The organism is Enterobacter sp. SCRI0065, assembly GCF_059766475.1.
In genome coordinates this window covers 862507-977849 of the sequence record NZ_JCBAJB010000001.1, presented here as the reverse complement: position 1 = coordinate 977849, position 115343 = coordinate 862507, and the positions used below count along the sequence as shown (strand labels likewise).

The following is a 115343-nucleotide window of genomic DNA, read 5'->3' as shown; positions in this document are numbered from 1 at the left end:
GTGATGCCGTATTCCGCCGCGGTGGCTTTCACCTCTGCTTCGGCTTCTGGCGTAACGGCCAGCAGCAGGCCGCCGGAAGTTTGCGGATCGCACAGGAGATCGCGCCATTCGGCTGGCATGTCGCCCATCAGGTGACCATAACTGGCAAAGTTACGCTGCGTGCCGCCGGGAACCGCACCCTGAGCAATGTACTCCTCAACGCCCGGCAGTTTTGGAATGTCCTGATACCAGACCTGCGCCTGTACGCCTGCGCCCTGGCACACTTCACTCAGATGGCCCAGCAGACCAAAACCGGTGACGTCGGTCATCGCCTTCACACCGTCGATATTGGCGAACGCGGCACCCGCGAGGTTCATCTGGCACATCACTTCCGTCGCCAGGCCCACATGTTCTGGCTTGAGCAGCGATTTTTTCTCGGCGGTCGTTAACACGCCGATACCCAGCGGCTTGGTCAGGAACAGCTTGCAGCCGGGCTGCGCAGTACTGTTACGCTTGATGCGCTCGGTCGGCACCACGCCGGTAACGGCGAGACCAAAGATAGGCTCAGGCGCGTCAATGGAGTGACCGCCCGCCAGGGCGATACCCGCCTGCTGGCAAGCGAAGCGACCGCCTTCAATCACCTCACGGGCAATTTCTGGCGCCAGGGTATTGATAGGCCAGCCCAGGATCGCGATCGCCATGATCGGTTTGCCGCCCATCGCGAAAATGTCACTGATGGCGTTGGTCGCCGCAATGCGCCCGAAATCAAACGGGCTGTCGACTATCGGCATAAAGAAATCGGTGGTGCTGATAATGCTGGTGCCATTACCTAAATCGTACACCGCCGCATCGTCACGCGTTTCGTTGCCGACAAGCAGGTTCGGGTCGACAAACTTCGCCTGTTCGCTGTGCAGGATGGTTTCCAGCACCTTAGGGGAAATTTTACAACCGCAACCTGCTCCGTGACTGTATTGCGTTAAACGAATGGTTTGCTCGCTCATGGACATCTCCTTTTATTGCTATCGCGCTATGGTAGCGCTCATTCCTTAAAGAGGTAAGTATGACAGTCTGAATTCTGCCGCGTTTGCGCAGAATCCAGACAGTGTAGTGTGATTATCAGAAATGGGTGACAAACGGCGCGGTATCCGGCACGGAAACCGTTGTCGATGCTTTCAGCTGAGGGGTGCCAAGATACAGGAAGCCGACGATTTTATCGTGCTGGCCGCAGGATAGTCCTTCGCGGACCACCGGGCTTTCGGTCAGCGGGCCGGTGCGCCAGACACCGTTAAAACCTTGCGCCGCCGCGGCCATTTGCATCGCCATGACCGCGCAGCCTGCCGACATCTCTTGCTCCCATACCGGCACTTTATGATCTGGCTGGCATTTTGCCACCACGGCGATGATCATCGGCGCGCGAAACGGCGCATTGCGCGCTTTATCTATCGCCTTCTCGTCCTGGGAGGCAGCGATGGCCCCTTTCTCAAGCAAAGCGCTGAAGCGATCGCGCCCAGCACCGTCAATAATAAAGAAATGCCACGGTTGCAATGTGCCATGGTCCGGGGCTCGCATTCCGGCACGCAGAATGTTTTCCAGCTGTTCGCCAGCGGGCGCAGGCTCGGCCAGGCGAGAAGCGCTACGACGGTTAACAAGCAATTCAAGTGCGTCCATTGGTTAACTCCTGTCTTCAAATTTACTCACAAAATTAACACGGCGGCAGATTTTGTTACAGCGCAGTGGCCGATTCCTGCTGACAAGTGGCGGTTGGGTCATTACGATAACCCCACATTGCCGTCCAGTCGCGACGGAGACCGTACTTTTCTGGTTAGGGAGAATACATGCGAACCCTTTGGCGAATTATTGCCGGTTTCTTTAAATGGACGTGGCGAGTGCTCAACTTCGTCCGCGACCTGGTGATGAATCTGTTTTTCATCCTGCTGGTTCTGGTTTGCGCGGGCATCTGGATGCACATCAGCAGCAGTAACCAGGCGCAACATTCTGAGCGCGGTGCGTTGCTGCTGGATATCGCAGGCGTAATCGTTGATAAGCCATCCACCAGCAATCGTCTGGGCGTGATTGGACGTCAGCTGTTTGGCGCCACTTCCGATCGCCTACAGGAAAACTCCCTGTTCGATATTGTCGAGACGATTCGTCAGGCCAAAGACGATCGCAACATTACCGGGATCGTGCTCGATCTGAAAAACTTTGCCGGCGCAGATCAGCCTTCAATGCAGTACATCGGCAAAGCGCTGCGCGAATTTCGTGACAGCGGCAAACCGGTCATTGCGGTTGGCGATAGCTACAGCCAGGGACAATATTATCTGGCAAGCTTTGCCAACAAAATTTGGCTCTCCCCGCAGGGTACGGTCGATCTACACGGTTTTGCGACCAACGGCCTGTATTACAAATCGCTTCTCGATAAGCTGAAAGTCACCACCCACGTCTTCCGAGTCGGTACGTATAAATCGGCTGTAGAGCCGTTTATCCGCGATGATATGTCGCCTGCTGCCCGTGAAGCGGATAGCCGCTGGATTGGCGAGCTGTGGCAAAACTATCTCAGCACCGTGGCGGCAAATCGTCAGATTACCCCTGAGCAGGTTTTCCCTGGCGCGCAGGCTTTGCTTGCCGGGCTGCAAAAGACAGACGGCGACACCGCGAAATACGCGCTCGACAACAAGCTGGTGGATGTTCTTGGTTCCAGCGCGGAGATCGAAAAAGCGCTGACTAAGCAGTTTGGCTGGAGCAAAGAGGATAAGAATTACAGCGCGATTAGCCTCTATGATTACACGCCGAAAAAACCAAGCGATGTCGGCGATAGCATTGCCGTGGTCTTTGCCAACGGCGCGATCATGGACGGTGAAGAAACCCCTGGCAACGTCGGCGGGGATACCACAGCGTCCCAGATTCGCGATGCACGTCTCGACCCGAAAGTGAAAGCGATTGTCCTTCGCGTCAATAGTCCTGGCGGCAGCGTGAGTGCGTCTGAGGTGATCCGCGCCGAGCTGGCTGCGGCACGCGCGGCGGGTAAACCGGTGGTCGTGTCGATGGGCGGTATGGCGGCATCCGGTGGGTATTGGATTTCCACTCCAGCCAACTACATCGTCGCAAACCCAAGCACGTTGACGGGCTCTATCGGCATCTTCGGGGTGATCAATACGGTTGAAAACAGCCTGGATTACCTGGGTGTGCATACCGATGGCGTGGCAACGTCGCCACTGGCCGATGTGTCTATCACCAAATCTCTGCCGCCAGAAGTGTCGCAGATGATGCAGCTCACCATTGAGAATGGCTACAAGCGCTTTATCACGCTGGTGGCAGAATCGCGTAAGTCAACGCCGGAGCAGATTGACAAAATTGCTCAGGGCCACGTCTGGACCGGTCAGGATGCGAAAAACAACGGTCTGGTCGATAGCCTTGGTGATTTCGATGACGCCGTGGCGAAAGCCGCCGAGATTGCGAAGCTGAAGCAGTGGCATATCGAATATTACCAGGATGAACCGACGTTCTTCGACATGCTGATGAATGGTATGTCCGGTTCCGTCCGCGCTGCGCTGCCGCAGGCGATACAGGCGTATCTGCCTGCACCTGTTGCCAGCGCGGCGAGCGTTATTAAAACGGAAAGCGACAAACTTGCCGTCTTCAACGATCCGCAAAATCGTTACGCATTTTGCCTGACCTGCGGCTCCGTACGCTGAACCTGTCCCCTCTTCTTGTGAAGAGGGGATTTTTCTTTGAAGCACAAGAACAGATAATCATGCAGAAGAAATCAATCTACGTGGCCTATACCGGCGGTACTATCGGTATGCAGCGCTCCGAAAATGGCTATGTCCCGGTATCCGGTCACCTACAGCGCCAGCTTGCGCTGATGCCAGAATTCCATCGCCCTGAAATGCCTGACTTCACCATCCACGAGTACGATCCCCTCATGGACTCGTCCGATATGACGCCAGAAGACTGGCAGCACATTGCAGACGATATAAAAGCCCATTACGACGATTACGATGGTTTTGTCATTTTGCACGGCACGGACACTATGGCGTTTACCGCTTCCGCGCTCTCCTTCATGCTGGAGAATCTGGGTAAGCCGGTCATCGTCACCGGGTCACAAATCCCACTGGCTGAACTGCGTTCAGACGGGCAAATAAATTTGCTTAACTCCTTGTACATCGCCGCAAATTACCCGATTAACGAAGTCACACTGTTCTTCAATAATCGCCTGTATCGCGGCAACCGTACGACCAAAGCCCACGCCGATGGTTTCGATGCTTTTGCCTCGCCAAACCTGCAACCGCTGCTTGAAGCGGGGATTCACATTCGTCGTCTTGGAACACCGCCGGCTCCGCATACCTCTGGTGAGTTAATCGTTCATCCGATTACCCCTCAACCGATTGGTGTGGTCACAATTTATCCGGGCATTTCTGCTGATGTGGTGCGCAACTTCCTGCGTCAGCCCGTTAAAGCGCTGATCCTGCGCTCCTACGGCGTCGGTAATGCTCCGCAGAACGGCGAGTTCCTGAAAGAACTGCAGGAAGCCAGCTCGCGTGGCATTCTGGTGATAAACCTGACGCAGTGTATGTCCGGCAAGGTCAATATGGGCGGCTACGCTACCGGCAATGCGCTGGCGCATGCGGGAGTGATCAGCGGCTACGACATGACCGTCGAGGCGACTCTGACTAAACTTCACTATTTACTGAGCCAGAATCTGGATGTGCAGGCAATGCGCAATGCCATGATGCAAAACCTGCGCGGCGAACTGACGCCAGACGAATAAGGAGTTATTGATGACGCAACGTGCTCTGCTGTTGGTCGATCTGCAAAATGATTTTTGCGCAGGCGGTTCGCTGGCGGTTGCCGAAGGCGATAGCACCGTCGATGTGGCGAATACGCTGATAGCCTGGTGTAAGGCGCGTGGTGAAGCGGTTGTCGCAAGCCAGGACTGGCATCCGGCAAACCACGGCAGCTTTGCCAGCCAGCATAACGTTGAGGCGTTCACGCAGGGTAAACTTGACGGTCTGGACCAAACGTTCTGGCCCGATCACTGCGTTCAGCAAACCGAAGGCGCGGCGCTCCACCCATTGTTGAATCAACAGGCGATTGATGCGGTGTTCCATAAAGGTGAAAATCCACTTATCGACAGCTACAGCGCATTCTTCGATAATGAGCACCGGCAAAAAACCGCCCTCGATGATTGGCTGCGTCATCATGAGATCAATGAACTTATCGTGATGGGGCTGGCGACGGATTATTGTGTGAAGTTCACCGTACTTGATGCGTTGAAACTCGGCTATACCGTGAATGTGATTACCGACGGTTGCCGTGGTGTGAACCTTCACCCACAAGACAGCGTGCAAGCGTTTATGGACATGTCCGTTGCCGGTGCCACGCTGTTTACGCTGGCCGACTGGCAAGAAACGCAGGCGTGAATACTTAATGAGTTGTAACAGGCAGGAGAGGACAATCTGATGGCTTTTATCCCCAAAAATTACGCCCGGCTGGAAGTCGGTTACCGGGAAAAGGCGCTTAAACTGTTTCCGTGGGTCTGCGGACGATGTTCTCGTGAGTTTGTGTATTCAAACCTTCGCGAACTGACCGTGCATCATATCGATCACGATCACTCCAATAACCCGGAAGATGGCAGCAACTGGGAGATGTTGTGCCTGTTCTGTCACGATCATGAGCACTCCAAATATACCGAAGCCGATCTGTATGGCTCAACGGTTATCGCGGGAGACGACGCGCAGAAGAGTGTGGGCGAAGCAACCTACAACCCGTTCGCCAACTTAAAGTCGATGATTAATAAGAAATAAGCCCCGATTTCAATCCCTCCTGCAACGTCCGTTCAGGAGGGATTGGCAAAATCAGGATTTAAACGTTGCAATCGGTTTGGGTGAAATACCAAAATCTTCCTTCAGCTCGCGCTTGCTTTTCATCACCATCTGCCCGCGCGTGTCGATAGTCATATGCTGGGCGTCGGTGTTATTGCGCGCCTGCCATAACATCACCAGTTGTAAACTGTTCTCTTTTTGTTCCGTCGTCAGCGCCACACCATCGGGCCATTTTCCCAGCTCAACGGCTGTCACCAGGCGCTGATACACTTCCGGCGTCATGCTGTTCATCATGTCATCAATATTCATGATTTGTCCCGTTCAAAGGAATAATTTGCTGAATCGATTATTCAACCTTTAGTCTGGTCACCATTTTCGTCATCAGAGAAGCTCATTGATGCGGAATTGACGCAGAAACGTTCACCCGTCGGTTGCGGGCCATCCGGGAATACATGCCCGAGATGCGCATCGCAGTTTCCGCAGCGAATTTCGGTACGCTGCATGCCGTGGGTGGTGTCGGTTAGATAGCGAATCGCATCCTCACTGACTGGCTCGTAAAAGCTCGGCCAACCACATCCTGAATCAAATTTAGTTTGCGAGTTAAACAGCGGGGCATCACACACCAGGCAATGGTAAACACCATCCCGCTTATTGTGCAGCAAACGCCCGGTGAATGGGGGTTCAGTCCCGTGATTCTGCGTCACGTAGAACTGCATTTCAGTCAGATTTTTTTTCAGTTCATCAGAGTTACGTTGATTCGACATAGGCTCACATCTCACTATTGAAGCAGACAACATTTATCGCGAATTCTAACAAAACATTAACACTGAAGCGTGAACTTTTGTTCTAAACTTATCCGTTGCGGTATGGCGGTCGGGCAATTGTGATCAGTTTCACATTTTTATCTTGATGGCCCTTTAAAATTCCGGGCGCAGCCCCCATGTGGTTGCTAGCTCAAAGGGAAAGTGAGGCGGTCAGTCGCACAAAGGTTATGCGCAGGATTGATTTGTCGCAATGATTGACACGATTCCGCTTGACGCTGCGTAAGGTTTTTGTAATTTTACAGGCAACCTTTTATTCACTAACAAATAGCTGGTGGAATATATGACTATCAAAGTAGGTATCAACGGTTTTGGCCGTATCGGCCGTATTGTTTTCCGTGCTGCTCAGGAACGTTCTGACATCGAGATCGTTGCAATCAACGACCTGTTAGACGCTGACTACATGGCTTACATGCTGAAGTACGACTCAACTCATGGTCGTTTCAACGGCACTGTAGAAGTCAAAGACGGCCACCTGGTTGTTAACGGCAAAACTATCCGTGTTACCGCAGAACGTGACCCGGCTAATCTGAAGTGGAACGAAGTTAACGTTGACGTTGTTGCTGAAGCAACTGGTCTGTTCCTGACCGACGAAACTGCTCGTAAACACATCACCGCTGGTGCGAAGAAAGTTGTTCTGACTGGTCCTTCCAAAGACAACACCCCGATGTTCGTTAAAGGCGCAAACTTCGAGAAGTATGCTGGCCAGGATATCGTTTCTAACGCATCTTGCACCACTAACTGCCTGGCACCACTGGCTAAAGTTATCAACGACAACTTCGGTATCGTTGAAGGCCTGATGACCACTGTTCACGCAACCACCGCGACTCAGAAAACTGTTGACGGCCCGTCTCACAAAGACTGGCGCGGCGGCCGTGGCGCGGCTCAGAACATCATCCCTTCATCTACCGGTGCTGCTAAAGCAGTAGGTATCGTTCTGCCAGAACTGAATGGCAAACTGACCGGTATGGCGTTCCGCGTTCCAACTCCTAACGTTTCTGTAGTTGACCTGACCGTTCGTCTGGAAAAAGCTGCTTCTTATGAAGAAATTAAGAAAGCAATCAAAGCTGCTTCCGAAGGCGCAATGAAAGGCGTTCTGGGTTACACCGAAGACGACGTTGTTTCTACCGATTTCAACGGCGAAGTGTGCACTTCCGTGTTCGATGCTAAAGCTGGTATCGCACTGAACGACAACTTCGTGAAACTGGTTTCCTGGTACGACAACGAAACCGGCTATTCTAATAAAGTACTGGACCTGATCGCTCACATCTCCAAATAAGTTGAGATGAGAATCTGATCCAAAAAGGCGACTTCGGTCGCCTTTTTTATTGCCTTAAAGACAGAGGATTGCGTAATGATTAATAAAATTTTTGCACTTCCGGTAGTCGAACAACTTACTCCTGTACTCTCGCGCCGCCAGATTGATGAAGCCGACGTTATCGTCGTCGATCACCTACGTGTGAAAGCATCCGTCGCGCTTAACGGCGCTCATCTGCTCTCATGGAAGCCTGAAGGTGAAGAAGAAGGCCTGTGGTTGAGCGATGCGACGTCATTCAAAAAAGGCGCAGCCATTCGCGGCGGCGTTCCGATTTGCTGGCCGTGGTTTGGCCCGGCGGCTCAGCAAGGTTTACCGGCTCACGGTTTCGCCCGTAACCAGCAGTGGACGCTGAAAGCACATAATGAAGACGACAATGGTGCGGTGCTGACCTTTGAACTGCAGGCTAACGATGAAACCCGCGCGCTCTGGCCGCATGATTTCACCCTGTATGCTCGCTTCAAGTTGGGAAAAACCTGTGAAATTGAGCTGGAAGCCCACGGTGAGTTTGAAACCCACTCTGCGCTGCACACCTATTTCAACGTCGGAAATATCAACGACGTGAAAGTCAGCGGTCTTGGCGATACCTTCATCGATAAAGTCGATAATGCCAAAGAAGGCAAACTGAGCGATGGCGTGCAAACCTTCCCGGACCGTACCGACCGCGTTTATCTGAACCCAGAAGCCTGCAGCGTGATCCACGATGCTTCTCTCAGTCGCGCGATTAACGTCGTCCACCAGCATCACAGTAACGTGGTTGGCTGGAACCCCGGTCCTGCGCTGTCCGTCAGCATGGCTGATGTGCCGGATGAAGGCTACAAAACGTTTGTGTGCGTTGAAACGGCCTGCGTAACGGCATCGCAAAAAGCAAGCGTTGAGAAACCGTCACGTCTGGGACAGACGATCAGCATCGCTAAACGCTGATCCTCTCGCCCTGCCCTCTCCTCAAAAAGGAGAGGGACTAAACGAGCCCATTTACACAACGTCTAGCGGGGTTTTACGTCCAGGCGCTGGAAAAGCATTATCCAGTTTTACAACGTCTTCTGGCGTTAGCGCGATATCCAGCGCGGCCCTGTTTTCCTTTACGTGCGCAATCGACCCCGCTTTGGGTATAGCGATAACGCCTTCATGGCTAATCACCCAGGCCAGTAAAATTTGTGCGGCACTTGCATGATGCTGAAGGGCAATCTCATTGACCACGGGATGATTCAGCAACCCCGAGCGTAAACGTCCAGCTTGCGCCAGCGGGCAGTAGGCCATCACCGGCATCGACTGTTGCTGACACCAGGGCAGCAAATCGTATTCAATTCCGCGCGAAGCCAGATGATACAGCACCTGATTGGTTGCGCAGGCCGATCCACCCTCAACGCCCCACAGTTCCTGCATATCTTCATAGTCCAGATTCGACACACCCCAGCGGCCAATCTTGCCTTGCTGTTGAAGTTTTTCCATCAGGTAGACGGTTTCATCCAGCCCAAAATTGCCCCGCCAGTGCAGCAGGTAGAGATCGATATGTTCAGTTCCCAGGCGACGAAGGCTGGCATCACAGGCGGCGATACCTTTTTGCCCGCCCGCATTCCATGGATACACTTTAGAAACCAGATAGACGTTGTCGCGCCGTCCTTTTATTGCCGCACCAACGACTTCTTCCGCGCCGCCGTCGGCATACATTTCTGCGGTATCAATAAGCGTCAGCCCGAGATCAATGCCCGCTCGCAGGGCGTTCACTTCATCCTGACGTTGACTGGCTTTTTCGCCCATATACCAGGTTCCCTGACCGATAGCCGGTTGGGTAAAACGCTCAGCAAAGGTCACAGTTTTTATGCTCATACGGCTCTCCTGTTTTGGTTGCACAACCGTAAAACAAACGGGGCGCAAGCGCCCCGTTGTGATGCACAAAATGCACTGTGTAAGTGCACTATCAGAAACTGTAAGTCACACCTGTTGAGAACAGTCCGGTCCAGGATTTGTCGACCATTGGGCTGTCTTTGATCTCATCACCCAGACGGGTGTAGCGCGTGGCCGCGTAGACATTCCAGTCGCTGGCAAACTTGTAGCTTGCGGTCAGTTCCAGATACGGGTTCCAGCTGTCATCAGCATCATAGCGCTTCAGCCCACTCCGGCGGGATTCATCTCCCGATACCCCGTAATAGTAGTCATTTTGATTTTCACTGCTGTATTCCACACCAATACCCGGCGTTAACGTCAGGCCGCCGTTGGTGTAACGATAGAGCCAGGCCACATCACCGACAAACCCATTGCTGTTATCCAGCACGTCTGCGGCCAGCGCGGTACGCAAGAAACCATATTGGGTATTATGAACGTAAGAAAGACCCGCCATGGCGGTGCTTCTACGTTTGTCGAGTTGACGCAGCGCGTGGCTGTCGCTGTCGCCTGGTTTGAAGTGCAGTGGCGAGTAGTACGCCATCACAGATAGCTTATCGGTTTGATCGTTCCATAAGTAGTAACCGCCACCCAAGCCACGGAACCAGAATTTATCACCTTCGTAGGTAACAACCGGTACCGGATAGAGATCGCGATCGTACTGTTTGTACGGGCTATTGATCACGCCGACGCCAGCGCCTACCGACCATTGATTGGCCGCGCTCGCGGTGCTCACTGAGGTGGCGATGAGTACGCCCAATGCCAGAAGTTTGAGTTTGGTCACAATCCGTTCTTTCCTGTAGTCAAATAATCAGCGGGTGAAGTGTAACCGCCCTTTCCTGACATCCCAAAATTTTTTGCCTGCTAATGAGTTTATTAAACCTGATATTTTTAACTTTTCAGATGACAGGAAACTTTCAGCGCTGTGACACCAGCGTGAAAGTGTGAGGATTGGCTTATATCAACAGTGGTTTTTTTTGGATGAGTTATTGATATGTCATTGAAATTACATTTTGCAGGCATGCAAGTTTTGCAAATGCCATCTACGCTTAATTTTAAGAAGATGAATTCCTGAATACCCCCCGCGTTTCCTGGCTTTTAACCTGGCACACGGGTTGCTGCTCTGGCAGTGAGGTGAGACGGATCCCTCTTCCGGGAGCCCCTACTATTCATACGAACGGCTCTCTTCCTGTGCTAAAAAACGAAAGGACGGCATGCCATGAATATATTCGATCACTATCGCCAGCGTTATGAAGCTGCCAAGGACGAAGAGTTCACACTGCAGGAGTTTCTTGCCGTTTGTCGGCAAGATCGCAGTGCCTATGCCAATGCGGCAGAACGGCTATTGATGGCTATCGGTGAGCCAAATATGGTCGATACCGCTCTGGAACCACGGCTTTCCCGTCTTTTTTCGAATCGCGTTGTTGCTCGCTATCCTGCTTTTGAAGAATTTTACGGCATGGAAGATGCCATTGAGCAAATTGTCTCTTATCTGAAACACGCCGCTCAAGGGCTGGAAGAGAAGAAGCAGATCCTTTATTTGCTGGGCCCGGTAGGCGGCGGTAAATCGTCGCTGGCAGAGCGTTTAAAAGCGTTGATGCAGCGTGTGCCGATTTACGTATTGAGCGCCAACGGCGAGCGTAGCCCGGTTAACGATCACCCGTTGTGTCTGTTTAATCCTCAGGAAGATGCGCAAATTCTGGAAAAAGAGTTTGGCGTTCCGCGCCGCTATTTGGGCACCATCATGTCGCCCTGGGCGGCAAAACGTCTGCACGAATTCGGCGGTGACATCACCAAGTTCCGCGTGGTGAAAGTCTGGCCTTCGATTCTGGAACAGATTGCGATTGCGAAAACTGAGCCTGGTGATGAAAACAACCAGGATATCTCCGCGCTGGTCGGTAAGGTCGATATTCGTAAACTGGAACACCATGCGCAAAACGATCCAGATGCCTACGGTTATTCCGGTGCATTGTGCCGTGCAAACCAGGGCGTAATGGAATTCGTCGAAATGTTTAAAGCGCCAATTAAGGTGCTGCACCCCCTGCTGACCGCCACTCAGGAAGGGAACTATAACGGGACGGAAGGTATCTCTGCCCTGCCGTTTAACGGGATTATCCTGGCGCACTCGAACGAATCTGAGTGGGTCACCTTCCGTAACAACAAGAACAACGAGGCGTTCCTTGACCGCGTGTACATCGTCAAAGTGCCTTATTGCCTGCGCATCTCTGAAGAGATCAAAATTTACGAAAAACTGCTTAACCACAGTGAGCTGGTCCATGCGCCTTGTGCCCCAGGAACACTGGAAACGCTCTCGCGCTTCTCCATTTTGTCGCGCCTGAAAGAGCCAGAAAACTCCAGCATCTATTCCAAGATGCGAGTCTATGACGGTGAAAGCCTGAAGGACACCGACCCAAAAGCGAAGTCATATCAGGAGTATCGTGATTACGCCGGGGTCGATGAAGGGATGAACGGGTTGTCCACACGTTTCGCGTTCAAAATCCTCTCCCGCGTGTTCAACTTTGACCATGCAGAAGTGGCAGCCAACCCGGTGCATCTTTTCTACGTACTGGAACAACAAATCGAGCGCGAGCAGTTCCCGCAAGAGCTGGCTGAACGTTATCTGGAGTTCCTCAAAGGCTATCTGATCCCGAAATACGCCGAGTTCATCGGCAAAGAGATCCAGACGGCGTATTTGGAATCTTACTCCGAATACGGGCAGAACATTTTTGACCGTTACGTCACTTACGCCGACTTCTGGATTCAGGATCAGGAGTACCGCGACCCGGATACCGGACAGCTGTTTGACCGTGAATCCCTGAATGCGGAACTGGAAAAAATTGAGAAGCCTGCTGGGATTAGTAATCCAAAAGACTTCCGTAACGAGATAGTCAACTTTGTGCTGCGCGCCAGAGCGCACAACAGCGGGCGTAACCCGAACTGGACCAGCTACGAAAAACTGCGCACGGTTATTGAGAAGAAAATGTTCTCCAATACCGAGGAGCTGCTGCCGGTCATTTCGTTTAATGCCAAAACCTCTACCGACGAGCAGAAAAAGCACGACGATTTTGTCGACCGTATGATGGAAAAAGGCTATACCCGCAAACAGGTTCGCCTGCTGTGCGAATGGTACCTGCGTGTGCGTAAATCATCATAAAACAGAGGCCCGGTAGGCTTGCGCTTGCCGGGCCAACAACGATAGTGAAAGTTGGCAAATGCAGTACGGGGGGCATATGACCTGGTTTATTGACCGGCGTCTTAACGGCAAAAACAAGAGCACGGTGAACCGCCAGCGCTTCTTGCGCCGTTATAAAGCGCAAATTAAACAGTCGATCTCCGAGGCCATCAACAAACGTTCGGTGACCGATGTCGATAGCGGGGAATCCGTTTCTATCCCGACGGATGATATTAGCGAACCGATGTTCCATCAGGGGCGCGGCGGCCTGCGCCATCGCGTACATCCTGGTAACGATCATTTTGTGCAAAACGACCGGATTGAGCGTCCACAGGGCGGTGGCGGTGGTTCCGGAAGCGGACAAGGCCAGGCGAGTCAGGATGGTGAAGGCCAGGATGAGTTCGTCTTTCAAATATCGAAAGATGAGTATCTCGACCTGCTCTTTGAAGATCTTGCGTTGCCTAACCTGAAACAGAATCAGCAACGCCAGATGACAGAATATAAAACCCACCGCGCGGGTTATACCGCTAACGGTGTTCCGGCCAATATTAGCGTAGTGCGTTCCTTGCAGAATTCGCTCGCTCGCCGTACGGCCATGACCGCCGGTAAACGTCGCGAACTGCGCGAACTGGAAGTCAGCCTTAAAACGGTCGAAAACAGCGAACCCGCGCAGTTGCTAGAAGAAGAACGCCTGCGTAAAGAGATTGCCGAACTGCGGGCTAAGATCGAGCGAGTGCCGTTTATTGACACTTTCGATCTGCGTTATAAGAACTACGAAAAACGCCCGGAACCTTCCAGTCAGGCCGTGATGTTCTGCCTGATGGACGTATCCGGCTCAATGGACCAGACCACAAAAGATATGGCGAAACGTTTTTATATTCTGCTCTATCTGTTCCTGAGCAGAACCTATAAGAACGTCGATGTCGTCTATATTCGCCATCACACACAGGCGAAAGAAGTCGATGAGCACGAATTTTTCTACTCACAGGAAACGGGTGGGACTATCGTCTCCAGCGCGCTGAAGCTAATGGATGAAGTGGTGAAAGAACGCTATGACCCGGCGCAGTGGAATATCTATGCGGCACAGGCGTCCGATGGCGACAACTGGGCCGATGATTCACCGCTGTGTCACGAGATTCTGGCGAAGAAAATTTTGCCCGTGGTGCGTTATTACAGCTATATCGAAATTACTCGCCGTGCCCATCAAACGCTATGGCGTGAGTATGAACACTTACAGACAATGTTCGACAACTTTGCAATGCAGCATATCCGCGATCAGGATGATATTTATCCGGTATTCCGGGAACTGTTCCACAAGCAATCCAGCACCAGTAACAGCTGATTAAAACCGCCAGTTCCTGGCTGGCGGTTTTATCCGTTATTCACATTAACAATATCGCGGTGACGGTGTATCAGCATCGTTCTGTTTCGCCCAGTCTGTTTGCCTTGATACAAAGCCATATCTGCTCTCTCCAGAACGTCTCTCAATACCTCACCTCGCTGGATTTTAGTTAATCCGGCCGTAAAGGTTATTTTAAGCGTATGTTCTCCGGCTATGATTTCGGTTTCCGCAATCATTTTTCTGACTCTTTCCGCTGCAATCGACGCCGCATTATCATTATCCGCCCGCAACAAAATAATAAATTCCTCACCGCCATAACGGTATACTGGTTCAGATTTACGAACGTTATTTTCAAGGTTTAACGCCAGCGAGCGCAGCACGGCATCGCCGGTTAAATGACCATAGGTATCATTAATATTTTTAAAGTGATCAATATCCAACAGTAAAAGATATAACCCGTCCTCACTTTGCTCTAGCACTCGATTATCAAACGACTCATCCAACATTCGTCGTAATGGCAACCCCGTCAGCGCATCGTAACAAGTGCGTGATTGTACAAGATGGACTTTGTAACGATTAAGGGAAGCAGTAAAGCCCAGTAGTGCAGTCTCGAAACGATCGTAGACTCCGGCATCGTTTGTCTGATATAGGATTGAATTTACTAAAGTTAGGCAGGCATGATGAACCGCAATATGTGTTTTATTGATATCCAGAAGGAAACTGGCATCACCCCGCTCCTCTTTTAGTTTTTCATTTATCCACAATCCAAACTCACACTGATTATGTGCATCGCAGCACGTTATTTCTGGCAGTTCAATATCACGTACAGCAATAAACCGCAGTATATTCACCAGCCACTTAAAATGGGCATCTGTCGCATTATTTAATCCATGGACCGTATCATCGATCTCCTGAAATCGGGTATTCAATTTAACCTCTCCATCGCTATTTCTTGTGCGGCGAAAAGAATACCATTCCGGAATTATAGTTATGTAAAGCAGAGAAAATTAACCCTATGTTCTGTATGCCTATCAGGAGATCAAATTCCTTTTGCCCAGAATATTCTGCACGCTTCAACGAATGTTGTATCAATAGAAGAATTCACGATACCCCCTGCCGCAGGAAAGACGTCAGGCGGGTCTTTGGCGACGGGTTCGTCGGAAAGTTAGCGGTACTTTTCAAGCAGCATCACGGAGATAACGATAATCATCGCAATGGTAAAAAACGATGACGAGATAAGCAGCGTTTCAACAAACATTTGATCGTTCATCATGTACCCCCTTATGTCACGTTTAGCCTTTTTACCCCTGTCAGATGACAGTGAAATGACATTATCTGGCCAGGGGAATGAAAAAATCCGTGCTGCTAACCTTTTATAACCAACACAGCAATCCGCTGATTGATCAGTTGCTAAATTAATTTCAGGCAAGCGTCCAAAAAAGAGCAACATTGAGATAAAAGTCTGTTTACTTACGCCTTAACGCGTAAAGTAAGCAGGCTTACTTTTTTTGGCAAGGATACCTTCATGTTTGACCCTACCCTTTTGATTCTTCTGGCATTGGCTGCACTTGGTTTTGTCAGCCATAACACCACCGTTGCTATTTCGATCCTGGTGTTAATTATCGTGCGCGTTACGCCGTTAAATACCTTTTTCCCGTGGATAGAAAAACAAGGCCTGACCATCGGGATTATTATTCTGACTATCGGCGTCATGGCACCGATCGCCAGCGGCACGCTACCTGCCTCTACGCTCCTGCATTCGTTCGTTAACTGGAAGTCATTAATCGCCATCGCCGTCGGTGTGTTTGTTTCGTGGCTGGGCGGACGTGGCGTAACGTTAATGAGCAGTCAACCGTCACTGGTGGCGGGTTTACTGGTGGGAACCGTGCTGGGCGTCGCCTTGTTTCGCGGCGTGCCCGTTGGCCCGCTTATCGCGGCTGGGCTGGTGTCGCTGTTTATTGGGAAGTCGTAGCAAGATTTGCGACATAGCGAGCAGGCGTTTGTCCCAGCCCTTTCTTGAACATCGTGATAAAGGCGGTGGTGGAGTCATAACCGAGCGACTGTGCCACCTGCTGCACCGATTTACCGCCAATCAGCAGTTGTAAGGCCACGATAAGCTGGAGCTGATGCCGCCAGCGGCGAAAGCTGAGTCCGGTTTCCTTCACCACCAGGCGCGCCAGGTTACGCTCGCTCATAGCAAAACGTTGCGCCCACTGGGTGAGCGTTTGCCACACGGCGGGCTCTTCGGCCATGGTTTCGCTCATCAATCGTATTTTGGGATGGGGTGAAACGGGGAGTTGCAGCTGTTCTTGTGGCTGTTGCGGCAATTCATCAAAGAGGACGCCCACCAGCCTTGATGTCGCGTCGAGGCGCAGCTGTCCAACCGTTTTGCTCGCCAGAGTCAGGATAAGCTCGCGCACTAGCGGAGAGATTTTCAACGTACAGCAATGCTCAGGAAGCGTGACAGCACCCGGTTCGATAAACAGAAAACAGAGCTGCGCGCTCGGCGTGGCTTTGTTGCTGTGCGGCACCTGACCGGGTATCCAGACCGCATACTGTGGTGGAACCATTAGCATCGCGTTTTCCACTTCGCAGGTGATGGCTCCCCGCAGCGCCAGAATGAGCTGGCCTTTGCGGTGTTGGTGCAGCGGAATACGTTGTTCGTCTTCCACCACGCGAATGCGAAATGCCACGGCGGCATCGTTTTGACTATCGGGATCGTAGCCGTCCAGTCCCAGACCCATCATAAATTTGTCCGATTTTAGCGATAAACTGTCATTTTAGCTTGATTCCAACCGCGATGAAAACGGGTATGGTGTGCGCTCATTACGATGTAAGAGAAAATAATGACTACTGCGACTTCTTCAGGCAAAGATCGGATGCTGCTCATTGCAGGCATTTTGATGATTGCCACCACGCTTCGCGTGACCTTCACCGGCGCGGCACCGCTGCTGGACACCATTCGCCACGACTATGGCCTGACGACGGCGCAGACGGGTCTGTTGACTACCCTACCGCTGTTGGCCTTTGCTCTGATTTCTCCGCTGGCGGCCGGTACTGCCCGCCGTATCGGCATGGAACGCAGCTTGTTTCTCGCTCTGCTGATTATCTGCGTGGGGATTGGCCTTCGCTCCCTGCCGTCATCCACCTTCTTGTTTACCGGCACAGCAGTGATTGGCTGCGGTATTGCACTTGGTAACGTCCTGCTGCCGGGGCTGATAAAACGTGATTTCCCCCGACAAGTGGCAAAATTAACCGGTGCCTATTCGCTCACGATGGGCGCGGCGGCGGCACTGGGTTCTGCGTTGATTGTTCCTCTGGCACTAAGCGGCGCGGGATGGCATAACGCCTTGCTGATGCTAATGGTCTTTCCAGCCCTGGCCCTGCTGCTGTGGCTGCCCCAGTGGCGGCAGACGCATGCGGCCTCGCTCAGCGGTGCCCGAGCATTACATAACCGCGGGATTTGGAAATCGTCTCTTGCCTGGCAGGTCACGTTGTTTTTGGGAATCAACTCACTGATTTACTACGTCATTATCGGCTGGCTTCCGGCTATTCTTCTCAGCCACGGTTACAGCGAAACGCAGGCAGGTTCAATGCACGGCCTGTTGCAGCTGGCGACCGCCGCGCCGGGGCTGGCAGTACCGCTTATACTGCATCGAATGAAAGATCAGCGGAGTATCGCAGGATTGGCGGCAATGATGTGTGCGGTGAGCGCTGCGGGGCTCTGGCTTGTGCCAGGCCAGGCGGTGCTATGGACGCTTATCTTTGGCTTTGGTTCGGGCGCAACGATGATACTGGGCCTGACGTTTATCGGGCTGCGCGCTAATTCAGCGCATCAGGCCGCGGCACTGTCGGGGATGGCGCAATCGGTGGGGTATTTACTGGCAGCCTGCGGCCCGCCGCTGATGGGGAAAATTCATGATACGGCGGGCGACTGGCGTATTCCGCTGATTTTCTGCGCAATTGCCGCAGTGATCATGGCTGTGTGCGGCATGCTTGCCGGGCGCGATCGGGAGATCGCGCAGGGCTAAGCATACGGCAGGCCGCAAGGTCTGCCTTTTTATCCGCGCGCGGCGCGGAGCAGTGCATGAACTAATGGCACGGGTCGCCCGTTGAGTGCCCCACGCTCATGCTGGAAAAGCGTCGCCACAAAGAACGGATGCGTAATAAGTTCTACCGCGCGAATATCGCCCTGTTCGTCCCAACCGGTTACTCGCATATCCCCGTTTTCCAGTTCATGAGCAAATTCAGACGAAACACCGTAGTTGCAATGATAGCCTTCTTCGATTTCCACTCTGCCATACGCCTTTGCAATCAGCGTGTTGGCTCGCAGTTCAATGGTGTCGGTCTTTTCAACCAGCGAGCATGCTAGCGGTGCGATCACCATTCTACCCTCGCTATCCGTTTCAGCATGCCCGGCATCGTTCCAGCCCAACACATTACGCGCGTATTCAATCAACGCATGCTGGAACCCACCGCAGGTGCCCAGGAACGGGATACTATTTTCACGCGCATAACGCACGGCGATAAACGCACCGTCGACATTTTGATAAGGACTTGCCGGAACTAGCCAGATGGCGTCATAACCAACCAGATCTTCCGGGCTTGTCAGCTCGGGAGTCGCAATCCAGTCGTAGTCAGCCGTGATGTCGAGCACCGCAGCAGCGTCGTCTATCGCTAAAGGGATGGCCTGATGAGCAATGACGTCAGGGTTGAAATCACCGACGAGAGCAATGCGAAGCGTATCTTTTACCGGGGAGAGTTCCATGAGAGGTTCCGTATGCCAGAGAATTATCAGATAACATAAGGAACCTCAGCCTACCGATCTTTTGCAGGTATCACAATACCTTAAATTGGGTGGGCAAAAATCCGATGTTATAGTGTTAGCGTATTTCCCCCTGCCCGGATCGATAAAAACGTCATGAAAACCAAAATTTTGGTCAGCGCCTGCCTGATGGGGCACAAAGTCCGTTACAACGGCCGCGAAAAAGCACGTATTACTGCAACGTTAGCTCGCTGGCAGAGTGAGCAAAGACTGGTGACGCACTGCCCTGAGCTGGCCGCAGGACTGGCGGTTCCACGTTTACCCGCAGAGATTGTTGGGGGCTCGGGGACTGAGGTCATGACCGATTGCGCCCGTATTCTGGAAAGCGACGGCAGCGACGTGACCGCACATTATCAACTCGCGGCCTGGCTTGCGTTACGCGCCGCACTTGAGTCAGGCTGCAGCGTAGCGTTGCTGACGGACGGCAGCCCAACCTGTGGAAGCGAATTAATTTACGACGGCAGCTTTAGCGGACAGAAACGCACGGGGATGGGGGTTGCTGCAGCCCTGTTACGCGAGCACGGTATTGCGGTATTTTCCGATAACCAGCTTCCAGAACTGATTGCCTGGATGGAGGACAAAGAATGATTCAATGCAAACGCGCCTATGACCCTGCCGAAAGAGACGATGGATACCGAATTCTGGTCGATAAACTCTGGCCACGTGGCATAAAGAAAACAGATTTAGCGTGCGATGAATGGTGTAAAGCGCTTACGCCTTCCACGGAATTGCGCAAGGCGTATCACGGCGAGGTGATTGACTTTGCTACCTTCAGCAAAAGCTATCGTGACGAACTGGCTCAGCACCAGGCAGAGGGTGAGCGGATCGCTGCATTGGCAAAAGCGCAGACGGTTACGCTACTCTATGGCGCAAAAAACACCGAGCAGAATCACGCTCTGGTATTAGCCGACTGGCTGCGCAATTTGTCGATTAACTGATGGTGAGTTCTTCAATAATTTGCGGGGCTTCATCAGGTGTCAGCGGCATCAAATGCTCGGGGCGAATAAAAGCGAAGCCGTGCTGGTTATCCACGGAATAAACATCACCGGTGACCAGCCAAAGCGCGCGGTCCGCCGTAGCAGGCAGCTCCGTCATGACGCCGTTGACCGGGTTCAATAAACGCATACCCGGTTGGCAAAGTTCAAAAAGCTCAACTGACTTGCCGATATTACGACGTCCGGCCGACGTGCGGGCACCCACGATCATCGCCAGGCTACCCGGTTTTAACTGGAACATACTTCTCTCACGCAATGAACAGCCACAAAGGCTAAGATAATTCTTAGTGAGAAGTGTATCGCAGTCAGCCTCCTGATGTCACCTGGCAGGCGCGGGATGATCGCGTCGGAACAGATCCCACTCTTCAATGACCTCCCCGTTCGGCAGCTTGCACTCGGTCCGCACACCCTGAGGGCTTTGGACCGGAACCCGTTCTCCGCCTTTCTTCACGCAATAGACCGCAGCAGGGTTGGCCATGCCGATTTGAGGAGGTTTCGGCGCTTCAGGCGGCGTTGAACAGGCGGCTAATGGCAGAGCCATCGCCAACAGCAGATATCGCATTGTTATGTCCTTATCAATTCAGAGAAGGACAAGAGTAACCAGTCGACGACGCTTTCTCCATGATTTCTCCATCAATCCTGCACTTTTTAGCCCTATAGTAGCCGCGTTCTCGATTGACCAGAGAACATCATTCCGTAATCAAGATGTACTTGCCCCGGACTCAACTACGGGGCTTTTTTCCCGCCGGTTTTACCAGGCACGATGCAGGATATATGAAATTCCCGCTATTCGTGTTTTACTATACCTCACTGTCGAAAACTTCAGCATAACATGCAGATACTGGCGTCTTCTGCATGGGAGTCAACCCGCGTCATGTCGGATATTATTCTTGCCCGTGTTTCAGAAACCCTCGCAACTGAACAGTCACTTGAAAGTCTGGTACGTCAGCTACTGGAAATGCTTGAGATTGTCACCGATATGGAATCGACCTATCTGACGAAAGTCGATATCAACGCGCGATTGCAGCACATCTTGTATGCCCGCAACAGTAAGCAGATGCAAATCCCAGAAGGATTAAGCGTGCCGTGGGGTGACACATTGTGTAAACGCGCTATCGATAGCCGCTGTTTTTTTAGCGATGCGGCCGCTGAACATTGGGCAGATTGCGATGCGGCAAAGACGCTCGGAATTACGACCTACATGAGTATTCCCATTCACCTCGCTGACGGCTCTCTGTACGGAACACTGTGTGCAACCAGCACCGAGAAAAAATCGTTGAGCCCGCGCGGCGAGCAGGTCCTCCAGCTGTTTGCCAGTCTTATCGCCCAATATATTCAGAAAGAATCGCTGATGATGCAGCTTCGTGAAGCGAACGCTGCGTTGATTGCGCACTCATACACCGATGCGCTGACGGGCTTGCCTAATCGCCGCGCTATCTTCGACAATCTCGCCACCCTCTTTTCGCTGGCGCGACACCTCAAACGCCATGCCATCATCGCCTATATCGACCTTGACGACTTTAAGCTGATTAACGATCGCTATGGTCATGAAGCGGGTGACCGGTTCCTGATTGAAGTGGGAAGACGCCTGACCGGCGGTCAGGCGGAGGATGAGATTGTCGGCCGTCTTGGTGGCGATGAGTTTATGGTCGCCTGTTTGAGCAAAAACGACATTGAGGCAGATAGCACCCAGATTAACGTCATCAAAACGCAGATTAGTGCTTCCATTGCGGGGGAATATTGGCTGGGTAATGTCCATCTCATTTATCCTGGTGCCAGTTTAGGCGTCGTCGCCGTTGACCCAACCAGCATTGATGCCGACAGCGCATTACGAATGGCAGATACTGCAATGTACCAGGATAAAAAAGGTAAATGCAAAACGCGCTTTCTCCCCGTGGATTAACCTCGTACACTCTGCTCGCAAGAAAACTCACAAGGTGATGCTATGAGGATCGGAATTATTTTCCCGGTCGTTATCTTTATAACGGCAGTGGTTTTTTTAACGTGGTTTTTTGTCGGCGGTTACGCCGCGCCGGGGGCATAAATGAGAAAGACAACGATCATTATGTTGATTATCGCCGTTGTGGCGGTTGCGGGGAGCCAGCTAGGCTGGTGGTGATCCCTGAAAGTAAAAAGGCCGCCATTCGGCAGCCTTTTTTGATACTTAGCGAGCTTAGCTTTTGATTTTTCTGTAGATAAACAGAACGACCAATGCGCCAATTACCGCCACGGCGAAACTACCGAAGTTAAAGCCATCGACCTTACCAAATCCAAGCAAGGTGCTGATCCAGCCGCCAACAACGGCACCGACAACCCCCAGAATGACCGTTACGAAGAACCCGCCGCCATCTTTGCCCGGCATGATCCACTTCGCCAGAATACCCGCAATAAGCCCAAAGATAATCCAGGATAAAATTCCCATAGTCTTCCTCTCTATATGGTTTTAGTCATTAAATCAACGACACAGAAAAGGATAGCACAGGATCTGAGAAAGGAAATTTGTGATAGGCATCACAAAGACTGTTTGCACACTTTATCAACAATAAAAAATATCACGTCACACAAAAGATGGGGTTGCATCTTTAGTTGAGAAAGATTATCTTTCTCAACACTGAATAGTTGAGCAAAACACTCAGGTATTCAGTACGACATTGCTCACATTGCTTCCAGTATTTCTTGCCCACTTTATAGTGGGCTTTTTTTTGTGAACGCCGCCACTGCGTGGCAATGGGTGGCAAACCAAGCAAATTGACTAAACGTTCCGTTCGGCAAGAACGTCAGGCTGTTCAGCTGCGACGGATTCGCCTGTATTTATTCTGATATCCCCTCTTGGTCTGGAGAGTAAGACTTTAATAAATTCAACATAAGAAACCGGCCTGCCAAAATAATAACCCTGCAACAGAGTGATTTTATTACGGTTCAGGTACTCAAGCTGCTCCTTTGTTTCAACACCTTCAGCCACAATATTTAGTGACATTTTTCTGGCAAGTTCGATCACACAGTCGAGCAATATCGTCGAGTCTTTTTGATCTGATACCCGGCTAACAAAACTTTTATCGATCTTGATGTAGTCGATAGCGAGCTCATTCAGACAAGAAAGCCCTGAATACCCGGTCCCAAAATCATCCAGGGCGATCACAAAACCTTCGCTATGCAGTTTATTTAAGTTCTCGACAAGGTGGGGATTCTCCGTCAACGGCTCTCTTTCCGTCACTTCGAGCACTAATTTGACGCTTTTACCCTCGAAACCTTTCTGAAAGATATGGCAGTCGCCGGTAAACGAGGCGGAGTTGATATGTCCGGCGCTAACGTTAATTCCAATGTGAAATTCATCAGGGAGTTTCGATAGTAGTGGCTTCATCTGTTTCACGACCTGAGTCATCAGGTTTTGTGTAAGAGGAATAATAAGCCCACTCTTTTCTGCAATCGGAATAAATACGTTAGGCGGAATAAGACCCGACTCAGGATGTTTCCATCTGGCAAGCACTTCGACCCCACAGATAGCTCCTGTTAAGCCATTCACCACCGGCTGGTAAAACGGCACAATTTCGCCTTTCATAATGGCTTTACGTAAGTCATCTTCGAAAGAGGTATTTTTCCCCAGATAGCGGCGCATCAAGATACCTACCGCACAGGACAGAAATAAAATCATCAATAGCAGCCCCCAGCCCTGCTGGAGTAGCCGAGTCAAATTAAAAAAATGCGCAGGCTGATACTCAATGGTAAATGGATAATGCGGCGAAACTCGCTGCGCTAACGTTGCTGCATCCGTATTCAGCGTGGAGACATCCCCCGCGTGCTGTAGCATTTTATCGCCAACCACCAGGGCAAGATTGAGCTCGTTTGTCGCAGCCGGCAGAGCATCTCGCAAATGTGCATCGCTAATACTGACGATCACCCGTCCTCCTGGGGTAGGCGTTTGCAGCACGAGTACCGGAAGATTGTTATAAAGCATTGCACCCGAAAGCAGTGCAAGCTTCGAATACGGTAATGTCGCCAGGTTTTTAATTAATACGCCATTGCCGGGTAGAGACGTACACATGACCTGATCGTTCTCCATAATCATAATGGCTCGCAGATGTGGCCTGAGCGCCGCCTCGGTTCCCAGGTCCAACTGCCCACGACTTGTGCACCCTTCCGTTGCAACATGTTCAGCGGTAGTGGTCGCACCGGAGGCTTCATCGAGCATTGCCTCTATTCCTTTTGCCGCGTTTTCAGCCGTCGCCGACGTATTGATTGTCGCCAGATACCATAATTGCCAGTTAATAATCAGCGCACCGATAACGAAAAGAATAACGGCGCTGCAAAGAGATAAGATGGAGTTGCGCACAATTTTTCCTTAAAAAGAAAAAAAGCTTCACGTTTAGAGAGAATTAGACGAGAACCTAATTCAACTTTTGACAGGGATAATTTGAGAGTAGCTGAGTTTGGAGGGATTTCATTACTACGAAAGAATGGAGAAAATAAATCCCCAGAATACGAAAAACCGCCCTAAGGCGGTTAGCAGAAGAAGGGAAACTCAATGCTGGGTGAACTCCCCTGCACTATGTTTGGGCCCTAATCGTCCTGCTTCAATTAAGATTTCTTCGATCAGCTCTTCGAGACATTCTCTTCCGTGGTGGTCGCAAAGGAGATGCACCTGTCGAGAAATCTCGTCAGTTTTCATGCCATCGCACAATGCTGATTTCAGCATTATCGATGCCCATCGTTTGGCCTCAGAATGAGTCAACATAACGCCTCCCGCTGTGGATTACCTCTCTAAGCGTAGCTGTTGGGAAGTGAATCGTCCTGATTTTACGCCTGCAAAGTGCAACACACTTTTACAGGCGTAACAGCACAGACCGAAAATTCATAACCGTATCTGCACATCAATCTCATTAGCAAAAAAAACGGGAACCCACAGGCTCCCGTTCTTGTTTAACCCAGAGACTGGATTACATGTTCGCGATAATCGCGTCGCCAAACTCTGAACATTTCAGTAGCTTAGCGTCTTCCATCAGACGTTCGAAATCGTAAGTGACGGTTTTCGCATTGATAGCGCCTTCCATCCCTTTAACAATTAAGTCAGCCGCTTCGAACCATTCCATGTGACGGAGCATCATTTCAGCCGACAGGATGATGGAACCTGGGTTTACTTTATCCTGACCTGCATACTTCGGTGCAGTGCCGTGGGTGGCTTCAAACAGCGCGCATTCATCACCAATGTTTGCACCTGGAGCAATACCGATACCGCCAACCTGCGCCGCCAGGGCGTCGGAAATGTAGTCACCGTTCAGGTTCATACACGCGATAACGTCATACTCAGCAGGACGCAGCAGGATCTGTTGCAGGAACGCATCGGCGATGACATCTTTAATGATGATCTCTTTGCCGGTGTTCGGGTTCTTAATTTTCTGCCACGGCCCGCCATCGATTAGCTCACCGCCGAATTCTTCGGTCGCCAACTGGTAGCCCCAGTCTTTGAACGCGCCTTCGGTGAACTTCATGATGTTGCCTTTGTGAACAATAGTCACAGAGTCACGATCGTTGGTGATGGCGTATTCGATCGCTGCGCGAACCAGGCGTTTGGTGCCGTCTTCGGAGCATGGTTTGATACCGATGCCGCAATGTTCAGGGAAGCGAATTTTCTTCACGCCCATCTCTTCGCGCAGGAATTTAATCACTTTTTCTGCATCAGCAGAGTCCGCTTTCCATTCGATACCGGCGTAGATGTCTTCGGAGTTTTCACGGAAGATAACCATGTCGGTCAATTCAGGACGTTTAACCGGGCTTGGAGTCCCCTGGTAATAACGCACCGGGCGCAGACAAACATACAGATCCAGTTCCTGACGCAGAGCCACGTTCAGGGAGCGAATACCGCCGCCGACCGGAGTGGTCAGTGGGCCTTTGATGGCTACACGGTAGTCACGAATCAGGTCCAGCGTTTCTGCTGGCAGCCAAACGTCCTGGCCGTAAACTTGAGTAGATTTTTCACCGGTGTAAATTTCCATCCAGGAAATTTTACGCTCGCCTTTATAGGCTTTCTCAACAGCGGCATCAACCACTTTCAGCATAGCTGGAGTCACGTCTACACCGATACCGTCACCTTCGATGAACGGGATTACCGGATTGTGTGGAACGTTAAGCTTGCCGTTTTGCAGGGTGATCTTTTTACCTTCCGCCGGAACAACTACTTTGCTTTCCATTAACCTCTCCTTCGGGCGCTTCTGGTTGTTACTGATCTTATGTTAATAATTTGTAATGAGCCGTCCGATAGTACCTGAATGTCCGGCCCCATGAAAGGCATTCGTTATTAGGCTATAATGCTGCAATTAAAAACGTCTGAAAACACCATGAAGAAAACTTCTTTTAGAAATCACCGGGTTGAGCGATTCAGCTCACAACAACCTGCCAGCAAACCGCAACAACACCTGCCAAAACGGGTGATTCTGTTCAATAAACCCTACGATGTTTTGCCGCAGTTCACGGACGAGGCTGGACGCACCACGCTGAAAGATTTTATCCCGGTACAAGGCGTATACGCCGCAGGTCGCCTTGACCGCGACAGCGAAGGGCTGATGGTTCTGACCAATGACGGCACGTTGCAGGCAAAACTCACTCAGCCGGGTAAACGCACCGGTAAAATCTATTACGTTCAGGTGGAAGGCCAACCGACAGAGGAAGCGCTGACCGCGCTGCGTCATGGCGTCATACTCAATGACGGTCCAACGCTGCCAGCAGGCGTCGACGTTGTGGAGCAACCGGATTGGTTATGGCCACGCAATCCGCCCATTCGCGAACGCAAAGCCATCCCAACCGCCTGGTTGAAAATCACCCTCTATGAAGGCCGTAACCGCCAGGTTCGTCGAATGACGGCCCACGTTGGCTTCCCTACCCTGCGACTGATTCGTTATGCCATGGGCAACTACACTCTGGACTCCCTTGGCAACGGCGAGTGGCGGGATGCAACAGAATAAGGAAAAATGATGTTTAAACCTCACGTAACGGTTGCCACTCTTGTTCACGCTCAGGGTAAATTCCTGGTCGTTGAAGAGACGATAAACGGTAAAGCGCTGTGGAATCAGCCCGCCGGACACCTTGAAGCGGACGAAACGCTGGTCCAGGCGGCCCGACGCGAACTATGGGAAGAGACCGGTATTCATGCCGAGCCTCAGCACTTCGTGCGAATGCATCAGTGGATTGCCCCGGACCGCACGCCCTTCCTGCGTTTTTTATTTGTCGTTGAACTTAGCGAAATGTGCGCCACTGAGCCGCACGACGACGATATCGATCGCTGCCTGTGGGTCACCGCAGAAGAGATCCTGAATGCGCCAAACCTACGCTCTGCGCTAGTTGCCGAAAGTATTCGTTGCTACCAGACTGGCGGCCGCTTGCCGCTTGAGGTCATCGGCGAATTTAACTGGCCGTTTACAGAGGGTGCCAACGATGGGGGCGCGTGATAGAATACGCCGCCTTTAAGTTCAATGTCGTGAGTATTCCATGTCAGATAACAGCCAGAAAAAAGTAATCGTCGGCATGTCCGGCGGTGTCGATTCTTCCGTTTCCGCCTACCTGTTACAGCAACAGGGTTATAAGGTGGAGGGCCTGTTCATGAAGAACTGGGAGGAAGACGATGGCGAGGAATACTGTACGGCTGCTGCGGACCTCGCGGATGCGCAGGCCGTGTGCGATAAGCTTGGCATTGAACTGCACACCGTCAACTTTGCCGCAGAATACTGGGATAACGTATTTGAGCTTTTCCTCGCTGAATACAAAGCGGGACGTACCCCAAACCCGGATATCCTGTGTAACAAAGAGATCAAATTTAAAGCCTTCCTTGAGTTCGCTGCTGAAGATCTGGGCGCTGACTATATCGCGACCGGTCACTACGTGCGTCGTGCAGATGTTGATGGCAAAAGCCAGCTGCTGCGCGGCCTTGATGGCAACAAGGATCAGAGCTACTTCCTCTACACACTCGGTCACGAGCAAATCGCCCAGAGTCTGTTCCCGGTCGGCGAGTTGGAAAAACCTGAAGTGCGTAAAATCGCAGAAGAACTCGACCTTATTACTGCGAAGAAAAAAGACTCCACCGGCATCTGTTTCATCGGTGAGCGCAAATTCCGCGAATTCCTGGGACGTTATCTCCCGGCGCAACCGGGTAAAATTATTACCGTGGATGGCGACGATGTGGGTGAACATCAGGGTCTGATGTACCACACGCTCGGCCAGCGTAAAGGATTGGGCATTGGCGGCACCAAAGAAGGCAGCGAAGATCCGTGGTACGTTGTCGACAAAGATGTTGAAAACAATATTCTGATCGTTGCTCAGGGTCATGAACATCCGCGCTTGATGTCCGAAGGACTTATCGCGCAGCAGTTGCACTGGGTCGATCGCGAACCGTTTACCGGCACCCTGCGCTGTACGGTCAAAACCCGCTATCGTCAGACCGATATTCCGTGCACCGTAACGGCACTGGATGATGATCGTATTGAGGTTCGTTTCGATGAGCCTGTTTCTGCCGTCACGCCTGGTCAATCCGCGGTATTCTACAGCGGTGAAATCTGCCTGGGTGGCGGCATCATTGAACAACGTCTGCCGCTGGCGACGGTTTAAACGATTACACACCAAAAGGAGCACGTGTGGCGAAGAATTATTATGACATCACCCTGGCGCTGGCCGGTATTTGCCAGTCTGCTCGTCTGGTGCAACAGTTAGCGCATCAGGGTCATTGCGACGCTGACGCGCTGCACGTTTCGCTTAACAGCGTTATCGATTTAAACCCAGGGTCCACGCTGGGCGTGTTCGGTGGCAGTGAAACGAATCTTCGCCTCGGTCTTGAAACGCTGCTGGGCGTGCTGAACGCCAGCAACCGTCAGGGCCTGAATGCAGAATTAACGCGTTACACCCTTAGCCTGATGGTGCTGGAGCGTAAGCTCAACGGCGTAAAAGGCGCGATGGGCACACTCGGCGATCGCATCGACGGGTTACAACGCCAGCTCGACCATTTTGACCTACAGTCAGAAACGTTGTTGAGTGCCATGGCAGCTATCTATGTTGACGTGATTAGCCCGCTTGGGCCGCGTATTCAGGTCACTGGTTCCCCTGCCGTACTGCAAAGCCCGCAGGTACAGGCGAAAGTTCGAGCCTCATTGCTGGCAGGTATTCGTGCTGCTGTACTGTGGCATCAGGTTGGCGGTGGCCGACTGCAGTTAATGTTTTCTCGAAATCGCCTGACCGCTCAGGCAAAACAAATTCTTGCTCATTGTTAACCTCCCGGAGTTGCGAATTATGGAATTATCCTCACTGACCGCCGTTTCCCCTGTTGATGGACGTTACGGCGACAAAGTCAGCGCGCTGCGCGGGATTTTCAGCGAATATGGTCTGCTGAAATTCCGTGTACAAGTTGAAGTACGCTGGCTGCAAAAACTGGCCGCGCACGCAGCAATCAAGGAAGTTCCTGCTTTTGCTGCCGAGGCAAACGATTACCTCGATAAAATCGTGGCGGAATTTAGTGAAGAAGATGCCGCACGCATTAAAACCATTGAGCGTACCACCAACCATGACGTTAAAGCGGTTGAGTATTTCCTGAAAGAAAAAGTGGCAAGCGTACCGGCGCTTCACGCTGTTTCTGAGTTCATCCACTTCGCGTGTACTTCCGAAGATATCAACAACCTTTCTCACGCGCTGATGCTCTCCACCGCACGTCAGGAAGTGGTGCTGCCTTACTGGCGCAAAATCATCGACGCGGTAAAAGATCTGTCCGTGCAGTATCGCGACATTCCGCTGCTTTCTCGTACCCATGGCCAGCCAGCCACCCCGTCAACGATGGGTAAAGAGATGGCGAACGTGGCCTACCGCATGGAACGTCAGTTCCGCCAGCTGGAGCAGGTTGAGATCCTTGGCAAAATCAACGGTGCAGTGGGTAACTATAACGCCCACATCGCGGCTTATCCGGAAGTAGACTGGCATCAGTTCAGCGAAGCGTTCGTGACCTCTTTAAGCATTCAGTGGAACCCATACACCACGCAAATCGAGCCGCACGATTACATTGCTGAGCTGTTTGATTGCATCGCCCGATTCAACACCATCCTGATCGATTTCGATCGTGACGTGTGGGGCTACGTGGCGCTCAACCACTTCAAGCAGAAAACCATTGCAGGTGAGATTGGTTCTTCTACGATGCCGCATAAAGTGAACCCGATTGACTTTGAAAACTCTGAAGGCAACCTGGGTCTGGCGAACGCCATGCTGCAACATATGGCCAGCAAACTGCCGGTTTCACGCTGGCAGCGCGATCTCACCGATTCCACCGTTCTGCGCAACCTGGGTGTAGGTCTCGGTTACTCTCTGATCGCTTACCAGTCCACACTGAAAGGCGTGAGCAAACTGGAAGTGAACCGCGATCGCCTGCTGGACGAACTGGATCACAACTGGGAAGTGTTGGCTGAGCCGATTCAGACAGTGATGCGCCGCTACGGTATCGAGAAGCCGTATGAAAAACTGAAAGAGCTGACCCGTGGTAAACGCGTTGACGCCGAAGGCATGAAGCAGTTTATCGACAGCCTGGAAATGCCTGAAGAAGAGAAAACGCGCCTGAAGGCGATGACGCCAGCAAACTACATTGGCCGTGCTATCACCATGGTTGATGAGTTGAAGTAATCGCAATTCCCCTCTTTCCGCCAGGAAAGAGGGTTCCTTCCTTCCCGGTTTAGTTAATGTTTATCCCCAAAACACCATAATCAGCGTTAAACTATTCATACCATTAATTTTAGGGAGAAGAGATGATGCGCGTATTGGTTGTTGAGGATAATGCATTGCTACGTCACCACCTGAAAGTTCAGCTTCAGGAGTTAGGCCATCAGGTGGACGATGCGGAAGACGCAAAGGAAGCCGATTATTATCTCAATGAGCACATACCGGATATCGCCATCGTCGATTTAGGGCTCCCTGACGAAGATGGTCTGTCTTTGATCCGCCGCTGGCGTAGTCACGACGTTTCTCTGCCCGTTTTAGTCTTGACCGCGCGTGAAGGCTGGCAGGATAAAGTCGAAGTGCTGAGTGCAGGCGCTGATGATTACGTGACCAAGCCTTTTCATATTGAAGAAGTAGCGGCCCGCATGCAGGCGCTGATGCGCCGAAACAGCGGCCTGGCCTCTCAGGTTATTTCGCTTCCCCCTTTCCAGGTCGATCTTTCTCGTCGTGAATTCTCCATCAACGACGAGGTGATAAAGCTGACCGCTTTCGAATACACCATTATGGAAACGTTGATTCGTAACAGTGGCAAAGTGGTGAGCAAAGATTCTCTGATGCTCCAGCTCTATCCAGATGCGGAACTGCGTGAGAGTCATACCATTGATGTATTAATGGGACGTTTACGTAAAAAAATTCAGGCGCAGCATCCTCAGGAAGTGATCACCACCGTGCGAGGTCAGGGCTACCTGTTCGAACTACGCTAAATGAAAAAAATCCTTCGCCATTTCTTGCCGCTGTCGCTGCGGGTTCGCTTTTTACTGGCAACCGCAGCGGTGGTGCTGATCATGTCGCTGGCCTACGGCATGGTGGCGCTGGTCGGGTATAGCGTCAGCTTCGATAAAACCACCTTTCGGCTGCTGCGTGGAGAGAGCAATCTCTTCTATACGCTTGCCAAATGGGAAGATAATCATATCACCGTGGAAATGCCGGAAAATCTTGACCGTCAAAGTCCCACGATGGCACTCATTTATAATGAGAAAGGTCAGTTACTGTGGGCCCAACGACACGTACCCTGGCTGGAAAAACGGATCCGCCCGGAATGGCTCAAGACCAACGGTTTTCATGAAATTGAATCCGATCTGAACGCCACCAGCTCGCTGCTCGGAAACGATCGGTCGATGCAGCGTCAGCTCGAAGAGATCCGCGAAGATGACGATGACACCGAGATGACCCATTCGGTGGCAATCAATCTCTACCCTGCCACCCTTGATATGCCGCAGCTGACCATCGTGGTGGTCGATACCATCCCCGTGGAGCTTAAACGCTCCTACATGGTCTGGAACTGGTTTGTCTATGTTCTGGCGGCGAATCTATTGCTGGTGATCCCGCTACTGTGGATGGCGGCATGGTGGAGCCTGCGTCCGATAGAGTCACTGGCAAAAGAAGTACGCGAACTGGAAGAGCATAATCGCGACGAGCTCAATCCAGAGACCACACGCGAGCTGACAAGCCTGGTACGCAACCTCAATCGCCTGTTGAAAAGCGAGCGCGAGCGTTACGACAAATACCGCACCACACTTACCGATTTAACTCACAGCCTAAAGACCCCGCTGGCAGTGATGCAAAGCACCCTTCGCTCGATGCGTAGCTCAAAGTTATCCGTAGACGATGCCGAGCCGGTGATGCTGGAGCAAATCAGCCGTATTTCACAGCAAATCGGTTACTACCTGCATCGCGCCAGTATGCGCTCGGGCAGTGAACTGTTGAGCCGCGAACTCCACCCAGTCGCACCGCTGTTGGATAGCCTCACCTCTGCGCTGAATAAAGTTTATCAGCGTAAAGGGGTGAATATTAGTCTCGATATTTCACCGGAAATTAGTTTTGTCGGTGAGAAAAACGACTTTATGGAAGTGATGGGCAACCTGCTGGACAACGCCTGCAAATATTGCCTGGAATTTGTTGAGGTCTCCGCGCGCCTGACGGACGAAGAGTTGCATATTATTGTCGAAGACGATGGGCCTGGCATTCCAAAAAATAAGCGCGACGTGGTGTTCGATCGTGGGCAACGCGCAGACACGCTGCGTCCTGGCCAGGGCGTTGGGCTTTCTGTCGCGCAAGAGATTGTGGAGCAGTACGACGGCAGGATTGAAACCAGCGACAGTCTGCTGGGTGGCGCCCGGATGGAGGCCATTTTTGGCCGCCAACACCCCTCATCCGACGATAGTTAGCGTCGAATGTGAAAAAAGCGATATTCACGCACGCAGGCTCGTGAGCTTCCGTTATAATCCGACTCAGTAAGAGCCTGCGGAAATAAATAATATGGAATATCACGTAACACTGAACTGGCCCGACTTTATCGAACGCTATTGGCAGAAACGGCCAGTGGTTCTAAAGCGCGGCATCAGCAATTTTGTCGATCCTATTTCACCAGATGAACTGGCGGGACTGGCAATGGAAAACGAAGTGGACAGCCGCCTGGTGAGTCATCAGGATGGTAAATGGCAGGTGAGCCATGGTCCGTTCGAAAGCTATGACCATCTTGGTGAGAACAACTGGTCGTTACTGGTTCAGGCCGTTAACCACTGGCATGAACCTACCGCAGCCCTGATGCATCCCTTCCGTGCCCTGCCTGACTGGCGCATGGATGACCTGATGATCTCCTTCTCCGTTCCGGGTGGTGGCGTGGGTCCACATCTGGATCAGTACGATGTGTTTATCATTCAGGGCACTGGCCGCCGCCGCTGGCGTGTAGGCGAGAAAGTGCCGATGAAACAGCATTGTCCGCATCCTGATCTACTCCAGGTCGACCCGTTCGAAGGCATTATCGACGAAGAGATGGAGCCGGGCGATATTCTGTATATTCCGCCAGGATTCCCGCATGAAGGGTATTCTCTGGAAAACTCGCTGAATTATTCTGTCGGTTTCCGCGCGCCAAGCGGACGCGAGATGATCAGCGGCTTTGCCGATTACGTGCTGCAACGCGAGTTGGGCAGCCATCGCTATAGCGATCCTGACGTTCCTTCGCGCGAACACCCAGCCGATATTCTGCCGCAAGAGCTCGATAAACTGCGTGAGATGATGCTGGGTCTGATCAACGAACCCGAACATTTCAGACAGTGGTTTGGCGAGTTTGTTAGCCAGTCCCGTCACGAACTGGACGTGGCACCAGCAGAGCCGCCGTACCAACCCGATGAAATTTACGACGCGCTACAGCAGGGTGATTCCCTGGTGCGTCTGGGTGGTTTACGCGTGCTGCGTATTGGCGATGATATTTTCGTTAATGGTGAAAAACTCGATTCGCCGCATCGCCCGGCGCTCGAAGCCCTGGCAAGCCATATGGTATTAAACGCTGAAACGTTTGGTGATGCGTTAGAAGATCCGTCTTTCCTGGCCATGCTTGCTGCGCTGGTGAATAGCGGTTACTGGTTCTTCGAAGATTAAGTGTTACGTTAACGCCGGGCGGCATTTTGTTTGCCCGGCGTTTCTCCTACTGCTTCGCCGTTAGCTCCGCGATACGCACAATCACTTTTACCGCTTTTTCCATGCCTTCCAGCGTCACAAACTCATGCTTGCCATGGTAGTTGTAACCGCCGGTGAACAGGTTCGGACACGGTAGCCCCATAAAGGAAAGCTGCGAGCCGTCAGTGCCGCCGCGAATGGGTTTTAGCTGTGGCTCGATATCACAATCTCGCATCGCCTGCTGAGCAATATCCAGAATATGCGGATGCTCCATCACCTTTTCGCGCATATTGTAGTAGCTGTCTTCAATGATAAGCTCAATGTAGCAATCCGGATGCAGCCCTTTACCGACCTTTTTGGCGATTTCCATCATCTTGCGCTTGCGCGCTTCAAAGGCTTTACGATCGAAATCGCGAACGATGTAGTGCATTTGCGCACTGTCCACGGTGCCTTTGATGCTGGTCAGATGATAAAACCCTTCGTAGCCTTCCGTCTGCTCTGGACTTTCTTCTGCCGGAACCTCCGCATGAATACGCGCGGCCAAGGAAAGCGCATTGACCATAACGCCTTTCGCCGATCCCGGATGGACGTTGTTACCGACAATTTTGATGGTGATTGACGCCGCGTTAAAGTTCTCGAACTCCAGTTCGCCCACGCCGCCACCGTCAACGGTATACGCCCACTTCGCATTAAACGCTTCGACATCGAAATGTTTCGCGCCCTTGCCTACTTCTTCGTCCGGCGTAAATGCCACACGGATGTCGCCATGCGGGACATCTTTCGCTTTTATGACAGCGAGTGCCGTCATGATCTCCGCGACGCCCGCTTTATCATCTGCGCCCAATAACGTTTTGCCGTCGGTGGTGATCAGCGTCTGACCTAGCAGCTGATGCAGTACCGGGAACATCACCGGGGATAACACTTCATCGCCAATACCCAGCGCGATATCGCCTCCACGATAATTTTCAACAATCTGCGGGTTCACATTCTTTCCGCTGAAATCAGGTGAGGTATCCACGTGCGAGATAAAACCAATCGCCGGGATCGTGCCCTCGACGTTCGCCGGTAGCGTCCCCATCACAGTGCCTTTCTCGCTTAAGGTCACGTTGGTTAGGCCAAGCTCTTCCAGCTGTTCTTTTAACAGATTTAAAAGCTTCCATTGACCTTCGGTGCTCGGCACCTGCCTGACACCCGCTTTAGATTGGGTATCCAGCGAAACGTACTGTAAAAAACGCTCAAGTAATTTATCCATACAGCCACCCTCACTTTTTGTGACAACATTATCATTAAGCATCAAAACCCAAATATTGCGTCAGGTCACTTTTATCCCGTAAACGAGAATATTTTCGATTATGTCGTCAGCCGTTAATAAATGTAGCTTATGAATCAGTCACAAGGATTGGCGATTTAAGTGGTTTGCCGTAGAATGTCCGCCCTCATCACGAGTCACCAAGGTGGTTACGCACAAACCCCGCTTTCGGTAATCCGTCCGAAGCGTTTATATGGGACTGAGCCAAAAATTGAATACACAACCGGGTACATTGTCGCCGTTAGTGCAACTTGCGGGGATCCGTAAAAGTTTTGATGGCAAGACCGTCATTTCCGATCTTAATCTGACCATCAACAACGGTGAGTTTCTGACGCTGCTAGGCCCCTCTGGCTGCGGAAAGACGACAGTACTTCGCCTTATCGCCGGGCTCGAAAACGTCGATAAAGGCCATATTCATCTCGAAAGCCAGAACATTACGGATGTTCCCGCCGAGCATCGTCACGTCAATACTGTCTTTCAAAGTTACGCCCTCTTCCCGCACATGACCGTCTTCGAAAACGTTGCCTTTGGTCTGCGGATGCAGAAAACGCCACAGGAACAGATCGCGCCCCGCGTCACCGAAGCGCTACGCATGGTGCAGCTCGACGACTTTGCACAACGTAAACCCCATCAACTTTCAGGTGGCCAGCAGCAGCGCGTGGCCATTGCTCGCGCAGTGGTGAACAAACCTCGCCTGTTGTTACTCGATGAATCGCTTTCTGCTCTGGATTACAAACTGCGCAAACAGATGCAGAACGAACTGAAGGCGTTGCAGCGTAAGCTCGGTATTACTTTTGTATTCGTCACCCACGATCAGGAAGAAGCGCTGACCATGTCCGATCGTATTGTGGTGATGCGCGATGGCAAAATTGAGCAGGACGGCACGCCGCGAGAAATTTACGAAGAGCCCAAAAACCTGTTTGTCGCCGGCTTTATCGGCGAGATCAATCTTTTCAACGCCACGGTAATTGAACGCCTGGATGAGCAACGCGTGCGCGCCAGTGTGGAAGGCCGTGAGTGCAATATCACCGTGACATTCCCGGTCGAGAAGGGACAAAAACTGAATGTGTTACTGCGCCCGGAAGATCTGCGCGTCGAAGAAATCCATGACAATCTCGAGGCGGAAGGTCTGATTGGCTACATTCGCGAACGTAACTACAAAGGCATGACGCTGGAATCGGTTGTTGAGCTGGAAAACGGCAAGATGGTCATCGTCAGCGAGTTCTTCAATGAAGATGACCCGGACTTTGACCACCCGCTCGATCAGAAAATGGTCGTTAACTGGGTAGAAAGCTGGGAGGTCGTACTGGCTGATGAAGAACACCAGTAAGTTCCAGAATGTGGTGATCGCCACTATCGTCGGTTGGCTTGTGTTATTTGTTTTTCTTCCCAACCTGATGATCATCGTCACCAGTTTTTTGACCCGTGACAACGATAACTTCGTCAAGCTGGTCTTTACGCTGGATAACTACGCGCGCCTGCTGGACCCGCTCTATTTTGAGGTGCTGCTCCACTCGCTCAACATGGCAGTCATTGCCACCACGGCCTGCCTGGTGCTGGGTTATCCTTTTGCATGGTTTTTGGCACGCTTGCCGCAAAAAATCCGTCCACTGCTGCTTTTTTTGCTGATTGTCCCCTTCTGGACTAACTCGCTGATACGCATTTACGGCCTGAAAATTTTCCTCAGTACAAAGGGCTACCTCAACGAGTTCCTGCTGTGGCTGGGCGTGATTGATACCCCCGTGCGTATCATGTATACCCCCAGCGCCGTCATTATTGGCCTGGTGTATATCCTGCTGCCCTTTATGGTGATGCCGCTCTATTCCAGCATTGAGAAACTCGATAAACCGCTACTGGAAGCCGCGAAAGATTTAGGTGCCAGCAAGCTGCAAACGTTTCTTCGCATTATCATTCCATTAACGATGCCGGGCATTATCGCCGGATGTTTACTGGTGATGCTGCCTGCGATGGGGTTATTTTACGTGTCCGATCTGATGGGTGGGGCAAAGAATCTGCTTATCGGTAACGTGATTAAGAGTCAGTTCCTGAATATTCGCGACTGGCCGTTTGGTGCAGCCACCAGCATTACCCTGACGGTAGTGATGGGTCTGATGCTGCTCGTCTATTGGCGCGCGGCGCGTCTGCTGAACAAGAAGGTAGAACTCGAATGATCGGTCGACTGCTTCGCGGCGGTTTTATGACCGCTATTTACGCCTGGCTGTATATTCCGATCATTATTTTGATCGTGAACTCGTTTAACAGTGCCCGTTTTGGAATTAACTGGCAGGGCTTTACCACCAAATGGTATAGCCTGCTGATGAACAACGACAGCCTGCTACAGGCGGCGCAGCACTCGCTGACGATGGCCATTTTCTCGGCGACCTTTGCGACGCTGATAGGTTCGCTGACCGCCGTGGCGCTGTACCGCTATCGTTTTCGCGGGAAACCCTTCGTCAGCGGAATGCTGTTCGTGGTGATGATGTCCCCGGATATCGTGATGGCGATTTCGCTACTGGTGCTTTTTATGCTGCTGGGTATTCAGCTTGGATTCTGGTCCCTACTGTTCTCCCACATCACCTTCTGCCTGCCGTTTGTCGTGGTGACGGTGTATTCGCGCCTCAAAGGGTTTGACGTGCGGATGCTGGAAGCAGCTAAAGATTTGGGTGCCAGTGAAATCACTATTTTGCGCAAAATTATCCTGCCTCTGGCGTTGCCCGCCGTCGCTGCGGGCTGGCTGCTGAGCTTTACCTTGTCGATGGATGATGTTGTGGTCTCGTCCTTCGTTACCGGTCCTGGCTATGAAATTCTGCCGTTGAAGATCTATTCCATGGTGAAAGTCGGCGTCTCACCGGAGGTGAACGCGCTGGCAACGATTCTGTTGGTGTTATCGCTGGTTCTGGTCATCGCCAGCCAGCTTATTGCTCGTGATAAAACGAAATCTCAGGGGACGTTAAAATGAAAAAATGGTCACGCCACCTGCTCGCGGCAGGCGCTCTTGCAATGGGAATCAGCGCTGCGCACGCGGACGACAGCAAAACGCTCTACTTCTATAACTGGACCGAGTATGTGCCGCCAGGGCTGCTGGAACAGTTCACCAAAGAGACCGGTATTAAGGTGATTTATTCGACCTACGAGTCGAACGAAACCATGTACGCCAAGCTCAAAACCTACAAAGACGGTGCCTACGATCTGGTGGTGCCTTCCACCTATTTCGTCGATAAAATGCGCAAAGAGGGGATGATTCAGAAGATCGATAAAACGAAGCTGACCCACTTCAATAACCTCGATCCAGAAATGCTGAACAAGCCGTTCGACCCCAATAACGACTACTCTATCCCCTACATTTGGGGTGCGACGGCGATTGGGGTGAACAGCGATGAGATTGACCCGACATCGGTCACCAGCTGGGCCGATCTGTGGAAGCCGGAATATAAAGGCAGCCTGCTGTTAACCGACGACGCGCGCGAAGTGTTCCAGATGGCGCTGCGTAAGCTAGGTTATTCCGGCAATACCACCGATCCGAAAGAAATTGAAGCGGCATACAATGAGCTGAAGAAGCTGATGCCGAACGTGGCGGCGTTTAACTCCGATAACCCGGCAAACCCGTATATGGAAGGCGAAGTTAATCTGGGAATGGTGTGGAATGGTTCAGCTTATGTCGCACGTCAGGCAGGTACGCCGCTGCAAGTTGTCTGGCCTAAAGAAGGCGGGATCTTCTGGATGGACAGCCTGGCGATTCCTTCCAACGCTAAAAACGTCGATGGCGCGTTAAAACTGATGAACTTCCTGCTGCGCCCGGACGTGGCGAAACAGGTAGCAGAAACCATCGGCTATCCAACGCCAAATCTGGCAGCGCGTAAGTTGCTCAGCCCGGAAGTAGCGAACGATAAGTCGCTGTACCCCGATGCAGAAACCGTGAAGAAAGGTGAATGGCAGAACGATGTAGGTGACGCGAGCCGTCTTTACGAAGAGTATTATCAGAAATTAAAAGCAGGACGTTAATCCGTTCACTGTTCACAGGCCGGGCAAACAAACATGCCGCCCGGCCTGTGAGCCACCTTCTTAAAGCCCTTTCAGCAGTTTCTCGACAAACTCCGGCACCACTTCACTCGCCAGACCGTACTGCTTCTCTTCAAATTCGCTACCAACCTGGCTGGGTTCAAGGTTGAGTTCAACCGTATGCGCACCGTGCAGCTTCGCCTCGTGCACGAAACCAGCGGCCGGATAGACATGCCCGGAGGTGCCAATCGCGATAAACACGTCAGCCATCGCCAGCGCACCGTAGATATCATCCATACCCAGCGGCATTTCGCCAAACCAGACCACGTGCGGGCGCAGCGGCGACGGGAACTGACAGCAGTGACACTTGTCATCCGCGGTGATATCGCCGGTCCAGTCCAGCACCTGCCCGCTCCACGCACAGCGTACTTTCAGCAGTTCGCCGTGCATATGGATGACATTGCGGTTCCCGGCACGCTCGTGCAGGTTGTCGATATTCTGCGTCACCAGCAGGAAACGGTCGCCCAGCTCTTGCTCAAGCTTTGCCAGCGCAAGATGTGCGGCGTTCGGCTCAATTTCAGGTGACTGTAGCTGGCGGCGACGCGCGTTGTAAAACGACTGTACCAGCTCGGGATTACGCGCGAAGCCTTCTGGCGTCGCGACATCTTCCACACGGTGTTCTTCCCACAGGCCGTCCGCCGCGCGGAAGGTGCGAATGCCGGACTCCGCAGAAATTCCCGCGCCTGTCAGAACGACCACTCTTGGTTTTTCCATCCCTTCTGGCATCACCCTGTCTCTGAAAAATATCCGCTGGCGTAAACGTTCACGCAGGCGGCGTTTAGTTTTGCGAAAACGGCCCAGTCGACCTAACCGACGCGACAGCATAGTCACCTCTTATTGTTAGCGGGTGAGATGAAGGAAGGCCGCACCGCGCATTCCCCCAGCATCCCCATGACGCGCACGTTCTATACGCGGTACGCGAGCGACCGGCAACAAATGTCGAGGCAAACGCCCGGATAGCTGTTCCGTAATCGCCGTAAAGTTCGATAATCCACCGCCGATCACCAGTAAATCGGGATCGACAATGGTCAGAATATTACCTAAACACACCGCCAGCAGATCGAGATAGCGTTCGACGTGTTCTCGTGCCAGCTCATCGCCCTGTTCCCACAACGTGATGATTTGCGGTGCCTCAAGTTTTTGATGATAGAAGTGTTCGTAAAGCCATGCAAATCCACGGCCAGAGAGATAATTCTCAATGCAACCATGCTGCCCACAACCGCATCGCGTTAACGGAAAATCGCGTCCAACAACCTCAAGTGCATCCACCGGTAGACGAATATGACCAAATTCGCCGGTAATATAACTGCGCCCGGTAATGGGTTTGCCGTTCACAATAATACCGCCGCCTACGCCCGTACCGAGAATAAGCCCCATAACCAGCGGATAGTGGCGAAACTCGTCGTCCCAGGCTTCTGAGAGGGCAAAACAGTTAGCATCGTTATCGAGACGCACGTCGCGCTCAAGCAGCGCGGAGAGATCCGCACGAAGGGGCTTGCCGCTGGCAGCGGGGACGTTGGCGGCGTACAGCGTACCTTCGTCGGTTTCCGGCATGCCGGGAATGCCAATGCCGACCGTACCCTTCACGCCGAAGCGGGCATCCGCTTGTGCAACAAGCGTGGTAATGGCTGTTAAAAATTCGTCGTAGCTTTCGCGCGGCGTGGGAACGCGAGTTTCCCACTGAAGTTTGAGATTTTCATCAAACGCGCCGAGCGCAATTTTGGTGCCGCCAATATCAAATCCATAATACATATGCATTCCTCTTTCTGACATAGCGGCCTCACGACCGCTATGTCATGACGTAATTACTGGCCACTCAATACCCTCGCCGGATCAATTCGGCTAGCGCGACGCGCCGGATACCAGCTTGCCAGCAGACTCAGTAAAAGTGCTGTAACCAGCACATAAATAACATCCAGCCAGTGCAATTCAGACGGCAGGAAGTCAATAAAATAGATATCACCCGACAAGAACTGGTGACCAATAAGCTTTTCAATTCCGTTGATGATAGGCGTCAGTTGCAATGAAACCACCACGCCAATCACCACGCCGCACAGGCTGCCAAACAGCCCCGCCAGCAGACCGTACCAGACGAAAATGGCACGAATAAGACCGTCTTTCGCGCCTAACGTGCGCAGTACCGCAATGTCGCCGCTCTTGTCTTTCACCGCCATCACCAGCGTGGAAACGATGTTGAAACAGGCCACGCCAATCACCAGTACCATCGCCAGATACATAATGGCGCGGATCATCTGAATATCGCGATACATGTAGCCGTAGGTGCCGATCCAGCTCTTGATGTAAACATAGCTGTTAGTCACTTCACCCGCGTCACGCACCAGCTTATTGGCGTTGAAGACATCGTTCACCTTAATCGCAATACCGGTGACGCTGTTGCCCATATCCAGATACTGTCGCGCGTCGTCCAGCGGCACCATCGCGAAGCTGTGATCGAGCTGGCCGCTCAGTTGCAAAATACCGGTGACGTGTAAACGCACCCGTTTTGGCTGCTGAAGTTTATGGTCAGCACTGGCATTTGGGATCATGATAGAAACCCAGTCGCCCTGCTTCACCTTCAGCGCATCAGCAACGCCTTTTCCGATAATAATTTGCTGCTCGCCCGCTTTGAAATCAGCCCAGGCGTTATTCTGCACAAACTGCGGGAGCGCACTCAAACGCGCCTCCTGCTCGGGGTTGACGCCTTTGACCTGAATGGCGCGCAGATTTGCCCCGCTTTCGACCAGCCCAGTGAAGTTAATGTACGGTGCGGCAGCGGCAATTCCGGGGACCTTTTCTACGTTTGTCAGCGCCTCGTTCCAGTTTTTCCACGGCTGGTTGACGGGTTCAATTTCACCGTGCGGCACCACGGCCAGAATACGATTATTCAGCTCACGCTCGAATCCGTTCATGGCGCTAAGGCCCACGATCAGAACGGCCACGCCCAGCGCAATACCCACGGTAGAAATGATTGAAATCAGCGACACCATGCCGCCACGACGACGGCCCCGGCTAAAGCGTAAGCCGATGAGTAACGATAACGGTGACGCCATTACTCGGCTCCCATCAGCGTCAGTTCCGCCGTCAAACGACCGTCACGCATCTCAAGCTGACGGCTCATCCGCCCCGCCAGTTGTAAATCGTGCGTTACCACCAGGAATGCCGTGCCCTGAGAAGCGTTCAGCTCGCCAAGCAGCTGGAAAATACTGTCGGCGTTTCGTGCATCCAGGTTACCGGTCGGTTCGTCCGCCAGCACCAGACGCGGGTTGTTCACCAATGCACGGGCAATTGCCACACGCTGACGTTCACCCCCGGAGAGCTCCGAAGGACGGTGATTACCGCGATGGCCTAAGCCCACCGCTTTGAGCATATCGCTGGCGCGGGTGTTAATCTCCGCCGGTTTCTTTTTGCCGATCAGCAGCGGCATCGCCACGTTTTCAAGTGCGGTGAAGTCCGGCAGCAAATGGTGGAACTGATAGATAAAGCCCAGCTCGCGGTTACGCAATTCGGCCTTTGCGGTAGAAGACATTGAGCTTAAAGGCGTACCGGAGAAAATGACATCGCCAGCGGTTGGCGTATCCAGACCGCCCAGCAGATGCAGCAGCGTACTTTTACCGGAGCCGGAGCTGCCGACAATCGCCATCATCTCACCTTCACCCACGCTGAAACTGACCTCATGCAGAACATCGGTCTGCACATTGCCTTCCTGATAGCGCTTGGACAGGTTGTCGCATTGCAACAGGATCTTATTCATAACGTAAAGCCTCAGCGGGTTGAGTGGCGGCAGCGCGCCATGAAGGATAAAGCGTAGAAAGCAGCGCAATGGCCATCGCGACCAGCGCAATACCAACAACCTGTAGCGGCTCAATCGCGACCGGCAGCGCCGCGCCATCGAGCAGGATACCGATGATCGGCATTAAATTATTTAACTGGCTGGCAAGCAATGCCCCCAGCACAGCGCCGAGTAGCGCGCCGATAATCCCGGCACTGGCTCCCTGCACCATAAATACCGCCATAATCTGGCGCGGCGTCAGGCCCTGGGTTTGCAGGATAGCCACCTCGCCCTGCTTCTCCATCACCATCAGCCCCAGAGAGGTGATGATGTTAAACGCAGCAACGGCCACGATCAGGCTCAGCAGAAGGCCCATCATGTTCTTTTCCATACGCACGGCCTGGAACAACTCGCCTTTGCGGTCGCGCCAGTCCTGCCATTTTGTACCCTCAGGTAATTTTTGCTGGCTCAGTACATCCACTTTTAAGGGTTCATTGAGCCATAAACGCCAGCCGCTGATATTCCCCAGTGGATAACGCATCAGACGCGAGGCATCCTGAATGTTGACCAGCATTTGATAACCATCGACTTCGCTATTGGCGGCAAACGTGCCAATCACATTGAACAGACGCTGGCTCGGCAAACGCCCCATCGGCGTAAACTGGCTGGCAGACGGCACCATCACGCGCAGCTGATCGCCCCGATTGACACCCAGTTGTCCGGCAAGCTGCTCGCCCAGAATGACGTTGTACTTGCCCGCTTCAAGATCGGTCTGTTTAACGTTGACCAGATACGGCGTTAGCGGATCTTTTTGCGCCGGGTCGATACCCAACATCACGCCCACCGAAACGCTGCGCGCGCTTTGCAGCACCACATCTCCAGTGGTCAGCGGTGCAATACGGTTCACACCTTGCAGTTTTACTGCGCTTGCGGGCAGCTGTTGCGGATTGATCGAGCCGTTGGCAGATGAGAGGACCGCCTGCGGCATCAGCCCCAGGATATTGTTTTGCAGCTCGCGCTCGAAGCCATTCATCACGGAAAGCACCGTGACCAGCGCCATCACGCCAAGCGTAATACCGATAGTGGAAAGCCAGGAGACAAAGCGACCGAAGCGGTCCGCGGCGCGCCCACGCATGTAGCGTAAGCCTATAAAGAGTGCGACAGGTTGATACATGAAATCCGTCTGGTTGCTGATAGCAGACCCACGAGTATATAAGCGAATCCGTAAAGCGTAAATGACTGAAACCGTAAGCTTTGGTAATGACTTTTCCGAAAAAACAATAAAAATCATCACACTAATCCCAATATAGAGGGCACGGAACGGCAGTGTACCCTCCACCTTTTCTGAAAAACGTCCTGATACAGACTCTTACTGATTACATCCCCGTCCGGTTCGCCCAGGATCAACGTTTCGTTTATGGCAAAACAGGTATCCGGTACCGATGAAACAAAAAGCATTATGGATTAATCAGATAAAAGGGCTTTGCATCTGCCTGGTGGTCATTTATCACTCGGTGATCACCTTCTATCCCCACCTCGACGGGCTACAGCTCCCGCTCTCAGGCTTGCTCGCCAAATGCTGGGTCTATTTCAATCTCTATCTCGCGCCGTTTCGTATGCCGGTGTTTTTCTTTATTTCTGGCTATTTGATCCGCCGCTACATTGATGAAGTTGGCTGGCGAACGAGCCTGGATAAAAGGATCTGGAGCATTCTTTGGGTGCTGGTGCTATGGGGTATATTGCAATGGCAAGCGTTGAGTCATATCAATGCCTGGCTGGCACCCGATCGCGAGTTAGCCACTGCGTCTAACGCGGCATACGCCGATTCCATCACTGGCTTTATTCGCGGCATGCTCACGGCCAGTACCAGCCTGTGGTATCTGTACGCCCTGCTGGTCTACTTTACGCTGTGTAAATTGCTGAGCCGCTGGAAGCTGCCGATGTTGGGTCTCCTGGCGCTGGCAAGTGTTGCCATCAACTTCCTGCCGTTACCGTGGTGGGGGATGAACAGCGTGGTGCGTAATATGATCTACTACAGCCTGGGCGCATGGTACGGCGCGCAGTTGATGGAGTGGATGAAGGGCATGAGCATTCGTCGCAGCGGGTTGCCGATCATCGCTTTTGGTTTGATGTCGATCGTACTGTGGTTTGCCAACGTTCCCCTGCTGCTTTCGCTGCTGTCGATTTTGCTGATCATGAAGCTATTTTACAGCGTTGAGCAGCGTTATGCCGTGCGCCCTAACAATCTGCTGAACGTGGTCGGTTCGAATACGATAGCCATTTACACCACGCACCGAATTTTAATTGAGTGCTTCAGCCTGTTTTTGATCGGCGAACTCAATGCCGCCTGGTGGCCGGTGTGGGCAGAATTGACGCTTATCCTGGTCTATCCGTTTGTCAGCCTGCTGATTTGCACGCTAGTGGGGCTTGGCGCGCGCAAAGTCTCCAGCGCATTGTTTGGCGACGTTTTCTTCACCCCCCCAGCCCGTTTAGCGCCGGTTCAGGCCACGCGTTAACCCCCTTCTCGCCCCCACTTTGGGGGCGACGTTACGCTCCGTGCGGTTACGGTTTGCTAATACAAAACGATCGAGGATAATAAAGACATTGCGTATCAGTGATATGCCCCAATACTGTTGGTATATCCATAAGAGATCCTGACATAGCCATGCCTGAACAATATCGTTATTCCCTGCCCGACAAAGCGGGCGACCAGCGCCAGCTAGGTGAACTGACGGGTGCAGCCTGCGCCACGCTCGTTGCGGAAATCGCGGAGCGTCATCCAGGTCCGGTGGTGCTTGTCGCCCCCGATATGCAAAATGCACTGCGTCTGCATGATGAAATTCGCCAGTTTACCGATAGTCTGGTGTTCAATCTTGCCGACTGGGAAACGCTGCCTTACGACAGCTTCTCCCCGCACCAGGAGATTATCTCCTCGCGCCTGTCCACGCTGTATCAACTGCCCTCCATGCAGCGCGGTGTGCTGATTGTCCCGGTCAATACGCTGATGCAGCGTGTTTGCCCACACAGTTATCTGCACGGCCACGCGCTGGTGATGAAAAAAGGCCAGCGCTTGTCTCGCGACGCCCTACGCTCGCAGTTAGATAGCGCCGGTTATCGCCATGTTGATCAGGTGATGGAGCACGGCGAGTACGCCACACGCGGCGCGCTGCTGGATCTTTATCCGATGGGTAGCGACAGGCCATACCGCCTCGATTTCTTCGATGATGAAATCGACAGTCTGCGCGTCTTTGACGCCGACACTCAGCGCACGCTAGAAGAAGTTGAAGCCATTAATTTGCTGCCGGCACATGAGTTCCCGACCGATAAAACTGCCATTGAACTGTTCCGCAGCCAGTGGCGCGATAAGTTCGATGTGAAGCGGGATGCCGAACATATTTATCAGCAGGTGAGCAAAGGTACGCTCCCTGCCGGGATTGAGTATTGGCAGCCGCTGTTCTTTAGCGAGCCACTCCCCGCCCTGTTTAGCTATTTCCCGGCCAAAACACTGATTGTGAATACCGGCGATCTGGAAGCCAGCGCCACTCGTTTTGAGAACGAAACCCGCGCCCGTTACGAGAATCGCGGCGTGGATCCTATGCGTCCGTTGCTGCCACCGGAGCAGCTTTGGCTGCGAACCGATGCGCTATTTTCAGAGCTAAAAAAATGGCCGCGCATTCAGCTCAAAACGGAAAACCTGCCGGATAAAGCAGCGAATACTAATCTGGCATTTCACAAGCTGCCCGATCTCTCGGTTCAGGCACAGCAAAAATCGCCGCTGGATAACCTGCGCAAGTTTCTTGAGTCCTTTACCGGTCCGGTCATTTTCTCGGTGGAGAGCGAAGGCCGCCGCGAGGCGCTTGGCGAACTGCTGAGCCGTATTAAAGTGTCGCCAAAACGCATTTTACGTCTCGACGAAGCGGCCGATAACGGGCGCTACCTGATGATTGGCGCTGCCGAGCACGGTTTTATTGACGAGCTGAATAACCGGGCATTGATTTGCGAGAGCGATCTGCTGGGTGAGCGCGTGGCGCGCCGCCGTCAGGATAGCCGCCGCACCATCAACCCGGACACGCTCATCCGCAATCTGGCAGAGCTGCACGTAGGTCAGCCGATTGTCCACCTTGAACACGGGGTGGGACGCTATGCGGGAATGACGACCCTGGAAACGGGCGGCATTAAGGCCGAGTACCTGATGCTGACTTATTCCGGCGACGCGAAACTCTATGTTCCCGTGTCGTCCCTGCACCTGATCAGCCGATATGCGGGCGGTGCGGAAGAGAACGCGCCGCTGCACAGATTAGGTGGAGACGTCTGGGCGCGCGCGCGGCAGAAAGCCGCAGAAAAAGTCCGCGATGTCGCCGCCGAGCTGCTGGATATTTACGCCCAGCGCGCAGCAAAATCTGGCTTTGCCTTCAAGCATGATAAAGAACAGTATCAGCTGTTCTGCGATACCTTCCCGTTCGAAACCACGCCGGATCAAGCTCAGGCCATTAACGCCGTGCTCAGCGATATGTGTCAGCCGCTGGCAATGGATCGCCTGGTGTGTGGTGACGTGGGCTTTGGTAAAACCGAAGTGGCGATGCGCGCGACCTTCCTCGCCGTCGAAAATAATAAGCAGGTTGCTGTGCTGGTGCCGACCACTCTGCTTGCCCAGCAGCACTACGATAACTTCCGCGATCGCTTTGCGAACTGGCCGGTTCGTATCGAGATGCTGTCACGTTTTCGCAGCGCCAAAGAGCAGGCGCTGATCCTGGAGCAAGCCAGCGAAGGCAAAATCGATATACTGATTGGCACTCACAAACTGCTGCAAAGCGACGTGAAGTGGCGAGATTTAGGTTTACTGATTGTCGATGAAGAGCATCGCTTTGGCGTGCGTCACAAAGAGCGCATTAAAGCGATGCGTGCCGACGTGGATATCCTGACGCTGACTGCGACGCCGATTCCGCGAACGCTCAACATGGCCATGAGCGGCATGCGCGATTTGTCGATTATCGCTACCCCGCCAGCACGTCGTCTGGCGGTCAAAACCTTCGTGCGCGAGTACGACAGCCTGGTGGTTCGCGAGGCCATTCTTCGTGAAGTTCTGCGCGGCGGTCAGGTTTATTATCTCTTCAACGATGTTGAAAACATCCAGAAAGCCGCCGATAAGCTTGCGGAGCTGGTGCCCGAAGCGCGAATTGCCATCGGTCACGGGCAGATGCGCGAGCGCGAGCTTGAACGAGTGATGAACGATTTCCACCACCAGCGTTTCAACGTGCTGGTGTGCACCACGATTATCGAAACCGGGATTGATATTCCGACAGCGAATACCATCATCATCGAACGCGCGGACCACTTCGGTCTGGCGCAGCTTCACCAGTTGCGTGGTCGCGTGGGACGTTCGCATCACCAGGCCTACGCCTGGCTGATGACCCCGCATCCAAAGTCCATGACCACCGATGCGCAAAAGCGTCTGGAGGCCATTGCCTCGCTGGAAGATCTGGGTGCAGGCTTCGCGCTGGCGACGCACGATCTGGAGATCCGCGGAGCAGGTGAACTGCTGGGCGAAGATCAGAGTGGATCGATGGAAACCATCGGCTTCTCGCTGTACATGGAGCTGCTGGAAAACGCCGTTGATGCACTGAAAGCCGGACGTGAGCCGTCTCTGGAAGATCTCACCAGCCAGCAAACAGAAGTTGAGCTGCGTATGCCTTCCCTGTTACCGGATGATTTTATCCCGGACGTGAACACGCGCCTGTCGTTCTATAAGCGTATTGCCAGTGCTAAAAAAGAGACTGAGCTGGAAGAGCTTAGAGTTGAGCTTATCGATCGCTTCGGCCTGCTGCCGGATCCGGCGCGCAACCTCCTCGATATTGCACGTCTTCGCCAACAGGCGCAGAAGCTCGGCATTCGTAAACTGGAAGGTAACGATAAAGGCGGCATGATTGAGTTCGCTGAGAAAAATCATGTCGACCCGATGTGGTTAATTGGTCTGCTGCAAAAACAACCACAGCATTTCCGTCTGGATGGCCCGACGCGCCTGAAATTCACTCAGGAACTCACCGATCGCAAAACGCGGATGGAATGGGTTCGCAACTTCATGCGTCAACTTGAAGAAAACGCGATAGCGTAGCGTTATTGCCGGGCGGCACTCGCTTTCCCGGCCATTCCGTCTGAGCATAATTTACAAACTCTTTGCAATTGGCATCGACTTCCCGACACGTCCATCCATCATACTTATCAATTAACTATTTATATAACAATAACCTTATTGTTGCTATGGACATGGGTGATAATGATGACTCTGCGTTTTACACACTGGATAGCGCTCCTGGCGCTTGTCGGAAGCATAGCGATTGCACTTCCCGCTCGCGCCAATACCTGGCCCCTTCCCCCTGCCGGTAGCCGGTTAGTGGGCGAAAACCGTTTTCATGTCGTTGAAAATAACGGTGGGTCGCTGGAAGCGATTGCGAAAAAATATAATGTGGGTTTCCTTGCACTGTTACAGGCTAATCCGGGCGTTGATCCCTACGTGCCGCGCGCAGGTAGTGTGCTGACTATTCCGCTTCAAACCCTGCTGCCGGATGCGCCACGCGAAGGTCTGGTGATTAACCTGGCCGAACTGCGTCTTTATTATTATCCACCGGGTAAAAATGAAGTGACGGTGTATCCGATTGGCATTGGCCAGTTAGGTGGCGACACGTTGACGCCTACGATGGTGACGACCGTATCAGACAAACGAGCCAATCCAACCTGGACACCGACCGCCAATATTCGTGCCCGCTATAAAGCGCAGGGGATTGATTTACCCGCCGTGGTGCCTGCCGGTCCGGATAACCCAATGGGCCACCACGCCATTCGCCTTGCAGCCTACGGTGGCGTTTATCTTTTGCATGGAACCAATGCTGATTTCGGCATCGGAATGCGCGTGAGTTCAGGCTGCATCCGCCTGCGCGACGGCGATATCGAGGCGCTGTTCCGCGTCATTACGCCGGGAACGAAGGTCAACATCATCAATACGCCGATTAAAGTTTCTGAGGAGCCGGGTGGAAAACGTCTGGTGGAAATACATCAACCGCTGTCCAAGAACCTTGGCGACGATCCGCAGACTTTGCCTATTACGCTTACCGCTGCGATGCAAACTTTCAAAGCTGGCGCTGATGGAGTGGTAATGGAAAGCGCCATGGAGGCTCGCTCAGGAATGCCAGTCGACGTCACGCAACATCATAAAACCGCTCAGCAATCCCTTTAAGAACGGCTGAGACAAAAACGCCCTGCTCAACTGAGCAGGGCGTTTTTATTGCAGTGGCATATCTGAGGGTCGTGCAAAACTTATTTGTAAATAACAGCGGTACCGTGAAGGGTGTTAGGACCGGTGACCGATGTGATACGGAATGATTTCGCGCCCATTTGTTCCGCTTTTTGCGCCAGCTGATCTTCCAGCGAACCGAGGTTGGTACCCGCGTTAGCAGAAATGGTACCGACTTTATGCTGATCGGCTGGAGCGGACTGGACTTCTACCGCAGCGAAGCTTGCAAAAGAAAGTGAACTAAGAACAGCGGCAGCGATGAGGGTTTTAACGTTTTTCATGAGTATTTACCTTTAAACAGACGTATCAGGAAGTCGTAAGTTATTTACTTAACGATCGATAGGTAAATGATAGATGTGATCTGCATCACACGTCAATATGATTTTATAATGATCGTTAAATTAATTTTAAATCCCTTAAATTTCATACCCATATGATTATTTTATTTTAACGAAATCAGTGCTGGTCGCGGGTTGCTATTATTTTTATAATGGTCATTCAACAAACCATTAGAGGTACAACGGCCCATGACAACCGACGTAACGAGTTGCACGAAGAAAAGCCGTGGCCGACCAAAGGTGTTCGACAGGGATGCGGCGCTTGATAAGGCCATGACATTATTCTGGCAGCATGGCTATGAAGCCACTTCACTGTCCGATCTGGTAGAAGCGACGGGAGCTAAAGCCCCAACGCTCTATGCAGAATTTACCAATAAAGAAGGCCTGTTCAGGGCTGTACTTGATCGCTACATCGCCCGTTTTGCGGCGAAGCATGAAGCCCAGCTTTTTTGTGAAGAGAAAACCGTAGAGCAGGCATTGCAAGATTACTTCGCGACGGTTGCGGCATGCTTTACCAGCAAAGACACGCCGGCGGGCTGCTTTATGATCAATACTTCCGCTACGCTCGCGGCATCTTCAAAAGGGATCGCGAATACCGTGAAATCCCGCCATGCGATGCAGGAAGAGACGCTGACTACGTTTCTCCGCCATCGCCAACAGCGGGGCGAGATCCCAGCACACTGCAACCCTGAACGGCTGGCACAGTATTTAAGCTGTATTCTTCAGGGCATGTCGATTAGCGCCCGTGAAGGGGCAACTCTGGAAAAACTGCAAAACATTACCGCCACCACGCTTCGTCTGTGGCCTGAATTATTGAAAAACTAAGATATATCCCCAGAAATGAGATTTAGCCTATTTAACAATAGGCTAAACCTTTCTCGTAACGCGTCTCGTTTGCTACTCTTAAACAAAGATAATTGCGCTGCTAATGATTAGCGGCCATTTATAAGAGAAAAGTTAACCAACGCATACGGAAGGAAAATAAAATGATTTTGCTATTACCATTATTCAAGGTGCTAATAGTCATTACATTGTTATTTGGTCTCTGGGTTATCTGTGGTGGTTCAGTACTGTTTGCATTTATCTCAATACTGATTACAGGATTTCTCTTCCTGCGCCAGCGCAACGTATTCGACCTATAACAATGATATTACAGCAAAAAAAGGCTCCTCAGCCTGAGCGATTGAGGAGCCGAATGTAAAGCACATCTTTCTTCACACCTTGTTATTCAGTACCAGCTGGCCATTGCCATCCAGTGGAATCTGGGTGCCGGGATCTTTATCCATACGGATTTTTCCCTTCTGCTCGCCAATCTTATACGTCACATCGTACCCCAGCATTTTTTCTGATTTGTCATACACCGTTTTACAGCGCTGCTGCGTCGTGGTGTAAGTATCGCCATCCTGCATTGCGCCCTGCACCTGATTACCGGCATAGCCGCCACCTAAGGCACCGACAACGGTCGCAACGTCTTTACCGCGACCACCGCCGAACTGATGGCCGATCACGCCACCCGCAACGGCACCGAGCACAGAACCCGCAATACGGTTTTCATCCTGAACAGGGCGTCGATGAGTGACCGCAACGTTACGGCATTCCTGACGCGGCGTTTTAATCGATTCTTTAATCGGGGTGGCTGAGACCACCTGAGCGTACTGCGGGCTGCGATCGAACGCATTTAGACTGGCAACCGCCGCTACGCCCAGCGCAGCAGCAACGCCAATCCCTATACCCGCCAACATTGATTTATTCACGGGACTTCCTCCTTTGTTGCTATTGGTAACAATTTTGCAATCAAAGCAAGAGATCGACTATCAGAATAACGCTCAAAAATAGCGGCATACGATAAGAAAAACCGCGTTTAGGAAGACTCCTAAGCGCTCAGGGGAACGATGACAGCATGATATGCTAAAAGCCCTTCCAGGCGATCTGGAAGGGCCGAAGGATTAGTGCAGTTTGAGGCGCGGGCGAATCACACGGTTAATACTGCCCACCAGCATCATCAGGCCAGTTTTGAAGTAACCATGCAACGCCACCTGGTGCATACGGTACAGAGAGATGTACACAAAGCGCGCGATGCGCCCTTCTACCATCATCGATCCGCGCATCAGGTTACCCATCAGGCTGCCTACGGTGGAGAAGTTAGACAGCGAAACCAGAGAACCATGGTCCTTGTAGACGTATGATTTCAGTGGCTTACCTTTGGTCTGCGCCAGAATGTTATGCAGCGCAAGGCTTGCCATCTGGTGTGCTGCCTGAGCGCGTGGCGGTACAAACCCGCCTTCAGGACGGGCACAGGACGCACAGTCACCGATAGCAAAAATATCCGCATCGCGCGTGGTTTGCAGAGTCGGTTCAACCACCAGCTGATTGATCCGGTTGGTTTCAAGCCCGCCAATTTCTTTCATGAAATCAGGCGCTTTGATACCCGCAGCCCAAACCATCAGGTCAGCTTCTATATACTCACCGCCTTTAGTGTGCAGACCACCAGCGTCGGCGCTGGTGACCATAGTTTGCGTCAGTACGCGTACGCCCATCTTAGTCAGTTCATTGTGCGCGGCGCCAGAAATGCGTGGCGGCAGGGCTGGCAGAATACGTTCACCTGCCTCAACCAGCGTCACGTTCAGCGCGTCGTTGGTCAGCCCTTTGTAACCGTAGCTGTGCAATTGTTTGACGGCATTATGCAGCTCTGCTGAAAGCTCCACACCCGTCGCACCACCGCCAACAATAGCGATATTGACCTTACCGTTCGCACCCAGATTATTGGAATATTTCAGGAACAGATTTAGCATTTCCTGATGGAAGCGACGTGCCTGATGCGGATTATCGAGGAAGATACAGTGATCTTTGACGCCTGGCGTATTGAAGTCGTTAGAGGTACTCCCCAGCGCCATCACCAGCGTGTCGTACGCAAGCTTACGTTCCGGGACCAGTAACTCGCCCTTCTCATCACGCAATTCTGCCAGCGTAATCGTCTTGCTTTCGCGGTTGATGTCCATGACCGAACCCAGCTGGAACTGGAAATCATGATTACGCGCATGCGCCAGATAGCTCAGGGCATCGACACCTTCATCCAGCGAACCGGTTGCCACTTCATGCAACAGCGGTTTCCAAAGATGGCTATGGTTGCGGTCAACCAGCGTAATCTTCGCTTTTTTGCCACGACCGAGCTTCTTCCCGAGTTGAGTGGCCAGCTCCAGCCCACCCGCACCGCCGCCTACAATCACTATCTTTTTCAATGGCGTAGTCAATGTGACCCCCTCAAATTATTAACCAATTGTTAATTAAAAGTTATAAAAATAACCCTTAATTAACAACAGGTTACAGCACTGAAACCATTCAGGTGCATTGAGAATACCACGCACGGCGCATTGGTCATACCAAAATTGATATGAATCAAGTTTTGATGATTTAATTTTGTACAAGTGTAGCAAAGAGAAAGCCCGGCAAGCCTGCGCCGCCGGGCCAGAAGAGTGGTATGCGAGGTTAACCCAACGTTTTGAAAGCTTTGATGCGCTGTAGATGCACAGAGATATTCTTGAATTTGTGAGTCTGCTCTTCGTCCCAGACGATTTCATAATAATGATGAAGGAACTCAGCCGCGCGGTGGCTGTTCAGCGCCTCATCCTGACGAGAGAGAATCACCATGCAGCGGTCACGATTTTTCTCACGGAAATTACTGACGCATTTCGTCGCGATATCAGCGTACTCTTCCGGACGATCGATCTTGCCTTCCATGTTCTCTTCCGGGAACAGGTTAGGATTGAACACCACCTGACGGATATCGCAGAGAAAACCGATCCGCTCCGCCCAATACCCGCCCAGACCCACGCCACAAATCAGGGGGCGTTCGTCAACGTTAAGCTGCAGCATTTTGTCGACTTCCTTGAGCAGATGCTGCATATCATGTTTCGGATGGCGCGTACTGTAGCTAATCAGCCGTACATCAGGGTCGATGAACTGCAGTTGCAGCACCTTCTCATGGTTACCAGGACTGTTCGAGTCAAAACCGTGCAAATAAATGATCATTGTTTCCTCGTCACATTACGCCTTCTGAGAGGGGTTATTGGCCCGCTTTATGAGCCTGCCAGCGCTCATTGAGTGCCTCAAGCTGTGCATTCACCGTCTTCCAGCGAGCCGTGTTCATCAGCTCCTGACGACCAAATGAACCTTTATGATACAATTGTGTAACACGCTCAGCATTGATCGGCGACAGGTTATCTAACACGCTAACTGCACCTTTACGATTATTACAGACCAGGATCATATCGCAACCTGCATCCAGGGAGGCTTGCCCGCGCTCCGCGTAACTGCCCATGATCGCGGCCCCTTCCATCGACAAATCGTCAGAGAAAATCACGCCGTTAAAACCAAGCTCCTGGCGCAAAACGGTTTTTAGCCAGTGCGATGATCCGCTGGCAGGACGAGGATCAACGTCGCTGTAAATCACATGCGCAGGCATGATCGCGTCAAGTTTGTTATCGGTAATCAGCGAGCGGAATACCGACATATCTTTTGCACGGATAACCTCTTCTGGACGCGGATCGCGTGGCGTCTCCTTATGCGAATCGGCGGTCACCGCGCCGTGTCCCGGGAAATGTTTACCCGTCGTTTTCATCCCGGCGGCATGCATACCGTCGATAAAGCGCGTTGCCATGGCCAGGGCGATTTGCGGGTCCTCATGATATGAACGCTCGCCAATGGCGGCGCTGATATGCCCCACGTCCAGCACTGGTGCAAAGCTGATGTCGATATCCATGGCGATCATTTCACTGGCCATCAGCCAGCCAGCATCCTGTGCCAGTTTTCCGCCTTCATCTGTGCCCATGAGCGCCGCAAAAGACTGCGCGGCGGGAAGCAGGGTAAATCCATCACGGAAGCGCTGAACGCGCCCACCTTCCTGATCCACCGCCACCACCAGACGATGATGCGACGCTTCACGAATTTGGCGAACCAGCTCGCGCAACTGCTCCGGGTCATGATAGTTGCGGGTAAACAGGATCAGGCCACCCACCAACGGATGCGCCAGAATCTCGCGCTCTACCGCATCCAGTTCATACCCTTCAACATCCAACATTACTGGACCCACACGAACCTCTCTTATCCTTTAGTTTGTAACTGACGCCAGACGTCATCTGCCAGCGCGATAAATTGTTTGTCACCTGATTGCCGCAGGCGCAGTTCATACCAGCCCGCCATCATCATCAATACCCAGGGCCGCCAGCGTTGCACCTGACGCATAAGCTGTTGGGGTTGCATCGCAGCGGTCTGCGCATACGCACGTACCAATTCCTGACGCGCCGCTTCCGTTGAACACCAAACGGCGGCCAGTTCGAGAGCGACATCGCCATCTCCCGCATATTCCCAGTCAATCAGCCTGTCCCCAACGGCGGAATGTACAATGTTTCCGGCATGGACATCCATGTGAACGGGGACCAGCCGCAACGAACGCGGTTCACCACGTCGACGTAGACGTTTTAGCATCGATAACCAAAACGGCGAGCGTCTGTGCGGCGCAGCCTGGAGCCAGTAATATTCCAGCAAGGGAGACAACGTTATCCGCCATCCGAGCCGAGACTGACGGTGCAAATGATACAGCACGGCTGCAAGGGTTTGCGCATCGGGAAGCACGGTTTTTACCTCACCGGCAAGATACTCGACGGCCATCCAACCCGTTTTAAAGAAGCACGGTTTAGGCACGACATCGGCGGGAAGACGCTTGAGCGCAAGGTACTGACGGCGAAAATGGAAGGCAGGCGCAGCAGTATCATACTGCTGGCGTAGAACCAGATGATGATCGCCCTGCGCAATGATGCAACTCGCTCCGCTAAGCCCGGCATGGGCTTGCGGCGCGATAAGGCGATATTGCGGGAAAAAGCGTGACAGAATGTCTTCACGCGTCAGGCTATTGCTGTTGAACGGCACCTTTACCTGACCAGATAATCTCACCTGTCTGAACCAGCATAAGCTGCATTTGCAGCGCTGGCGTATTCACGTTGCCCGTGGCGTTGGAATAGAGTACGTACTGCGCCCCGACGTTACGCGCGATACCGATAGCTTTGCTGCGTGAACCCAAACTATCCTGCGCCGAGAGGCCTAACTGCTGCTTCGCGACCGCCAGTTGTTGTGCAGACACCAGCGTAAATTTGCCATTGTTCGCCAGCGCATTGCGTAGCGTTTCCGTGGCCTCACCTGCATTAAGCGATCCATTGGTGCGGTTATTCACACTGTCCACCAGCAGCACGCTACCTGCGGTTACGCCTTGTGCCTGAAGCATTTTACCGACCATCGGTTGCATAGCACCGTTCCAGTCATAATGACGGACGCGTGGTGTCGGTTGCGCCGTTTGATCCTGATGTTCAACCGGGCCAGGCTGCGCAGGAATAGTCGGAACGGAAGGCACCGTTGGTACCGGTTGTGTCGGCTGCACGGGCTGTTCAGTGCCCGGTTTTGCTTCATCTACCGGTGCTGGTTGTTGATCCGTACGGGTAATACACCCGGTCAGGAACAACGCAAATGCCGTAACGAGCGCGTAACGGCTGAAATTCTTAATCAAGGTTCACCCCTTCCTTACAAATAAAGATAAAGTCTGACCTTATGCGCACCCAGATAGTTAGCGCTGCCGTATAGCTTAACCGACGAATTGGCCGGAATAATGACGGTGCGCGGCACTTCAAGTGGGTGCATTTCGAGGCCTCTTACGTCATACCAATAAAAACGATAGTGGACGGTGACAGGCTCCTGTCTTTCGTTATAGAGCGTTGAGGACGCCGACGGCTGGATTTCACTGATCGTCAGCGTAGGTGCTTCTGCGGTGATCCCCGCGGCCAGTACCGACGACTCCATCACCAACGTTTGTTCATCACTGACAGGAATGGCAGGACGCGAGCTACAGCCCGTCATCACAATGGCCAGTGCCAGTAAAGCAATACGCCCTCTTTGCATATTAAAGACCTTTATGCGCCAGCATCGGTCCCAGCGGACGACCGCCCAGGAGATGCATATGGATATGATAAACTTCCTGACCACCGTGAAGATTACAGTTCATGATCAAACGGTAACCCTCTTTCGCGATCCCTTCCTGCTCGGCGATTTTCGCCGCTACCGTCAGCATACGACCTAACGCCACTTCATGCTCGGGTTTCACGTCATTCACGGTAGGAATCAGAATATTGGGAATGATAAGGATGTGTGTCGGTGCCTGCGGTGAAATGTCACGGAAAGCCGTAACCAGTTCATCCTGATACACGATATCCGACGGAATTTCGCGGCGGATAATTTTGCTGAAAATGGTCTCTTCTGCCATGACGTTTTCCTTTTATGTTTGATCTGGCGTGGCGTGCCGGGCGTAGACATAAATGCTGCATTTAACGCCGTGACGCGATTCAAGAGTATGAGCGAGTTTCTCCTGTCCTTTCAACCTTATCCCTCGATTTCTTTCCTTATCGTGCATTTGCTGCTCGGAGAGTGACCATCCCTACCCTTTAGCCTGAGTGAAACATAATTTCATTTGAACTGGTTACATCTGTTTACATGGTGAATCCTAATGCGTATATTTCGCATTTGCATTTTCATGCGCATTTTACACATAGAAATGACCTTCGACCGTTTACGGGACCGAGGCACTTTATTCACTAATCATTCAGAAAGGGTTTGATGATGTCTTTCATTAATCACACCAGGGATGGGCAACGTCAGCCTGCCGCAACACCTTCGTTGCTGGCAGCCTGCATTGCTATGGCATTGATGCCGACCGCAAGTTTCGCCGCACCAACCACCGAAGATACGCTTATCGTCGACGGTTCATCTCAGTCAGACTCTTCTAATGAAGCTCACGATTACAGCGTAAAAACAACGACCGTTGGGACCAAGATGCAAATGGTCCAGCGCGATATCCCTCAGTCCGTCACTATTGTGAGCCAACAGCGCATGGCAGACCAGCAGTTGCAGACGCTGGGTGACGTGATGGACAACACCATGGGGATCAGTAAAAGCACGGCCGACTCCGATCGCAGCAGCTATTACTCGCGTGGTTTTGAAATCGATAACTACATGCTCGACGGCATCCCAACCTATTTCGAGTCTCGCTGGAATCTGGGTGATGCCCTTTCTGATACAGCCCTTTATGAGCGTGTAGAAGTGGTTCGTGGTGCGAACGGCCTGATGACCGGGACAGGGAACCCTTCTGCCGCTATCAATATGGTGCGTAAACACGCCACCAGCCGTGAATTCAAAGGCAATCTTTCTGCTGAATACGGTAGCTGGAATAAACAACGCTACGTCATGGATATGCAAGGCCCGTTGACCGACGATGGCAATGTGCGCGCCCGTATCGTGGCGGGTTATCAGGATAATGACTCCTGGCTGGATAACTACAACCAAAAGAAAACCTTCTTCTCCGGGATTGTTGATGCCGATCTGGGCGACATGACCTCACTGTCTGCCGGTTACGAATATCAGCGCATCGACGTGAATAACCAGACCTGGGGCGGATTACCGCGCTGGAATACCGATGGCAGCGTAAGACACTACGATCGTGCGCACAGCACCGCTCCCGACTGGGCCTACAATGACAAAGAATTCAATAAGTTCTTCGTCACCATGAAACAGCGCTTCGCCGAAAAATGGCAGGCCACCTTAAATGCGATGCACACCGAAGCGAAGTTTGACAGCAAAGCGATGTACCTTGATGCCTATGTTGATAAAAGCACCGGCATGCTGGCGGGCCCATACGCAAACTATGGCCCTGACTATGCTTACGTAGGCGGGACGGGCTGGAACAGCGGTAAGCGTAAAGTCGATGCGGTCGATCTGTTCGCTGACGGCGGTTACGATCTGTTCGATCGCCAGCATACGGTGATGATCGGTGCCAGCTACAGCCGCCAAACGAACCGCTATACCAACTCATGGGCAAACGTCTTCCCTGACGAACTGGGCAGTTTCTACGATTACAATGGCAACTTCCCGGAGACTAACTGGGGCTCTCAGGCTCTCGCTCAGGATGACAAAACCTATATGAAGTCGCTGTACGCCGCGACGCGTATCTCCCTCGCCGATCCGCTGCACCTGATCCTTGGCGCTCGCTACACTAACTGGCGCGTGGACACCATGACCTATGGCATGGAGAAAAATCACACGACGCCTTACGCCGGCCTGGTCTATGACATCGATGATAACTGGTCAGCCTATGGCAGCTATACCTCCATTTTCCAGCCGCAGAACTACCGTGACAGCTCGGGTGCCTACCTCGCGCCCATCACCGGTAACAACTACGAAGTGGGTTTGAAATCTGACTGGATGAACAGCCGTCTGACCACCACGCTGTCTGTATTCCGTATTGAGCAGGATAATGTGGCACAAAGCACTGGCCGTGTTATCCAGGGTTCGAGTGATATTGCCTACGAAGGCGTTGATGGTACCGTCAGTAAAGGCGTGGAATTTGAAATCAACGGCGCGTTGACCGATAACTGGCAGATGACCTTTGGGGCCACGCGCTACGTAGCGGAAGATAGCGACGGCAAGGACGTTAATCCGTACCTGCCACGGACGTCGGTGAAGTTGTTTACCAGCTATCGTCTGCCTGCATTGCCTGAGCTAACCGTTGGCGGCGGCGTTAACTGGCAGAACCGGGTCTATAGCGATGTCGCGACACCGTATGGCACGTGGCGTGCTGAGCAAGGAAGTTACGCGCTGGTTGATCTGTTTACCCGCTACCAGGTAACTAAGAACTTCTCGTTGCAGGGCAACCTTAATAACCTGTTCGATAAGACCTATGATACCAACGTGCAGGGTTCACTGGTTTACGGCGATCCACGCAACGTTAGCGTGACCGCCAGCTATCAGTTCTGATTCTTCGCCATCATGACAAAGGGAGCCTCACGGCTCCCTTTCTATTTCAGATGTAAAAAAGGCAGCCATTCGGCTGCCTTAGTCTCCCCAGGTCACAACTTAGTTGCTGCGGATGTATTCATCCATTTCTGTTTTCAGGTTATCGGATTTCGTTCCGAAGATTGCCTGAACACCAGAACCTGCAACAACTACGCCCGCTGCGCCCAGTTTTTTCAAGCCAGGTTGGTCAACTTTCGCAACATCAGCAACACTGACACGCAGACGAGTGATACAGGCGTCCAGGTTAGTGATGTTTTCTTTGCCGCCAAACGCTGCGATCAGAGCCGGAGCCATTTCGCTGGTAGACGTCGCTTTTACGTCGTCGGTAGCATCTTCACGACCTGGCGTTTTCAGGTCCAGTGCTTTGATAAGCACACGGAAGATGGTGTAGTACGCTACTGCGTAGCCCGCACCAACGATAGGGAACAGCCACAGTTTGCTGCTGTTACCAGAAAGCACGATGAAGTCGATCAGACCGTGCGAGAAGGATGTACCGTCGCGCATACCCAGCAGAATACAAATTGGGAATGCCAGGCCAGCCAGAACCGCATGGATAACGTACAGGATCGGCGCAACGAACATGAAGGAGAACTCGATCGGCTCGGTGATACCGGTCAGGAACGAGGTCAACGCTGCGGAGATCATGATACCGCCCACTTTTGCACGGTTCTCTGGTTTAGCAGAGTGCCAGATGGCAATCGCAGCCGCTGGCAGACCATACATTTTGAACAGGAAGCCACCAGACAGTTTGCCCGCAGTTGGGTCACCAGCCATGTAACGTGGGATATCACCGTGGAATACCTGACCTGCTGCGTTGGTGTATTCACCAATCTGCATCTGGAAAGGAACGTTCCAGATGTGGTGCAGACCAAACGGCACCAGGCAACGTTCAACGAAACCGTAGATACCGAACGCCACGACCGGGTTCTGGTATGCAGCCCACTGAGAGAAGGTCTGGATAGCGGAACCAATCGGTGGCCAGATGAAGGACAGCACGATGCCGGTGAAGATCGCAGCCAAACCAGAAATGATCGGTACGAAACGCTTGCCCGCGAAGAAGCCCAGATACTCAGGCAGCTTGATGCGATAGAAGCGGTTGAACATATAGGCTGCAATCGCACCAGATATGATACCGCCCAGAACACCGGTATCAGCCAGGTGTTTCGCCGCGATTTCTTCAGCCGGTAAATGCAGCACCAGTGGCGCGACCACAGCCATGGTTTTCACCATGATGCCGTAAGCAACCACAGACGCCAACGCAGATACGCCGTCGTTATTGGTAAAGCCCAGTGCCACACCGATGGCAAAAATCAGCGGCATGTTAGCAAAAACAGAACCGCCTGCTTCGGCCATCACGTGTGAAACTACGGCTGGTAGCCAGCTGAAATTAGCAGAACCGACGCCCAGCAGGATACCTGCGATAGGCAGTACGGATACTGGCAGCATCAGCGATTTACCGACCTTTTGCAGGTTAGCAAATGCATTCTTAAACATATTGAGAGTGCTCCTGAGTATTTGTGCTTTTTTTTTACGCTTTCACGCATTGGCACGGGGGGAGAACCGCGCCGTGGACAGAGCATCTAAGCGCTCTTTATTTATTACACAGGGTAAAATAATTCCCTGTGACTTTGTTTGACGGCTATCACGTTTCAGCTTCAGGCGGTCGAAAAACTTTCAGTTATTTACAAAAAGCATGTCTGGATGTGTCTAAATCCACCGTCACCGCCCCAAATAAGGCGGTGAACTTTACTCGCTTTAACTATTAATTACGAGCCTAAAAAAAACAGGTGAATCAGACAGATTGCAGGCGGGCGGGGTCGATGTGGAAAAGACTGGCGAAGTTTTCAGTGGTGGCGCGCGCCAGCTCTTCGAGGCTGACACCTTTGAGTACGGCCATATACTCAGCCACATCTCTCGTCATGGCCGGCTGGTTTTCTTTACCGCGATGCGGCACCGGTGCCAGATACGGAGAATCGGTTTCCACCAGCATACGATCGAGAGGAACATAACGCGCCGCTTCACGAAGCTGTTCGGCATTACGGAACGTCACGATCCCCGAAAACGAGATATAAAAGCCCATATCAAGTAGCTTACCCGCCGTTTCTCTGTCTTCTGTAAAACAGTGTAGTACGCCACCACAATCCGTCACCTTTTCTTCCTCAAGGATAGCCAGCGTATCGGCACGTGCGTCGCGGGTGTGGACGATGACGGGTTTATTCAGCTCGCGTCCAATGCGGATATGATGACGGAAAGACGCTTGCTGACGGGTTTTCGTTTCCGGCGTGTAAAAATAATCCAGCCCCGTTTCACCCATCGCCACAACGCCCTGCTCTGCGGCCATGAGACGCAAATCGTCGACGTTATACTCTTCGTCCTGATTCAAGGGATGCACGCCGCAGGAAAAGACCACGTTATCCCGCTCGCCCACCAGCTCACGCATCGAGCGGTATCCCGGTAAAGTGGTGGCTACCGCCAGGCAAAACTTCACATCGCGCGCGGCGGCCTTTGCCAGCACATCGTCCACGTCTTTGTGCAGAGATTGATAATCCAGGCCATCAAGATGGCAGTGTGAGTCGACTAAAAACATAATGTCTCTCTCAGAGATGGGAAGCAGGCTGTATTGCGCCTGGTTGCAGGTAATGTTCGATACGCAGTAATTGGTCGGTCAGTAATAGCTCTCGATTGAGTCCGGTAACGGTCAAAAGCTGTTCGCGACAGAGGCATACATCGTGAAGAATTGCGCGCAGCGTTGCGCCTGAAAGACGGTTTGCCAGCGTGTTGACCAGCGTCCACACATCAGCATTGCTAAGCTGTGTTGCCCCCTGCTGGAGCTTGAGTGCATCCAGCAGCAGTGAGGCGAGCCAGTGCAAACGCATGCCCACCTGATCATGATTAAGGGCGGTCAGTAACCCGAGCCAGTCACCGCTATCCAGAGTGTGACTCAGGGCAGCACAAAGCTGAGTTCTCTGTGCCCAGTTTCCCTGTTGAAGCAGGTCTAGTGCGGCAGCCGGCGCCCCGCTGCTTAAGCGTAATGCCGTCAACGCCTCTTCTTGTGACACCGTCACTTCTCGTTGAATCCAGGTAAGCGACCAGGATTCATGTGGAGGTGAAAGATGATGCAGCCGGCAACGGCTGCGTAGCGTGGCAAGCAGTCGGCCCGGTTCACGACAGGACATGAAAAACCAGGTATTAACCGGTGGCTCTTCAAGGGTCTTTAATAGCGCATTGGCTGCGGCTTCGGTCAGAAGCGCCGCATCGTTTAACCACACGACCTTTGCCCCACCTAGACGTGCGTGTTCATACAGTTTTTCACTGACCTCACGAACGGCATCAATACCCAGGGTGCTTTTCCCTTTCTCAGGCTCAAGCGTGTAGAAATCTGGATGTGTTCCAGCCTGCATCAGCTGGCAGCCGCGGCATTTCCCGCAGCTTTTATGTCCTTCAGGCTGCTGACACATCAGAAAACGCGTCATGGCGTAAATCAGCGCATCGTCACCCATTCCGGGTAGCGCCTGAATAAGTAACGCATGATGCCCCCGACCGGCCTGATAGCTTTTCATCAGCTGATCAAAGTGCGGACGCAACCATGGGTACCATTTCATGCCTGTTGCTCCTGCAACCATTGTGCGATGGTTTCGCGAATAGAGCGGGTAACATCTTCGAGCGACTGAGTCGCATCAACCGTGCGGATAGTGCTATCCGTCGCGGCCAGTTCCAGATAACGCGCACGGGTGCGGTTAAAGAAATCCATCGACTCTTGCTCAATACGATCAAGATCGCCGCGCGCGCGCGCGCGTTTGAGGCCCACCTCCGGCGTGACGTCCAGATAGAGCGTCAGGTCAGGACGGAAATTACCCAGTACAGCATCACGCAGCGTTGCCAGCATCGTCTGATCGATACCCCGTCCACCGCCCTGATAGGCCTGGGTCGATAAATCGTGACGATCGCCGATCACCCATTTACCCTCGGCCAAAGCAGGTTTAATGACGGTTTCAACCAGTTGCACACGTGCGGCATAAAACATCAGCACTTCTGCTTTGTCATTAATCACTTCGTCGCCGACGGATTTAATATCCAGCACCAGGCTTCTTAGCTTTTCAGCCAACTGAGTACCACCCGGTTCGCGGGTGAAAACCATCTCAGCGATGCCCAGCTCTTTGAGCGTGTCGACCACAACATTACGTGCTGTGGTTTTCCCGGCGCCTTCCAGCCCCTCAATGACGATGTAATTACTGCGCATTTTTTTCCTTAAGTGCTTTCAGATAGTCCTGAACAGAGCGATTGTGGCTGGCAAGGTTGGTGTTAAAGGTGTGCCCACCTTTACCATCGGCCACAAAGTAGAGATACGGTGTCTTGGCCGGATGCGCGGTGGCATCCAGCGAGGCCTGACTCGGCGTGGCAATAGGCCCCGGCGGCAAGCCGTTAATCACGTAGGTATTATACGCTGTTGGCGTCTCGAGATCCTTACGAGAGATCTTCCCGACATAGTTCTCACCCATCCCGTAAATAACCGTCGGGTCAGTTTGTAAACGCATGCCGATGCGCAGGCGGTTAATAAAGACTGATGCGACCCGATCGCGTTCATGCGCGACAGCGGTCTCCTTCTCGATAATAGAGGCCATAGTAACGAACTGATTCTGATCTTTATAAGGCAGCCCCTCGGCACGTCCTTCCCAGGCACTATCAACCGCGGCTACCATTTTTTTGTGAGCGCGTTTCAGAATGGCAACGTCCGTCGTACCGGCGGTATACATCCAGGTGTCAGGCCAGAACCAACCTTCGACCCATTCGGGATGCTCCAGCTTCAGGACATCTGCGACCGTCGCATAGCTGTCATCCTTCAGGGTATGCTTAATATAAGGTGCATCACGAAGCTGTTTCAGGTAATCGCTTAAGCGCATCCCTTCCACAAATCGCAGCGGGAACTGTGCCTCTTTGCCGCTTTCAAGCAGCTCCAGCATTTCACGTACCGTCATGCCTGGCGTGAAGCGGTAGGTCCCGGCTTTAAAATGCGAAAGCTCTGGCTGAACACGCAGCAACCATTGCAGTACGCGTGGACGGTTAATCACCTTATCGCTGTAAAGCTGTTCACCCAATGCCAGACGGCCAGTGCCTGCTTTCAGCGTGAAGACTGTTTCTTCTTTTATCAGGATTTTGCTGTTCGCCATCTGACGAACCTTCCACATTCCCACCCCGCCGGCAATACCCAGCACAACGATGAGGAGAAGAACAAAGCGCAACATTTTTTTCATGACTATCCAGTTTGCTCACAGAGTGGGGCTAAAAACGAGTACAACTCACGCGATGACCAGGCGTGTTTACCATAAGCACGTACCGGCACGACGGGCATGAGCGCGTTGCAAATGACAACCTCATCGGCTGTCAACAACGCCGCTTCGCCCACGGTAGTTTCGACAACGCGAAAACCGGAGTGTGCCAGATGCTGTAAACAAAACTGCCGCATGATGCCATTCACGCCTGCCTGATCGAGTCGAGGAGTGAAGACATCGTTACCCTGTCGCCACAATAAATTTGCCGCACAGCATTCCGTAATGAACCCTTCGCTGTCAAGAACCAGCGCCTCGTCCGCTTCTGACTGCTCAAGATGAGTACGAATGAGAACCTGCTCAAGCCGATTAAGATGTTTTATCCCCGCAAGCATAGGGTTCCGACCCAGGCGCACAGGGCTAAGTGCCAGAGAGATCCCTTCAGTTTGCCAGCGGTCATAATGCGAAGGATAGGTAGAAACGCTGAGAATTCGTGTCGGCTGGTGGCAACTGGCTCCGCTATATCCGCGCCCGCCGCTGCCACGGCTAATAATCACTTTTAGTACGCCGCGTGGATTCCCCGATGCCATTGCACGCATTTCATTTTCGAGTTCAACCCAATGCACAAAGGGGATCAGCAGTGTTTCGCATGCGATCTGCAAGCGCTGAAGATGAGCGGCGAGTAAGCACACATCACCGCCAATGATTCGCGCGGTGGTAAAGCAGCCATCGCCAAACTGGACTGCCCTGTCGTTTGCGGGAAGAGAGTCCTGCTTATGGCCATTAATTAAGAACATGGTGGCTCCTTTTGCATGACCAAATAGTTTGGCAGGGTGAATTATGCAGAACAAGGGAAAAAAACCGAATAAAAAAAGGCCCGACAAGCGGACCTTTTTAGCTAGCGTGACGCGCAGTTCAACTCAGACCTTTTTAAAGATCAAAGAGCCGTTAGTACCGCCGAAGCCAAAGGAGTTACACAGTGTGTATTCCAGACCGCTGACCTGACGAGCCTCGTGTGGAACGAAGTCCAGATCGCAACCTTCATCCGGGTTATCCAGGTTGATGGTTGGCGGAACAGCCTGATCGCGGAGCGCCAGAATGGAGTAGATTGATTCTACTGCACCCGCTGCACCCAACAGGTGACCGGTCATGGATTTAGTGGAGCTCACCATAATGCGGTTTGCAGCATCACCAAATACAGACTTAACGGCCTGAGTTTCAGCTTTATCGCCCGCAGGGGTCGACGTGCCGTGGGCGTTAACGTAGCCAATCTGGCCCGGCTCGATACCCGCATCACGGATAGCGTTCACCATCGCCAGTGCGGCACCCGCACCATCTTCCGGTGGAGACGTCATGTGGTACGCATCGCTACTCATGCCGAAACCGATGATTTCAGCATAAATTTTCGCACCGCGTTTTTTCGCGTGTTCGTACTCTTCAAGCACGATCATGCCAGCACCGTCACCCAGAACGAAACCATCACGGTCTTTATCCCACGGACGGCTCGCGGCTTGAGGGTTGTCGTTACGGGTAGACAGCGCACGCGCTGCACCGAAACCACCTACACCCAGCGGGGTACTGGCTTTTTCAGCACCACCTGCAACCATCGCATCCGCATCGCCATATGCGATAATGCGCGCAGCCTGACCGATGTTATGCACACCAGAAGTACAGGCAGTCGCGATAGAAATACTTGGGCCACGCAGGCCGAACATGATGGTCAAATGACCCGCCACCATGTTAACAATCGTGGACGGAACGAAGAATGGGCTAATCTTACGTGGGCCACCATTGACCAAAGAGGTATGGTTTTCCTCGATTAGACCAAGACCGCCAATCCCGGAGCCAATAGCGGCACCAATACGGGTTGCGTTTTCTTCCGTTATTTCAAGGCCAGAATCCTGCATGGCCTGAATGCCAGCGACAATTCCATATTGAATGAAAGCATCCATCTTGCGTTGTTCTTTACGCGAGATGAAATCTTCACAGTTAAAATCCTTTACTAAGCCAGCAAATTTCGTTGCATAGGCGCTAGTATCGAAATGGTCGATTAGGCTGATGCCGCTCTGACCGGCAAGGAGAGCTTTCCAGGTGGACTCTACGGTATTGCCGACAGGAGACAACATGCCAAGTCCGGTCACAACTACACGACGCTTAGACACGTATGTCCTCCAGGGAGGGATAAATAAAAGAGATGGGTGAAAAGAAAAAGATAAAACTCAGGCGGTCGAATGACCGCCTGGAGATGTTCACTTACGCCTGGTGACCGTTGATGTAATCAATGGCAGCCTGAACGGTGGTGATTTTCTCAGCTTCTTCGTCTGGAATCTCAGTGTCAAACTCTTCTTCCAGAGCCATTACCAGCTCAACGGTGTCAAGAGAATCTGCGCCCAGGTCTTCAACGAAGGAAGCGGAGTTCACAACTTCTTCCTGCTTAACGCCCAGCTGCTCGCCAATAATTTTCTTAACGCGTTCTTCGATAGTGCTCATACTCTTAAATTTCCTATCAAAACTCGCTTTCGCGATGGTTTTCGTAGTGTATAAAATGTTGAAAAATTTGCAACTAAATCTCGGCAGATCGTACCACGATTTTGCGTTATTCTGAGGCCATTCACCCTAATAACGCAAATATTTTCGATCGTGATTAAACCATGTACATTCCGCCGTTGACGTGGAGAGTCTCACCAGTGATGTAACTCGCTTCGTCAGAGGCTAAAAATGCAACCGCACTGGCGATCTCTTTAGGGTCGCCAAGACGGCCCGCAGGAACAGCCGCCAGCGTACCCGCACGCTGATCTTCAGTCAGCGCACGTGTCATGTCCGTTTCAATAAAGCCCGGAGCAACAACGTTGACAGTAATGCCGCGAGACGCGATTTCACGCGCCAACGACTTACTGAAACCAATCAGACCCGCTTTCGCCGCAGCGTAGTTTGCCTGACCAGCATTTCCCATGGTACCAACCACGGAACCAATAGTGATAATACGACCATGACGCTTTTTCATCATAGCTCGCATTACCGCTTTTGACAGACGGAATACAGATGACAGGTTGGTTTCGATAATATCGTCCCACTCTTCATCTTTCATTCGCATCAGCAGGTTGTCGCGAGTGATACCGGCATTATTTACCAAAATATCGACTTCGCCAAACTCTGCACGAATATTTTGCAGAACAGATTCGATAGATGCAGGATCGGTCACATTCAGCACCAGACCCTTGCCGTTCTCACCCAAATATTCGCTAATGGCTTTTGCACCGCTTTCACTGGTTGCCGTACCGACAACTTTCGCGCCACGCGCGACAAGTGTTTCAGCGATTGCACGTCCGATACCGCGGCTTGCACCCGTTACCAGCGCGATTTTTCCTTCAAAACTCATGGCTTTCCTCTTTTATTGCGAGAGTGCCGCTGACAGCGCTTCTGGCTCGTTAATGGCCGATGCTGTCAGGGTGTCAACAATACGCTTCGTCAGACCGGTCAGCACTTTTCCTGGGCCGGCTTCATAAAGATGCTCAACGCCCTGCGAGGCCATAAACTCAACGGTTTTGGTCCATTGCACTGGGCTATAAAGCTGGCGAACCAGCGCGTCACGAATGGCTTCTGGCGCGGTTTCACATTTCACGTCAACGTTATTCACTACAGGAATCGTTGGCGTGCTGAAAGTCATTTTTTGCAGCTCAACGGCCAGCTTCTCTGCTGCGGGTTTCATCAACGCACAGTGGGACGGTACACTGACAGGCAGCGGCAGCGCGCGTTTGGCGCCAGCGGCTTTACACGCTGCACCAGCACGTTCAACGGCTTCTTTGTTGCCCGCGATAACCACCTGGCCCGGAGAGTTAAAGTTGACCGGAGAAACCACCTGGCCTTCTGCCGAATCTTCACACGCTTTCGCAATCGAAGCATCGTCCAGACCGATAATAGCAGACATCGCACCTGTACCTTCCGGCACCGCTTCCTGCATGAATTTACCGCGCATTTCGACCAGGCGTACAGCGTCTGCAAAGGCAATGACGCCCGCACAAACCAGCGCAGAATATTCTCCCAGACTGTGACCCGCCAACAGCACTGGTGCTTTCCCGCCCTGTTGCTGCCACACACGCCACAGCGCAACGGAAGCCGTAAGCAGCGCAGGTTGCGTCTGCCAGGTTTTGTTCAGCTCTTCTGCTGGCCCTTGCTGCGTCAACGTCCAAAGATCATAACCCAGCGCATCAGAAGCTTCACGGAAAGTCTCTTCGATAATAGGGTAGTTTGCCGCTAAACCAGACAACATCCCAACCGCCTGAGAACCCTGACCTGGGAATACGAAAGCAAATTGCGTCATTTTTAATCCTTAATTAGAAACGAACCAGCGCAGAACCCCAGGTGAAACCGCCACCAAAGGCCTCAAGCAAGACCAGTTGGCCTCGTTTAATTCGTCCATCGCGTACCGCTTCATCAAATGCGCAAGGTACCGATGCCGCAGAAGTGTTGCCATGACGATCGAGCGTCACCACCACGTTATCCATCGACATACCCAGCTTTTTCGCCGTGGCGCTAATAATACGCAGGTTCGCCTGATGCGGAACCAGCCAGTCGAGCGCCGAGCGATCCAGATTGTTGGCTTCGAGCGTCTCATCAACAATGTGCGCCAGTTCGGTCACGGCCACTTTGAAGACTTCGTTGCCTGCCATTGTCAGGAAGATGGAGTTATCTGGGTTCACGCGATCGGCATTTGGCAGCGTCAGCAATTCGCCGTAGCTCCCGTCAGCATGCAAGTGCGTGGAGATGATGCCCTGCTCTTCTGACTGACCTAACAGTACAGCGCCAGCGCCATCACCAAAAATAATAATCGTGCCGCGATCTTCTGGGTTACAGGTGCGTGCAAGCACGTCTGCGCCAATCACCAGCGCATATTTAACGGCACCGGATTTCACATACTGATCGGCAATGCTCAGCGCATAGGTAAAACCTGCGCATGCAGCAGCAACGTCAAACGCCGGGCAGCCTTTAATACCCAACATGCCCTGAATCTGGCAGGCAGCGCTCGGGAACGCATGCGTTGAAGAGGTGGTCGCAACAACAATCAGACCAATATCTTCTTTATCAACGCCAGCCATGTCCAGAGCCTGGAGACCCGCTTCGTAACCCATCGTAGCAACAGTTTCGTTTGGCGCGGCGATGCGACGTTCACGGATACCTGTGCGCGTGACAATCCACTCGTCAGATGTATCTACCATTTTTTCCAGATCGGCGTTACTACGCACTTGTTTTGGCAGGAAACTGCCGGTACCTAAAATCTTCGTATACATGTACGCTCAGTCACTTTTTGCTAATACAGATTCCAGGCGAGCGGCAATCCGCTGGGGGACTTGTCGCTGCACCGCCTGCACTGCCTGTTCAATGGCGACGGCAAACGCTCGCTGATTGGCAGCACCATGACTCTTAATCACCGTGCCGCGCAATCCTAACAGACAGGCGCCATTATACTGGTCGGGGTTGAGGTGACTGAATCGCCGCATCAGGCTTTTTTGCACCCACCGCTTTAATAAAATCAGCCACCAGGACGTTTTTTTACCTTCATTCTGCGATTTGAGCAGCGAAAGGAACATCCTCACGACCCCTTCCATCGTTTTTAACGTCACGTTGCCAGTAAAACCATCACAAACCAGAACATCAGTCTTGCCGGTCAACAATTCATTGGCTTCAAGATAACCAATATAGTTGATCGAGGGTACGGATTTTAGCAATTCTGCTGCATCGCGAATGCTATCCAGACCCTTGGTCTCTTCTTCACCGATGTTAAGCAACGCCACGCGGGGATTTGGGATACCGACCACTTCTTCTGCCAGCACCGAGCCCATCACGGCAAACTGGGCCAACATCGTACTATCACAGTCGACGTTAGCCCCCAAATCAAGCACCACGGTTTTGCCCTTTTGTTGATGCGGCAGAACCGTCACCAGCGCAGGGCGCTCAATACCATCAATGGGTTTGAGCATTAATTTAGCCAGGCCCATCAACGCACCGGTATTACCGGCGCTGACGCAGGCCTCTGCCCGCCCTTCTTTTACCAATTCCAGCGCGATACGCATTGAGCTTCCGCGACTATTGCGGATCGCATGCGACGGCCGGGCATCACTGGCAATAACTGACTGCGCAGGAATAATCTGCAGACGCGAACGTTGTTCGAAGTCAGCTTTTGCGAGTAATGGCGTGATTGCGTCGGGATTGCCGACTAAAAGAAGTGTGAGTTGCGAATTAGAATTCAGTGCCTGCAATGCTGCAGGCACTGTCACGGAAGGCCCGAAATCTCCTCCCATGACATCTAACGCCAGGGTTAGACGTGTCAAGGTATCTTCGCTGCCTGGTTTGGTGTATTCCCCGCTTTCGCGGGGAAATCCTCACTAAGCCTCATCACGCTTTCGCGTGATTACTTAGTGATTACCTTGCGGCCACGGTAGAAACCGTCGGCAGTGATGTGGTGACGCAGGTGTTGCTCACCAGAAGTCTTGTCTACAGACAGGCTGGTAACTGCAGTCAGCGCGTCATGGGAACGACGCATGCCACGTTTGGAACGGGTTGGTTTGTTCTGTTGTACGGCCATGGACCTTACTCCTTAATTACTTACGCTTTAAACTGGCTAATACGGCAAATGGGTTTGGCTTTTGCGCTTCTTCAGGCAATTCACCAAAGACCATGTCCGCCTCGGACACTTCACAGTGTTCAGAATCATGCACCGGGACTACCGGCAAGGCGAGGATCACTTCATCCTCTACCACTGCAAGCAGATCGATTTCACCGAATTCGTTAACCTCAATCGGTTCATACGCTCCCGGGAGTGCCTCAGCCTGCTCGTCTGAACGAACCGGACTGAAACAATATGTTGTGTGGACATGACGTATGATCGGTTTCCCGCAACGCTGGCATTCGAGCGTTACCGTCACCTTTGCATCACCGGTTAAAACGGCAAGGCGCTGGTTATCGATAGCGAACGATATGGAGCATTCAATATCAGTGTCCACACTGACCACAGATGCGGCGATACGCTCAGCCTGATCACGAGTATAAATACCTTCGTAATCGAGGCGTTTTTGAGCCGTACGAACCGGATCAAGAGTCAGGGGTAATTTTACCTTTTGCATAGGGCGCGCATATTAACTTTGTAACGTCATAGAGTCAAAGAAAAAGGCAACCAGAGCTGCCTTTTGCCAATTATTCGCACACATTGCGGCCTGTAGTTTAAAATGGCTGGCATCGATACGCTATATCTGGTGATAAAAATATGCAAAATCTCATCCTTGCTTCCACTTCGCCCTACCGCCGAGCGCTGCTAGAGAAACTGGGCATACCGTTCGAATGCGCTGCACCTGTCACTGACGAAACGCCACAACCTGCTGAATCGCCACGCCATTTGGTTTTGCGTCTCGCGCAAGAAAAAGCACAAAGTCTTGCCAAACGTTATCCCAATCATCTGATTATAGGTTCTGATCAGGTGTGCGTATTGGATGGTGAAATCACCGGAAAGCCACACAGCGAGGAAAATGCGCGCCTGCAATTAATGAAAGCACGCGGTTCTATCGTGACCTTCTATACCGGATTGGCACTTTATAACTCCGCTACGGGCCATCTACAAACCGAGTGTGAACCCTTCGACGTGCACTTCCGCCATCTTAGCGAACAGGAAATTGATGATTACGTGCGTAAAGAGCGCCCGCTGAACTGCGCTGGCAGCTTTAAAAGTGAGGGGTTGGGCATCGCGTTATTTGAAAAGCTGGACGGTCGCGATCCTAATACGCTGGTCGGATTGCCGTTAATTGCCCTGTGCCAAATGCTACGCCGGGAAGATTTCAATCCGTTGATGGTCTGATGTGATAGGCCGGGTAAGCGCAATGTCACCCGGCCTGAGTTTACCCGCGTAAAACGTTAAGACAGCGCTTTAACTGTTTATCCAGTGGCGCTTCCACGCGCATGACTTCGCCCGTTCCAGGATGGGTGAATTTCAGTGCTGCGGCATGGAGAAACAGGCGAGATAACCCGGTTCTGGCCAGCTGCTTATCAAATTCACGATCGCCATAACGGTCGTCAAACGCAATCGGATGACCCGCATGTTGCGTGTGGACGCGAATCTGATGCGTACGCCCGGTCACCGGACTACAGCGTACGAGCGTGGCAAACTCGTAGCGCTCTTCCACTTTAAAACGCGTCTCCGAAGGCTTGCCTTCGCTGTTAACGCGCACAATACGCTCACCGCTTTGCAAAATATTTTTCAGCAAGGGTGCCTGCACGACTTTCACATGGGATTGCCATTGACCGCGCACTAACGCCAGATAATCTTTTTGCATGCCTTTTTCGCGCAACTGCTCGTGCAAAGAACGTAAAGCAGAACGTTTTTTTGCTACCAGCAATATGCCGGAAGTATCACGGTCAAGACGATGCACCAGCTCAAGGAAGCGGGCTTCCGGGCGCAACGCGCGAAGACCTTCGATAACGCCAAAGCTTAAACCACTGCCGCCATGCACCGCCGTGCCAGAGGGTTTATTCAGCACCAGAATATGATCGTCTTCATACAAGATGGCATCCGTTAGCGCAGCGACTTTGTTCAGATGCGGCGACACCGTCTCCTCTTCGCGTTCAGCAACACGGACTGGGGGGATACGCACTTCATCGCCTGCTTCCAGTTTGTACTCTGGCTTCACGCGTTTTTTGTTTACCCGCACCTCGCCCTTACGCAAGATGCGATAAATCATACTCTTTGGAACACCTTTTAAATGGGTGCGCAAAAAGTTGTCGATTCGTTGCCCCGCGTCATCATCTGCGATAGCAACCATTTTTACGGATGGAGTCTCTGTTTTCATGGTTGGCGATTCTAAATATCGTCACGCATTAGCGCCACTCATTTTTCTATGCTTATATTTACTTCTGCCCGGCTTGCTTTCTCTTTACGCAATCGATTTGGTGGTTTATGAATCAATCACCTCATCAGAAGTGAAGAAACTGTGAGTAACCGGGTGATAATTGGTAAAAGTCATCTTGCTATAACCGGGTTAGCAATGGAATAATGAAGTCGTTTTCCGTGTTAAATCCGGGTTTTGTAAGGATAACAACGGAATGACCCATTTTGTCTGACCGATCATCCACGCAGCAATGGCGTAAGACGTATTGATCTTTCAGACAGTTAGCGGGCTGCGGGTTGCAGTACTTACCGGTAAATGGAATCTTCTCTGGAGAGTGTTCCGAGGCTGTTCCCCTGATAATCGCGCGGTGTTTTCGTATGAAACACAGGCAACCGACACTTTGCGCCTCTTAAGCGAGCGACAACCGTGAGGTTGGCGACGTCAATAGTCACGAGGCCATCGGTTCATACCCCGGAAAGCGTCACCTTGCCCGCAGCTTAGTCGTCAATGTAAGAATAATGAGTAAGTTACGATGAAAAGAATGTTAATCAACGCAACTCAGCAAGAAGAGTTGCGTGTCGCCCTTGTGGATGGGCAGCGTCTGTACGATCTGGATATCGAAAGTCCTGGACACGAACAGAAAAAAGCGAACATTTACAAAGGTAAAATCACCCGCATTGAACCAAGTCTTGAAGCCGCTTTCGTCGATTATGGCGCTGAGCGTCACGGTTTCCTGCCTCTTAAAGAAATTGCCCGCGAATATTTCCCTTCTAACTACAACTCCCATGGTCGTCCGAACATCAAAGATGTGCTGCGCGAAGGCCAGGAAGTCATTGTTCAGATTGATAAAGAAGAACGCGGCAATAAAGGTGCTGCGCTAACTACCTTTATCAGCCTGGCGGGAAGCTATCTGGTACTGATGCCAAACAACCCGCGTGCGGGTGGTATCTCTCGCCGCATTGAAGGCGATGACCGTACCGAGCTGAAAGAAGCGTTGGCAAGCCTTGAACTCCCTGAAGGCATGGGCTTAATTGTCCGTACCGCAGGCGTAGGCAAATCTGCCGAAGCGTTGCAGTGGGACTTAGGGTTCCGTCTGAAGCACTGGGAAGCTATCCAGAAAGCAGCAGAAAACCGCCCTGCTCCGTTCCTGATTCACCAGGAAAGCAACGTTATCGTTCGTGCTTTCCGTGATTACCTGCGTCAGGACATTGGCGAAATTCTGATTGATAACCCGAAAGTGCTTGAGCTGGCTCGCCAGCATATCGCCGCATTGGGTCGTCCAGACTTCACCAGCAAAATCAAACTGTACACCGGCGAAATCCCGTTGTTCAGCCACTATCAAATTGAGTCGCAAATCGAATCTGCCTTCCAGCGTGAAGTGCGTCTTCCCTCTGGCGGCTCTATCGTTATCGATTCAACCGAAGCGCTGACCGCTATCGACATCAACTCCGCACGCGCAACCCGCGGCGGTGATATCGAAGAAACGGCCTTCAATACCAATCTGGAAGCAGCAGACGAGATTGCTCGTCAGTTACGTTTGCGTGACCTGGGTGGCTTGATCGTTATCGACTTTATCGACATGACGCCAGTACGCCACCAGCGTGCGGTTGAAAACCGTCTGCGTGAAGCCGTCCGTCAGGATCGCGCACGTATCCAGATCAGCCACATTTCTCGTTTTGGTCTGCTGGAAATGTCGCGTCAGCGTCTTAGCCCGTCACTGGGTGAATCCAGCCATCACGTTTGCCCGCGCTGTAGCGGTACTGGCACCGTGCGTGATAACGAATCTCTGTCGCTCTCAATCCTGCGCCTCATCGAAGAAGAAGCCCTGAAAGAGAACACCAAAGAAGTTCACGCCATCGTTCCGGTTCCTGTTGCATCCTACCTGCTGAACGAAAAACGTGCAGCAGTGAGTGCTATTGAAGCGCGTCAGGGTGGCGTGCGTTGTATCGTCGTGCCAAACGATCAGATGCAAACGCCGCACTACTCCGTACTGCGCGTGCGTAAAGGCGAAGAGACATCAACGCTCAGCTACCTGCTGCCTAAGCTGCATGAAGAAGAGATGGCAATGCCATCTGATGAAGAACCTGCTGAACGTAAACTTCCTGAGCAGCCTGCTCTGGCCACCTTCATAATGCCTGAAGCGCCACCAGAACCTGTTATTGAAAAAACAGCTACTAAACCTGTAGAGCAGAAAGCGCCAACGGGCGATAAACCAGGGTCGACTGAACCTGGTCTGCTGAGCCGTTTCTTTAGTGCGCTGAAGAAAATGTTCGCTGGTGAAGAAGTCCAACCGGAACAGCCGAAGGTTGTGCCGAAAGAAGAGAAACAAGAACGTCAGCAGGATCGCCGTAAGCGTCAGAACAATCGCCGCGATCGTAACGACCGTAATGACCGCCGTGACAACCGCGATAATCGTGACAATCGCGATAATCGTGACAACCGTTCGGACAATAACGAAGGTCGTGAAACACGCGAAGACAACCGTCGCAATCGTCGCGAAAAACCGCAGCAGAATGCGGAAAACCGCGAAGTTCGTCAACCGGTCAGCGATGCTGCTGAAAAACCGGCACAGCAAGACGAACAGCAACCGCGTCGTGAACGTAACCGTCGTCGTAACGATGATAAGCGTCAGGCACAACAGCCAGAAGTTAAGCCAGTTGTTCTTGAAGAGCAGCCAGAGCAGGAAATCGAACAGGAAGAACGTGTCCAGGTGATGCCGCGCCGTAAGCAGCGTCAACTGTCGCAGAAAGTCCGCTATGAATCAGAGCAGACTGAACAAGCGCCTGTCGAGATCCCTGAGCCTACGGTTCAAGTCGAGCAGAACAAGCAACTGGCGAAACTGGATCTGCCTGCTGTTGTTGAAACAGCACCTGAGCAGGACGACCACAGTGAAGCACGTGACAACAACGGAATGCCGCGTCGCTCCCGTCGTTCTCCACGTCATCTGCGCGTCAGCGGCCAGCGTCGTCGTCGTTATCGTGACGAGCGTTATCCGACCCAATCTCCAATGCCAATGACAGTGGCCTGCGCGTCACCAGAAATGGCATCGGGTAAAGTGTGGATCCGCTACCCTGTTGCTCGTGTTCAGGATCAGCCGTTTGAAGAGCTGAATAATGCTCCTGAGAACGTTGAGACTATTGCTGTTGCACCGGTAGACATCGCTGAGGCTGTTACCGTTGTTGAGCCGCAAGCTGTGGTCATTGAGCCGCAGGCGGTTGAAACGGTTGCGGTTGAAACCACGCATCCTGAAGTGATTGCTGCCCCGGTTGATGCTCAACCTGAGGTCATCGCACAGGAAGATACTGTCGTTGCTGAGAAAGTCGCTGAAGCGGCCGAGCCTGCTGCGCCGGTTGAAGCGGCAACGGAAGACGTTGTTGAAGCGATCGCTGAGGTTGAGGTTGAAGTTGAAGCTGTACCACAAGCCGAAACAGAAACTGAAGAGCCCGCCCCGGTCGTTGTCGAGCAACTGGAGCCGGAAGTGAAGCCGCAGCCTGTCATTGCAGCAGTCGTTGAAAGACATAACGCGACAGCACCGATGACGCGTGCGCCAGCCCCGGAATACGAGCCAGAAACCCCGCGTCAAAGCGACTGGGTACGCCCTGCGTTCGATTTCGACGGCAAAGGTTCAGCGGGTGGTCACAGTGCAACGCATCAGGCGACTGCACCAGCAACCCGTCCTCAACCAGCTGAGTAAATCACTGGCATAGTGAAAAGCCGACCTAAATGGTCGGCTTTTTTATTATGGCCTCTCCGGCTTTCGCATTCCGGATATTTGCGGCATCACCTCTCGCATCATCTCCAGAAACCGCCGTAATCGCGCGGGATAATAGCGAGACCACGGATAAACAAGATGCACCGGTAGCGGCGCGGGCTGCCATTCAGGTAACACGTGCACCAGCCTGCCTTCACGGATATCCTCCTCTACCGTCCAGCTTGATACTGCCGCCACGCCGAGCCCTGTCAGGGCCGTGTTTCGTGCGACATACAAACTGTCAGTACTCAAACGAGGCGAAATCGCCACGCGCTCGGGCTGCAATGAGGCATCCTCGAACAGATCGATATGCTGGCGATAAAACGTATTGAGTGCAATCCACGGCAGTGCGTTCAGATCCTGTGGGTGGATGATAGGGGCAAATTGCGATAACAACGCGGGCGAGGCCACGACGCAGCGCGGGACTTCCGCCAGCAATACCGAAACGGTAGCGGGATCGATCTCGGCTCCTACGCGGATCGCGCAGTCAATGTTATCGCTAAGAAAATCGACCGATTTATCATTAAGCATCCATTCGACGCTAAGATTCGGATAACGTTGTAAAAAGTGCGTCAGCGGTGAAAGAAGCTGTTCCTGGCCGAAAGCATGCGGCGCGCGCACGCGAAGCGTTCCGACCGGCTCCTCTTCCGACTTTCCTACCTCATCTTCAAGCGCCAGCCAGCTGTCAATCACACGCCTGGCGTGCTGATAGCAACGTTCACCGTCATCCGTTAGCTTCGTGGCGTGTGTGGTTCTCAGCAACAAACGTACGTCGAGTAATGACTCAAGAGACTGTAAACGTCGGCTGACCGTCGCCTGTGTCGTATTCATTTGTCTTGCCGCTGCCGACAATGACCCGGATTCCACGATACGAACAAATGTCCGCATCAGTTCCACCCTGTCTATACGCTCGGTTCTTTTCATTTTTATCATTGCTATACGTTTAACGTATAGGCGTTTTACCATCTCGCTGGCTACCGGAACAAGGTGAAATGCGAAAAAATAGCCTTACTCCAAGAATGAGGCATACCTAATGAACACACACACATCCACTCAGGCCGTTAGCCGTTGGGTCATTTTCATCCTCGCCATGGGGGCGGGATTCAGCGTGGCATCCATTTATTACGCTCAACCCCTTTTACCGTTAATGGGCGCGGATCTGCATCTGGGCATCGAAGGCATGGGCCTGGTCCCTACGCTTACCCAGGCGGGCTATGCTCTCGGTATTCTGTTCCTGTTACCGCTCGGGGACCGTCACGATCGCCGAACGTTGATTCTGATAAAAAGCGCTGCGCTGTCCCTGTTTCTGCTGGGCTGTAGCCTGACCGGTCAGCTTCACGCTCTGCTGCTGGCAAGTTTACTGATCGGTATGGCGGCAACAATGGCGCAGGATATCGTTCCGGCTGCGGCCATCCTTGCTCCTGAAGGACAGCAGGGCAAAACCGTTGGAACGGTGATGACCGGTTTGCTGCTGGGGATTTTACTTTCTCGTACCGTTAGCGGCGTCGTGGGCGAAGCGTTTGGCTGGCGCGTGATGTATCAACTGGCCGCGGTCAGTATTGCGTTCATCGGTGTGGTGATGTGGGCTGTTTTACCGCGCTTCGCGGTTCATTCCACGCTGAGCTATCCGGCACTCATGCGTTCAATGGAGCATCTGTGGCGTCGCTATCCTGCGCTGCGTCGCGCCGCGCTGGCTCAGGGTTTCCTGTCTATTGCTTTTAGCGCGTTCTGGTCCACCCTGGCGGTGATGCTGCTCGAACGTTATCACCTCGGCAGCGCCGTCGCAGGCGCATTCGGCATCGCCGGTGCGGCTGGTGCGCTCGCGGCCCCTCTGGCCGGTGGGTTGGCCGATAAACTGGGCGCAGGTAAAGTCACGCAGATGGGTGCGGCTCTGGTCACCGTTTCGTTCGCCCTGATGTTTTTGATGCCCGCTCTGGGAACTCACGGGCAGTTAATGTTGATAGCGCTTTCGGCGGTGGGATTTGATCTTGGCCTGCAATCCAGCCTGGTCGCACATCAAAATCTGGTTTATAGCCTGGAGCCGCAGGCTCGTGGACGCCTTAACGCCCTGCTCTTTACCATGGTTTTCATTGGCATGGCATTGGGCTCAGCGCTGGGAAGCAAAGTGTATACGCTGATAGGCTGGCCTGGCGTGGTCATGCTTGCCACAGTGTGTGGTGCCATTGCCCTGATGATTCGATTCATTGAAAGCGCACGCGTTTCGAATGCCGAAGCGCAAAATATCTAAAAAAAAGCCCAATCCGGAACCCGGATTGGGCAGACAAAACATATCCAGTTTCCAGACATGTTCTAAGAGGTCAAATTTGTTACTTATTAAGCTGGAACAGAGACATACCCTGCATGTCGGTGAAGGCTTTATAAGATGCCTGCAACGCAGCTTGTTGCATTGTGTAAGACGAGATCACTTCGTTCCAGTCAACGTCAACCAGATCGCTCATTTGCTGAGTCAGACCAAGCGAGCGGTCATCTCCCAATGCATCCAGTTTATCCAGCTCGTTCAATTTAGTTCCCAGGTCGGCACGAACGGTCAGCACGTTATCCAGAGAATTACGCAAGCCCCGGTTGGCCTGATCGATACTGGCGGTAAACGCATCGGCTTTAGTCTGATCGCCTTCGACAGGCACATTGAGCGCCGCGATTGCACTATCCAGAATTTTAAACAGATTCGATTCACCCATCGTGCCGTCAGGTTCAGCAGTAGCATTACTGGTAAAATTGTCAAAAACAGAATCACCCGTATGGCTAACCTGCATATTACGCGCGGAGTCAACCTGCTGGGTAATGGGTTTATCGCCACCAATATAGTTGCCCGTGGTCGCATCAAACGCCGCGGCCTCGGTTTTAAAACCAGCAAAAATAGAGCGTCCGTTACCGTCGGTGCTGTTTGCCAGGTTCATCAGCTGATCGCGAATACCCTGCAAATCGGTTGCCAGAGAAGCACGGTCATCATCGCTCAACGTTCCATTACCCGCGTTAACGATTTTTTCCTGGGCACTTTGAATGGCCGTCGTCACCTGCTTCAGCACGTTCTCTTCCAGCGATACTTTCGTGGTGGCAAAGGTACGCGCCAGTTCAAACTGGCTATTTTGCGCCTGAGCCTGAGAAAGCACTACCGACTGTGACGCCGCGATAGGATCATCAGACGGGCGGTTCACACGCTGACCGGTGGACATCTGCTCGCCCAAAGACATCCATTTACTCTGAGAGTCAGTGATGCCACGCATATTCTGCTGATACATCATTTGAGTACTAATACGCATTGTTCACCCCGTCCTTAACGAATGTTGATGAGCGCATCAAACAGCGTGCTTGCCGTCTGCAGCACCTGCGCATTCGCCAGGTAGTACTGTTGATAACGCTGCAAGTTGCCATACTCTTCGTCGAGATTAACCCCGGAGATGGATTGCTGTTGGTTAGTTAACTGCGTCACCACGTTATCTTTGGTTGCGCTACTGGTTTTCAATGAGGCGGTCGTGCTGCCCACGGTACTGACCAGAGAAGCATATGCATCGTTAAAGGTTTTATTGCCGCCAACCACTTTGCTGCTTTGCAGATCCAGCAAAGCCTTACCGTTCGTGTTGTCGCTTTCGCCGCTATCCGCAGCAGAAGCCATCGCCAGTTTGGATTCGTCGCTGATCGCCACATCCATATTGACGATAACGTCGACAACGGGCTTAACCGTAAAGCTGTCTTTGGTATTCGCACCCGCGCTGACGTTGACCTTCAAACCATCGAAAGTCATATCGCCGTTGCCATCGGGAACGACGTCAAAACTGGTCTTGTCAGAAAGACGGGTCACCGTCCAGCCCGTCGCACTTTTTTCAAGCTTATAATCGGTCGCCTGAACTTTGCTGCTATCGGTTACCGTCGCGGTGACAGAGGCAGTACCGCTGTTTTTGGTATTACTGACCACAGCTGGAGAACCAAAGTCGAACAATGCTTTACCCTGATCGCCATTCGCATCAAAGCCCTGCACGTGCTGCTTGTTCATCGCATCAGCAAAGGAGAGCGCGAGCTGGTTTAGCGTATTACGTGCTTTATCCAGGTCTTGCGTACGGAAAGAGATCAACCCGCCCAGAGAACCGGTAGTCAGCTGTTTTTCCGGAATTTCAATATTCCCACTGACGTTATCCACATACGCGACGGTCGTACGAGAAGGATCGGCGCTGGATTTCACGGCGGCCAACTCGCTGGCAGAACTGCCCTGAACCAGAGAATAGCCATTCGCGATAGAAATGTTGTATGTGCCGCTGTCCTGTACGGACACTTCCACACCCACAATTTTGTTCAACTCGCTCACCAGCTGATCGCGTTGATCGAGCAGGTTATTCGGTGACGTACCCGCGCCCACGCCGGTCAGACGTGAAATCTGATCGTTGAGATTAGCAATCTGCTTCGCGTAAGCGTTAATTTGATCGACGCTGGTCGAAATAGCGGTGTTGACCTGCGAATCCTGGTCACGCAGATACTGGTCAGTCGTCTTAAATTGATTGACCAGACCGTCGGCTTTGCCCAACACCGTCTGGCGAGCCGCAGGATCTTCTGCATTGCTCACCAGCGTTTGCAGGCTAGTGAAGAAGCCCTGTAGCGTGGTAGAAAGCGAGTTGGTCTTATCAGACAGCACGTCGTCAATTTTTGACATCTGCTGATAACGTGTCGTCAGCCCGCTGCTCTGGGTCTGCGCTGCGCGCAGCTGATTGGTGATGAACGAATCATACTCACGCTGTACGCCTGAAACGTACACGCCGTTGCCAACCCAACCGCCGCCTGTCAACGTACTGTTCGATGCACCTAGCACCGTGGTCTGGCGCGTATACCCTGCCACGTTATAACTGGAAATATTGTTACTGACAGTATTCAGTGCCGACTGCGCCGCACTGAGGCCACTCATGGCGCTGTTAATCAAACTGGACATTGAGGTTCCTTTTAAACTTTCAGACACGAGTCCTGATAAGGATTATCGACAGCGGTAGCACAAACTTGAGTCTTTAGAACAGATTTTCGAGATCGGTGCTGTAGGCCTTACTGACCTTCTCACCCATTGCCTTAAGTTGTTGAATCATGCTGGTCAGCTTGCGGGCATATTGAGGGTCAGTGGCATAGCCTGCATTTTGCAGTGCCTGAGCGCCCTGCTCTGGCGTCGATGCCTGTGTCACCGCGGCATAGCGCGGGTTTCGGCTTAACAGGCCGACATAATCTGACAGCGCTTCCAGATAGGAGCTGTACACGCGGAATTTGGCCTTAACCTTAACGGCAGCGCCATTTTCATACTCCGTCGTGGTGATTTCTGTCGTCGGCCCTTTCCAGCCTGACGACGCTTTAACACCAAAAATGTTAAAGCTCGGATCGCCATTTTCACGTCGAATTTGTCGCTGACCCCACCCCGATTCCAGCGCCGCCTGCGCCAGAATAAGATGATGCGGAACGCCGCTTTGCTCACTCGCAAGACGTGCGGGCAGCGAAAGCTGCGCCAGAAAATCTTTGCTGTCGCCGGACAGCGGCTCATCGTTGCTTTCCGCTGGCTTCGGCATCGCCTTGCGAACCATTTGCGTCAGCGCCTGATTCTGATAGCTGGCCACCGTCTCGAGGTCAAACTTCATCGGCACCTGCTGCGGCTGGTCTTCAGGCGGCACACCTTGTGCCGCCTGCATCTGTTTGACGATCATCTCGGCAAGGCCAAGGCCTTTACCTGATGTCATCTGCTGCGCAATCTGCTGGTCATACATGCTGGTGTAGAGTCGCGTAGAATCACTGCTGAACATGCCATCTTTCGGCAGCGCCTCGCGCATGCTTTTCAGCATCATCTGCACAAACATCCCTTCCACCTGACGGGCGACCGGGCGGAGGTTTGCCGCCGGGTCTTTACCTGCTTTGGTTTTCAGTTCATTGAGCGACTGGGCATCCCATGCCGCGCTTGTCATCAGCTTGCTATCGCCCAGCATTAGATGATTTCCAGTTTGGCGCGCAGGCATCCCGCGCTTTGCATGGATTGCAGAATCGACATCAAATCCATCGGCGTCGCGCCCAGCGCATTCAGCGCCCGAACGACGTTGTTCAGATTCGCGCTCGACCGTACGCTTTGCAGCGAGCCGCCGCTTTGACGGAGATCGATCTGGGTCTGCGGGGTCACAACCGTCTGCCCGCCACCAAACGGCGTATCCGGCTGGCTTACGTTAGCAGAACGGTTCACGCTGATAGACAGATTGCCCTGAGCCACCGCACAGCTGTCCAGTGTCACCTCACGGTTCATGACCACAGAACCTGTACGTGAGTTGATGATAACTTTGGCATCCTGGAGCGGAACGTTGATTTCCATATTCTGGATATCGGCCAGCATACGCACCTGGTTACTGCCACCGCTGGAGGTTTTAATCTGCACGGTACGCGCATCCAGCGCCGTGGCGCTGCCAAACCCACGGCTGCGGTTGATGGTATCGGCAATCTGCTGCGCCATCGTGAAGTCATCGTTGTTCAGCTGCAGGTTAATGGTATTGCCTGTACCAAACTGGGTCGGTAACTCACGTTCAATGATGGCACCATTGGTGATACGCCCGCCGTTCAGCTGGTTCACCTGCACGCTGCTGCCACCCGCGGAAGCCCCTGCACCGCCGACCAGAATGTTACCCTGGGCCAGTGCATAAACCTGGCTATCTACCCCTTTTAAAGGGGTCATCAGCAGCGTACCACCGCGCAGGCTTTTGGCATTACCCATGGAAGACACCACCACGTCAATGGTTTGCCCCTGACGCGAAAACGCTGGATAGGATGCGGTGACCATGACTGCCGCCACGTTTTTCAGCTGCATGTTGGTCCCGGTTGGTACGGTGATACCGAGCTGGGAAAGCATGTTGTTCAAGCTTTGCGTCGTGAACGGCGTCTGGGTCGTCTGGTCACCCGTGCCGTCCAGCCCCACTACCAGGCCATAACCAATCAAGGAGTTTTCTCGTACGCCCTGTACGCTGGTGAGATCGCGAATACGGTCAGCCTGGGCGTAGGTTGCCAGCAGGACCAACGCCACTGCGAAGATGGATTTAAACATGGTTCACCTCGCTTACATCGGCGATAGATTAAGGAAGAAGCGCTGCAACCAACCCATATTCTGCGCTTCGTTGATGTAGCCGTTGCCGACGTACTCAATGCGCGCATCCGCCACCTGAGTGGACGGTACGGTGTTGGTGCCACTGATGGTGCGAGGGTTAACCACACCGGAGAAGCGAATGAATTCAGTGCCCTGGTTGATGGCGATCTGTTTTTCACCCACTACGTGTAAATTGCCGTTCGCCAGTACCTGGTCAACGGTGACCGTCAGCGTACCGCTAAAGGTGTTGCTGGCATTCGCGCCGCCTTTACCATTAAAGGTATTGCCGCCAGAGGCTTCCACATCGGCGCGGGCATTGCCAAACAGCCCTTGCAGATAACGCGGAACCGTATCGAAGCCAAAGTTAGTTTTGCCATCGCGGCTGGCATTCGCAGAGGAACTTTTGCTCGCGCTGACGTTTTCTTGCAGCACGATAGTTAACGTATCGCCAATGTTACGTGGGCGACGGTCTTCAAACAGCGGCTGATAACCATAGTTGATCGGCTGCGCGGTCTGGAAAATTGAGCCGTTTACCACAGGCGCCGGGCCTGGAACGGGTTGGGCGGTAGTCGCACCCTGCACCAAAGGTTTTGACGGGATCAAGGCGCAACCGCTGAGGGTAACGGCCAGAACAGTCACTATCGGATAACGAATCGCCGCGTTTTTTTGCATTGCCTTTATCTTCGAAAACAGGGAGCCGGTGCGGCGATTACCGCACCGGGCTACACCTTAAAGTTGCGTCAGTTTTTGCAGCATCTGGTCGGTCGTCGACACTGCTTTACTGTTAATTTCATACGCGCGCTGAACCTGGATCATATTCACCAGCTCTTCTGCCACGTTGACGTTAGAGGTTTCGACATACCCCTGATACAGCAAGCCTGCACCGTTCAAACCTGGGGTGCTTTCGTTCGGCGCACCGGAGGACTGTGTTTCGATGTACAGGTTCTCACCGATACTTTCCAGACCGGTGTCGTTCATGAAGGTGGTCAGGTTAAGCTGCCCAACCTGGACAGGCGCGGCCTGGCCCTGTTGCGTCACGCTGACCACACCATCACGCCCAATCGTAATGCTCAGGGAGTTCGCCGGAACGGTAATCGCAGGCTGCACCTGGAAACCGCCCGCCGTGACCAGTTGACCATTCTGATCGACCTGGAAAGAGCCATCGCGAGTATAGGCAGAAGTGCCGTCAGGCAACTGCACCTGGAAGAACCCCTGGCCTTTGATCGCCACGTCTTTGCTGTTGTTGGTCTGAGACAGGTTGCCCTGGCTGTGCAGACGCTCGGTCGCCACCGGGCGTACGCCGGTACCAATTTGCAGGCCTGAAGGCAGCGTGGTCTGCTCAGAGGACTGAGCCCCTGGCTGACGGATGGTTTGGTACAGTAAATCTTCGAAGACGGCGCGCTGGCGCTTAAAACCATTGGTGCTGACGTTCGCCAGGTTGTTGGCGATGACGTCCATATTGGTTTGCTGCGCGTCGAGACCCGTTTTCGCAATCCATAAAGAACTGATCATAATTAGTCCTGTTAACTCATAGCCAGCAGTTGGTTAGCTTTCGCCGCGTTTTCATCCACGCCGGTAATCACCTTCATCTGCATCTCAAAACGCCGGGCGCTGGCGATCATGTCGGTCATTGCTTCAACCGGCTTGACGTTACTGCCTTCCAGCACGCCAGACATCACACGAATGCTCGGGTCAGCCTGTAGGGTTGCGCCACGCGTAGTCTGTGCCGCCTGGGTCAGACGGAACATCCCATCATCACCACGCATCACTTCTTTGCCTTCGGCTTTGACCAGTTTCAGACGGCCTACAGGTGCCACGGTATTCGGTGGATCGCCTGGATTCAGTGCCGAAATGGTCCCGTCTGCGGCGATGGTGATTTCCGAACCTTCTGGCACCGTCAGTGGACCTGCTTCACCAATCACAGGATGTCCCTGAATCGTTAACTGGCCCGCAGCATCAACCTGAATGTTACCGTTACGGGTATAACCTTCGGAGCCGTCAGCGGTTTGCACCGCCAGCCAACCATCCTGCTGAAGGGCAACATCCAGCGGGCGAGAGGTGTAGTCCATCTGACCTGGGGTCATATCGGCACCGGGCGTAGAGGCAATAACCAGCGTACGCGTCGGTAAGGTCAGCCCTTCGACCGGTACGGCGCGCAGAGCATTAAGCTGCGCACGAAAGCCCGGCGTAGAGGCGTTTGCCAGGTTGCTGGCGGTGACCGCCTGCTGATTCATCGTCTGACTGGCTGCACCCATCGCGGTGTATATTGCGTGATCCATGACAACATCCCGTTAAACGATTAACGCAGGTTAACCAGCGTGTTGAGGATCTGATCCTGGGTTTTGATGGTCTGCGCGTTCGACTGATAGTTACGCTGTGCGACGATCATGTTTACCAGCTCTTTGCTCAGGTCAACGTTAGAGGCTTCCAGCGCGCCGTTAGTCAACGAACCGAAGTTACCGGTGCCCGCCGTACCCAGCAGCGCTACGCCAGAGGACTGCGTTGCAGACCAGACGTTGTCACCTTCAGATTGCAGACCTTCGTTGTTGGCGAAGTTCGCCATCACGATCTGGCCCAGAACCTGATTCTGCTCGTTCGAGTAGTTACCCACTACAGTGCCATCGTCGTTAATCTGATAGCTCACCAGGTCACCCGGCTTGTAACCGTTTTGATTGGTCGCCACCACGTTGTTTGCGCCGGTGTTCTGCTGCATTGAGTTCTGGAAGCTCAGGGAGAACGTTGCCGCAGTTGCACCACTCACGGCACCCGTGGTGATGTTGATAGCGGGAGTGGCGTTCGCGGTTGTGCTCAGCACACCAGCGCCATTGTAGTTATATATGCCTGCCAGATTACCGTTATTATCAAAACTCATCTGCGCGGCTTTTGTCGCCGTGGAGTTTGCTACGCTGCCATCCTGGGTATAAAGATCCCATTTGTTGTCTGCTGTTTTCACATAGTAGACATACATGTTATGGGCGTTACCCTGGGTGTCGAAGACGGTGACGGTCCCTTTTTTGTTGTAGGTATCCGTGTTAGTCGCATCGAAAGCGGCGGTCTGCACATCATCCGTGGAGTTCAGGTTGATCTGCTGGGTCGCAGTGGTGGTCGCTTTTGCCGCCATCAGCGTGTTCGGGATGGTAATTGCCTGCGGGTTGGCACCGGTCTGAATCGTCGGTGGTGTACCTGCCGTCGGGTAACCCGTCAACTGCAAACCCTGCATGTTAACCAGAGTACGGTTTTCGTCCAGTTTGAACTGACCGTTACGGCTGTAAAACACGGAGCCGTTGCTATCGGTCATACGGAAGAAACCATTCTGGCTGATCGCCACGTCCAGACCACGACCGGTGTTGGTGGTGGTGCCATCGGTAAAGTCCTGAGTGATACCCGCGACTTTAACGCCCAGGCCCACTTTGGAACCGGCAAACATATCGGCAAAAGAAGCAGAACCCGATTTGAAACCATAGGTCGCGGAGTTGGCAATGTTGTTGCCAATAACGTCCAGGTTGGTGGCCGCAGCATTCAGGCCGCTGACCGCTTGAGAAAAGGCCATGACTTACTCCTGATAAATTAAATAATTTGGCGAACTTCGTCGAGTGTGGTGGTACCAGAAGTACCCAAGTCCAGTTTGTTACCGTCGCTGCTGCGAATCACGCCCTGAACCAGTGCGAACTGCAGTGGTTGAGCCACCAGCTGATTCGTACCGCTGCTAGCGGAAATCGCCACTTTATAAGAACCATTTGGCGCAGTGGTCCCGTCAGTAAGCGAACCATCCCAGGTAAAGGTATGAACGCCCGCTTTCAGCTCACCAATATCAATGGTGCGCACCACGGTGCCGTCTTTATTGGTGATCGTTGCCGTCACTTTGTCCGCCGCCTGCTGCAGTTCAACGCCAAACGGGGTCGTGGTGGTAGTGCTGGAACCATCGGTGGTGCTGGTCCCTGCCAAAATGGTGGTACCTGGAATCATCACGCCGTGGCCAATCAGATTACTGGCCTGTAGGGACTGGCTATTGTCGATTTGGCCCGACACCGCACCCAGTGTGGTATTAAGCTTCTCGATGCCGCTAACGGTACTGATCTGCGCAAGCTGCGTAGTCAGTTCGTTGTTCTGCATCGGGTTAGTCGGATCCTGGTTCTTAAGCTGGGCAACCAGCAGCGTTAAAAAGCTGCCTTGCAGGTCGGATGCACTGTTTCCGGTCAGGGAGCTGGAGCCGGTTGAGGTGCTAGTGTTACTGACGCCGGTGTTAGTCCGGTCGTTCACATTGACGGCAATGGACATACGTGTCTCCTTTACTGGCCGAGAGTGAGCGTTTTGAGCATCATGCTCTTGACGGTATTAAGCACTTCGACGTTTGCCTGATAGCTGCGGGATGCTGACATGGTGTTCACCATTTCGCCTACCACGTCGACGTTCGGCATCTTCACGTAGCCGCTCGCATCGGCCAGCGGGTTGCCGGGTTCGTACACCAGTTTGTCCGGTGCCTGGCTCTCTACCACATCGGAGACTTTCACGCCGCCCGTTGCCGCTCCCGGCGCAGCATTGACCTGAAAGACCACCTGTTTTGCACGGTATGGCTGACCATCTGGTCCGGTTACGCTGTCGGCGTTGGCCAGGTTACTGGCGGCGACGTTCAGACGTTGGGACTGTGCGGTGAGTGCCGAACCGGCGATATCGAAGATATTGAGTAAGGCCATAACTTAGTTGCCACCCTGCAGAACGGTCTGCATGCCTTTAATTTGTCCACCGAGAACCGTCAGCCCCATCTGATACTGCAGGCTGTTGTCGGCAAACTGGGTTCGCTCCCGGTCCATATCGACGGTATTGCCGTCAAGGGATGGCTGATCGGGGATGCGGTAAAGTAAATCGGTAGACGGCGCAGTCATCGTCTGGGCGGGAATATGGCGTGAAGACGTCAGCGTCAGAGCGACACCCGTACCTTCGGCTCTTCCACGCTCCATCACTTTTTTAAGTTCACTGGAAAAATCAATATCGCGCGCCTGATACCCGGGGGTATCCGCGTTCGCGATATTGGCGGACAGAATCTCCTGCCGCTGGGCGCGCAGGTTGAGCGCTTCCTGTTGAAAACGTAACGAGGCGTCGAGTTTATCGAGCATGTCTCCTCCGCTGAAGGCGAAATTTCAGCAGGTAGCTTAAATCTCAACCCGTGTGCGTTATCGACGGAATAAGCGCAAAATGCGTCGCTATTTATTGCGTTGATGAGATTCCACTACGGGTAGAATCCTGTTAAATCCAGAAACCGCGGGAATTTGAGATGCTGACGTTTAAAAATGCCCTTGCTGCAACCCTACTGTTTTTAAGCCCTTTCGCTCACGCCGAGGATCTTAATACTCAGTTGACGGCATTTTTCGCGCAGCGTCTTGCAGGATTTAGCGATGAGGTCACGGTCAAAGTCCGTACACAGCCGAACCTTCTCCCTTCCTGCGAGCAGCCCTCGTTCAGCGTGAGCGGTAATACCAGTCTGTGGGGCAACGTCAACGTCCTGGCGCGCTGTGCCAATGAAAAACGCTATTTACAGGTTGCGGTGCAGGCGACGGGCAATTATGTTGTCGCCGCGCAATCTATTGCTCGCGGCACTATTTTACAACCTGGCAGCGTGGCGCTTAAACGCGGTCGTTTAGACCAACTTCCGCCGCGGACTATGCTGGATATTAACCAGGCTCAAGATTCCGTCAGCTTGCGCGATCTGGCACCGGGTCAAGCGGTACAACTGTCCATGCTTCGCCAGGCATGGCGTGTTAAAGCGGGACAGCGCGTCATGGTGATTGCCAACGGTGATGGCTTTAGCGTGAATGGCGAAGGCAAAGCGCTGAACAACGCTGCCGTGGCCCAAAATGCCCGCGTAAGAATGTCCTCAGGCCAGGTGGTGAGTGGGACGGTCGGTTCTGATGGGAATATTCTGATTAACCTATAATCTTTTTAAAGATTTCGCGGCGACTGCCGATAAATAATCAACAAATGATGATGTCAGGCGCCAACGCCGCGAACCCTCTATGAGGACAATACAATGAGCATTGATCGTACATCGCCCCTAAAACCGGTTAGCACTGTACAACCTCGTGAAACGAACGATATCCCAGCGCCGAAAACGCGTCTGGAAAAATCGTCTACAGCGAACAGTACCAGCGTCACGCTCAGTGATGCACAGTCCAAACTGATGCAACCTGGCACCAACGACATCAATATGGAACGCGTTGAAGCGCTGAAAACCGCCATTCGTAACGGCGAGTTGAAAATGGACACCAGCAAAATTGCTGATGCGCTGATCCAGGAAACAAAAAGTTTCTTAACTGAGTAAATAACCGTATGAGTCGACTGTCAGAAATACTGGATCAAATGACGGTAGTCCTGAACGACCTGAAGACGGTAATGGATGCCGAGCAACAACAGTTGTCCGTGGGTCATGTCAGCGGCAGCGCTTTACAGCGTATTACTGAAGATAAAAGCTCGCTGCTGGCAACCCTGGATTACCTGGAGCAACAACGTCGTGCGGAGCAAGACCCGCGACCCAGCGCCAATGGCGATATCGTCCAGCGCTGGCAGGTTATTACGGAAAAAACTCAGCATCTTCGCGATCTTAACCAGCACAACGGCTGGTTGCTGGAAGGACAAATTGAGCGTAACCAGCAGGCCATTGAGGTGTTAAAACCCCATCAGGAACCTGGGCTGTATGGCGCAAATGGTCAGACATCCAGTTCGCGTAGCGGCGGGAAGAAGATTTCAATTTAATTGCTAACGCGATTAGAGAGGTTATGGGGAGCACCATCTGGTGACTCCCCTTCAGTTGTTTATGCAGTACGGCGAGCGAACTCTTTCACTTTAAAACCTAACGCGGCAAGCGTCGCGAAATAAGCCACAATCCCCACTGCCACAACCGCCATCAGCCGCAGCAGACGATACAGCATCGTACCTTGCGACCATTCCGGCATGACGTACATCATCCCTACCAGCGCAGCAGCCATCACGACCACAGCGATAACCAAACGAACCAGGAAGCTCATCCAGCCCGGTTGCGGGGTAAAAATCTTTTGCTTACGCAACTGCCAGTACAGTAACCCGGCATTCAGGCATGCGCCCAGACCAATCGACAGGGATAACCCGGCATGCTTCAGCGGACCGATAAACACCAGGTTCATCAGCTGCGTCACAATAAGCGTCACGATGGCAATTTTGACCGGCGTTTTAATGTCCTGGCGAGAATAGAACCCAGGTGCCAGCACCTTCACCACAATTAAACCCATCAGCCCCACGGAATAAGCCACCAGCGCGCGCTGGGTCATCAAGGCGTCAAAGGCGCTAAATTTGCCGTACTGGAAAAGTGAAACCGTCAGCGGCTTGGCCAAAATGCCTAACGCAACGGCGCTGGGTAACGCCAGCAGAAAACACAAACGTAAACCCCAATCCATCAGGCGGCAGTATTCATCGTGATTGCCGCTGGCAAAGCTTCGCGACAGCGACGGCAGCAATATCGTCCCCAGCGCCACGCCCAGTACGCCCGAGGGGAACTCCATCAATCGGTCAGCGTAGTACATCCAGGACACCGAACCCGACACCAGGAAGGAGGCGAAGATGGTATTGATGATAAGCGAGATCTGACTAACGGACACCCCAAGGATAGCGGGCCCCATCTGCTTGATGACTCGCATAGCACCCGCGTCACGGAAATTAATTCGCGGCAAAACCAACATCCCAATCTTCTTGAGATGCGGCAGTTGATAGGCCAGCTGTAATACGCCGCCAACGGTCACCGCCCACGCCAGCGCCAGCACCGGAGGGTTAAAATGCGGAGCCGCAAACAGGGCAAACCCTATCATGCTGACGTTTAAAAACGTTGGCGCAAAGGCGGGCACCGAAAAACGGTTCCAGGTATTCAGGATTGCCCCGACCAGCGAAGCCAGTGAGATCAGCAGAATATACGGAAAGGTAATACGCAGAAGTTGCGACGTGAGGGCAAATTTATCGGCTGAATCAGCAAATCCCGGTGCCGTGACCATGATAACCCAGGGTGCCGCCAGCATCCCCACCACCGTCACTATCGCCAGTGCAAGCGTCAACAGGCCCGAGACATACGAAACGAACACGCGAGTGGCATCTTCGCCCTGCTTACTTTTGTACTCTGCCAGAATAGGCACAAATGCCTGAGAAAATGCGCCTTCAGCAAAAATACGGCGTAGCAGGTTGGGTAATTTGAATGCCACAAAGAAGGCGTCAGTGGCCATACCTGCGCCAAAAACTCTTGCCACAATCGCGTCGCGCGCAAAACCCAGCACGCGAGAAAACATGGTCATCGAGCTGACTGCCGCCAGCGATTTTAATAAGTTCATTAACGTGAATTTCCACAACCACACGGCAAAACGCCTGCAATGCAGGCGTTAAAAGAAGCGCTTAGTCTACCCATATTTAAGCGAATTACTATCGGCAGATGTTACGGCCGGTTATTCGCTCATCGCCTCTCGCCACAGCTTTTCGACGACACGCTGGGCCATAATTGCCTGCTCGCCGGCCGTTTCAGGAACTGTCTGATTTTGCACACATTCAATAAAATGACGAACGCAGCCAACGAAACCGCGTTGCTCCAGAGTACTTTGCCATCCCGGAATCGGGCGAACGATCACCCCTTCTCCTTTTTCTTCGCGCCATTCGCGCATATCGGTGACATCGTATAACGCGCCGTCCGTGACCGCCTGGACCACTTCACGCTGGCTACCCGCCCGTCGATGCATGCTGGTTGTCACCTGCAAATGGTCAACCCCAAAATGGTGCTCGGCATAGACCATTTCACCTTGATCGTTCGTTTGTAAGGTACCACTTTTGAGCTGCGCGCTCCCACCAGACAGCCATAGCGCGGTATCCACCACGTGGAGATAGTCGTCCAGCAGGGTAAAGCGCAGATCGTTAGGGCCAATGCTGTCGGTACGATGTTTATCCATTCGCAACGAGACGGCACCGCCGAGCTGGGCTTTTAAATCTTGATAGCGCGGAGCGAAACGGCGGTTAAAACCCACCATCAGCGTCAAATTCCTGCGCTCGGCCAGTTCAATTAACCGTTCAGCGTCTTGCACGTTTTCAGCCAGCGGTTTATCCACACAAACGTGGACGCCCGCGTTCAGTAACGCAGTGACAACCTGGTAATGTGTCGATGTAGAGGTGTGCACAAAGACCGCATCGCACTCGCGAGCCAGATCGAGCAGCGACGCCGCATAGGGCATTCGCCACGTTTCGCAGATCTGCAACGCCTTCGCGCGGGTGGGCGACCATGCGCAGTGCAGCGTCCAGTCGGTTGCTGCGCCCAATACCGGCAGCCAGGCTTTTTGGGCTATACCACCAAGCCCGACAACGCCAACACGTAGTTTTGTCACGGTTAATCTCCTAAATGCGCGAGTAAAGCATCCAGACGCTGCTTTAGCTCTGCAACGTCGTTTTCCAGCGCCTCGACGCGCGCAGCCAGCGCGGGGGCATTCTCGGGAGTCGTCGCCTCGGCCTCACTCACCAGCGTTTCAACATCGCCGCTGAAAAGGTGCATAAAGCGGCTTTCGCGTTTACCTGGCTCACGGGCCAGGCGCAGGACAAAAGGTCCATCTTCCCGACTGGCAAGCGCCTCTAACGTCTGCTCGACCTCCTGCATATCACTGAACTCGTGCATTCTGGAAGCCCGAGAGCGCAATTCTCCCGGCGTTTGTGCGCCCCGCAGCAGCAAGGTGGTGATAATCGCGACTTCGGCGGCGTTGAGCTTCAGCGCGCCAAACTCGGAATTACAAAAACGTTGTTCATACTTAGTGACGCGATTCCCGAACCCGCTGACGGTGCGCAGATAGTGTCGTTTAACCAGCGCGTCCAGTTGTTCCTGCACGTCATGCTCGCTGAGATTCACTACTGGCTCACGATTTGATTTTTGGTTACACGCCATCGTCACCGCATTGACCGAAAGGGGATATTGCTCTGGCGTGGTGACCTGTTTTTCCAGCAGGCAGCCAATAACGCGCGCTTCGGTGGCAGTTAACTGATAGTTCATCTTTTCTCCTTAACGACCTGCGGTCCATTCTTTGGTGATTAACGCCGTCAGCACGTGGTCACGCCATTCGCCGTCGATGAGAAGGTAATCTTTGGCATAACCTTCTTTTTCAAATCCAAGCCGCGTCAGCAAATCGCCGCTACGCTGATTGTGCGGCATATAATTAGCCATAATGCGATGGATATGCTGCGTACGCTGCATATAGCGTATCGCCGACGTCAGCGCCTCAAACATTAAGCCCTGCCCTTGCCATTTTTGACCTATCGAATAGCCCAGATAGCAGGCGTGAAACGATCCGCGCACCACGTTAGAAAAGTTGGCGATACCGATAATTTCTTTTTCCTCAGGATCCAGCAGCGCAAAATAATAGGCGGTCCCTTGCTTATGGAATTCTGCGATCATGTTGAGTCGAGCCTGCCAGCCAGAAGGATAGCAGTGGCTCTCGTCGCGCACGGGTTCCCAGGGTTTTAAAAACTGGCGATTCTCGGCGTAATAATCCGCCAGACGCCAGGCATCACGCTCATGCACCAGACGAACGACCAGTCTGTCTGTTGTCAGGCGTACTTTTGGCACATTATTGCGATAGCCAAACATCGATACCACTCCTTCCCGTCACTTCTGTTCTACCCGTTATCTTTACTATACCTGCGCCAGTGCCTTCTGTGAAAACAGTGACATACCATTTTCTGCTCATTTCACAAAAATCGATGAAAATGCTGAATCAAACCCTCTTCTTGATAAAAAAATATTGTCGCTGGAGATATGGGAAAAAGTGCGGCGACACCGCAGAATATTAGCCTGCTCACCTTTTTCAACGCGAATGAACAAGCGTATTTTTCCCTGGAGGGAAAATGTCCCGCGTATCACAGGCCCGAAACCTGGGTAAATACTTTCTGTTAGTGGATAACATGCTGGTTGTACTCGGCTTTTTTGTCGTATTCCCGCTGATCTCAATTCGCTTTGTCGATCAAATGGGCTGGGCGGCATTAATGGTCGGTATTGCGCTGGGATTACGTCAGTTTGTTCAGCAGGGATTAGGGGTATTTGGCGGTGCCATTGCCGACCGCTTTGGTGCAAAACCGATGATTGTCACCGGTATGCTGTTGCGTGCCGCGGGATTCGCGACGATGGGGATTGCACACGATCCCTGGCTGTTGTGGTTTTCCTGCTTTCTTTCGGGGCTTGGCGGTACGCTGTTCGATCCTCCGCGCACCGCCCTGGTTGTCAAGCTGATCCGTCCTCGTCAACGCGGTCGTTTTTTCTCTCTGCTGATGATGCAGGACAGCGCTGGCGCGGTGATTGGCGCACTGCTCGGAAGCTGGCTTCTGCAATATGACTTCCGGCTGGTCTGTGCTACCGGCGCGGCGCTGTTCATTCTGTGCGCAGGGTTTAACGCCTGGCTGCTGCCAGCCTGGAAACTCTCCACGGTGAAAGCCCCGGTGCGTGAAGGGCTGGGGCGCGTATTAGCCGATAAACGCTTTGTCACTTATGTCCTCACGCTGACGGGCTACTACATGCTGGCGGTGCAGGTCATGCTGATGCTGCCGATTATGGTTAACGATATCGCGGGCACTCCGGCGGCCGTGAAATGGATGTACGCGATTGAAGCCTGCCTGTCGCTGACGTTGCTCTATCCCATCGCGCGCTGGAGTGAAAAGCGTTTTCGCCTTGAACATCGCTTGATGGCCGGACTCCTGCTGATGACGCTCAGCATGATGCCGATTGGGTTAGTGGGTACGCTCCAGCAGCTCTTTGTCCTGATTAGCACCTTCTATATTGGGTCAATCATTGCCGAGCCCGCACGTGAAACACTGGGCGCAAGTCTTGCCGATCCCCGTGCGCGCGGCAGTTATATGGGGTTCAGCCGCCTGGGATTAGCCCTGGGCGGCGCATTAGGTTATGCCGGTGGCGGATGGCTTTTCGATGCCGGTAAAGCGATGAATCAGCCGGAATTGCCGTGGGTGATGCTCGGCGTTGTAGGCTTCATCACCCTGCTTGCGCTGTGGTGGCAATTTAGTGCGAAACGAAGCGCCAGCGGCATGCTTGAGCCAGGGGCTTGATTTGAAACATGCTTTTTTCTCCGCCATACTGAAGACTGATGGTCAACACATGGAGGAGAAACGTGAAGCTCTATATCTACGATCACTGCCCGTTCTGCCTAAAAGCCCGTATGATTTTCGGGCTGAAGAACCTCCCTATTGAGCTGGTTACGCTGCTCAATGACGATGAAGCCACCCCGACCCGCATGATTGGCAAAAAAATGGCACCCATTCTGCAAAAGGACGATAGCCGCTATCTCCCTGAAAGCATGGATATTGTGCATTATGTCGACAAACTGGATGGCAAGCCGCTCCTGACGGGAAAACCCAATCCCGCTATCGCCGACTGGCTGCGCAAGGTGAATGGCTATGTCAATCGTCTCTTGATTCCACGATTCGCGAAAGGCGCTTTCGATGAGTTTGCCACGCCCCAGGCGCGCGACTATTTTGTGAAGAAAAAAGAGGCGGCTATCGGCAGCTTTGACGAGCACCTTTCCCATACTGCGGGGCTGGTGAAAAATATCAGCGACGATTTACGCGCCCTCGATAAACTGATCGTCAAGCCTAACGCGGTCAACGGGGAACTCTCCGAGGACGATATTCATCTGTTCCCGATACTGCGAAACCTGACGCTGGTTTCCGGGATAACCTGGCCGTCGCGCGTAGCCGATTACCGCGACAATATGGCTAAGCAGACGCAAATCAATCTACTCTCATCTCAGGCTACCTAAGGCCTTCGGGGGTGGGAGGACTCTCCTGCCCCTTTCATTATCAGCTTTTTCTGCTGGTCTCGGGATTATCCGACTGACATACTGACGCATCAGGACAGATGCGCCGATATCATGTTGAGGAACCCCATGAAAAAAATCGTTATTGCTGCGGCACTCATTGTCAGCGGCCTGCTGGTGGGTTGTAACCAGTTGACTCAGTACACCGTCAGCGAGCAGGAAATTAATCAGGCGCTGGAAAAACATAACAATTTCTCGAAAGATATTGGTGTACCCGGCGTGGCCGATGCCCATATCGTTCTGAATAATCTCGTCAGCCAGATTGGACGTGAAGAGCCTAACAAAGTCATGCTCTCTGGCGATGCCAGTCTGGATATGAACTCCCTGTTCGGCAGTCAGAAGGCGAACATCAAGCTGAAGCTCAAAGCGCTACCGGTCTTCAATAAAGAAAAAGGGGCGATTTATCTGCAGGAGATGGAAGTTGTCGATGCCGAAGTCACACCGGAAAAAATGAAGCCGGTGCTTCAGACGCTGATGCCTTACCTCAATCAGTCGCTGCGCAATTACTTCAATCAGCAGCCTGCTTATATTCTCAGCGAGGATAAAAGTCAGGGCGAGGCGCTAGCGAAGAAATACGCGAAAGGTATTGAGGTGAAGCCAGGCCAAATCATCATCCCGTTCACTGACTAATCCGATGGGCGCGACGGCGCCCTTCTTTCTGTACAAAAGTTTTTGCACAAAAGTGTGCAAACGAAAACGTTTCCGCATATGATTTGTGTCCGGCAAAAACAGCCATCCTTATGACTGATTCCTGATAAGCCGGAGCATATCAATGACTGCACACCCCCAGGTTCTCAAAATCCGCCGCCCAGACGACTGGCATATCCATTTGCGCGATGGCGACATGCTTAAAACCGTCGTTCCTTACACCAGTGAAATCTATGGCCGTGCGATCGTGATGCCTAACCTGGCACCGCCAGTCACCACCGTTGATGCTGCTATTGCCTATCGTCAGCGCATTCTTGATGCCGTTCCCGCCGGGCATGACTTTACGCCGCTCATGACCTGCTATCTGACCGATTCACTCGATCCGAACGAAGTGGAACGTGGCTTTAATGAAGGTGTGTTTACCGCCGCCAAACTCTATCCAGCCAATGCGACCACTAACTCAAGCCACGGCGTAACCAGCATTGACGCCATCATGCCCGTTCTGGAGCGCATGGAAAAACTGGGGATGCCGCTGCTGATCCACGGCGAAGTCACCCATGCCGACATCGATATCTTCGACCGTGAAGCGCGTTTTATCGACACGGTGATGGAGCCGCTGCGCCAGCGTCTGCCCGGACTGAAAGTCGTCTTTGAACACATCACGACGAAAGATGCCGCGGAATACGTGCGTGACGGGAACGACCTGCTTGCCGCCACGATTACGCCCCAACATTTGATGTTCAATCGTAACCACATGCTGGTGGGTGGCGTGCGCCCGCATCTGTACTGCCTGCCTATCCTCAAACGTAATATTCATCAGCAGGCGCTACGCGAGCTGGTTGCCAGTGGCTTTACGCGCGCGTTCCTGGGAACCGACTCCGCCCCGCACGCTCGTCATCGCAAAGAAGCAAGCTGTGGCTGTGCTGGTTGTTTCAATGCACCTACGGCGCTGGCGAGCTACGCTACCGTTTTTGAAGAGATGAATGCCTTAGCGCATTTTGAAGCGTTTTGCTCACTGAATGGCCCGCGTTTCTACAGCCTGCCAGTGAATGAAACCTTTATCGAACTTGAACGTAAGCCAAGCCTGGTAGAAGAATCTATCGCGCTGACTGACGACACGCTGATCCCCTTCCTGGCGGGCGAAACCGTCAACTGGACGATAAAACGCTAAAAAGTGATTGCTCCTTGTTGTAAGTTTTATGATATGCCTGTATAAATAAACAGTACATTACACAGGGGGCAATTATGCGTATTGAAGTGACCGTCGCCAAAACTACCGTATTACCCGCTGGCGCGCTGGACGCGCTTGCTGGGGAATTATCCCGCCGCATTAACAACTCTTTTCCCGATCGTGATGGAGCCGTAACGGTGCGCTACGCTACAGCCAACAACCTTTCTGTCATCGGTGCAGCCAAAGACGATAAAGATCGCATCAGCGAAATTCTTCAGGAAACCTGGGAAAGCGCCGACGACTGGTTTATCACAGATTAATTATTGCTCCCTCATTGTTTTTTTTCGCCGGGTCGCCCCGGCTTTTTTTTTATAGAATTTAAATTAAGTTCAAATTAATTGCCCATCTTCTTAAAAAAAGATGAATAAGATGGCGGTTTACTGTTCAAAGAATCCTAAAAAGCACAAAAATGTGTTGCTACCTGTTTATTTTCCCTTCGTAACGGTTATTTATTGATATACTGAAATTGCTTCAGAAAAACAGCATGGAACCTCACAGTCGTTGTCTTTTAACACGCAATAAGGGGTTACGATGGAAAAGAATAATGAAGTCATCCAGACCCATCCACTCGTCGGTTGGGACATCAGTACCGTAGACAGCTATGACGCACTCATGTTGCGTTTGCACTACCAGACCCCAAATCAACCAGCTCGTGAAGACGCAGAAGTTGGACAGACACTGTGGCTTACCACAGATGTTGCACGTCAGTTTATTTCTATTTTAGAAGCAGGTATTGCAAAAATAGAATCTGGCGACTACCAGGCAAATGAGTATCGTCGGCATTAAGATAATGCCCAACATTCACTCAGCGGGCACCCTTGTGGTGCCTCATTTATTTCTTCCTTGAACAACGCCTCCATCTTAATTACTCTGCTAACTAAAGCGCTGATTTAAGAGATCCTTATGAAATACGATTTAATCATTATTGGCAGCGGATCCGTGGGTTCTGCGGCAGGCTATTACGCAACGCAAGCCGGTTTGAACGTTTTGATGATTGACGCTCACCTTCCGCCTCATTCTGATGGCAGCCACCATGGCGACACTCGGCTTATTCGCCACGCTTACGGAGAAGGTGAACGCTACGTCCCGCTTGTGCTCAGGGCGCAAACGCTCTGGGACGAATTATCCGCCTTAAGCGAAGACCCTATCTTTGAGCGTACCGGCGTCGTCAATCTTGGTCCGGCCAACTCAGAGTTTCTGGCGAACGTCGAACAGAGCGCACGGCAATACCATCTGGACGTCGAGCGTCTGGAGGCAGGTGCCATCATGAAACGCTGGCCGGAAATCGTTGTCCCAACCGATTACATTGGCTTATACGAAGCGAACTCAGGGGTACTGCACTGCGAAACGGCAATCAAAACCTGGGTCGCCCTTGCCGAACAAGCAGGGTGCGCGCAATTATTTAACTGCCCCGTGGAGACCATTACCCATCACGCTGACGGCGTGACGGTGCAGACTCCGGAAGGTCCGTTTACCGCGTCTCGCCTGCTGATCAGCGCCGGCACCTGGGTAACAAAGCTACTGCCAGACTTGCCAATTCAGCCCGTTCGCAAAGTCTTCTCCTGGTTCCAGGCCGATGGACGATACAGCACCCAGAATAAATTCCCGGCTTTCACCGGAAAATTGCCTGACGGGGATCAGTTCTACGGCTTCCCTTCTGAAAAAGACGCGTTGAAAATTGGCAAACATAACGGTGGGCAAAACATCCATTCGCCAGAAGAACGTAAGCCATTTGGTGCCTATCCGAGCGATGGTTCCGAGGCCTTTAACTTCTTACGTAACGTCCTGCCGGGTATTGGCGGGTTGCTGCATGGTGCGGCTTGCACCTATGACAATACACCTGATGAAGATTTTATTATCGATACGCTACCCGGGCATGACAATACGCTGCTGATTACCGGATTGAGCGGCCATGGTTTCAAATTTGCATCAGTACTGGGCGAAATTGCCGCGCAGTTTGCACAAGGGATTGCTCCGACGTTTGATCTCACCCCCTTCTCGCTTTCACGTTTTCGTGGATAATGCCCCCGTCTGGCTCCGTTCATCCGGAGCCTTTGTCTTTTAAAAGTAAATGGAAAATATGCGCAGGATTTTTGATTACCTCATCAACAATATTCGGGAGCACTTGATGCTCTATATATTGCTTTGGTGTTTACTGGCAATCATCGACATTATTTACATTGTATTTTTCTGAAAATGCCACCTGACGTTAATTGACATTACTTTATAAAAACTGAATTCATTAGCAAATTATTTGAATCCCCTCCCCGTCGCAGCAGCCCTCATCTTCCTCCACTACAAGCTTTTTTGCACGAAGGCATTGAATTACATCCCGCAATCCTTTTCAATAAAATTGAAATACAATATGTAATAATCCTTATCGTTAAAAATCAGTTGCAATAATGTTTCTCACAGGCCATTTTTACCTTCTCTTTAATTGGTGATGGTCATCTTTATGCAATTGCGTAATTCTTCTGCACGCTATGGGATAATATCCATGTTACTACACTGGTTAATCGCCTTAGTAGTATACGGGATGTTTGGCCTTGGGCTTTGGATGGTCACATTAAGCTATTATGACGGCTGGTATCACCAGGCGCCTGAACTGCATAAAAGCATCGGCATTTTATTGATGATGGCGCTCGTTGTTCGCGTGGTATGGCGCTTTATTTCGCCGCCACCGCCTGCACAGAAAACCCACAGCGCTTTCACGCGGGTCAGCGCGGTGGGCGCTCATATTGCGCTTTACTCCCTGTTATTTTCCATTTTGATCAGCGGATATCTTATTTCCACAGCCGATGGTAAACCGATCAGCGTATTTGGCCTGTTCGACATTCCCGCCACACTGACCGACGCGGGTTCGCAGGCAGATTTGGCCGGCACGATTCATTTTTGGCTCGCCTGGAGCGTAGTCATTCTTTCTGTACTGCATGGGCTCGCTGCCTTTAAACATCATTTCATCGATAAAGACGACACGCTAAAGCGCATGCTGGGCCGATCGTCCATTGACTCTGGAGCATAAAATGAAAAAACGCCTGTTGGGTATCGCATTAGGTTCACTGTTATTCACCACCGGTTCTGCCGTTGCCGCTGATTACAAAATTGATAAAGAAGGCCAGCATGCTTTTGTGAATTTTCGCATTCAGCATTTGGGTTACAGCTGGCTGTACGGCACGTTTAAAGATTTCGATGGAACCTTCAGCTTTGACGAAAAAAATCCCGCAGCGGACAAAGTCAATGTCACCATTAATACCAACAGCCTGGACACAAACCATGCTGAGCGCGATAAACATTTGCGCAGCGCCGAATTCCTCAACGTCGCCAAATTCCCGCAGGCTACCTTTGCCTCAACCGAAGTGAAAAAAGACGGTGACGATCTTGATATTACCGGCAATTTGACGCTGAACGGCGTGACGAAACCGGTCACACTTGAGGCAAAACTCATCGGTCAGGGTGACGATCCGTGGGGCGGGAAACGAGCGGGCTTTGAAGCCGCGGGCAAAATTCGCCTGAAAGATTTCAATATCACCACCGATTTAGGACCGGCATCGCAGGAAGTGGATTTGATCATTTCTGTCGAAGGCGTGCAGCAGAAGTAATTTGAAATCACCCGGTACGCAACGTGCTACCGGGTGTTGATTCGCGCTTATTCCGGGTCTGGAATACCCAGTTTGGTATTTAATCGACCGCGCGATTTATTAAAGATCTTATTGCCGTTTTCGCGCCCAGCCCGACGGCGACGCTGTTCCTCTTCAGGCAACACGCTCTCTTCGCTACACAATTCGCTACAGCAGCCGTTGTATTTTTCCGCACACACCGGACACTGGATAAACAGAAGATGGCAGCCATCGTTCTTACAATTGGTGTGTGTATCACAAGGCGTTCCGCATTGATGACAATGGGCAATCACGTCTTCTGAGATGCGCTCCCCCATCCGCTCGTCAAAGACAAAGTTCTTACCGATAAAACGCACCGGTAAACCCTGTTCACGGGCACGGCGCGCGTATTCGATGATTCCACCCTCAATGTGCCAGACCTTGTTAAAGCCGCTGTGTTTCATCCAGGCACTGGCCTTTTCACAGCGGATCCCACCGGTGCAGTACATCACGATTTTTTTGTCTTTGTGCTCCTGCATCATCTCAACCGCTTTTGGCAACTGCTCGCGGAAGGTATCTGCCGGGATTTCTAGCGCGTTCTCGAAATGTCCCACTTCGTATTCGTAGTGATTACGCATATCAATAAACACCACGTCCGGATCGTCGAGCATGGTATTCACTTCTGCTGCTTTCAGGTATTCACCGACATCACCGGCGTTGAACGTCGGATCGTCAATACCATCGGCGACAATGCGCTCACGCACCTTCATACGCAGCACCCAGAAAGATTTCCCGTCATCATCTAAGGCGATATTAAGACGTAAATCGTTAAACGCCGGGTCAAAGGCGTACAGGAAATCGCGGAACGCGTCGACATTGCTCTCAGGCACGCTAATCTGTGCGTTGATACCTTCATGGGCAAGGTAAACACGACCAAATACCTTCAGCGTTTCAAAGGCTTTATAGAGTATGTCGCGCGTTGCTTGAGGGTCAGCAATAGTAAAATATTTGTAGAACGAGATGGTTGTGCGCGGTTCGGTTTCTGCCAACATGCGCGCTTTCAACATCTCATTCGATACACGGTTATGTAACACTGGCATGGTGTACGGTTCCTGCAATCGTGAAGAGAATGAAAATCGGGCAGCATCATATAGCAAACAATGCGAATTTACATCCCCACATTTTGCGCTACATTTCCCTTAATGAAATAATTTTGTAATAACAATCGCTGCATTAATGCTCAGTTCGCATTCATTGATTTTGGTTATGATTCAAAAAAATGTGAGAATGCAGGTTATAGGACGAACGAATACAGGAACGTTATGACTCATTTACCTAAATTTTCAACGGAGCTGCTTCACCCGCGCTATTGGCCCACCTGGTGTGGTATCGGCTTGTTGTGGTTACTTGTCCAACTCCCCTATCCTGTCATCTATCGCCTTGGTTGCGGTCTTGGCACGCTTGCTCACCGCTTTATGAAGCGCCGCGTTAACATCGCCAACCGCAATCTGGAACTGTGCTTCCCGCAGATGGACACGATCGAACGTCGTAAGCTAGTCATTGAAAATTTCCAGTCCGTCGGCATGGGCCTGATGGAAACGGGTATGGCCTGGTTCTGGAATGATAAGCGCATGGCGCGCTGGTTTGAGGTGACGGGTACCGGCATGGAACCGATAAACACCCTGCAAGCACAAAAAACGGGCGTCCTGCTAATCGGCATACATTTTCTGACGCTTGAGATCGGCGCGCGGATGTTTGGTATGCAGACGCCGGGAATTGGCGTTTATCGCCCGAACGACAACCCGGTTATCGACCTGTTGCAAACGCGAGGACGGATGCGGTCCAACAAAGGCATGATCGACCGCAAAGATCTCAAAGGGATGATCCGTGCCCTGAAGAACGGCGAAGTCATCTGGTATGCCCCGGATCACGACTATGGTCCGCAATCCAGCGTGTTTGTGCCGTTCTTTGCCGTTGAGAAAGCAGCGACGACCACGGGAACCTGGATCCTGACCCGTACGTCAAAGGCCGCTGTCGTGCCTTTTGTGCCACGGCGTAAGCCCGACGGGAAAGGCTATGAGCTGATAATGCTTGAGCCTACCCTCGCCCCACCGCTTGATGATGCTGAAACCACGGCAAGATGGATGAACAACGTGATCGAACAATGCATCATGCTTGCCCCGGACCAGTACATGTGGCTCCATCGCCGCTTTAAAACCCGCCCAGAAGGCATGCCTTCACGCTATTAATCGTTGATCCGGCGGCCACAAAGCCGCCCGCAATTTAGCTTTAAAAGCCCTCTCACATTGCGGCAATCATAACGCAGGCGCATAATTAGCAGGCTTATTACCTCTATTATTGTTTTGCGGATAGTTATGTCACCCTCAGATGCCCCCATAAACTGGAAACGTAACCTCACGGTTGCCTGGCTTGGATGCTTTCTTACCGGTGCCGGATTTAGCCTGGTCATGCCTTTCTTGCCGTTATACGTCGAACAGCTTGGCGTGACGGGCCATAGCGCGCTGAATATGTGGTCCGGTTTGGTGTTCAGTATCACCTTCCTGTTTTCCGCTATTGCCTCACCGTTTTGGGGTGGGCTTGCCGATCGCAAAGGGCGCAAGATCATGCTGCTGCGTTCCGCGTTGGGTATGGCAATCATTATGGTCCTGATGGGATTTGCGCAAAATATCTGGCAATTCTTAATCCTGCGCGCGCTTCTTGGTTTATTAGGCGGATTTGTGCCTAATGCTAACGCTCTTATTGCCACCCAAATCCCGCGCCATAAAAGCGGTTGGGCGCTAGGAACCTTGTCGACAGGCGGCGTGAGCGGTGCACTGCTGGGGCCGCTAGCAGGGGGTTTGATGGCGGACAGCTATGGCTTGCGTCCCGTATTCTTCATTACCGCCAGCGTGCTTTTTGCCTGTTTTCTGCTGACCTGGTTCTGCATCCGGGAAGAATTTACCCCGGTCCCCAAAAAAGAGATGCTGCATGCGCGACAAGTCATCGGTTCGCTAAAAAACCCGAAACTGGTCCTCAGTCTGTTCGTGACGACAATGATTATCCAGGTCGCGACCGGTTCCATCGCACCTATTCTCACGCTTTACGTGCGCGACCTGGCAGGTAACGTCAATAATATTGCCTTTATCAGCGGTCTTATCGCGTCTGTCCCTGGCGTTGCCGCCTTGCTCAGCGCACCGCGTTTAGGCAAGCTTGGCGATCGAATTGGCCCGGAAAAAATCCTGATTGCGGCATTAGTGTTTTCGGTTTTACTGTTGATCCCCATGTCGCTGGTGCAGTCGCCCTGGCAGCTTGGACTGCTGCGTTTTCTGCTTGGCGCTGCCGATGGCGCACTGCTCCCGGCGGTACAAACGCTGCTGGTTTACAACTCGACGAACCAGATTGCCGGGCGAATATTCAGCTATAACCAGTCATTTCGCGACATCGGTAACGTCACGGGGCCACTCGTTGGGGCAGGCATTTCTGCAAGCTTTGGATTTCGTGCGGTATTCATTGTCACGGCCAGCGTGGTCTTGTTTAACGCGTTCTACTCCTGGCGAAGCATTGCGCGAGCCTCACGTCCCGCACGTTTGCAAGGTGATGATAAAAATATCACGCTGCGTGAATAAGCCATCAGCACGACCACTTATTGGCGCATTCATACTTGCAAAACCACAGAATCAGCTATTCTTTCCCTGAACACTACTGAGAATCACAGGGAGACACCGATGACTATGTACGCCACGCTGGAAGAAGCTATTGATGCCGCTCGTGAAGAGTTCCTGGCAAACAGTCCCGGGATCGAAGAAGAAGACGCGGATGTCCAACAACTCAATATCCAAAAGTATGTCCTGCAGGACGGCGATATTATGTGGCAGGCTGAGTTTTTTGTAGACGACACCGAACCCGGCGAATGTCTGCCGCTCCTTAGTGGTGAAGGCGCTCAGGCTGTTTTCGACGGTGACTACGATGAAATTGAACTGCGTCAGGAGTGGTTAGAAGAAAATACCCTGCACGAGTGGGATGAAGGTGAGTTTCAGCTTGAGCCCCCACTGGATACTGAAGAGGGACAAGCCGCAGCGGATGAGTGGGACGAACGCTAATCAGGCCCTACTCGTAGGGGCCATGCTGGGCGTCGATAGGAAGCAGTAACGTATCAAAAACCAGCGAGAAGGGTAAGTCGAGCACCGTGAGGTAACGCCACGCGGAGTCCCGAACATCCCATTGTACGCCGGGATAATATTGGTTGCCGTGACCCTGACCGGGAATGGTACGACTGATAATGCTGCCACATCCGCTGAGCAACAGCGACATCGTGACCACAATGAGTATTCTCATTTATACCTCGTGTAAAAAAATACCGGCCGAATGGCCGGTATTTTCACTTTCGTTCGGCTTACTTCGCCTTCAGCGCCTGAGGATTTAGTTTCAGGTCCGCATAGTAGTTAACCCACGAAGAGTATCTCTCCGGAGCTGACCAGACACGGTAGTGTAAGCGAGACAGCGTCACCGGATCGCTAAGAAGCACCAAACGACGGTCGCGACTGAGTTTTTCTGGCGTTTCATTTAGCGCCTGCTCAACGTGACGATCGCGAGCGATCTCCAGCACGTGGCTGGCACGGTGACGAGCGGTGGCCATTGCGGTAGCCAGGGCGTTAAACGACGGATTAAATACCGCGTGTAAAAAGCCATCTTCCAGCGAACGATTGCGGTTCATCGCCAGGTACTTGTCGGTATCGACCAGTACCTGCGGCGGAGAATACTCCTCCGGGATCAGGAACAGCTTCCAGCGTTTAGTACGCAAGCCCATCGTCGAACGACTTGAAATCACGGACACAAACGGCGACAGAATCAGCGAGAAGACAATCGGCGCCAGCCAGAACAGGAAGCGCAGATCGAGCCACGCCATACCCGCCGCCCACACCAGACCGAGCAACATTTGCGAACCATGACGCTTAAACGCTTCGCTCCACGGCGTGGAGTCATCGTCACGCTGCGGCGAGTTCCAGACCACTTCCCAGCCCAGGAACGCGCTCACCACAAAGACCGTGTGGAACAGCATACGTACCGGCGCCAGCAGGACAGAGAACAGCACTTCAAGCAGCAGAGAAAGCGTGACACGGCAGAACCCGCCATACTCCTTCGAGCCTTTGCACCAAATTAAAATGATGCTCAGCAGCTTAGGCAGGAACAGCAGAATCATGGTGGAGGCAAACAGCGCAATCGCCAGTTCAGGACGCCACTGCGGCCACACCGGGAACAGCTGGCGCGGTTGCAGGAAGTACTGTGGCTCCGTCAGGGCATGCACAACCTGTAACGCAGTGGACAGCGCCAGGAACATAAACCAGAGCGGTGCAGAGAGATAAGACATTACGCCCGTCAGGAACACCGCACGGTGAACCGGATGCATCCCTTTCACAAGGAACAGACGGAAGTTCATCAGGTTACCATGACACCAGCGACGGTCGCGCTTGAGTTCATCCAGCAGGTTCGGTGGCAATTCCTCATAAGAACCCGGCAGATCGTAGGCAATCCATACGCCCCATCCGGCACGACGCATCAGCGCCGCCTCTACAAAGTCATGCGACAGAATAGAACCCGCAAATGAGCCCTCGCCCGGCAGCGGAGCCAACGCACAATGCTCGATAAACGGCTGCACGCGGATAATCGCGTTGTGACCCCAGTAGTGGGATTCACCCAACTGCCAGAAGTGCAGACCAGCCGTAAACAGCGGCCCGTATACGCGCGTGGCAAACTGCTGGCAGCGCGCGTACAGCGTGTCCATACCGGAAGCTTTTGGCGAAGACTGGATGATCCCGGCATTCGGGTTCGCTTCCATTAAACGCACCAGCCCGGTCAGACACTCACCGGTCATCACCGAGTCTGCATCCAGCACCACCATGTAGCTGTACTGATTGCCCCAGCGACGGCAGAAGTCATCAATGTTGCCGCTTTTACGCTTCACACGACGGCGACGGCGACGGTAGAAAATCTGACCTTCGCCCTGCACTTCTGCGATGAGTTCCATCCACGCTTTTTGCTCAGCAACACAGATATCCGGGTTGTAGCTATCGCTCAGGATATAAACGTCAAAGTGCGCCGCGTTCCCGGTCGCCTTTACCGACTCCCAGGTGGCACGCAGTCCCGCAAATACGCGGTCAACGTCTTCGTTACAGATAGGCATAATCAGCGCAGTACGATGCTCAGGATTGAGGGGTTCATCCCCGACCGTTGAGGCTGAAATGCTGTATTTGTCACGTCCCATCAGCAATTGCAGGAAGCCCATCAGCGCGGTCCAGAAACCGGCCGAGACCCAGCAGAAGAGAACCGCAAATAGCAGAAGGATTCCACTTTGCAGGATATAAGGCAGCAACTGCATGAATGAAACCCACAGATTCTGCCCTACCATATCGGCAGGGTTAATCATCGCCCAGCCCTGATAAGGCAGGATGGTTTTCATGTACCAGGTGGCGACAACGGTTTGCGCCAGCGTTAGCACCAGCAGGGTATAACGGCGGATAGTCCCGACGGTACGCCATTTCTGCTCATTGGCCTGCTGCTCTTTCGTCAAACGAGACAAATAGCGCGGCGTGACTTCACGCCCGCGCAGACGATCCCAAAAGCGACCCACCGGGTTGGTGCGCCACGGATCCGGGAACATCGAAGAACGCGTCGCTTTCGGCATTGCCTGAAGCTGCGCGCGGCCTTCATCGTCTTTGATCAGTTGCCCTTCTGCCAGCGAGTCTGGCCATGCCTGCTCCAGACGCGCTTTTACTGACCCAAGCGGGGTGTCATCATCACGAGTAAACTGATGATGTTCACCATCCAGCGCGGTATGAACCGCGCGGATGTCGCTCGCAGGCAGTGCCGCTTTTTCCGTTTCCGTCAGCGGCATGGCATCGATGTATTCAGTTGTATTATTCATTAGCAGGTAGCTGATAGCTCCAGGTTTCACTCAGCGGCTGATCGGCATTGACCAGCGCAGCACGCATTTCAGTGGTCTGTTTCGCATCTTTCACTTTCACGCGCAGCGTTAAGCGCCACCCTTTCGTCACCGGGTTGTAACGCACGGTGCTTTCAACAATTTCACCATTGTCGCCAATGCTGGTCTGCGCGGTAACAGGCGTGTCCGGCGTCAGTTTTTTCATATCCTGACCCGTGAAATCCACGACAAATGCGACCGTGCCATCAGGCTGACGAATAAGATTAGACTGCTTCACATCACCGGTTGAACGACGCGTTTGCATGACATACGCATTGTCCGGCGCATGCAACTTATCTTCGTCGCGGCTGAAGTTGATGGTGTATTTGAAGTTCATCTCTTTACCAGGTTCCGGAAGCTGATCCGGCGTCCAGTAAGCGACGATGTTGTCATTGGTTTCATCGTTGGTTGGAATTTCCACCAGCTCAACTTTACCTTTGCCCCAATCACCTTTCGGCGTTACCCACGCGCTTGGACGCAGATCGTAACGATCGTCCAGATCTTCAAAGCGTGAGAACTGACGGCCGCGCTGTAGCAAACCAAAGCCCTGCGGGTTTTCCATCGCAAAGCTGCTAACGGCCAGATGTTTCGGGTTGTTCAGCGGACGCCAGATCCATTCACCGTTGCCGGCATGAATAGACAGACCGTTGGAATCATGCAGTTCCGGACGGAAGTTAGTCGTCGGAGAAGGCTGGTTTGGCCCAAACAGGAACATACTGGTTAACGGTGCTACGCCCAGTTTACCCACTTTATCGCGCAGATAGATTTTAGACTGCACGTCAATGACCGAGTCACGGCCAGGGATAATGACAAAGCGATACGCACCCGTTGCGCGCGGGGAATCCAGCAAGGCGTAGATCGTTAAACGCTTATCGGTTGGTTTTGGACGCTCAATCCAGAACTCACGAAAACGCGGGAACTCTTCGCCAGACGGCAACGCGGTATCAATCGCCAGACCGCGAGCGGAAAGACCATAAACCTGGCCAGAACCGATTACGCGGAAATAGCTGGCACCGAGCATGCTGACGATTTCGTCGTTTTTATCTTTACTGTTAATGGGATAAAGCACTTTAAAGCCTGCAAAACCCAGGTCTTTAACCGTGTCTTTATCGTGCTGCACATCGCCAAAATTAAAATAATCCGGGTTGTACTTGATCTTACGTACCGCAGTCGCCGTCACTTCATTGATGGCCACCGGGGTGTCGAAGTACATACCCTGATGATAGAACTCAAGCTTGAACGGGGTTTTAATATTGTTCCAGTACGCTTTATCGTGATTGAACTGGATCTGCTGATAGTCCGCATATTTCATATCGCGGAAGACGGAGGGCAGGTTACTTTTAGGCGCCTCGTAGCTCTTACCAGCCATCGATTTAGCCTGTTTTGCGACGTCATCGATGGTAAAAGACCAAGCCGATGAGGTATACAGGGACAACAACACTGCCGCACCCAACCAACGCATTTTCATCATTTTTGATTTATGTTTCATAATAAGTAAGCACTTCCCCCTTTGTGTGCTTAATTCGATCCGATCCATTTTACTGGAATTTCAGGCAATCCGACAACATTATCACCGCTTTGTTCAGCTCGCTGGCTCATGGATTAAGCAAGTGACATACCCTCATTTCACTTTGCGTGCTTATCCTGGAGACAGGGTGTCGGTCTTGGTGTAGGGTTGCCTTCGAATGTAACCACTATTGGTCTTAGGGATAAGACGAAAAGTCTGAGAAAGCGCAAAGTTAAATGACCACTGCACCCACTCAACGTGAATATTTCCTCGACTCGATCCGGGCATGGCTGATGCTATTGGGGATCCCATTTCACATCTCATTGATTTACTCAAGTCACACCTGGCATGTCAACAGTATAGAGCCGTCATGGTGGTTGACGCTGTTTAACGATTTTATTCATTCTTTCCGGATGCAGGTGTTCTTTGTGATATCCGGATATTTTTCCTACATGCTATTTCTGCGCTATCCGCTTAAACGATGGTGGAAAGTACGCGTAGAGCGTGTTGGTATCCCAATGCTCACCGCCATTCCGCTGCTGACGCTGCCTCAGTTTATGATGCTGCAATATGTAAAAGGCAAAGCAGAGAATTGGCCTAATCTGAGCTTCTATGAAAAATACAACACGCTGGTCTGGGAGCTGATTTCACATCTGTGGTTCTTGCTGGTACTGGTGGTCATGACCACGGTAAGCCTGTGGGTCTTTAGCCGGTTGCGCCGCCATTTGAGCCGCCACCATGAGCCCCATCTTGCGAATGTGACTTACACGAAGCTGTCGCTGATTTTCCTGCTGCTGGGTATTGCTTATGGCGTGATACGTCGCACGCTGTTTATTGTCTATCCCCCCATTCTCAGCGACGGGCTGTTTAACTTCGTTGTGATGCAAACCTTGTTCTACATTCCGTTCTTTATGCTCGGTGCCCTCGCCTTTATCTCCCCGAAGCTCAAAGCGCTGTTCACTACCCCGTCATGGGGATGTACCGTGGGTTCCGTGCTGGCATTTATCGCCTATCTGCTGAATCAGCGTTACGGTAGCGGTGACGCGTGGATGTATGAAACGGAGAGCGTGATTACCATGCTGCTGGGGCTGTGGATGGTCAATGTGGTGTTTGCCCTGGGGCATCGCCTGCTGAACTTTAAATCGAAACGTGTGACATATTTCGTTAATGCATCACTGTTTATCTATCTGGTGCATCATCCGTTGACGCTCTTCTTTGGAGCCTATATCACCCCGCATATTCACTCTAATACGCTGGGGTTTATCACCGGTCTGGTGTTTGTGATTGGTATTGCGGTCGTGCTGTATGAAATTCATCTGCGCATTCCGCTGCTGCGTTTCCTTTTCTCCGGTAAACCGCAGAACAAAGCCGAAAGCATCAAACCTGCACACTAGTTCTCTTCGCGCCGGGTGACTCCGGCGCGTTTACAATAACCACTCCACCGGTAGCCAATAAGCAAGACGCACCAGCACTCGCTGCCAAAAACGGGTTGCAGGCTCTTTTTCGAGCACGATCGCTTTCCCCTCTTTATGCTCTACCCACGTCAGGCGTCCACGTTTGTTCAGCCGGATCTGCCAGGCCTCTTGATGACGACTCTTCAAAAAGCGTCCATGAATCAATTGCGCCAGCGTTTCACTTTCAATCACGAATCCCATTTCTGTATTCAGCATCGTAGAGCGCGGGTCAAAGTTTAACGAACCGATAAACACTTTATTCCCATCGATGCTGAACGTTTTGGCGTGCAGGCTGGAGCCAGAATTCCCCGTCAATCCGCGATCGCGGACCCCAGGCACAAAATCCTGAGTCGGCTTGAGCTCGTATAACTCAATACCGTGACGCAGCAATTTTTTGCGCCAGCGGGCATAACCGGCATGTACTACAGCCACGTCGTTTGCCGCCAATGAATTGGTGAGAATAGCCACTTTGACACCTTTCCTCACCATATTCAGCAGCAACGCGACGCCTGCGCGCGTCGGCACAAAATAAGACGAGATGATATCAATTTGCTCAACCGGAGAGCCCATCACATCCATCAAGCGCTGCGGCAGGAGTGAATGACGCCCTGCCTTGCCCAGCCCTTTGCGCGGGTCGTCACTGAGTAATCGAGTTTGCGCCCAAATCAACGGCAGCTCCCGCGCCTCTAACCGGGTGATAAATTCGCTACTCTCCAGCTTTTTGAGATAACGCTGCGTCATGGGATCTTGATACCACGCATCCGGTGGCTGGATCCGCGCTTCTATTTCTTCTTCCGACAGTTCCAGCACCTGCTTGAGCGTCGAGACACAGGCACTTTCCCAGTAGCGTTCAAAGTCATTGGCGACATCCGCCACGACGGGACCAACCGCCATGACATCCAGATCGGAAAAGAGTGGCTCTTTGCCTGCCCCAAAATAGGCATCACCCACGTTTCTGCCGCCAACGATCGTCACTTCATCATCGACGGTGAAACTTTTATTGTGCATACGACGATTCAGGCGGGCGAAATCAGTCAGATAACCCAGCGCGCGCAGGGAGCGAAACGAAAAGGGATTGAATAACCGAACATCAATATTGGGATGGGCATCCAGCAGGCGCAGGATTTCATCGAGGCCCTGCGTGT

118 protein-coding genes (2 of these 118 only partly in view) are annotated in these 115343 nt (G+C 52.5%); 51 read left to right on the top strand and 67 right to left on the bottom strand.

Translation table 11 applies throughout. The features are described 5' to 3' along the window. A protein-coding gene (gene selD, locus AC6EMZ_RS04730) for a selenide, water dikinase SelD (RefSeq protein ID WP_498401242.1) crosses the window boundary here: on the bottom strand, positions 1-980 show its 5' portion. 64 nt of this gene lie to the left of the window's left edge; 980 of the gene's 1044 nt are visible here — the first part of the coding sequence; it begins with the start codon at positions 978-980; its stop codon lies off the left edge, out of view. 115 nt (positions 981-1095) lie between these two features. Continuing rightward, a complete protein-coding gene (locus AC6EMZ_RS04725; protein WP_498401241.1) occupies positions 1096-1647 on the bottom strand; it encodes an NAD(P)H nitroreductase in 552 nt (183 codons plus the stop codon). Positions 1648-1814: 167 nt separating this feature from the next. Between AC6EMZ_RS04725 and sppA the strand changes: the two genes are divergently transcribed. The 4 genes from sppA to yajD are packed head-to-tail and all read left to right on the top strand — an operon-like array spanning position 1815 to position 5783. Beyond that, the gene (gene sppA / locus AC6EMZ_RS04720) at positions 1815-3671 is read left to right on the top strand and encodes a signal peptide peptidase SppA (protein WP_498401240.1); all 1857 of its coding nucleotides are present in this window, start codon (positions 1815-1817) and stop codon (positions 3669-3671) included. A 59-nt stretch (positions 3672-3730) separates the two neighbouring features. Next, positions 3731-4747 carry an asparaginase gene (ansA, locus tag AC6EMZ_RS04715; protein ID WP_498401239.1) on the top strand — a complete coding sequence of 339 codons (1017 nt, stop codon included), beginning with the start codon at positions 3731-3733 and terminating at the stop codon, positions 4745-4747. A 10-nt stretch (positions 4748-4757) separates the two neighbouring features. Then, positions 4758-5399: a bifunctional nicotinamidase/pyrazinamidase gene (pncA, locus tag AC6EMZ_RS04710; RefSeq protein ID WP_498401237.1), complete on the top strand. Its 642-nt coding sequence runs from the start codon at positions 4758-4760 to the stop codon at positions 5397-5399. A 39-nt stretch (positions 5400-5438) separates the two neighbouring features. Further along, the gene (yajD, locus tag AC6EMZ_RS04705) at positions 5439-5783 is read left to right on the top strand and encodes an HNH nuclease YajD (protein WP_498401236.1); all 345 of its coding nucleotides are present in this window, start codon (positions 5439-5441) and stop codon (positions 5781-5783) included. A 51-nt stretch (positions 5784-5834) separates the two neighbouring features. Here the strand turns inward: yajD and AC6EMZ_RS04700 are convergent, their stop codons facing one another. Both AC6EMZ_RS04700 and msrB read right to left on the bottom strand, forming a co-directional pair. Then, positions 5835-6110 carry a YeaC family protein gene (locus tag AC6EMZ_RS04700; protein WP_498401234.1) on the bottom strand — a complete coding sequence of 92 codons (276 nt, stop codon included), beginning with the start codon at positions 6108-6110 and terminating at the stop codon, positions 5835-5837. A gap of 41 nt (positions 6111-6151) precedes the next feature. Further along, positions 6152-6565 (bottom strand): peptide-methionine (R)-S-oxide reductase MsrB, encoded by a 414-nt coding sequence (gene msrB / locus AC6EMZ_RS04695; RefSeq protein ID WP_498401233.1) that lies wholly within the window; start codon positions 6563-6565, stop codon positions 6152-6154. Positions 6566-6905: 340 nt separating this feature from the next. Between msrB and gapA the strand changes: the two genes are divergently transcribed. After that, a complete protein-coding gene (gene gapA / locus AC6EMZ_RS04690; RefSeq protein ID WP_498401232.1) occupies positions 6906-7901 on the top strand; it encodes a glyceraldehyde-3-phosphate dehydrogenase in 996 nt (331 codons plus the stop codon). Between the two features lie 75 nt (positions 7902-7976). Continuing rightward, entirely contained in the window at positions 7977-8861 is an 885-nt protein-coding gene (locus tag AC6EMZ_RS04685) for a D-hexose-6-phosphate mutarotase (protein WP_498401231.1), read from the top strand. A gap of 51 nt (positions 8862-8912) precedes the next feature. Here AC6EMZ_RS04685 and AC6EMZ_RS04680 read toward each other — a convergent pair whose 3' ends face one another. Both AC6EMZ_RS04680 and AC6EMZ_RS04675 read right to left on the bottom strand, forming a co-directional pair. Then, positions 8913-9767 carry an aldo/keto reductase gene (locus AC6EMZ_RS04680; RefSeq protein ID WP_498401230.1) on the bottom strand — a complete coding sequence of 285 codons (855 nt, stop codon included), beginning with the start codon at positions 9765-9767 and terminating at the stop codon, positions 8913-8915. A gap of 91 nt (positions 9768-9858) precedes the next feature. Continuing rightward, on the bottom strand, positions 9859-10605 hold the full coding sequence (locus tag AC6EMZ_RS04675) for a MipA/OmpV family protein (protein ID WP_498401229.1): 747 nt from the start codon (positions 10603-10605) through the stop codon (positions 9859-9861). Between the two features lie 435 nt (positions 10606-11040). Between AC6EMZ_RS04675 and yeaG the strand changes: the two genes are divergently transcribed. Both yeaG and AC6EMZ_RS04665 read left to right on the top strand, forming a co-directional pair. Then, the gene (yeaG, locus tag AC6EMZ_RS04670) at positions 11041-12975 is read left to right on the top strand and encodes a protein kinase YeaG (RefSeq protein WP_498401228.1); all 1935 of its coding nucleotides are present in this window, start codon (positions 11041-11043) and stop codon (positions 12973-12975) included. Positions 12976-13051: 76 nt separating this feature from the next. Then, a complete protein-coding gene (locus AC6EMZ_RS04665) occupies positions 13052-14335 on the top strand; it encodes a YeaH/YhbH family protein (protein WP_498401226.1) in 1284 nt (427 codons plus the stop codon). Between the two features lie 29 nt (positions 14336-14364). On the opposite strand, the gene AC6EMZ_RS04660 is transcribed toward AC6EMZ_RS04665, so the two are convergent. Together AC6EMZ_RS04660 and yoaI are read right to left on the bottom strand one after the other, a co-directional pair. Continuing rightward, entirely contained in the window at positions 14365-15264 is a 900-nt protein-coding gene (locus tag AC6EMZ_RS04660; protein ID WP_498401225.1) for a diguanylate cyclase, read from the bottom strand. 236 nt (positions 15265-15500) lie between these two features. Next, positions 15501-15605, bottom strand: coding sequence for a small membrane protein YoaI (gene yoaI, locus AC6EMZ_RS04655; protein ID WP_498401478.1), 105 nt, complete (start codon positions 15603-15605; stop codon positions 15501-15503). Positions 15606-15860: 255 nt separating this feature from the next. Here yoaI and AC6EMZ_RS04650 point away from each other — a divergent pair, with 255 nt between their 5' ends. Further along, the gene (locus AC6EMZ_RS04650; protein WP_014169633.1) at positions 15861-16307 is read left to right on the top strand and encodes a DUF441 domain-containing protein; all 447 of its coding nucleotides are present in this window, start codon (positions 15861-15863) and stop codon (positions 16305-16307) included. On the opposite strand, the gene AC6EMZ_RS04645 is transcribed toward AC6EMZ_RS04650, so the two are convergent. Beyond that, the gene (locus AC6EMZ_RS04645) at positions 16291-17082 is read right to left on the bottom strand and encodes an AraC family transcriptional regulator (protein WP_498401224.1); all 792 of its coding nucleotides are present in this window, start codon (positions 17080-17082) and stop codon (positions 16291-16293) included. The genes AC6EMZ_RS04650 and AC6EMZ_RS04645 overlap by 17 nt on opposite strands. A gap of 99 nt (positions 17083-17181) precedes the next feature. Here AC6EMZ_RS04645 and AC6EMZ_RS04640 point away from each other — a divergent pair, with 99 nt between their 5' ends. Further along, positions 17182-18366, top strand: a complete 1185-nt coding sequence (locus AC6EMZ_RS04640) for a CynX/NimT family MFS transporter (protein WP_498401223.1) — start codon at positions 17182-17184, stop codon at positions 18364-18366. 29 nt (positions 18367-18395) lie between these two features. On the opposite strand, the gene AC6EMZ_RS04635 is transcribed toward AC6EMZ_RS04640, so the two are convergent. Then, positions 18396-19103, bottom strand: coding sequence for a CTP synthase C-terminal region-related (seleno)protein (locus AC6EMZ_RS04635; RefSeq protein WP_498401221.1), 708 nt, complete (start codon positions 19101-19103; stop codon positions 18396-18398). Between the two features lie 153 nt (positions 19104-19256). Between AC6EMZ_RS04635 and AC6EMZ_RS04630 the strand changes: the two genes are divergently transcribed. Together AC6EMZ_RS04630 and AC6EMZ_RS04625 are read left to right on the top strand one after the other, a co-directional pair. Beyond that, complete coding sequence (locus AC6EMZ_RS04630) at positions 19257-19748, top strand: 2-thiouracil desulfurase family protein (protein ID WP_498401220.1); 492 nt, start codon at positions 19257-19259, stop codon at positions 19746-19748. Then, positions 19745-20098, top strand: a complete 354-nt coding sequence (locus AC6EMZ_RS04625; RefSeq protein ID WP_498401219.1) for a DUF488 domain-containing protein — start codon at positions 19745-19747, stop codon at positions 20096-20098. The genes AC6EMZ_RS04630 and AC6EMZ_RS04625 overlap by 4 nt, the downstream gene beginning before the upstream one ends. On the opposite strand, the gene AC6EMZ_RS04620 is transcribed toward AC6EMZ_RS04625, so the two are convergent. Together AC6EMZ_RS04620 and AC6EMZ_RS04615 are read right to left on the bottom strand one after the other, a co-directional pair. Beyond that, positions 20091-20396 carry a hypothetical protein gene (locus tag AC6EMZ_RS04620; protein ID WP_498401217.1) on the bottom strand — a complete coding sequence of 102 codons (306 nt, stop codon included), beginning with the start codon at positions 20394-20396 and terminating at the stop codon, positions 20091-20093. The genes AC6EMZ_RS04625 and AC6EMZ_RS04620 overlap by 8 nt on opposite strands. Before the next feature lie 78 nt (positions 20397-20474). After that, positions 20475-20717 (bottom strand): putative hemolysin, encoded by a 243-nt coding sequence (locus tag AC6EMZ_RS04615; protein WP_498401216.1) that lies wholly within the window; start codon positions 20715-20717, stop codon positions 20475-20477. A gap of 312 nt (positions 20718-21029) precedes the next feature. On the opposite strand from AC6EMZ_RS04615, the gene AC6EMZ_RS04610 reads away from it, so the two are divergent. Together AC6EMZ_RS04610 and AC6EMZ_RS04605 are read left to right on the top strand one after the other, a co-directional pair. Further along, entirely contained in the window at positions 21030-22058 is a 1029-nt protein-coding gene (locus AC6EMZ_RS04610) for a sensor domain-containing diguanylate cyclase (protein ID WP_498401477.1), read from the top strand. Between the two features lie 42 nt (positions 22059-22100). Beyond that, complete coding sequence (locus tag AC6EMZ_RS04605) at positions 22101-22199, top strand: YoaK family small membrane protein (RefSeq protein ID WP_095281647.1); 99 nt, start codon at positions 22101-22103, stop codon at positions 22197-22199. A gap of 129 nt (positions 22200-22328) precedes the next feature. Here AC6EMZ_RS04605 and AC6EMZ_RS04600 read toward each other — a convergent pair whose 3' ends face one another. The 4 genes from AC6EMZ_RS04600 to icd form a co-directional block, all read right to left on the bottom strand. Beyond that, entirely contained in the window at positions 22329-22577 is a 249-nt protein-coding gene (locus AC6EMZ_RS04600) for a GlsB/YeaQ/YmgE family stress response membrane protein (RefSeq protein ID WP_498401215.1), read from the bottom strand. A gap of 330 nt (positions 22578-22907) precedes the next feature. Further along, entirely contained in the window at positions 22908-24485 is a 1578-nt protein-coding gene (gene pdeG, locus AC6EMZ_RS04595) for a cyclic di-3',5'-guanosine monophosphate phosphodiesterase PdeG (RefSeq protein WP_498401214.1), read from the bottom strand. A gap of 189 nt (positions 24486-24674) precedes the next feature. Beyond that, a complete protein-coding gene (locus tag AC6EMZ_RS04590; RefSeq protein WP_498401212.1) occupies positions 24675-24887 on the bottom strand; it encodes a hypothetical protein in 213 nt (70 codons plus the stop codon). 202 nt (positions 24888-25089) lie between these two features. After that, on the bottom strand, positions 25090-26340 hold the full coding sequence (gene icd, locus AC6EMZ_RS04585; RefSeq protein WP_498401211.1) for an NADP-dependent isocitrate dehydrogenase: 1251 nt from the start codon (positions 26338-26340) through the stop codon (positions 25090-25092). A 117-nt stretch (positions 26341-26457) separates the two neighbouring features. Between icd and rluE the strand changes: the two genes are divergently transcribed. The 8 genes from rluE (at position 26458) to AC6EMZ_RS04545 (ending at position 34267) form a co-directional block, all read left to right on the top strand. Further along, complete coding sequence (gene rluE, locus AC6EMZ_RS04580; protein ID WP_498401209.1) at positions 26458-27111, top strand: 23S rRNA pseudouridine(2457) synthase RluE; 654 nt, start codon at positions 26458-26460, stop codon at positions 27109-27111. A 9-nt stretch (positions 27112-27120) separates the two neighbouring features. Continuing rightward, positions 27121-27594: an NUDIX domain-containing protein gene (locus AC6EMZ_RS04575; protein ID WP_498401476.1), complete on the top strand. Its 474-nt coding sequence runs from the start codon at positions 27121-27123 to the stop codon at positions 27592-27594. Between the two features lie 40 nt (positions 27595-27634). Further along, positions 27635-28747 (top strand): tRNA 2-thiouridine(34) synthase MnmA, encoded by a 1113-nt coding sequence (gene mnmA, locus AC6EMZ_RS04570; protein WP_498401208.1) that lies wholly within the window; start codon positions 27635-27637, stop codon positions 28745-28747. Between the two features lie 26 nt (positions 28748-28773). Continuing rightward, entirely contained in the window at positions 28774-29403 is a 630-nt protein-coding gene (hflD, locus tag AC6EMZ_RS04565) for a high frequency lysogenization protein HflD (RefSeq protein ID WP_498401207.1), read from the top strand. 19 nt (positions 29404-29422) lie between these two features. Further along, positions 29423-30793, top strand: coding sequence for an adenylosuccinate lyase (gene purB, locus AC6EMZ_RS04560; protein ID WP_498401206.1), 1371 nt, complete (start codon positions 29423-29425; stop codon positions 30791-30793). 125 nt (positions 30794-30918) lie between these two features. Beyond that, on the top strand, positions 30919-31590 hold the full coding sequence (phoP, locus tag AC6EMZ_RS04555; protein WP_498401475.1) for a two-component system response regulator PhoP: 672 nt from the start codon (positions 30919-30921) through the stop codon (positions 31588-31590). After that, positions 31591-33054, top strand: a complete 1464-nt coding sequence (gene phoQ / locus AC6EMZ_RS04550) for a two-component system sensor histidine kinase PhoQ (RefSeq protein ID WP_498401205.1) — start codon at positions 31591-31593, stop codon at positions 33052-33054. It abuts the gene before it with no gap. Positions 33055-33145: 91 nt separating this feature from the next. Continuing rightward, positions 33146-34267 carry a ribosomal protein uL16 3-hydroxylase gene (locus tag AC6EMZ_RS04545; RefSeq protein ID WP_498401204.1) on the top strand — a complete coding sequence of 374 codons (1122 nt, stop codon included), beginning with the start codon at positions 33146-33148 and terminating at the stop codon, positions 34265-34267. A gap of 46 nt (positions 34268-34313) precedes the next feature. Here AC6EMZ_RS04545 and pepT read toward each other — a convergent pair whose 3' ends face one another. Beyond that, the gene (gene pepT / locus AC6EMZ_RS04540; protein WP_498401203.1) at positions 34314-35537 is read right to left on the bottom strand and encodes a peptidase T; all 1224 of its coding nucleotides are present in this window, start codon (positions 35535-35537) and stop codon (positions 34314-34316) included. A 250-nt stretch (positions 35538-35787) separates the two neighbouring features. Here pepT and potA point away from each other — a divergent pair, with 250 nt between their 5' ends. Genes potA through potD form a run of 4 tightly spaced genes read left to right on the top strand, consistent with a single transcriptional unit; the run spans position 35788 to position 39596 of the window. Further along, positions 35788-36924, top strand: a complete 1137-nt coding sequence (potA, locus tag AC6EMZ_RS04535; protein WP_498401202.1) for a spermidine/putrescine ABC transporter ATP-binding protein PotA — start codon at positions 35788-35790, stop codon at positions 36922-36924. Then, entirely contained in the window at positions 36908-37765 is an 858-nt protein-coding gene (potB, locus tag AC6EMZ_RS04530) for a spermidine/putrescine ABC transporter permease PotB (protein ID WP_498401201.1), read from the top strand. The genes potA and potB overlap by 17 nt, the downstream gene beginning before the upstream one ends. After that, positions 37762-38553, top strand: a complete 792-nt coding sequence (gene potC, locus AC6EMZ_RS04525; RefSeq protein WP_498401200.1) for a spermidine/putrescine ABC transporter permease PotC — start codon at positions 37762-37764, stop codon at positions 38551-38553. The genes potB and potC overlap by 4 nt, the downstream gene beginning before the upstream one ends. Then, positions 38550-39596 carry a spermidine/putrescine ABC transporter substrate-binding protein PotD gene (gene potD, locus AC6EMZ_RS04520; protein WP_498401199.1) on the top strand — a complete coding sequence of 349 codons (1047 nt, stop codon included), beginning with the start codon at positions 38550-38552 and terminating at the stop codon, positions 39594-39596. Before potC ends, potD begins: the two co-directional genes overlap by 4 nt. Positions 39597-39656: 60 nt before the next feature. Here potD and cobB read toward each other — a convergent pair whose 3' ends face one another. The 5 genes from cobB to lolC are packed head-to-tail and all read right to left on the bottom strand — an operon-like array spanning position 39657 to position 44596. Next, positions 39657-40478 carry a Sir2 family NAD+-dependent deacetylase gene (cobB, locus tag AC6EMZ_RS04515; protein ID WP_498401198.1) on the bottom strand — a complete coding sequence of 274 codons (822 nt, stop codon included), beginning with the start codon at positions 40476-40478 and terminating at the stop codon, positions 39657-39659. 15 nt (positions 40479-40493) lie between these two features. Beyond that, entirely contained in the window at positions 40494-41405 is a 912-nt protein-coding gene (nagK, locus tag AC6EMZ_RS04510) for an N-acetylglucosamine kinase (protein ID WP_498401196.1), read from the bottom strand. Positions 41406-41458: 53 nt separating this feature from the next. After that, the gene (lolE, locus tag AC6EMZ_RS04505; protein WP_498401195.1) at positions 41459-42703 is read right to left on the bottom strand and encodes a lipoprotein-releasing ABC transporter permease subunit LolE; all 1245 of its coding nucleotides are present in this window, start codon (positions 42701-42703) and stop codon (positions 41459-41461) included. Then, positions 42703-43404, bottom strand: coding sequence for a lipoprotein-releasing ABC transporter ATP-binding protein LolD (gene lolD / locus AC6EMZ_RS04500; RefSeq protein ID WP_498401194.1), 702 nt, complete (start codon positions 43402-43404; stop codon positions 42703-42705). The genes lolE and lolD overlap by 1 nt, the downstream gene beginning before the upstream one ends. After that, a complete protein-coding gene (gene lolC / locus AC6EMZ_RS04495) occupies positions 43397-44596 on the bottom strand; it encodes a lipoprotein-releasing ABC transporter permease subunit LolC (RefSeq protein WP_498401193.1) in 1200 nt (399 codons plus the stop codon). Before lolC ends, lolD begins: the two co-directional genes overlap by 8 nt. A gap of 268 nt (positions 44597-44864) precedes the next feature. Between lolC and AC6EMZ_RS04490 the strand changes: the two genes are divergently transcribed. The 3 genes from AC6EMZ_RS04490 to ldtC all read left to right on the top strand — a co-directional run bounded on the left by AC6EMZ_RS04490 (position 44865) and on the right by ldtC (position 50653). Then, positions 44865-45938 (top strand): acyltransferase family protein, encoded by a 1074-nt coding sequence (locus AC6EMZ_RS04490; protein ID WP_498401192.1) that lies wholly within the window; start codon positions 44865-44867, stop codon positions 45936-45938. 149 nt (positions 45939-46087) lie between these two features. After that, entirely contained in the window at positions 46088-49534 is a 3447-nt protein-coding gene (gene mfd, locus AC6EMZ_RS04485) for a transcription-repair coupling factor (RefSeq protein ID WP_498401190.1), read from the top strand. Positions 49535-49696: 162 nt separating this feature from the next. Next, on the top strand, positions 49697-50653 hold the full coding sequence (ldtC, locus tag AC6EMZ_RS04480; protein ID WP_498401189.1) for a L,D-transpeptidase LdtC: 957 nt from the start codon (positions 49697-49699) through the stop codon (positions 50651-50653). An 80-nt stretch (positions 50654-50733) separates the two neighbouring features. On the opposite strand, the gene bhsA is transcribed toward ldtC, so the two are convergent. Beyond that, positions 50734-50991 (bottom strand): multiple stress resistance protein BhsA, encoded by a 258-nt coding sequence (gene bhsA, locus AC6EMZ_RS04475; protein ID WP_498401188.1) that lies wholly within the window; start codon positions 50989-50991, stop codon positions 50734-50736. Between the two features lie 246 nt (positions 50992-51237). Between bhsA and AC6EMZ_RS04470 the strand changes: the two genes are divergently transcribed. Then, positions 51238-51873, top strand: a complete 636-nt coding sequence (locus AC6EMZ_RS04470) for a TetR/AcrR family transcriptional regulator (RefSeq protein ID WP_498401187.1) — start codon at positions 51238-51240, stop codon at positions 51871-51873. A gap of 389 nt (positions 51874-52262) precedes the next feature. Here AC6EMZ_RS04470 and AC6EMZ_RS04465 read toward each other — a convergent pair whose 3' ends face one another. The 8 genes from AC6EMZ_RS04465 to hinT form a co-directional block, all read right to left on the bottom strand. After that, positions 52263-52802 (bottom strand): glycine zipper 2TM domain-containing protein, encoded by a 540-nt coding sequence (locus tag AC6EMZ_RS04465; protein ID WP_498401186.1) that lies wholly within the window; start codon positions 52800-52802, stop codon positions 52263-52265. A gap of 192 nt (positions 52803-52994) precedes the next feature. After that, the gene (locus AC6EMZ_RS04460) at positions 52995-54299 is read right to left on the bottom strand and encodes an NAD(P)/FAD-dependent oxidoreductase (protein WP_498401185.1); all 1305 of its coding nucleotides are present in this window, start codon (positions 54297-54299) and stop codon (positions 52995-52997) included. Positions 54300-54534: 235 nt separating this feature from the next. Beyond that, positions 54535-55077 (bottom strand): alpha/beta hydrolase YcfP, encoded by a 543-nt coding sequence (gene ycfP / locus AC6EMZ_RS04455; protein ID WP_498401184.1) that lies wholly within the window; start codon positions 55075-55077, stop codon positions 54535-54537. A gap of 34 nt (positions 55078-55111) precedes the next feature. Further along, positions 55112-56137 (bottom strand): beta-N-acetylhexosaminidase, encoded by a 1026-nt coding sequence (nagZ, locus tag AC6EMZ_RS04450; RefSeq protein ID WP_498401182.1) that lies wholly within the window; start codon positions 56135-56137, stop codon positions 55112-55114. An 11-nt stretch (positions 56138-56148) separates the two neighbouring features. Then, on the bottom strand, positions 56149-56973 hold the full coding sequence (gene thiK / locus AC6EMZ_RS04445) for a thiamine kinase (protein ID WP_498401474.1): 825 nt from the start codon (positions 56971-56973) through the stop codon (positions 56149-56151). Then, on the bottom strand, positions 56954-57604 hold the full coding sequence (gene lpoB, locus AC6EMZ_RS04440; protein ID WP_498401181.1) for a penicillin-binding protein activator LpoB: 651 nt from the start codon (positions 57602-57604) through the stop codon (positions 56954-56956). Before lpoB ends, thiK begins: the two co-directional genes overlap by 20 nt. 14 nt (positions 57605-57618) lie before the next feature. Next, positions 57619-57993, bottom strand: coding sequence for a YcfL family putative periplasmic lipoprotein (locus tag AC6EMZ_RS04435; protein ID WP_498401180.1), 375 nt, complete (start codon positions 57991-57993; stop codon positions 57619-57621). Position 57994: 1 nt separating this feature from the next. After that, positions 57995-58354, bottom strand: coding sequence for a purine nucleoside phosphoramidase (gene hinT / locus AC6EMZ_RS04430; RefSeq protein WP_498401179.1), 360 nt, complete (start codon positions 58352-58354; stop codon positions 57995-57997). Positions 58355-58707: 353 nt separating this feature from the next. Between hinT and fhuE the strand changes: the two genes are divergently transcribed. Next, the gene (gene fhuE / locus AC6EMZ_RS04425) at positions 58708-60897 is read left to right on the top strand and encodes a ferric-rhodotorulic acid/ferric-coprogen receptor FhuE (RefSeq protein WP_498401473.1); all 2190 of its coding nucleotides are present in this window, start codon (positions 58708-58710) and stop codon (positions 60895-60897) included. Positions 60898-60996: 99 nt separating this feature from the next. Here fhuE and ptsG read toward each other — a convergent pair whose 3' ends face one another. The 14 genes from ptsG to yceD form a co-directional block, all read right to left on the bottom strand. Next, positions 60997-62430: a PTS glucose transporter subunit IIBC gene (ptsG, locus tag AC6EMZ_RS04420; RefSeq protein WP_498401178.1), complete on the bottom strand. Its 1434-nt coding sequence runs from the start codon at positions 62428-62430 to the stop codon at positions 60997-60999. Positions 62431-62728: 298 nt separating this feature from the next. Continuing rightward, positions 62729-63523: a metal-dependent hydrolase gene (locus AC6EMZ_RS04415; RefSeq protein ID WP_498401177.1), complete on the bottom strand. Its 795-nt coding sequence runs from the start codon at positions 63521-63523 to the stop codon at positions 62729-62731. Positions 63524-63533: 10 nt separating this feature from the next. Beyond that, positions 63534-64538: a DNA polymerase III subunit delta' gene (gene holB, locus AC6EMZ_RS04410; RefSeq protein ID WP_498401176.1), complete on the bottom strand. Its 1005-nt coding sequence runs from the start codon at positions 64536-64538 to the stop codon at positions 63534-63536. Then, a complete protein-coding gene (tmk, locus tag AC6EMZ_RS04405; RefSeq protein ID WP_498401175.1) occupies positions 64535-65176 on the bottom strand; it encodes a dTMP kinase in 642 nt (213 codons plus the stop codon). Before tmk ends, holB begins: the two co-directional genes overlap by 4 nt. After that, positions 65166-66188: a cell division protein YceG gene (gene yceG, locus AC6EMZ_RS04400; RefSeq protein ID WP_498401174.1), complete on the bottom strand. Its 1023-nt coding sequence runs from the start codon at positions 66186-66188 to the stop codon at positions 65166-65168. The genes tmk and yceG overlap by 11 nt, the downstream gene beginning before the upstream one ends. A 2-nt stretch (positions 66189-66190) precedes the next feature. Next, positions 66191-67000, bottom strand: coding sequence for an aminodeoxychorismate lyase (pabC, locus tag AC6EMZ_RS04395; protein WP_498401173.1), 810 nt, complete (start codon positions 66998-67000; stop codon positions 66191-66193). A gap of 123 nt (positions 67001-67123) precedes the next feature. Beyond that, positions 67124-68365, bottom strand: coding sequence for a beta-ketoacyl-ACP synthase II (gene fabF / locus AC6EMZ_RS04390; RefSeq protein ID WP_498401172.1), 1242 nt, complete (start codon positions 68363-68365; stop codon positions 67124-67126). Positions 68366-68456: 91 nt separating this feature from the next. Then, the gene (acpP, locus tag AC6EMZ_RS04385; protein ID WP_003857954.1) at positions 68457-68693 is read right to left on the bottom strand and encodes an acyl carrier protein; all 237 of its coding nucleotides are present in this window, start codon (positions 68691-68693) and stop codon (positions 68457-68459) included. Between the two features lie 154 nt (positions 68694-68847). Continuing rightward, positions 68848-69582: a 3-oxoacyl-ACP reductase FabG gene (fabG, locus tag AC6EMZ_RS04380; protein WP_498401170.1), complete on the bottom strand. Its 735-nt coding sequence runs from the start codon at positions 69580-69582 to the stop codon at positions 68848-68850. 12 nt (positions 69583-69594) lie between these two features. After that, on the bottom strand, positions 69595-70524 hold the full coding sequence (gene fabD, locus AC6EMZ_RS04375) for an ACP S-malonyltransferase (protein ID WP_498401169.1): 930 nt from the start codon (positions 70522-70524) through the stop codon (positions 69595-69597). A 13-nt stretch (positions 70525-70537) separates the two neighbouring features. After that, the gene (locus AC6EMZ_RS04370) at positions 70538-71491 is read right to left on the bottom strand and encodes a beta-ketoacyl-ACP synthase III (protein ID WP_498401168.1); all 954 of its coding nucleotides are present in this window, start codon (positions 71489-71491) and stop codon (positions 70538-70540) included. A 6-nt stretch (positions 71492-71497) separates the two neighbouring features. Next, positions 71498-72532 carry a phosphate acyltransferase PlsX gene (gene plsX / locus AC6EMZ_RS04365; RefSeq protein ID WP_498401167.1) on the bottom strand — a complete coding sequence of 345 codons (1035 nt, stop codon included), beginning with the start codon at positions 72530-72532 and terminating at the stop codon, positions 71498-71500. 80 nt (positions 72533-72612) lie between these two features. Continuing rightward, on the bottom strand, positions 72613-72786 hold the full coding sequence (gene rpmF / locus AC6EMZ_RS04360) for a 50S ribosomal protein L32 (RefSeq protein WP_106992734.1): 174 nt from the start codon (positions 72784-72786) through the stop codon (positions 72613-72615). A gap of 16 nt (positions 72787-72802) precedes the next feature. After that, positions 72803-73324 (bottom strand): 23S rRNA accumulation protein YceD, encoded by a 522-nt coding sequence (gene yceD / locus AC6EMZ_RS04355; RefSeq protein WP_498401166.1) that lies wholly within the window; start codon positions 73322-73324, stop codon positions 72803-72805. Positions 73325-73464: 140 nt separating this feature from the next. Between yceD and AC6EMZ_RS04350 the strand changes: the two genes are divergently transcribed. Continuing rightward, positions 73465-74049 (top strand): Maf family protein, encoded by a 585-nt coding sequence (locus AC6EMZ_RS04350; RefSeq protein ID WP_498401165.1) that lies wholly within the window; start codon positions 73465-73467, stop codon positions 74047-74049. A gap of 40 nt (positions 74050-74089) precedes the next feature. Here AC6EMZ_RS04350 and rluC read toward each other — a convergent pair whose 3' ends face one another. Continuing rightward, positions 74090-75037 carry a 23S rRNA pseudouridine(955/2504/2580) synthase RluC gene (gene rluC / locus AC6EMZ_RS04345; RefSeq protein WP_498401164.1) on the bottom strand — a complete coding sequence of 316 codons (948 nt, stop codon included), beginning with the start codon at positions 75035-75037 and terminating at the stop codon, positions 74090-74092. 571 nt (positions 75038-75608) lie between these two features. Here rluC and rne point away from each other — a divergent pair. Further along, positions 75609-78770 carry a ribonuclease E gene (gene rne, locus AC6EMZ_RS04340; RefSeq protein ID WP_498401163.1) on the top strand — a complete coding sequence of 1054 codons (3162 nt, stop codon included), beginning with the start codon at positions 75609-75611 and terminating at the stop codon, positions 78768-78770. 45 nt (positions 78771-78815) lie between these two features. On the opposite strand, the gene AC6EMZ_RS04335 is transcribed toward rne, so the two are convergent. Further along, positions 78816-79793 carry a LysR family transcriptional regulator gene (locus AC6EMZ_RS04335; RefSeq protein WP_498401162.1) on the bottom strand — a complete coding sequence of 326 codons (978 nt, stop codon included), beginning with the start codon at positions 79791-79793 and terminating at the stop codon, positions 78816-78818. 67 nt (positions 79794-79860) lie between these two features. On the opposite strand from AC6EMZ_RS04335, the gene AC6EMZ_RS04330 reads away from it, so the two are divergent. Next, complete coding sequence (locus AC6EMZ_RS04330) at positions 79861-81075, top strand: MFS transporter (RefSeq protein ID WP_498401161.1); 1215 nt, start codon at positions 79861-79863, stop codon at positions 81073-81075. A 79-nt stretch (positions 81076-81154) separates the two neighbouring features. On the opposite strand, the gene flgL is transcribed toward AC6EMZ_RS04330, so the two are convergent. The 11 genes from flgL to flgB form a co-directional block, all read right to left on the bottom strand. Then, on the bottom strand, positions 81155-82108 hold the full coding sequence (flgL, locus tag AC6EMZ_RS04325; RefSeq protein WP_498401160.1) for a flagellar hook-associated protein FlgL: 954 nt from the start codon (positions 82106-82108) through the stop codon (positions 81155-81157). Positions 82109-82122: 14 nt separating this feature from the next. Beyond that, positions 82123-83763, bottom strand: coding sequence for a flagellar hook-associated protein FlgK (flgK, locus tag AC6EMZ_RS04320; protein ID WP_498401159.1), 1641 nt, complete (start codon positions 83761-83763; stop codon positions 82123-82125). 73 nt (positions 83764-83836) lie between these two features. Then, entirely contained in the window at positions 83837-84790 is a 954-nt protein-coding gene (gene flgJ, locus AC6EMZ_RS04315) for a flagellar assembly peptidoglycan hydrolase FlgJ (protein WP_498401158.1), read from the bottom strand. After that, positions 84790-85887: a flagellar basal body P-ring protein FlgI gene (locus AC6EMZ_RS04310; RefSeq protein WP_498401157.1), complete on the bottom strand. Its 1098-nt coding sequence runs from the start codon at positions 85885-85887 to the stop codon at positions 84790-84792. The genes flgJ and AC6EMZ_RS04310 overlap by 1 nt, the downstream gene beginning before the upstream one ends. Before the next feature lie 12 nt (positions 85888-85899). Continuing rightward, on the bottom strand, positions 85900-86598 hold the full coding sequence (gene flgH, locus AC6EMZ_RS04305; protein WP_498401156.1) for a flagellar basal body L-ring protein FlgH: 699 nt from the start codon (positions 86596-86598) through the stop codon (positions 85900-85902). A 57-nt stretch (positions 86599-86655) separates the two neighbouring features. Further along, positions 86656-87438, bottom strand: coding sequence for a flagellar basal-body rod protein FlgG (gene flgG / locus AC6EMZ_RS04300; RefSeq protein WP_498401154.1), 783 nt, complete (start codon positions 87436-87438; stop codon positions 86656-86658). Between the two features lie 11 nt (positions 87439-87449). Continuing rightward, positions 87450-88205, bottom strand: coding sequence for a flagellar basal body rod protein FlgF (locus AC6EMZ_RS04295; protein WP_498401153.1), 756 nt, complete (start codon positions 88203-88205; stop codon positions 87450-87452). A 20-nt stretch (positions 88206-88225) separates the two neighbouring features. Continuing rightward, the gene (gene flgE / locus AC6EMZ_RS04290) at positions 88226-89476 is read right to left on the bottom strand and encodes a flagellar hook protein FlgE (protein ID WP_498401152.1); all 1251 of its coding nucleotides are present in this window, start codon (positions 89474-89476) and stop codon (positions 88226-88228) included. Between the two features lie 17 nt (positions 89477-89493). After that, positions 89494-90204, bottom strand: coding sequence for a flagellar hook assembly protein FlgD (gene flgD / locus AC6EMZ_RS04285; protein ID WP_498401151.1), 711 nt, complete (start codon positions 90202-90204; stop codon positions 89494-89496). Positions 90205-90215: 11 nt separating this feature from the next. Next, positions 90216-90620 carry a flagellar basal body rod protein FlgC gene (gene flgC, locus AC6EMZ_RS04280; protein WP_498401150.1) on the bottom strand — a complete coding sequence of 135 codons (405 nt, stop codon included), beginning with the start codon at positions 90618-90620 and terminating at the stop codon, positions 90216-90218. Between the two features lie 3 nt (positions 90621-90623). Next, positions 90624-91040: a flagellar basal body rod protein FlgB gene (gene flgB / locus AC6EMZ_RS04275; protein ID WP_498401149.1), complete on the bottom strand. Its 417-nt coding sequence runs from the start codon at positions 91038-91040 to the stop codon at positions 90624-90626. 158 nt (positions 91041-91198) lie between these two features. Here flgB and flgA point away from each other — a divergent pair, with 158 nt between their 5' ends. The 3 genes from flgA to flgN all read left to right on the top strand — a co-directional run bounded on the left by flgA (position 91199) and on the right by flgN (position 92673). Next, positions 91199-91858, top strand: coding sequence for a flagellar basal body P-ring formation chaperone FlgA (gene flgA, locus AC6EMZ_RS04270; RefSeq protein ID WP_498401148.1), 660 nt, complete (start codon positions 91199-91201; stop codon positions 91856-91858). A 93-nt stretch (positions 91859-91951) separates the two neighbouring features. Then, entirely contained in the window at positions 91952-92242 is a 291-nt protein-coding gene (flgM, locus tag AC6EMZ_RS04265) for a flagellar biosynthesis anti-sigma factor FlgM (protein WP_498401147.1), read from the top strand. 8 nt (positions 92243-92250) lie between these two features. Further along, a complete protein-coding gene (gene flgN / locus AC6EMZ_RS04260) occupies positions 92251-92673 on the top strand; it encodes a flagella biosynthesis chaperone FlgN (protein ID WP_498401146.1) in 423 nt (140 codons plus the stop codon). Between the two features lie 59 nt (positions 92674-92732). Here flgN and murJ read toward each other — a convergent pair whose 3' ends face one another. From murJ to rimJ, 4 genes are all read right to left on the bottom strand, one after another. Continuing rightward, positions 92733-94268, bottom strand: a complete 1536-nt coding sequence (murJ, locus tag AC6EMZ_RS04255; RefSeq protein ID WP_498401145.1) for a murein biosynthesis integral membrane protein MurJ — start codon at positions 94266-94268, stop codon at positions 92733-92735. Positions 94269-94379: 111 nt separating this feature from the next. Then, complete coding sequence (locus tag AC6EMZ_RS04250; RefSeq protein WP_498401144.1) at positions 94380-95303, bottom strand: Gfo/Idh/MocA family protein; 924 nt, start codon at positions 95301-95303, stop codon at positions 94380-94382. A gap of 2 nt (positions 95304-95305) precedes the next feature. After that, the gene (locus AC6EMZ_RS04245) at positions 95306-95956 is read right to left on the bottom strand and encodes a YceH family protein (protein ID WP_498401143.1); all 651 of its coding nucleotides are present in this window, start codon (positions 95954-95956) and stop codon (positions 95306-95308) included. 9 nt (positions 95957-95965) lie between these two features. Then, positions 95966-96550, bottom strand: a complete 585-nt coding sequence (gene rimJ, locus AC6EMZ_RS04240) for a ribosomal protein S5-alanine N-acetyltransferase (protein WP_498401142.1) — start codon at positions 96548-96550, stop codon at positions 95966-95968. 257 nt (positions 96551-96807) lie between these two features. On the opposite strand from rimJ, the gene mdtH reads away from it, so the two are divergent. The 10 genes from mdtH (at position 96808) to AC6EMZ_RS04190 (ending at position 104261) form a co-directional block, all read left to right on the top strand. Then, positions 96808-98016, top strand: a complete 1209-nt coding sequence (gene mdtH / locus AC6EMZ_RS04235; protein ID WP_498401141.1) for a multidrug efflux MFS transporter MdtH — start codon at positions 96808-96810, stop codon at positions 98014-98016. 62 nt (positions 98017-98078) lie between these two features. Further along, positions 98079-98726, top strand: a complete 648-nt coding sequence (gene grxB, locus AC6EMZ_RS04230) for a glutaredoxin 2 (RefSeq protein WP_498401140.1) — start codon at positions 98079-98081, stop codon at positions 98724-98726. Positions 98727-98852: 126 nt separating this feature from the next. Continuing rightward, positions 98853-99413 (top strand): lipoprotein, encoded by a 561-nt coding sequence (locus AC6EMZ_RS04225; RefSeq protein ID WP_498401139.1) that lies wholly within the window; start codon positions 98853-98855, stop codon positions 99411-99413. 142 nt (positions 99414-99555) lie between these two features. Continuing rightward, entirely contained in the window at positions 99556-100602 is a 1047-nt protein-coding gene (gene pyrC / locus AC6EMZ_RS04220; RefSeq protein WP_498401138.1) for a dihydroorotase, read from the top strand. A 74-nt stretch (positions 100603-100676) separates the two neighbouring features. Further along, entirely contained in the window at positions 100677-100922 is a 246-nt protein-coding gene (dinI, locus tag AC6EMZ_RS04215; RefSeq protein ID WP_498401137.1) for a DNA damage-inducible protein I, read from the top strand. A gap of 271 nt (positions 100923-101193) precedes the next feature. Next, complete coding sequence (gene bssS / locus AC6EMZ_RS04210; protein ID WP_498401136.1) at positions 101194-101448, top strand: biofilm formation regulator BssS; 255 nt, start codon at positions 101194-101196, stop codon at positions 101446-101448. A 117-nt stretch (positions 101449-101565) separates the two neighbouring features. Further along, a complete protein-coding gene (solA, locus tag AC6EMZ_RS04205) occupies positions 101566-102684 on the top strand; it encodes an N-methyl-L-tryptophan oxidase (protein ID WP_498401135.1) in 1119 nt (372 codons plus the stop codon). A gap of 58 nt (positions 102685-102742) precedes the next feature. Then, complete coding sequence (locus tag AC6EMZ_RS04200; RefSeq protein ID WP_498401133.1) at positions 102743-102856, top strand: YceO family protein; 114 nt, start codon at positions 102743-102745, stop codon at positions 102854-102856. A gap of 261 nt (positions 102857-103117) precedes the next feature. After that, on the top strand, positions 103118-103684 hold the full coding sequence (locus AC6EMZ_RS04195) for a cytochrome b (protein ID WP_498401132.1): 567 nt from the start codon (positions 103118-103120) through the stop codon (positions 103682-103684). A 1-nt stretch (position 103685) separates the two neighbouring features. Continuing rightward, entirely contained in the window at positions 103686-104261 is a 576-nt protein-coding gene (locus AC6EMZ_RS04190; protein WP_498401130.1) for a YceI family protein, read from the top strand. 47 nt (positions 104262-104308) lie between these two features. Here the strand turns inward: AC6EMZ_RS04190 and trhO are convergent, their stop codons facing one another. Beyond that, entirely contained in the window at positions 104309-105358 is a 1050-nt protein-coding gene (trhO, locus tag AC6EMZ_RS04185; protein ID WP_498401129.1) for an oxygen-dependent tRNA uridine(34) hydroxylase TrhO, read from the bottom strand. 222 nt (positions 105359-105580) lie between these two features. Between trhO and AC6EMZ_RS04180 the strand changes: the two genes are divergently transcribed. From AC6EMZ_RS04180 to AC6EMZ_RS04170, 3 genes are all read left to right on the top strand, one after another. Beyond that, positions 105581-106507 carry a Kdo(2)-lipid IV(A) acyltransferase gene (locus AC6EMZ_RS04180; RefSeq protein ID WP_498401128.1) on the top strand — a complete coding sequence of 309 codons (927 nt, stop codon included), beginning with the start codon at positions 105581-105583 and terminating at the stop codon, positions 106505-106507. Positions 106508-106633: 126 nt separating this feature from the next. Next, entirely contained in the window at positions 106634-107884 is a 1251-nt protein-coding gene (mdtG, locus tag AC6EMZ_RS04175) for a multidrug efflux MFS transporter MdtG (RefSeq protein WP_498401127.1), read from the top strand. A 99-nt stretch (positions 107885-107983) separates the two neighbouring features. Beyond that, positions 107984-108358, top strand: a complete 375-nt coding sequence (locus tag AC6EMZ_RS04170) for a MysB family protein (RefSeq protein ID WP_498401126.1) — start codon at positions 107984-107986, stop codon at positions 108356-108358. A gap of 7 nt (positions 108359-108365) precedes the next feature. Here AC6EMZ_RS04170 and AC6EMZ_RS04165 read toward each other — a convergent pair whose 3' ends face one another. The 3 genes from AC6EMZ_RS04165 to mdoG are packed head-to-tail and all read right to left on the bottom strand — an operon-like array spanning position 108366 to position 112708. Further along, on the bottom strand, positions 108366-108593 hold the full coding sequence (locus AC6EMZ_RS04165) for a YceK/YidQ family lipoprotein (RefSeq protein ID WP_498401125.1): 228 nt from the start codon (positions 108591-108593) through the stop codon (positions 108366-108368). A gap of 58 nt (positions 108594-108651) precedes the next feature. Next, a complete protein-coding gene (gene mdoH / locus AC6EMZ_RS04160; protein ID WP_498401124.1) occupies positions 108652-111180 on the bottom strand; it encodes a glucans biosynthesis glucosyltransferase MdoH in 2529 nt (842 codons plus the stop codon). Then, positions 111173-112708, bottom strand: coding sequence for a glucans biosynthesis protein MdoG (mdoG, locus tag AC6EMZ_RS04155; protein WP_498401123.1), 1536 nt, complete (start codon positions 112706-112708; stop codon positions 111173-111175). Before mdoG ends, mdoH begins: the two co-directional genes overlap by 8 nt. Before the next feature lie 272 nt (positions 112709-112980). Here mdoG and mdoC point away from each other — a divergent pair, with 272 nt between their 5' ends. Continuing rightward, on the top strand, positions 112981-114138 hold the full coding sequence (mdoC, locus tag AC6EMZ_RS04150) for a glucans biosynthesis protein MdoC (RefSeq protein WP_498401122.1): 1158 nt from the start codon (positions 112981-112983) through the stop codon (positions 114136-114138). A 30-nt stretch (positions 114139-114168) separates the two neighbouring features. On the opposite strand, the gene AC6EMZ_RS04145 is transcribed toward mdoC, so the two are convergent. Continuing rightward, positions 114169-115343 carry the 3' portion of a phospholipase D family protein gene (locus AC6EMZ_RS04145; protein ID WP_498401121.1) on the bottom strand. Its footprint extends 313 nt past the window's final position, so the window shows 1175 of its 1488 coding nt (coding positions 314-1488); the start codon falls outside the window, past its right edge; it ends in the stop codon at positions 114169-114171.

Bases quoted from the DNA above. Each gene is read 5' to 3' on its own strand.
- AC6EMZ_RS04725 (WP_498401241.1), bottom strand. From the start codon at position 1,647: ATGGACGCACTTGAATTGCTTGTTAACCGTCGTAGCGCTTCTCGCCTG.
- sppA (WP_498401240.1), top strand. From the start codon at position 1,815: ATGCGAACCCTTTGGCGAATTATTGCCGGTTTCTTTAAATGGACGTGG.
- ansA (WP_498401239.1), top strand. From the start codon at position 3,731: ATGCAGAAGAAATCAATCTACGTGGCCTATACCGGCGGTACTATCGGT.
- pncA (WP_498401237.1), top strand. From the start codon at position 4,758: ATGACGCAACGTGCTCTGCTGTTGGTCGATCTGCAAAATGATTTTTGC.
- yajD (WP_498401236.1), top strand. From the start codon at position 5,439: ATGGCTTTTATCCCCAAAAATTACGCCCGGCTGGAAGTCGGTTACCGG.
- AC6EMZ_RS04700 (WP_498401234.1), bottom strand. From the start codon at position 6,110: ATGAATATTGATGACATGATGAACAGCATGACGCCGGAAGTGTATCAG.
- msrB (WP_498401233.1), bottom strand. From the start codon at position 6,565: ATGTCGAATCAACGTAACTCTGATGAACTGAAAAAAAATCTGACTGAA.
- gapA (WP_498401232.1), top strand. From the start codon at position 6,906: ATGACTATCAAAGTAGGTATCAACGGTTTTGGCCGTATCGGCCGTATT.
- AC6EMZ_RS04685 (WP_498401231.1), top strand. From the start codon at position 7,977: ATGATTAATAAAATTTTTGCACTTCCGGTAGTCGAACAACTTACTCCT.
- AC6EMZ_RS04680 (WP_498401230.1), bottom strand. From the start codon at position 9,767: ATGAGCATAAAAACTGTGACCTTTGCTGAGCGTTTTACCCAACCGGCT.
- yeaG (WP_498401228.1), top strand. From the start codon at position 11,041: ATGAATATATTCGATCACTATCGCCAGCGTTATGAAGCTGCCAAGGAC.
- AC6EMZ_RS04665 (WP_498401226.1), top strand. From the start codon at position 13,052: ATGACCTGGTTTATTGACCGGCGTCTTAACGGCAAAAACAAGAGCACG.
- yoaI (WP_498401478.1), bottom strand. From the start codon at position 15,605: ATGAACGATCAAATGTTTGTTGAAACGCTGCTTATCTCGTCATCGTTT.
- AC6EMZ_RS04650 (WP_014169633.1), top strand. From the start codon at position 15,861: ATGTTTGACCCTACCCTTTTGATTCTTCTGGCATTGGCTGCACTTGGT.
- AC6EMZ_RS04645 (WP_498401224.1), bottom strand. From the start codon at position 17,082: ATGATGGGTCTGGGACTGGACGGCTACGATCCCGATAGTCAAAACGAT.
- AC6EMZ_RS04640 (WP_498401223.1), top strand. From the start codon at position 17,182: ATGACTACTGCGACTTCTTCAGGCAAAGATCGGATGCTGCTCATTGCA.
- AC6EMZ_RS04635 (WP_498401221.1), bottom strand. From the start codon at position 19,103: ATGGAACTCTCCCCGGTAAAAGATACGCTTCGCATTGCTCTCGTCGGT.
- AC6EMZ_RS04630 (WP_498401220.1), top strand. From the start codon at position 19,257: ATGAAAACCAAAATTTTGGTCAGCGCCTGCCTGATGGGGCACAAAGTC.
- AC6EMZ_RS04625 (WP_498401219.1), top strand. From the start codon at position 19,745: ATGATTCAATGCAAACGCGCCTATGACCCTGCCGAAAGAGACGATGGA.
- AC6EMZ_RS04620 (WP_498401217.1), bottom strand. From the start codon at position 20,396: ATGTTCCAGTTAAAACCGGGTAGCCTGGCGATGATCGTGGGTGCCCGC.
- AC6EMZ_RS04615 (WP_498401216.1), bottom strand. From the start codon at position 20,717: ATGCGATATCTGCTGTTGGCGATGGCTCTGCCATTAGCCGCCTGTTCA.
- AC6EMZ_RS04610 (WP_498401477.1), top strand. From the start codon at position 21,030: ATGTCGGATATTATTCTTGCCCGTGTTTCAGAAACCCTCGCAACTGAA.
- AC6EMZ_RS04605 (WP_095281647.1), top strand. From the start codon at position 22,101: ATGAGGATCGGAATTATTTTCCCGGTCGTTATCTTTATAACGGCAGTG.
- AC6EMZ_RS04600 (WP_498401215.1), bottom strand. From the start codon at position 22,577: ATGGGAATTTTATCCTGGATTATCTTTGGGCTTATTGCGGGTATTCTG.
- AC6EMZ_RS04590 (WP_498401212.1), bottom strand. From the start codon at position 24,887: ATGTTGACTCATTCTGAGGCCAAACGATGGGCATCGATAATGCTGAAA.
- icd (WP_498401211.1), bottom strand. From the start codon at position 26,340: ATGGAAAGCAAAGTAGTTGTTCCGGCGGAAGGTAAAAAGATCACCCTG.
- rluE (WP_498401209.1), top strand. From the start codon at position 26,458: ATGCTGCAATTAAAAACGTCTGAAAACACCATGAAGAAAACTTCTTTT.
- AC6EMZ_RS04575 (WP_498401476.1), top strand. From the start codon at position 27,121: ATGTTTAAACCTCACGTAACGGTTGCCACTCTTGTTCACGCTCAGGGT.
- mnmA (WP_498401208.1), top strand. From the start codon at position 27,635: ATGTCAGATAACAGCCAGAAAAAAGTAATCGTCGGCATGTCCGGCGGT.
- purB (WP_498401206.1), top strand. From the start codon at position 29,423: ATGGAATTATCCTCACTGACCGCCGTTTCCCCTGTTGATGGACGTTAC.
- phoP (WP_498401475.1), top strand. From the start codon at position 30,919: ATGCGCGTATTGGTTGTTGAGGATAATGCATTGCTACGTCACCACCTG.
- phoQ (WP_498401205.1), top strand. From the start codon at position 31,591: ATGAAAAAAATCCTTCGCCATTTCTTGCCGCTGTCGCTGCGGGTTCGC.
- AC6EMZ_RS04545 (WP_498401204.1), top strand. From the start codon at position 33,146: ATGGAATATCACGTAACACTGAACTGGCCCGACTTTATCGAACGCTAT.
- pepT (WP_498401203.1), bottom strand. From the start codon at position 35,537: ATGGATAAATTACTTGAGCGTTTTTTACAGTACGTTTCGCTGGATACC.
- potA (WP_498401202.1), top strand. From the start codon at position 35,788: ATGGGACTGAGCCAAAAATTGAATACACAACCGGGTACATTGTCGCCG.
- potB (WP_498401201.1), top strand. From the start codon at position 36,908: ATGAAGAACACCAGTAAGTTCCAGAATGTGGTGATCGCCACTATCGTC.
- potC (WP_498401200.1), top strand. From the start codon at position 37,762: ATGATCGGTCGACTGCTTCGCGGCGGTTTTATGACCGCTATTTACGCC.
- potD (WP_498401199.1), top strand. From the start codon at position 38,550: ATGAAAAAATGGTCACGCCACCTGCTCGCGGCAGGCGCTCTTGCAATG.
- cobB (WP_498401198.1), bottom strand. From the start codon at position 40,478: ATGCTGTCGCGTCGGTTAGGTCGACTGGGCCGTTTTCGCAAAACTAAA.
- nagK (WP_498401196.1), bottom strand. From the start codon at position 41,405: ATGTATTATGGATTTGATATTGGCGGCACCAAAATTGCGCTCGGCGCG.
- lolE (WP_498401195.1), bottom strand. From the start codon at position 42,703: ATGGCGTCACCGTTATCGTTACTCATCGGCTTACGCTTTAGCCGGGGC.
- lolD (WP_498401194.1), bottom strand. From the start codon at position 43,404: ATGAATAAGATCCTGTTGCAATGCGACAACCTGTCCAAGCGCTATCAG.
- lolC (WP_498401193.1), bottom strand. From the start codon at position 44,596: ATGTATCAACCTGTCGCACTCTTTATAGGCTTACGCTACATGCGTGGG.
- AC6EMZ_RS04490 (WP_498401192.1), top strand. From the start codon at position 44,865: ATGAAACAAAAAGCATTATGGATTAATCAGATAAAAGGGCTTTGCATC.
- mfd (WP_498401190.1), top strand. From the start codon at position 46,088: ATGCCTGAACAATATCGTTATTCCCTGCCCGACAAAGCGGGCGACCAG.
- ldtC (WP_498401189.1), top strand. From the start codon at position 49,697: ATGATGACTCTGCGTTTTACACACTGGATAGCGCTCCTGGCGCTTGTC.
- bhsA (WP_498401188.1), bottom strand. From the start codon at position 50,991: ATGAAAAACGTTAAAACCCTCATCGCTGCCGCTGTTCTTAGTTCACTT.
- AC6EMZ_RS04470 (WP_498401187.1), top strand. From the start codon at position 51,238: ATGACAACCGACGTAACGAGTTGCACGAAGAAAAGCCGTGGCCGACCA.
- ycfP (WP_498401184.1), bottom strand. From the start codon at position 55,077: ATGATCATTTATTTGCACGGTTTTGACTCGAACAGTCCTGGTAACCAT.
- AC6EMZ_RS04435 (WP_498401180.1), bottom strand. From the start codon at position 57,993: ATGCAAAGAGGGCGTATTGCTTTACTGGCACTGGCCATTGTGATGACG.
- hinT (WP_498401179.1), bottom strand. From the start codon at position 58,354: ATGGCAGAAGAGACCATTTTCAGCAAAATTATCCGCCGCGAAATTCCG.
- fhuE (WP_498401473.1), top strand. From the start codon at position 58,708: ATGTCTTTCATTAATCACACCAGGGATGGGCAACGTCAGCCTGCCGCA.
- ptsG (WP_498401178.1), bottom strand. From the start codon at position 62,430: ATGTTTAAGAATGCATTTGCTAACCTGCAAAAGGTCGGTAAATCGCTG.
- AC6EMZ_RS04415 (WP_498401177.1), bottom strand. From the start codon at position 63,523: ATGTTTTTAGTCGACTCACACTGCCATCTTGATGGCCTGGATTATCAA.
- holB (WP_498401176.1), bottom strand. From the start codon at position 64,538: ATGAAATGGTACCCATGGTTGCGTCCGCACTTTGATCAGCTGATGAAA.
- tmk (WP_498401175.1), bottom strand. From the start codon at position 65,176: ATGCGCAGTAATTACATCGTCATTGAGGGGCTGGAAGGCGCCGGGAAA.
- yceG (WP_498401174.1), bottom strand. From the start codon at position 66,188: ATGAAAAAAATGTTGCGCTTTGTTCTTCTCCTCATCGTTGTGCTGGGT.
- pabC (WP_498401173.1), bottom strand. From the start codon at position 67,000: ATGTTCTTAATTAATGGCCATAAGCAGGACTCTCTTCCCGCAAACGAC.
- acpP (WP_003857954.1), bottom strand. From the start codon at position 68,693: ATGAGCACTATCGAAGAACGCGTTAAGAAAATTATTGGCGAGCAGCTG.
- fabG (WP_498401170.1), bottom strand. From the start codon at position 69,582: ATGAGTTTTGAAGGAAAAATCGCGCTGGTAACGGGTGCAAGCCGCGGT.
- fabD (WP_498401169.1), bottom strand. From the start codon at position 70,524: ATGACGCAATTTGCTTTCGTATTCCCAGGTCAGGGTTCTCAGGCGGTT.
- AC6EMZ_RS04370 (WP_498401168.1), bottom strand. From the start codon at position 71,491: ATGTATACGAAGATTTTAGGTACCGGCAGTTTCCTGCCAAAACAAGTG.
- rpmF (WP_106992734.1), bottom strand. From the start codon at position 72,786: ATGGCCGTACAACAGAACAAACCAACCCGTTCCAAACGTGGCATGCGT.
- yceD (WP_498401166.1), bottom strand. From the start codon at position 73,324: ATGCAAAAGGTAAAATTACCCCTGACTCTTGATCCGGTTCGTACGGCT.
- AC6EMZ_RS04350 (WP_498401165.1), top strand. From the start codon at position 73,465: ATGCAAAATCTCATCCTTGCTTCCACTTCGCCCTACCGCCGAGCGCTG.
- rluC (WP_498401164.1), bottom strand. From the start codon at position 75,037: ATGAAAACAGAGACTCCATCCGTAAAAATGGTTGCTATCGCAGATGAT.
- rne (WP_498401163.1), top strand. From the start codon at position 75,609: ATGAAAAGAATGTTAATCAACGCAACTCAGCAAGAAGAGTTGCGTGTC.
- AC6EMZ_RS04335 (WP_498401162.1), bottom strand. From the start codon at position 79,793: ATGGTAAAACGCCTATACGTTAAACGTATAGCAATGATAAAAATGAAA.
- AC6EMZ_RS04330 (WP_498401161.1), top strand. From the start codon at position 79,861: ATGAACACACACACATCCACTCAGGCCGTTAGCCGTTGGGTCATTTTC.
- flgL (WP_498401160.1), bottom strand. From the start codon at position 82,108: ATGCGTATTAGTACTCAAATGATGTATCAGCAGAATATGCGTGGCATC.
- flgK (WP_498401159.1), bottom strand. From the start codon at position 83,763: ATGTCCAGTTTGATTAACAGCGCCATGAGTGGCCTCAGTGCGGCGCAG.
- flgJ (WP_498401158.1), bottom strand. From the start codon at position 84,790: ATGCTGGGCGATAGCAAGCTGATGACAAGCGCGGCATGGGATGCCCAG.
- AC6EMZ_RS04310 (WP_498401157.1), bottom strand. From the start codon at position 85,887: ATGTTTAAATCCATCTTCGCAGTGGCGTTGGTCCTGCTGGCAACCTAC.
- flgH (WP_498401156.1), bottom strand. From the start codon at position 86,598: ATGCAAAAAAACGCGGCGATTCGTTATCCGATAGTGACTGTTCTGGCC.
- flgG (WP_498401154.1), bottom strand. From the start codon at position 87,438: ATGATCAGTTCTTTATGGATTGCGAAAACGGGTCTCGACGCGCAGCAA.
- AC6EMZ_RS04295 (WP_498401153.1), bottom strand. From the start codon at position 88,205: ATGGATCACGCAATATACACCGCGATGGGTGCAGCCAGTCAGACGATG.
- flgE (WP_498401152.1), bottom strand. From the start codon at position 89,476: ATGGCCTTTTCTCAAGCGGTCAGCGGCCTGAATGCTGCGGCCACCAAC.
- flgD (WP_498401151.1), bottom strand. From the start codon at position 90,204: ATGTCCATTGCCGTCAATGTGAACGACCGGACTAACACCGGCGTCAGT.
- flgC (WP_498401150.1), bottom strand. From the start codon at position 90,620: ATGGCCTTACTCAATATCTTCGATATCGCCGGTTCGGCACTCACCGCA.
- flgB (WP_498401149.1), bottom strand. From the start codon at position 91,040: ATGCTCGATAAACTCGACGCCTCGTTACGTTTTCAACAGGAAGCGCTC.
- flgA (WP_498401148.1), top strand. From the start codon at position 91,199: ATGCTGACGTTTAAAAATGCCCTTGCTGCAACCCTACTGTTTTTAAGC.
- flgM (WP_498401147.1), top strand. From the start codon at position 91,952: ATGAGCATTGATCGTACATCGCCCCTAAAACCGGTTAGCACTGTACAA.
- flgN (WP_498401146.1), top strand. From the start codon at position 92,251: ATGAGTCGACTGTCAGAAATACTGGATCAAATGACGGTAGTCCTGAAC.
- murJ (WP_498401145.1), bottom strand. From the start codon at position 94,268: ATGAACTTATTAAAATCGCTGGCGGCAGTCAGCTCGATGACCATGTTT.
- AC6EMZ_RS04245 (WP_498401143.1), bottom strand. From the start codon at position 95,956: ATGAACTATCAGTTAACTGCCACCGAAGCGCGCGTTATTGGCTGCCTG.
- rimJ (WP_498401142.1), bottom strand. From the start codon at position 96,550: ATGTTTGGCTATCGCAATAATGTGCCAAAAGTACGCCTGACAACAGAC.
- mdtH (WP_498401141.1), top strand. From the start codon at position 96,808: ATGTCCCGCGTATCACAGGCCCGAAACCTGGGTAAATACTTTCTGTTA.
- AC6EMZ_RS04225 (WP_498401139.1), top strand. From the start codon at position 98,853: ATGAAAAAAATCGTTATTGCTGCGGCACTCATTGTCAGCGGCCTGCTG.
- pyrC (WP_498401138.1), top strand. From the start codon at position 99,556: ATGACTGCACACCCCCAGGTTCTCAAAATCCGCCGCCCAGACGACTGG.
- dinI (WP_498401137.1), top strand. From the start codon at position 100,677: ATGCGTATTGAAGTGACCGTCGCCAAAACTACCGTATTACCCGCTGGC.
- bssS (WP_498401136.1), top strand. From the start codon at position 101,194: ATGGAAAAGAATAATGAAGTCATCCAGACCCATCCACTCGTCGGTTGG.
- solA (WP_498401135.1), top strand. From the start codon at position 101,566: ATGAAATACGATTTAATCATTATTGGCAGCGGATCCGTGGGTTCTGCG.
- AC6EMZ_RS04200 (WP_498401133.1), top strand. From the start codon at position 102,743: ATGCGCAGGATTTTTGATTACCTCATCAACAATATTCGGGAGCACTTG.
- AC6EMZ_RS04195 (WP_498401132.1), top strand. From the start codon at position 103,118: ATGCAATTGCGTAATTCTTCTGCACGCTATGGGATAATATCCATGTTA.
- AC6EMZ_RS04190 (WP_498401130.1), top strand. From the start codon at position 103,686: ATGAAAAAACGCCTGTTGGGTATCGCATTAGGTTCACTGTTATTCACC.
- trhO (WP_498401129.1), bottom strand. From the start codon at position 105,358: ATGCCAGTGTTACATAACCGTGTATCGAATGAGATGTTGAAAGCGCGC.
- AC6EMZ_RS04180 (WP_498401128.1), top strand. From the start codon at position 105,581: ATGACTCATTTACCTAAATTTTCAACGGAGCTGCTTCACCCGCGCTAT.
- mdtG (WP_498401127.1), top strand. From the start codon at position 106,634: ATGTCACCCTCAGATGCCCCCATAAACTGGAAACGTAACCTCACGGTT.
- AC6EMZ_RS04170 (WP_498401126.1), top strand. From the start codon at position 107,984: ATGACTATGTACGCCACGCTGGAAGAAGCTATTGATGCCGCTCGTGAA.
- AC6EMZ_RS04165 (WP_498401125.1), bottom strand. From the start codon at position 108,593: ATGAGAATACTCATTGTGGTCACGATGTCGCTGTTGCTCAGCGGATGT.
- mdoH (WP_498401124.1), bottom strand. From the start codon at position 111,180: ATGAATAATACAACTGAATACATCGATGCCATGCCGCTGACGGAAACG.
- mdoG (WP_498401123.1), bottom strand. From the start codon at position 112,708: ATGATGAAAATGCGTTGGTTGGGTGCGGCAGTGTTGTTGTCCCTGTAT.
- mdoC (WP_498401122.1), top strand. From the start codon at position 112,981: ATGACCACTGCACCCACTCAACGTGAATATTTCCTCGACTCGATCCGG.